Annotated in this window: 116 protein-coding genes, 3 tRNA genes, 2 CRISPR repeat arrays and 1 riboswitch (1 of these 122 running past the window's edge); of the genes, 67 read left to right on the forward strand and 52 right to left on the reverse strand. The window is 51.6% G+C overall.

Going from position 1 to position 112,314, the window contains the following annotated elements; all coding sequences use genetic code 11:
* The 8 genes from G006_RS0117290 to G006_RS25815 all read left to right on the forward strand — a co-directional run.
* Positions 1–512: the 3' portion of a PDDEXK nuclease domain-containing protein gene (locus tag G006_RS0117290; protein WP_020484483.1), read on the forward strand. Its footprint begins 508 nt before the window's first position; 512 of the gene's 1,020 nt are visible here — the last part of the coding sequence; its start codon lies off the left edge, out of view; the stop codon is at positions 510–512.
* On the forward strand, positions 509–1,840 hold the full coding sequence (locus G006_RS26685) for a class I SAM-dependent DNA methyltransferase (protein ID WP_020484484.1): 1,332 nt from the start codon (positions 509–511) through the stop codon (positions 1,838–1,840). The genes G006_RS0117290 and G006_RS26685 overlap by 4 nt, the downstream gene beginning before the upstream one ends.
* Before the next feature lie 159 nt (positions 1,841–1,999).
* Complete coding sequence (locus tag G006_RS0117300; RefSeq protein WP_020484485.1) at positions 2,000–2,680, forward strand: TIGR04283 family arsenosugar biosynthesis glycosyltransferase; 681 nt, start codon at positions 2,000–2,002, stop codon at positions 2,678–2,680.
* A 2-nt stretch (positions 2,681–2,682) separates the two neighbouring features.
* Positions 2,683–3,474, forward strand: coding sequence for a sterol desaturase family protein (locus G006_RS0117305; protein WP_020484486.1), 792 nt, complete (start codon positions 2,683–2,685; stop codon positions 3,472–3,474).
* A gap of 190 nt (positions 3,475–3,664) precedes the next feature.
* The gene (locus G006_RS28665) at positions 3,665–3,841 is read left to right on the forward strand and encodes a hypothetical protein (protein WP_020484487.1); all 177 of its coding nucleotides are present in this window, start codon (positions 3,665–3,667) and stop codon (positions 3,839–3,841) included.
* A gap of 157 nt (positions 3,842–3,998) precedes the next feature.
* The gene (locus G006_RS0117315) at positions 3,999–4,274 is read left to right on the forward strand and encodes a DUF5710 domain-containing protein (protein ID WP_020484488.1); all 276 of its coding nucleotides are present in this window, start codon (positions 3,999–4,001) and stop codon (positions 4,272–4,274) included.
* Between the two features lie 25 nt (positions 4,275–4,299).
* Positions 4,300–4,803, forward strand: coding sequence for a M48 metallopeptidase family protein (locus G006_RS0117320; RefSeq protein WP_020484489.1), 504 nt, complete (start codon positions 4,300–4,302; stop codon positions 4,801–4,803).
* 166 nt (positions 4,804–4,969) lie between these two features.
* On the forward strand, positions 4,970–5,437 hold the full coding sequence (locus G006_RS25815) for a CBS domain-containing protein (RefSeq protein ID WP_020484490.1): 468 nt from the start codon (positions 4,970–4,972) through the stop codon (positions 5,435–5,437).
* 53 nt (positions 5,438–5,490) lie between these two features.
* On the opposite strand, the gene G006_RS0117330 is transcribed toward G006_RS25815, so the two are convergent.
* Together G006_RS0117330 and G006_RS0117335 are read right to left on the reverse strand one after the other, a co-directional pair.
* Positions 5,491–5,856, reverse strand: a complete 366-nt coding sequence (locus G006_RS0117330) for a Rieske (2Fe-2S) protein (protein ID WP_020484491.1) — start codon at positions 5,854–5,856, stop codon at positions 5,491–5,493.
* A 500-nt stretch (positions 5,857–6,356) separates the two neighbouring features.
* Positions 6,357–7,436, reverse strand: a complete 1,080-nt coding sequence (locus tag G006_RS0117335) for an AI-2E family transporter (RefSeq protein WP_033194315.1) — start codon at positions 7,434–7,436, stop codon at positions 6,357–6,359.
* Between the two features lie 154 nt (positions 7,437–7,590).
* Here G006_RS0117335 and moaB point away from each other — a divergent pair, with 154 nt between their 5' ends.
* From moaB to G006_RS0117385, 10 genes are all read left to right on the forward strand, one after another.
* The gene (gene moaB, locus G006_RS0117340) at positions 7,591–8,112 is read left to right on the forward strand and encodes a molybdenum cofactor biosynthesis protein B (RefSeq protein ID WP_020484493.1); all 522 of its coding nucleotides are present in this window, start codon (positions 7,591–7,593) and stop codon (positions 8,110–8,112) included.
* Positions 8,112–8,483, forward strand: a complete 372-nt coding sequence (locus G006_RS0117345) for a DUF423 domain-containing protein (RefSeq protein WP_020484494.1) — start codon at positions 8,112–8,114, stop codon at positions 8,481–8,483. The genes moaB and G006_RS0117345 overlap by 1 nt, the downstream gene beginning before the upstream one ends.
* Positions 8,484–9,026 carry a phosphate-starvation-inducible PsiE family protein gene (locus G006_RS25820; protein ID WP_020484495.1) on the forward strand — a complete coding sequence of 181 codons (543 nt, stop codon included), beginning with the start codon at positions 8,484–8,486 and terminating at the stop codon, positions 9,024–9,026.
* A 3-nt stretch (positions 9,027–9,029) separates the two neighbouring features.
* Positions 9,030–11,672: an aminopeptidase N gene (gene pepN, locus G006_RS0117355; protein WP_026147132.1), complete on the forward strand. Its 2,643-nt coding sequence runs from the start codon at positions 9,030–9,032 to the stop codon at positions 11,670–11,672.
* A 49-nt stretch (positions 11,673–11,721) separates the two neighbouring features.
* Positions 11,722–12,315, forward strand: coding sequence for an imidazoleglycerol-phosphate dehydratase HisB (gene hisB / locus G006_RS0117360; RefSeq protein ID WP_020484497.1), 594 nt, complete (start codon positions 11,722–11,724; stop codon positions 12,313–12,315).
* Between the two features lie 47 nt (positions 12,316–12,362).
* Positions 12,363–13,004: an imidazole glycerol phosphate synthase subunit HisH gene (hisH, locus tag G006_RS0117365; protein ID WP_026147133.1), complete on the forward strand. Its 642-nt coding sequence runs from the start codon at positions 12,363–12,365 to the stop codon at positions 13,002–13,004.
* Between the two features lie 68 nt (positions 13,005–13,072).
* Positions 13,073–13,819 (forward strand): 1-(5-phosphoribosyl)-5-[(5-phosphoribosylamino)methylideneamino]imidazole-4-carboxamide isomerase, encoded by a 747-nt coding sequence (hisA, locus tag G006_RS0117370; protein ID WP_026147134.1) that lies wholly within the window; start codon positions 13,073–13,075, stop codon positions 13,817–13,819.
* Between the two features lie 25 nt (positions 13,820–13,844).
* Entirely contained in the window at positions 13,845–14,618 is a 774-nt protein-coding gene (gene hisF, locus G006_RS0117375; protein WP_020484500.1) for an imidazole glycerol phosphate synthase subunit HisF, read from the forward strand.
* Positions 14,615–15,001 (forward strand): phosphoribosyl-AMP cyclohydrolase, encoded by a 387-nt coding sequence (gene hisI, locus G006_RS0117380; RefSeq protein ID WP_020484501.1) that lies wholly within the window; start codon positions 14,615–14,617, stop codon positions 14,999–15,001. The genes hisF and hisI overlap by 4 nt, the downstream gene beginning before the upstream one ends.
* A gap of 10 nt (positions 15,002–15,011) precedes the next feature.
* Positions 15,012–15,087 (forward strand) — tRNA-Thr (locus G006_RS0117385).
* A 133-nt stretch (positions 15,088–15,220) separates the two neighbouring features.
* Here G006_RS0117385 and G006_RS0117390 read toward each other — a convergent pair.
* Positions 15,221–15,511, reverse strand: coding sequence for a hypothetical protein (locus G006_RS0117390; protein ID WP_152428966.1), 291 nt, complete (start codon positions 15,509–15,511; stop codon positions 15,221–15,223).
* Positions 15,512–15,630: 119 nt separating this feature from the next.
* On the opposite strand from G006_RS0117390, the gene istA reads away from it, so the two are divergent.
* On the forward strand, positions 15,631–17,166 hold the full coding sequence (gene istA, locus G006_RS25825) for an IS21 family transposase (protein WP_020483042.1): 1,536 nt from the start codon (positions 15,631–15,633) through the stop codon (positions 17,164–17,166).
* On the forward strand, positions 17,159–18,001 hold the full coding sequence (gene istB, locus G006_RS0117400) for an IS21-like element helper ATPase IstB (RefSeq protein WP_020483041.1): 843 nt from the start codon (positions 17,159–17,161) through the stop codon (positions 17,999–18,001). The genes istA and istB overlap by 8 nt, the downstream gene beginning before the upstream one ends.
* An 85-nt stretch (positions 18,002–18,086) precedes the next feature.
* Here the strand turns inward: istB and G006_RS0117405 are convergent, their stop codons facing one another.
* From G006_RS0117405 to G006_RS0117440, 8 genes are all read right to left on the reverse strand, one after another.
* Positions 18,087–18,572, reverse strand: coding sequence for a hypothetical protein (locus tag G006_RS0117405; protein ID WP_020484503.1), 486 nt, complete (start codon positions 18,570–18,572; stop codon positions 18,087–18,089).
* Complete coding sequence (locus G006_RS0117410; protein ID WP_235048883.1) at positions 18,565–19,458, reverse strand: toprim domain-containing protein; 894 nt, start codon at positions 19,456–19,458, stop codon at positions 18,565–18,567. Before G006_RS0117410 ends, G006_RS0117405 begins: the two co-directional genes overlap by 8 nt.
* 53 nt (positions 19,459–19,511) lie before the next feature.
* Positions 19,512–20,024, reverse strand: a complete 513-nt coding sequence (locus tag G006_RS0117415) for a hypothetical protein (protein WP_020484505.1) — start codon at positions 20,022–20,024, stop codon at positions 19,512–19,514.
* Positions 20,021–20,263: a hypothetical protein gene (locus tag G006_RS0117420; protein WP_020484506.1), complete on the reverse strand. Its 243-nt coding sequence runs from the start codon at positions 20,261–20,263 to the stop codon at positions 20,021–20,023. The genes G006_RS0117415 and G006_RS0117420 overlap by 4 nt, the downstream gene beginning before the upstream one ends.
* 157 nt (positions 20,264–20,420) lie before the next feature.
* The gene (locus G006_RS0117425; RefSeq protein WP_020484507.1) at positions 20,421–21,254 is read right to left on the reverse strand and encodes a hypothetical protein; all 834 of its coding nucleotides are present in this window, start codon (positions 21,252–21,254) and stop codon (positions 20,421–20,423) included.
* Positions 21,254–21,520 (reverse strand): type II toxin-antitoxin system RelE family toxin, encoded by a 267-nt coding sequence (locus tag G006_RS0117430; RefSeq protein WP_020484508.1) that lies wholly within the window; start codon positions 21,518–21,520, stop codon positions 21,254–21,256. Before G006_RS0117430 ends, G006_RS0117425 begins: the two co-directional genes overlap by 1 nt.
* Positions 21,504–21,728, reverse strand: coding sequence for a DUF6290 family protein (locus tag G006_RS0117435; RefSeq protein ID WP_020484509.1), 225 nt, complete (start codon positions 21,726–21,728; stop codon positions 21,504–21,506). Before G006_RS0117435 ends, G006_RS0117430 begins: the two co-directional genes overlap by 17 nt.
* Before the next feature lie 21 nt (positions 21,729–21,749).
* Positions 21,750–22,868, reverse strand: a complete 1,119-nt coding sequence (locus tag G006_RS0117440; protein ID WP_020484510.1) for a site-specific integrase — start codon at positions 22,866–22,868, stop codon at positions 21,750–21,752.
* 261 nt (positions 22,869–23,129) lie between these two features.
* On the opposite strand from G006_RS0117440, the gene G006_RS0117445 reads away from it, so the two are divergent.
* From G006_RS0117445 to G006_RS0117525, 15 genes are all read left to right on the forward strand, one after another.
* Positions 23,130–23,199 (forward strand) — tRNA-Thr (locus G006_RS0117445).
* Between the two features lie 242 nt (positions 23,200–23,441).
* Positions 23,442–24,566, forward strand: coding sequence for a fatty acid desaturase family protein (locus G006_RS0117450; protein WP_020484511.1), 1,125 nt, complete (start codon positions 23,442–23,444; stop codon positions 24,564–24,566).
* A 151-nt stretch (positions 24,567–24,717) separates the two neighbouring features.
* On the forward strand, positions 24,718–24,903 hold the full coding sequence (locus G006_RS0117455) for a hypothetical protein (RefSeq protein WP_152428967.1): 186 nt from the start codon (positions 24,718–24,720) through the stop codon (positions 24,901–24,903).
* 353 nt (positions 24,904–25,256) lie between these two features.
* The gene (locus G006_RS0117460) at positions 25,257–25,721 is read left to right on the forward strand and encodes a DUF805 domain-containing protein (protein ID WP_081607968.1); all 465 of its coding nucleotides are present in this window, start codon (positions 25,257–25,259) and stop codon (positions 25,719–25,721) included.
* 44 nt (positions 25,722–25,765) lie between these two features.
* Positions 25,766–26,278 carry a J domain-containing protein gene (locus G006_RS27195; protein ID WP_081607969.1) on the forward strand — a complete coding sequence of 171 codons (513 nt, stop codon included), beginning with the start codon at positions 25,766–25,768 and terminating at the stop codon, positions 26,276–26,278.
* 217 nt (positions 26,279–26,495) lie between these two features.
* Positions 26,496–29,228 carry a CRISPR-associated helicase/endonuclease Cas3 gene (cas3, locus tag G006_RS0117470; protein WP_020484515.1) on the forward strand — a complete coding sequence of 911 codons (2,733 nt, stop codon included), beginning with the start codon at positions 26,496–26,498 and terminating at the stop codon, positions 29,226–29,228.
* Positions 29,225–30,715: a type I-E CRISPR-associated protein Cse1/CasA gene (gene casA / locus G006_RS0117475; RefSeq protein ID WP_020484516.1), complete on the forward strand. Its 1,491-nt coding sequence runs from the start codon at positions 29,225–29,227 to the stop codon at positions 30,713–30,715. The genes cas3 and casA overlap by 4 nt, the downstream gene beginning before the upstream one ends.
* Positions 30,712–31,170: a type I-E CRISPR-associated protein Cse2/CasB gene (gene casB, locus G006_RS0117480; protein ID WP_020484517.1), complete on the forward strand. Its 459-nt coding sequence runs from the start codon at positions 30,712–30,714 to the stop codon at positions 31,168–31,170. Before casA ends, casB begins: the two co-directional genes overlap by 4 nt.
* A gap of 188 nt (positions 31,171–31,358) precedes the next feature.
* The gene (cas7e, locus tag G006_RS0117485; protein ID WP_020484518.1) at positions 31,359–32,486 is read left to right on the forward strand and encodes a type I-E CRISPR-associated protein Cas7/Cse4/CasC; all 1,128 of its coding nucleotides are present in this window, start codon (positions 31,359–31,361) and stop codon (positions 32,484–32,486) included.
* 5 nt (positions 32,487–32,491) lie between these two features.
* A complete protein-coding gene (gene cas5e, locus G006_RS0117490) occupies positions 32,492–33,145 on the forward strand; it encodes a type I-E CRISPR-associated protein Cas5/CasD (RefSeq protein ID WP_020484519.1) in 654 nt (217 codons plus the stop codon).
* Positions 33,132–33,749: a type I-E CRISPR-associated protein Cas6/Cse3/CasE gene (cas6e, locus tag G006_RS0117495; RefSeq protein WP_020484520.1), complete on the forward strand. Its 618-nt coding sequence runs from the start codon at positions 33,132–33,134 to the stop codon at positions 33,747–33,749. The genes cas5e and cas6e overlap by 14 nt, the downstream gene beginning before the upstream one ends.
* A 9-nt stretch (positions 33,750–33,758) precedes the next feature.
* Positions 33,759–33,941, forward strand: coding sequence for a type II toxin-antitoxin system HicB family antitoxin (locus tag G006_RS0117500; protein WP_020484521.1), 183 nt, complete (start codon positions 33,759–33,761; stop codon positions 33,939–33,941).
* Positions 33,942–34,417: 476 nt separating this feature from the next.
* The gene (gene cas1e, locus G006_RS0117510; protein ID WP_026147137.1) at positions 34,418–35,329 is read left to right on the forward strand and encodes a type I-E CRISPR-associated endonuclease Cas1e; all 912 of its coding nucleotides are present in this window, start codon (positions 34,418–34,420) and stop codon (positions 35,327–35,329) included.
* Positions 35,310–35,633 (forward strand): type I-E CRISPR-associated endoribonuclease Cas2e, encoded by a 324-nt coding sequence (gene cas2e, locus G006_RS0117515; protein WP_026147271.1) that lies wholly within the window; start codon positions 35,310–35,312, stop codon positions 35,631–35,633. The genes cas1e and cas2e overlap by 20 nt, the downstream gene beginning before the upstream one ends.
* 146 nt (positions 35,634–35,779) lie before the next feature.
* A CRISPR array of direct repeats spans positions 35,780–37,031; the repeat unit is 29 nt; unit sequence GCGTTCCCCGCACCCGCGGGGATGAACCG.
* Positions 37,032–37,557: 526 nt separating this feature from the next.
* Positions 37,558–38,747: a CRISPR direct-repeat array (repeat unit 29 nt; unit sequence GCGTTCCCCGCACCCGCGGGGATGAACCG).
* Positions 38,748–39,069: 322 nt separating this feature from the next.
* Complete coding sequence (locus G006_RS0117525; protein ID WP_020484526.1) at positions 39,070–39,303, forward strand: hypothetical protein; 234 nt, start codon at positions 39,070–39,072, stop codon at positions 39,301–39,303.
* Between the two features lie 132 nt (positions 39,304–39,435).
* Here G006_RS0117525 and G006_RS0117530 read toward each other — a convergent pair.
* From G006_RS0117530 to metG, 3 genes are all read right to left on the reverse strand, one after another.
* Positions 39,436–39,512: transfer RNA gene (locus G006_RS0117530), tRNA-Arg, on the reverse strand.
* A gap of 153 nt (positions 39,513–39,665) precedes the next feature.
* Complete coding sequence (locus tag G006_RS0117535; protein WP_020484527.1) at positions 39,666–40,244, reverse strand: RnfABCDGE type electron transport complex subunit B; 579 nt, start codon at positions 40,242–40,244, stop codon at positions 39,666–39,668.
* Between the two features lie 24 nt (positions 40,245–40,268).
* Complete coding sequence (gene metG / locus G006_RS0117540) at positions 40,269–42,338, reverse strand: methionine--tRNA ligase (RefSeq protein WP_020484528.1); 2,070 nt, start codon at positions 42,336–42,338, stop codon at positions 40,269–40,271.
* Positions 42,339–42,603: 265 nt separating this feature from the next.
* On the opposite strand from metG, the gene G006_RS0117545 reads away from it, so the two are divergent.
* The 4 genes from G006_RS0117545 to G006_RS0117560 all read left to right on the forward strand — a co-directional run bounded on the left by G006_RS0117545 (position 42,604) and on the right by G006_RS0117560 (position 46,840).
* Positions 42,604–43,005, forward strand: a complete 402-nt coding sequence (locus G006_RS0117545; protein ID WP_020484529.1) for a hypothetical protein — start codon at positions 42,604–42,606, stop codon at positions 43,003–43,005.
* Between the two features lie 289 nt (positions 43,006–43,294).
* Positions 43,295–43,543 (forward strand): hypothetical protein, encoded by a 249-nt coding sequence (locus G006_RS0117550; RefSeq protein WP_020484530.1) that lies wholly within the window; start codon positions 43,295–43,297, stop codon positions 43,541–43,543.
* 694 nt (positions 43,544–44,237) lie between these two features.
* Positions 44,238–44,576 carry a hypothetical protein gene (locus G006_RS0117555; protein WP_020484531.1) on the forward strand — a complete coding sequence of 113 codons (339 nt, stop codon included), beginning with the start codon at positions 44,238–44,240 and terminating at the stop codon, positions 44,574–44,576.
* Positions 44,573–46,840 (forward strand): EAL domain-containing protein, encoded by a 2,268-nt coding sequence (locus tag G006_RS0117560; protein WP_020484532.1) that lies wholly within the window; start codon positions 44,573–44,575, stop codon positions 46,838–46,840. The genes G006_RS0117555 and G006_RS0117560 overlap by 4 nt, the downstream gene beginning before the upstream one ends.
* Before the next feature lie 13 nt (positions 46,841–46,853).
* Here G006_RS0117560 and G006_RS0117565 read toward each other — a convergent pair whose 3' ends face one another.
* The gene (locus G006_RS0117565; protein ID WP_020484533.1) at positions 46,854–48,191 is read right to left on the reverse strand and encodes a L,D-transpeptidase family protein; all 1,338 of its coding nucleotides are present in this window, start codon (positions 48,189–48,191) and stop codon (positions 46,854–46,856) included.
* 258 nt (positions 48,192–48,449) lie between these two features.
* Between G006_RS0117565 and apbC the strand changes: the two genes are divergently transcribed.
* The 13 genes from apbC to G006_RS0117630 all read left to right on the forward strand — a co-directional run bounded on the left by apbC (position 48,450) and on the right by G006_RS0117630 (position 57,988).
* Positions 48,450–49,541, forward strand: a complete 1,092-nt coding sequence (apbC, locus tag G006_RS0117570) for an iron-sulfur cluster carrier protein ApbC (protein ID WP_020484534.1) — start codon at positions 48,450–48,452, stop codon at positions 49,539–49,541.
* Positions 49,542–49,713: 172 nt separating this feature from the next.
* The gene (locus G006_RS0117575; RefSeq protein WP_020484535.1) at positions 49,714–50,991 is read left to right on the forward strand and encodes a tyrosine-type recombinase/integrase; all 1,278 of its coding nucleotides are present in this window, start codon (positions 49,714–49,716) and stop codon (positions 50,989–50,991) included.
* 383 nt (positions 50,992–51,374) lie between these two features.
* On the forward strand, positions 51,375–51,677 hold the full coding sequence (locus tag G006_RS0117580) for a helix-turn-helix transcriptional regulator (RefSeq protein WP_020484536.1): 303 nt from the start codon (positions 51,375–51,377) through the stop codon (positions 51,675–51,677).
* A gap of 9 nt (positions 51,678–51,686) precedes the next feature.
* On the forward strand, positions 51,687–52,019 hold the full coding sequence (locus G006_RS25835) for a helix-turn-helix domain-containing protein (RefSeq protein ID WP_020484537.1): 333 nt from the start codon (positions 51,687–51,689) through the stop codon (positions 52,017–52,019).
* On the forward strand, positions 52,012–52,422 hold the full coding sequence (locus tag G006_RS0117590; protein ID WP_020484538.1) for a hypothetical protein: 411 nt from the start codon (positions 52,012–52,014) through the stop codon (positions 52,420–52,422). Before G006_RS25835 ends, G006_RS0117590 begins: the two co-directional genes overlap by 8 nt.
* On the forward strand, positions 52,412–53,581 hold the full coding sequence (locus tag G006_RS27200) for an AAA family ATPase (protein WP_020484539.1): 1,170 nt from the start codon (positions 52,412–52,414) through the stop codon (positions 53,579–53,581). The genes G006_RS0117590 and G006_RS27200 overlap by 11 nt, the downstream gene beginning before the upstream one ends.
* 127 nt (positions 53,582–53,708) lie before the next feature.
* On the forward strand, positions 53,709–55,064 hold the full coding sequence (locus tag G006_RS0117600) for a DEAD/DEAH box helicase (RefSeq protein WP_020484540.1): 1,356 nt from the start codon (positions 53,709–53,711) through the stop codon (positions 55,062–55,064).
* The gene (locus tag G006_RS0117605; RefSeq protein ID WP_020484541.1) at positions 55,061–55,513 is read left to right on the forward strand and encodes a putative PDDEXK endonuclease; all 453 of its coding nucleotides are present in this window, start codon (positions 55,061–55,063) and stop codon (positions 55,511–55,513) included. The genes G006_RS0117600 and G006_RS0117605 overlap by 4 nt, the downstream gene beginning before the upstream one ends.
* The gene (locus tag G006_RS0117610; protein ID WP_152428968.1) at positions 55,503–55,793 is read left to right on the forward strand and encodes a hypothetical protein; all 291 of its coding nucleotides are present in this window, start codon (positions 55,503–55,505) and stop codon (positions 55,791–55,793) included. The genes G006_RS0117605 and G006_RS0117610 overlap by 11 nt, the downstream gene beginning before the upstream one ends.
* 82 nt (positions 55,794–55,875) lie before the next feature.
* Positions 55,876–56,277: a DUF5681 domain-containing protein gene (locus G006_RS0117615; RefSeq protein WP_020484543.1), complete on the forward strand. Its 402-nt coding sequence runs from the start codon at positions 55,876–55,878 to the stop codon at positions 56,275–56,277.
* Positions 56,274–56,456: a hypothetical protein gene (locus G006_RS0117620; protein WP_020484544.1), complete on the forward strand. Its 183-nt coding sequence runs from the start codon at positions 56,274–56,276 to the stop codon at positions 56,454–56,456. The genes G006_RS0117615 and G006_RS0117620 overlap by 4 nt, the downstream gene beginning before the upstream one ends.
* 298 nt (positions 56,457–56,754) lie before the next feature.
* Positions 56,755–57,783, forward strand: coding sequence for a hypothetical protein (locus G006_RS0117625; protein WP_152428969.1), 1,029 nt, complete (start codon positions 56,755–56,757; stop codon positions 57,781–57,783).
* Positions 57,784–57,808: 25 nt separating this feature from the next.
* A complete protein-coding gene (locus G006_RS0117630) occupies positions 57,809–57,988 on the forward strand; it encodes a hypothetical protein (protein ID WP_020484546.1) in 180 nt (59 codons plus the stop codon).
* Positions 57,989–58,042: 54 nt separating this feature from the next.
* On the opposite strand, the gene G006_RS25845 is transcribed toward G006_RS0117630, so the two are convergent.
* Positions 58,043–58,639 carry a hypothetical protein gene (locus G006_RS25845; RefSeq protein ID WP_020484547.1) on the reverse strand — a complete coding sequence of 199 codons (597 nt, stop codon included), beginning with the start codon at positions 58,637–58,639 and terminating at the stop codon, positions 58,043–58,045.
* Positions 58,640–58,751: 112 nt separating this feature from the next.
* On the reverse strand, positions 58,752–59,204 hold the full coding sequence (locus G006_RS0117640; RefSeq protein WP_020484548.1) for a hypothetical protein: 453 nt from the start codon (positions 59,202–59,204) through the stop codon (positions 58,752–58,754).
* A gap of 494 nt (positions 59,205–59,698) precedes the next feature.
* Here G006_RS0117640 and G006_RS27205 point away from each other — a divergent pair, with 494 nt between their 5' ends.
* Positions 59,699–60,403, forward strand: coding sequence for a hypothetical protein (locus tag G006_RS27205; protein WP_020484549.1), 705 nt, complete (start codon positions 59,699–59,701; stop codon positions 60,401–60,403).
* Between the two features lie 188 nt (positions 60,404–60,591).
* Here G006_RS27205 and G006_RS0117650 read toward each other — a convergent pair whose 3' ends face one another.
* Positions 60,592–60,831, reverse strand: coding sequence for a hypothetical protein (locus tag G006_RS0117650; RefSeq protein ID WP_020484550.1), 240 nt, complete (start codon positions 60,829–60,831; stop codon positions 60,592–60,594).
* A gap of 182 nt (positions 60,832–61,013) precedes the next feature.
* On the opposite strand from G006_RS0117650, the gene G006_RS0117655 reads away from it, so the two are divergent.
* A complete protein-coding gene (locus G006_RS0117655) occupies positions 61,014–62,138 on the forward strand; it encodes a Fic family protein (protein WP_020484551.1) in 1,125 nt (374 codons plus the stop codon).
* 180 nt (positions 62,139–62,318) lie between these two features.
* On the opposite strand, the gene proB is transcribed toward G006_RS0117655, so the two are convergent.
* The 4 genes from proB to rplU form a co-directional block, all read right to left on the reverse strand.
* Positions 62,319–63,440 (reverse strand): glutamate 5-kinase, encoded by a 1,122-nt coding sequence (gene proB / locus G006_RS0117660; protein WP_020484552.1) that lies wholly within the window; start codon positions 63,438–63,440, stop codon positions 62,319–62,321.
* The gene (cgtA, locus tag G006_RS0117665) at positions 63,427–64,485 is read right to left on the reverse strand and encodes an Obg family GTPase CgtA (protein WP_020484553.1); all 1,059 of its coding nucleotides are present in this window, start codon (positions 64,483–64,485) and stop codon (positions 63,427–63,429) included. Before cgtA ends, proB begins: the two co-directional genes overlap by 14 nt.
* A gap of 81 nt (positions 64,486–64,566) precedes the next feature.
* Positions 64,567–64,824: a 50S ribosomal protein L27 gene (gene rpmA, locus G006_RS0117670; protein WP_020484554.1), complete on the reverse strand. Its 258-nt coding sequence runs from the start codon at positions 64,822–64,824 to the stop codon at positions 64,567–64,569.
* A 17-nt stretch (positions 64,825–64,841) separates the two neighbouring features.
* On the reverse strand, positions 64,842–65,153 hold the full coding sequence (gene rplU, locus G006_RS0117675; RefSeq protein ID WP_020484555.1) for a 50S ribosomal protein L21: 312 nt from the start codon (positions 65,151–65,153) through the stop codon (positions 64,842–64,844).
* 206 nt (positions 65,154–65,359) lie between these two features.
* Between rplU and G006_RS0117680 the strand changes: the two genes are divergently transcribed.
* Entirely contained in the window at positions 65,360–66,364 is a 1,005-nt protein-coding gene (locus tag G006_RS0117680; protein ID WP_020484556.1) for a polyprenyl synthetase family protein, read from the forward strand.
* Positions 66,365–66,368: 4 nt separating this feature from the next.
* On the opposite strand, the gene G006_RS0117685 is transcribed toward G006_RS0117680, so the two are convergent.
* Positions 66,369–66,773, reverse strand: coding sequence for a hypothetical protein (locus tag G006_RS0117685; RefSeq protein WP_020484557.1), 405 nt, complete (start codon positions 66,771–66,773; stop codon positions 66,369–66,371).
* Positions 66,774–66,971: 198 nt separating this feature from the next.
* Positions 66,972–67,079, forward strand: a riboswitch (TPP riboswitch).
* Between the two features lie 32 nt (positions 67,080–67,111).
* Here G006_RS0117685 and thiC point away from each other — a divergent pair.
* From thiC to yacG, 7 genes are all read left to right on the forward strand, one after another.
* Positions 67,112–68,980: a phosphomethylpyrimidine synthase ThiC gene (gene thiC, locus G006_RS0117690; protein ID WP_020484558.1), complete on the forward strand. Its 1,869-nt coding sequence runs from the start codon at positions 67,112–67,114 to the stop codon at positions 68,978–68,980.
* Positions 68,981–69,178: 198 nt separating this feature from the next.
* The gene (gene pilB / locus G006_RS0117695; protein WP_020484559.1) at positions 69,179–70,894 is read left to right on the forward strand and encodes a type IV-A pilus assembly ATPase PilB; all 1,716 of its coding nucleotides are present in this window, start codon (positions 69,179–69,181) and stop codon (positions 70,892–70,894) included.
* A 2-nt stretch (positions 70,895–70,896) separates the two neighbouring features.
* Positions 70,897–72,114 carry a type II secretion system F family protein gene (locus G006_RS0117700; RefSeq protein WP_020484560.1) on the forward strand — a complete coding sequence of 406 codons (1,218 nt, stop codon included), beginning with the start codon at positions 70,897–70,899 and terminating at the stop codon, positions 72,112–72,114.
* Positions 72,115–72,187: 73 nt separating this feature from the next.
* The gene (locus G006_RS0117705; protein ID WP_020484561.1) at positions 72,188–73,054 is read left to right on the forward strand and encodes a prepilin peptidase; all 867 of its coding nucleotides are present in this window, start codon (positions 72,188–72,190) and stop codon (positions 73,052–73,054) included.
* Positions 73,055–73,057: 3 nt separating this feature from the next.
* Positions 73,058–73,669 (forward strand): dephospho-CoA kinase, encoded by a 612-nt coding sequence (gene coaE / locus G006_RS0117710; RefSeq protein WP_020484562.1) that lies wholly within the window; start codon positions 73,058–73,060, stop codon positions 73,667–73,669.
* On the forward strand, positions 73,666–74,439 hold the full coding sequence (gene zapD, locus G006_RS0117715) for a cell division protein ZapD (protein WP_026147138.1): 774 nt from the start codon (positions 73,666–73,668) through the stop codon (positions 74,437–74,439). The genes coaE and zapD overlap by 4 nt, the downstream gene beginning before the upstream one ends.
* Positions 74,439–74,642 (forward strand): DNA gyrase inhibitor YacG, encoded by a 204-nt coding sequence (yacG, locus tag G006_RS0117720; protein ID WP_020484564.1) that lies wholly within the window; start codon positions 74,439–74,441, stop codon positions 74,640–74,642. The genes zapD and yacG overlap by 1 nt, the downstream gene beginning before the upstream one ends.
* A 13-nt stretch (positions 74,643–74,655) precedes the next feature.
* Here yacG and G006_RS0117725 read toward each other — a convergent pair whose 3' ends face one another.
* The 10 genes from G006_RS0117725 to G006_RS27210 form a co-directional block, all read right to left on the reverse strand.
* On the reverse strand, positions 74,656–75,600 hold the full coding sequence (locus tag G006_RS0117725; RefSeq protein ID WP_020484565.1) for a Nudix family hydrolase: 945 nt from the start codon (positions 75,598–75,600) through the stop codon (positions 74,656–74,658).
* Between the two features lie 12 nt (positions 75,601–75,612).
* Entirely contained in the window at positions 75,613–76,827 is a 1,215-nt protein-coding gene (gene argJ / locus G006_RS0117730; protein WP_026147139.1) for a bifunctional glutamate N-acetyltransferase/amino-acid acetyltransferase ArgJ, read from the reverse strand.
* 723 nt (positions 76,828–77,550) lie between these two features.
* Positions 77,551–78,330, reverse strand: coding sequence for a hypothetical protein (locus G006_RS0117740; protein ID WP_020484568.1), 780 nt, complete (start codon positions 78,328–78,330; stop codon positions 77,551–77,553).
* A gap of 360 nt (positions 78,331–78,690) precedes the next feature.
* Positions 78,691–78,915, reverse strand: coding sequence for a sulfurtransferase TusA family protein (locus tag G006_RS0117745; protein WP_020484569.1), 225 nt, complete (start codon positions 78,913–78,915; stop codon positions 78,691–78,693).
* Positions 78,912–79,955: a tRNA (5-methylaminomethyl-2-thiouridylate)-methyltransferase gene (locus tag G006_RS0117750; RefSeq protein ID WP_020484570.1), complete on the reverse strand. Its 1,044-nt coding sequence runs from the start codon at positions 79,953–79,955 to the stop codon at positions 78,912–78,914. Before G006_RS0117750 ends, G006_RS0117745 begins: the two co-directional genes overlap by 4 nt.
* Positions 79,956–80,150: 195 nt before the next feature.
* Positions 80,151–81,905, reverse strand: coding sequence for a methyl-accepting chemotaxis protein (locus G006_RS0117760; RefSeq protein WP_020484572.1), 1,755 nt, complete (start codon positions 81,903–81,905; stop codon positions 80,151–80,153).
* A 116-nt stretch (positions 81,906–82,021) separates the two neighbouring features.
* Positions 82,022–84,568: a putative bifunctional diguanylate cyclase/phosphodiesterase gene (locus tag G006_RS25860; RefSeq protein WP_020484573.1), complete on the reverse strand. Its 2,547-nt coding sequence runs from the start codon at positions 84,566–84,568 to the stop codon at positions 82,022–82,024.
* Position 84,569: 1 nt separating this feature from the next.
* On the reverse strand, positions 84,570–84,989 hold the full coding sequence (locus tag G006_RS0117770) for a hypothetical protein (RefSeq protein ID WP_020484574.1): 420 nt from the start codon (positions 84,987–84,989) through the stop codon (positions 84,570–84,572).
* A 141-nt stretch (positions 84,990–85,130) separates the two neighbouring features.
* Positions 85,131–85,763, reverse strand: coding sequence for a response regulator (locus G006_RS0117775; RefSeq protein ID WP_020484575.1), 633 nt, complete (start codon positions 85,761–85,763; stop codon positions 85,131–85,133).
* Positions 85,760–88,345 (reverse strand): PAS domain-containing sensor histidine kinase, encoded by a 2,586-nt coding sequence (locus G006_RS27210; RefSeq protein WP_020484576.1) that lies wholly within the window; start codon positions 88,343–88,345, stop codon positions 85,760–85,762. The genes G006_RS0117775 and G006_RS27210 overlap by 4 nt, the downstream gene beginning before the upstream one ends.
* A 188-nt stretch (positions 88,346–88,533) precedes the next feature.
* Here G006_RS27210 and G006_RS0117785 point away from each other — a divergent pair, with 188 nt between their 5' ends.
* Positions 88,534–89,691, forward strand: a complete 1,158-nt coding sequence (locus tag G006_RS0117785) for a PilT/PilU family type 4a pilus ATPase (protein ID WP_026147140.1) — start codon at positions 88,534–88,536, stop codon at positions 89,689–89,691.
* Between the two features lie 235 nt (positions 89,692–89,926).
* Here G006_RS0117785 and G006_RS0117790 read toward each other — a convergent pair whose 3' ends face one another.
* The 5 genes from G006_RS0117790 to G006_RS29215 form a co-directional block, all read right to left on the reverse strand.
* A complete protein-coding gene (locus G006_RS0117790; RefSeq protein WP_020484578.1) occupies positions 89,927–90,250 on the reverse strand; it encodes a hypothetical protein in 324 nt (107 codons plus the stop codon).
* A gap of 48 nt (positions 90,251–90,298) precedes the next feature.
* Positions 90,299–90,448, reverse strand: coding sequence for a hypothetical protein (locus G006_RS28915; protein WP_165385910.1), 150 nt, complete (start codon positions 90,446–90,448; stop codon positions 90,299–90,301).
* Positions 90,449–90,457: 9 nt separating this feature from the next.
* Positions 90,458–91,087 carry a transcriptional repressor LexA gene (gene lexA / locus G006_RS0117800; protein ID WP_020484580.1) on the reverse strand — a complete coding sequence of 210 codons (630 nt, stop codon included), beginning with the start codon at positions 91,085–91,087 and terminating at the stop codon, positions 90,458–90,460.
* 405 nt (positions 91,088–91,492) lie between these two features.
* The gene (locus tag G006_RS0117805) at positions 91,493–91,753 is read right to left on the reverse strand and encodes a hypothetical protein (RefSeq protein ID WP_020484581.1); all 261 of its coding nucleotides are present in this window, start codon (positions 91,751–91,753) and stop codon (positions 91,493–91,495) included.
* A gap of 185 nt (positions 91,754–91,938) precedes the next feature.
* Positions 91,939–92,145, reverse strand: a complete 207-nt coding sequence (locus G006_RS29215; protein ID WP_026147272.1) for a winged helix-turn-helix domain-containing protein — start codon at positions 92,143–92,145, stop codon at positions 91,939–91,941.
* Between G006_RS29215 and G006_RS29220 the strand changes: the two genes are divergently transcribed.
* The gene (locus G006_RS29220; protein ID WP_235048886.1) at positions 92,144–92,554 is read left to right on the forward strand and encodes a hypothetical protein; all 411 of its coding nucleotides are present in this window, start codon (positions 92,144–92,146) and stop codon (positions 92,552–92,554) included. The genes G006_RS29215 and G006_RS29220 overlap by 2 nt on opposite strands.
* A 118-nt stretch (positions 92,555–92,672) precedes the next feature.
* Here the strand turns inward: G006_RS29220 and G006_RS0117820 are convergent, their stop codons facing one another.
* The 4 genes from G006_RS0117820 to hisC all read right to left on the reverse strand — a co-directional run bounded on the left by G006_RS0117820 (position 92,673) and on the right by hisC (position 96,620).
* Positions 92,673–93,395 (reverse strand): cytochrome c1, encoded by a 723-nt coding sequence (locus G006_RS0117820; RefSeq protein ID WP_020484583.1) that lies wholly within the window; start codon positions 93,393–93,395, stop codon positions 92,673–92,675.
* Positions 93,396–93,398: 3 nt separating this feature from the next.
* Positions 93,399–94,796 carry a cytochrome b gene (locus G006_RS0117825; RefSeq protein WP_020484584.1) on the reverse strand — a complete coding sequence of 466 codons (1,398 nt, stop codon included), beginning with the start codon at positions 94,794–94,796 and terminating at the stop codon, positions 93,399–93,401.
* Positions 94,793–95,392: a ubiquinol-cytochrome c reductase iron-sulfur subunit gene (gene petA / locus G006_RS0117830; RefSeq protein ID WP_020484585.1), complete on the reverse strand. Its 600-nt coding sequence runs from the start codon at positions 95,390–95,392 to the stop codon at positions 94,793–94,795. The genes G006_RS0117825 and petA overlap by 4 nt, the downstream gene beginning before the upstream one ends.
* A gap of 148 nt (positions 95,393–95,540) precedes the next feature.
* The gene (hisC, locus tag G006_RS0117835) at positions 95,541–96,620 is read right to left on the reverse strand and encodes a histidinol-phosphate transaminase (RefSeq protein ID WP_020484586.1); all 1,080 of its coding nucleotides are present in this window, start codon (positions 96,618–96,620) and stop codon (positions 95,541–95,543) included.
* Between the two features lie 582 nt (positions 96,621–97,202).
* On the opposite strand from hisC, the gene G006_RS0117840 reads away from it, so the two are divergent.
* Positions 97,203–99,377 (forward strand): glutamine synthetase III family protein, encoded by a 2,175-nt coding sequence (locus G006_RS0117840; RefSeq protein ID WP_020484587.1) that lies wholly within the window; start codon positions 97,203–97,205, stop codon positions 99,375–99,377.
* Positions 99,378–99,473: 96 nt separating this feature from the next.
* Here G006_RS0117840 and fae read toward each other — a convergent pair whose 3' ends face one another.
* The 6 genes from fae to G006_RS28670 all read right to left on the reverse strand — a co-directional run bounded on the left by fae (position 99,474) and on the right by G006_RS28670 (position 102,931).
* Entirely contained in the window at positions 99,474–100,025 is a 552-nt protein-coding gene (gene fae, locus G006_RS0117845) for a formaldehyde-activating enzyme (RefSeq protein ID WP_020484588.1), read from the reverse strand.
* Between the two features lie 272 nt (positions 100,026–100,297).
* A complete protein-coding gene (locus tag G006_RS0117850) occupies positions 100,298–100,744 on the reverse strand; it encodes an ankyrin repeat domain-containing protein (RefSeq protein ID WP_020484589.1) in 447 nt (148 codons plus the stop codon).
* Positions 100,745–100,759: 15 nt separating this feature from the next.
* Positions 100,760–101,440: a hypothetical protein gene (locus tag G006_RS0117855; RefSeq protein ID WP_020484590.1), complete on the reverse strand. Its 681-nt coding sequence runs from the start codon at positions 101,438–101,440 to the stop codon at positions 100,760–100,762.
* Entirely contained in the window at positions 101,427–102,209 is a 783-nt protein-coding gene (locus tag G006_RS0117860; protein WP_020484591.1) for a 4Fe4S-binding leucine-rich repeat protein, read from the reverse strand. The genes G006_RS0117855 and G006_RS0117860 overlap by 14 nt, the downstream gene beginning before the upstream one ends.
* The gene (locus tag G006_RS0117865; RefSeq protein ID WP_020484592.1) at positions 102,210–102,764 is read right to left on the reverse strand and encodes a flavodoxin; all 555 of its coding nucleotides are present in this window, start codon (positions 102,762–102,764) and stop codon (positions 102,210–102,212) included. It lies immediately after the preceding gene.
* The gene (locus tag G006_RS28670; RefSeq protein ID WP_020484593.1) at positions 102,761–102,931 is read right to left on the reverse strand and encodes a hypothetical protein; all 171 of its coding nucleotides are present in this window, start codon (positions 102,929–102,931) and stop codon (positions 102,761–102,763) included. Before G006_RS28670 ends, G006_RS0117865 begins: the two co-directional genes overlap by 4 nt.
* A 273-nt stretch (positions 102,932–103,204) precedes the next feature.
* Between G006_RS28670 and G006_RS0117875 the strand changes: the two genes are divergently transcribed.
* Together G006_RS0117875 and G006_RS0117880 are read left to right on the forward strand one after the other, a co-directional pair.
* Positions 103,205–104,203 (forward strand): hypothetical protein, encoded by a 999-nt coding sequence (locus G006_RS0117875; protein WP_020484594.1) that lies wholly within the window; start codon positions 103,205–103,207, stop codon positions 104,201–104,203.
* A 179-nt stretch (positions 104,204–104,382) separates the two neighbouring features.
* Positions 104,383–104,760, forward strand: coding sequence for a hypothetical protein (locus G006_RS0117880; RefSeq protein WP_020484595.1), 378 nt, complete (start codon positions 104,383–104,385; stop codon positions 104,758–104,760).
* A gap of 135 nt (positions 104,761–104,895) precedes the next feature.
* Here the strand turns inward: G006_RS0117880 and G006_RS25875 are convergent, their stop codons facing one another.
* The 4 genes from G006_RS25875 to dcd all read right to left on the reverse strand — a co-directional run bounded on the left by G006_RS25875 (position 104,896) and on the right by dcd (position 112,253).
* Positions 104,896–107,319, reverse strand: a complete 2,424-nt coding sequence (locus G006_RS25875) for a sensor domain-containing protein (protein WP_020484596.1) — start codon at positions 107,317–107,319, stop codon at positions 104,896–104,898.
* 117 nt (positions 107,320–107,436) lie between these two features.
* On the reverse strand, positions 107,437–108,420 hold the full coding sequence (glk, locus tag G006_RS0117890; protein ID WP_020484597.1) for a glucokinase: 984 nt from the start codon (positions 108,418–108,420) through the stop codon (positions 107,437–107,439).
* A gap of 8 nt (positions 108,421–108,428) precedes the next feature.
* Positions 108,429–111,686: a glycoside hydrolase family 15 protein gene (locus G006_RS0117895; protein ID WP_020484598.1), complete on the reverse strand. Its 3,258-nt coding sequence runs from the start codon at positions 111,684–111,686 to the stop codon at positions 108,429–108,431.
* Complete coding sequence (gene dcd, locus G006_RS0117900; protein WP_020484599.1) at positions 111,687–112,253, reverse strand: dCTP deaminase; 567 nt, start codon at positions 112,251–112,253, stop codon at positions 111,687–111,689. It abuts the gene before it with no gap.
* Positions 112,254–112,314: the final 61 nt, after the last annotated feature.

Consider the following 112,314-nt stretch of genomic DNA (forward strand, 5'->3'; position numbering starts at 1 on the left):
AGATGGCATTTCGCGACCCTTATGTGCTGGATTTCCTAGGGCTTGCTGACAGTTACTCGGAAAAAGACTTGGAGTCATCCATTCTTGCCGAATTGCAACGTTTTATCATTGAGCTGGGGAATGACTTTGCCTTTATGGCGCGGCAAAAGCGCATCACGATCGACAATCGGGATTATCGTATCGACTTGTTATTTTTTCATCGGCGCCTGAAATGTCTGGTGGCGATTGATCTGACGATTGGCGAGTTCGAGGCGGCCTTCAAAGGCCAGATGGAATTGTACCTTCGCTATCTGGAAAAGTATGAGCAGATGGAAGGTGAGAATTCGCCTATCGGTTTGATCCTGTGTACGGGTAAAAACGATGAGCATGTCGAATTGATGCGTTTGGATCAAAGCAATATTCGGGTTGCGGAATATTTTACCGTGCTACCGCCACGCGAAACATTACAGGCCAAGTTGCACCAATCAATTTTGATTGCTCGCCAACGATTAATGAATAAGGAAGAAGAGTGAACGCCGAATCCATCGTTTCCAAAGTCTGGAGTTTTTGTACCACCCTGCGCGATGACGGCGTGGGTTATGGCGATTATCTGGAGCAACTGACCTATCTGATCTTTTTGAAAATGGCTGACGAATACAGCCGGCCACCGCATAACCGCGATGTCGGCATTCCGGCCGAATACAACTGGAAAAGTCTTAAGACTAAGAAAGGCGCGGCGCTGGAAGGCCATTATGTGATGCTGTTGCGCGAGTTGGGCAATAAGTCCGGCATGTTGGGACAAATCTTCACCAAGGCGCAAAACAAGATTCAGGACCCGGCCAAATTGTCGCGTTTGATCGATATGGTCAACGACACCGATTGGGTGGTGATGGGCGCGGATACCAAAGGCACTATTTACGAAGGTTTGCTGGAGAAAAACGCCGAGGATACCAAGTCCGGCGCCGGGCAATACTTTACGCCACGGGCGCTAATCAAGGCGATGGTGGAATGTGTGCGACCGGAACCCGGTAAGTCGATTGCCGACCCGGCTTGCGGTACCGGTGGTTTCTTTTTGGCGGCGTACGATTTTTTAAAGGCCCATTACCCGCTGGATAAAAAGCAGTTGGCGTTTTTAAAGCACGAAACCTTTTACGGTAACGAAATCGTCGCCAATACCCGTCGCATGTGCTTGATGAATATGTTTTTGCATAACATCGGCGAGATTGACGGCAATAGCGCCATTTCATCGAACGATGCCTTGGTATCGCCACCCACTGAAACCGTCGATTATGTGCTGGCCAATCCGCCGTTCGGCAAGAAAAGCAGCATGACGTTTACCAATGAAGATGGCGAGCAGGAAAGGGACGATCTGACCTATAACCGTCAGGATTTTTGGGCGACGACTTCGAACAAGCAGCTGAATTTTGTGCAGCATATCCGCAGCTTGTTAAAAATCGCCGGTCGAGCCGCCGTGGTGGTGCCGGATAATGTGTTGTTTGAGGGCGGTGCCGGTGAAATCGTGCGCAAAAAGCTGATGCAGAATACCGATCTGCACACCATCTTGCGGTTGCCGACCGGGATTTTTTACGCCAATGGCGTGAAGGCGAATGTACTGTTTTTCGATAACCGCGAAGCCAGCCCCAATCCGTGGACCAAGGAAATCTGGTATTACGATTACCGTACCAACATTCATCACACCCTGAAAAAGAAACCGCTACGGTTTGAGGATTTGCAGGACTTTATCGCCTGTTACAACCCGGCTAACCGCCATCAACGCCACGAAACCTGGCACGAACAAAACAACCCGGAAGGCCGCTGGCGCAAGTTCAGCTATGAGCAAATCCTGGCGCTTTCTGGCTGAAGGATAAATCGCTGGCCGATCTGGACAACCTGCCGGAGCCGGATGATATAGCCGCCGAGATTATCGAAAACGTGGAGGCGGGGCTGGCTTGTTTTAGAGAGATTGCTGGGGTTTTGGGTTAAATGCAAATGGGACCAAGGCTTTAGGCGAAATCACTCCATGAAACCGCAAATCAGCATCATCATACCGGTGATAAACGAGGCGGCGCAGCTTGCCGACAAGTGGCAAGCCCTGCAGGCGTTGCGAGTGCGCTGTGAATTGCTGTTGGTCGATGGCGGCAGTGTTGATGCAAGTCGATCTATTGCAGAGCCTTTGGTCGATCAGGTTTTGCAAAGCCCGCGCGGCAGGGCCAGGCAAATGAATTTGGGTGCGCGACATGCGCAAGCGGAGGTGTTGTTGTTTCTGCACGCCGACACCAACCTGCCGGAACGGGCTGTAGAGCTGATTATGTCGGCGGTGGAGCAGGGTGCTGCTTGGGGCCGTTTTGATGTGCAATTCGACAGCCCGCAAGCCATTTTTAAGTTAATCGCCTGCCTGATGAACGCGCGCTCCCGGTTGACCGGTATCGCTACCGGCGATCAAGCCATCTTCATCACCCGCCAGGCTTTTCAGGCCGTGGGCGGTTTTCCGGAGATTGCCTTGATGGAAGATATTGCCATCAGCGCAGCACTAAAAAAAATCGGCAAACCTTGCTGCCTAAGCGCAAAGGTGATTACTTCCTCGCGGCGTTGGCAACATCACGGTATCCTCAGAACGATTTTATTGATGTGGTGCTTGCGGCTGCGGTATTTTTTCGGTGCCCATCCGGATCAGTTGGCGGCGCGATATTATCGGAGGTAGTGATGGAAGCAATGGTGCGCTTGGGCGTGTTTCTGGGGATTTTTTTGGTCATGGCGGCTTGGGAGTGGTCTCGGCCCAAGCGCCAATTAAGTTTGGAACGGCGCCGACGCTGGCCGGTCAATCTGGGCTTGGCGATTTTGAATGTTGGGGTGATGCGGCTGAGTATCGGCGCCGCGGCTTGGCTGGCGGCCAATTGGGCTGCCGAACAACAAATCGGCTTATTCAATCTGCTGCTGGTGCCGCGTTGGTTGTCGATAGCGCTGAGTCTGATGCTGCTGGATCTGGCAATTTACGCCCAACATATCGCCGCTCATCGTTGGCGCTGGTTCTGGCGCTTGCATCAAGTGCATCACAGCGATATGGATTTCGACACCACGACAGCGGTGCGCTTTCATCCCTTGGAGATCATGCTGTCGATGCTTTATAAGGTCGCGCTGGTGGTGTTACTTGGAGCAGATCCGTTCGCGGTGATCGCTTTTGAAGTGATATTGAACGGTTGCGCGTTATTTAATCACGGTAATGTGGGCCTGCCGCCCTTGGTCGAGCGCGGGTTGCGCTATTTGATAGTGACTCCCGACATGCACCGTATTCATCACTCTGCCTTTCAAGCTGAGACCGACAGCAATTACGGCATCTCGCTGTCGTGTTGGGATAGATTGTTCAAAACCTATTGTCCACAAGCGCGCGAAGCACAAACTGCAATGATGATAGGTTTGTCCGAGTTTCGCGATAGTGCCCAGTTGGGCTTTGTCGGCCTGTTGGCGCTGCCGTTTCGGCGTCTAAATAATAGATAAGCCCTGTCTGCCTGCTGCCTTGATTGTGCCGCGCAAGCTTTTGAATGTCTATCGGGCTGATCTTAAAATTTTGATTGGGCTTAAATCTGAATCGGCTTGGGGGTTGGCTTATTTGGTTGTTTCCTTTTAGGGATTAATCAATGTATTTTTAGTGTCATTGTTAATTAATGTAGTCGGGCATATAGTCTAAATGCGTTTATTACTTCGGGAAGCGACCATGAACCGCTTACACAAAGACATTTTGACCGGGCTGGTGTTTGTTACTGGCGTTATCGAATTTATTTCGGGCGATTTTATTATTTCCTCAGCATTGCTCGCAGCGACCACGTTTGCCAGCACTATGGGTTCGAATCGCAAAAAACCGTAGGACTTGATTGTTCAGCGGCTTGGCCGATCAGGCTATTGTTTCGTCAAATTCATTTGGTGCCAGGTTTTCAAAAGGTAAGATTGGATTATCCGCGTCGTTTGCATAAGCAATGATTTACAATATTGCGATGCAATTAATTTTGAACCGACTGCGGTAAATGGCTGACGCGAAAACTTACCTGAATGTACCCTACGCCGAAAAGGACGCGGCGAAGGCGCTTGGCGCCAGATGGGATGCCGCTGTCAAGAAATGGTATGTCCCCGCCAATAAAGACATGGCGCTGTTTGCCAAATGGCAAACCGAGCCTGGTCTTGCTCAATTGCCCAGCGACGAATCGAGAAAACCAAAAGCCGATAGCGTAGTCGGCGGCACTACCCGCTCCAGCGATAAAAACTTCGTAGCCTATGACGGAGACGAGCCGCCATGGGACTGAACCAACCGGTGCGTGGTTTTAGCTTATGCGCCCGTTAAAATACCTGGCCGGCTATGCGCCTGCCATCACCGCGCAAGTCCATACGCTGATCGACAGCGACAAACTGCCCGCGCTACTGCTAAAAAAATACCCCCGACCGCATGATATAAAGACCGACAAGGCGCTTTATGCCTACACGATGGCTCTTAAAAATCAATTTCTGCGGCAATCCGCTCCGCTCAGCAAAGTCGTTTACGACGACAAAATCGATGTATTACATCAGGCCTTGGGTTTGCACTCGGTGGTTTCGCGGGTGCAGGGCTGCAATTTAAAATCGAAAAATGAAATTCGCATCGGCGCGATCTTTAAACTTGCGCCGCCGGAGTTTTTGAAAATGATCGTCGTCCACGAGCTTTCGCATCTACGCGAAAAGCAACATAACAAGGCGTTTTACAAATTATGCGAGTACATGGAACCGGACTATCACCAGTTGGAATTTGATATGCGGCTTTATCTGACCTATCTGGATTTAGGCGGGACGATTTATTGAGTTCATTCAAACTCCATGAGCTAACGGTTCACGGCCTGTTCATCGCGACTTAATGGCTGTGCATATCCATGACGCTGCGATATTTCTAAATTTTGCCTGGCTATAGTGTCACTATTGCGTCAGAATTTACTTACTTTTTTACAGACATTTTTATTGGAGAAACATCATGCGTGTAGCAGAATTAATGACTACCAAGGTATTTACCGTCGAACCGCACGATCTGATTGATCGCGTGTTCTTTTTGATCCATTACGAAAAAATCCGTCATCTGCCCGTGGTTGAAAAAGGCAAATTGGTCGGTATCGTTTCCGACCGGGATTTATACAAAGCTCTGGGGCCAAAAAGTAATTCCAATGCGGTGGAGGCCAGTAAGGACAACAGTCAATTGCATGTGGTTTCCCAAAAAGTCGTGCACATCATGCACCGCGGCGTTTACACCGTTACCCCGGAAACTCCGGCGTCGGAAGCAGCGGCAATGATGGCGGAACACCGGGTCGGCGCTTTGCCTGTGGTGGAAAAAGACAAACTGGTAGGCATATTGTCCGCCACCGATATTTTAAGAGTGTTCGCCAAACTGGAACGCGCGCACGAAAAACTGGAACAACAGATCAAAGAAGGCGCCGCGCACGGCTAAAACGGTCTGAAATAAATGGGGCGATGCTGGTTGTTTCGCCCCAGGCCAAAGCCTCAACCGGTAATCGCGGCTCGTTTATCCACTAAGTAAATCCATTCGTCTTGTTCTTTAACTTTCAGCGCGGTCAGTTTTTTGCCCAGGCAAATTTCGCTTAAAGACTCGCCGCTGACTGGGTCGTAGCAAATGCTGTGCATGGAACACTGCAAATAGCGTCCCGATTCGTCGAAAATGTTGCTGTTCTCACAATCCAATGTTCGGGGCATGTGCACGCATTGGTTTAGATAACCGTAGACCTCGCCTTGGAAGCGAATCAGGACCGCATGTTGCGGCGCGCCTCGATAGAGCAGTTCAAACGAAAATTTGCCGAGTTCGGGAAGTTGTTGCGTGGGGCAGATGGTAAATTGGTGTTTCACCGACATGATTATTATCCTCCGTTAGTTTCGGAAGCAAACCCCGGGCCATAAAGCTTTCGGCTTACATGACTGGTCGTCGGCGAATTAGCGTTTGTCGCTAAGGTTTAGCGAGCGTATCCGAACTAGCGGATATTAAGACGCGGAGCCTGTTTTTTGGTTTTGTTCAATTGTGCCAGGAAATAGGTGTCGTAGTGCCAGCCGATACGGGGTGGTGGCGGAGTGCGTAAAATCATAAAGCCTCGATGTTGCTGGGGTAGTGCTGAATTAATTAAGACGTTTCTTCGGGCTGCCGGAAGGCAATTACAAGAGGAGACGGTAGGAGTACGAGGGGCAAGGTTGCAGTTTTGCTGTCATTGTCGGTCGTTTGTGATCTCACTGCGGTTCGATCACGACTACGAATCTACCAGGAAACTGGCGACAATGATAGCAATAACTTACTTTGGCGTATTTCAGTTTAGTGTGGGGCCGGCAATTAGCGTTGGTATTGCACGTAAATAGCCGGAAAATTAGCTGTCATTCAAGCCGGCTTCATTGTTTTGTTCCTCGTGTTCGTTACGAATCAGCCAGTCCAGAACCAAGGCATAACTGGTTGCCAGCAAGGTAGGGCCGATAAATACGCCGATAAAGCCGAAAGCCAGCAGGCCGCCGAAAATGCCGAATACGATCAGCACAAACGGTAATTCCACTTCTCTGCTGATCAAAATCGGCCGCAGCCAGTTGTCGATAGTGCCGACAAACAGCAAAAACCACAGTGCGATAAAGATCGCCCAACCGGTCTCGCCTTCCGCCAGCAACCACAAGGCAATCGGCAGCCAGATCACCGTGCCGGCTGCGGGAATGATCATTAAGAAGAACGCGATTACGCCCAGCACAAAGGCGTAAGGCACGCCGGCGATGACAAAGCCCAGGATAGAGGCTAGCGCTTGCACCAGCGCGGTACCGAGTATGCCGTATACCACCGCGCGCAGACTGGAACGCACGATGTGCAGGATGCGTTGGGTGCGTTCGCCGGCCAGGCGTTCGACGCCAATCACGACGTGTTGGGCTACGTGTTCGCCGTCGCGATAGAAAAAAAACAGTACCAAAATAGCCAGGCCCATATGCATCAGTTCGCCGGCTAAGCCAATCCCCTGTTGCAGCAACCAGCTACTGGCGCCCAAGGCGTATTGCCGGGCCAGATTGACGAGACGGCTGGAGTCTTCGCCGACACTTTGCCAGGCAGCGACAGCGTTGTCGCCGACTACCGGCAACGATTGCAGCCAAGCCGGAGGCTCCGGCCACACGTGCCGGCTCTGGTTAAGCCATTGCAGCAAGTGGTTAATATCTTCGGTAAATGTCAGCGTGGCGGCGACGAACGGCGTTAGCAGTAATATGCCTATCGGCAGGACCATGGCGGTGGCGGCCCAGTTGGCTGTTAGCTTCCAGTCGCGCAAACGCGCATACAGCGGCCAGGTGACAAAACATAGAATGGCTGCCCACAACAAATCGAAAATAAACGGCCTTAATACTTGGTAGCAGGCAAATAGCAGCAGGCACAAGGCGGCCAGACTGGCGATTTTTTCGTAACGGGAAATCTGGATAGGCATGGTCGAGTAGGCGGCGGCTAACTGAATTGCAATCAATATCCGGAGTTTACGGCATTATCGGTTAAGCCGGTATGACAGCCGGCGAATTAAACAATGCTTGCTTGTCCGGCGGCGCTTTACATAGAATGCGGTAGCCTTTATCTGGAGCCCTGCTGTGAGCGAAGTCCGAGAGTTTATTCCTATCAATATCGCCGTGTTGACGGTATCCGATACGCGGACTGAATTAGACGACGTATCCGGGCAAACCTTGGTCACCGGTTTGACCGCGGCCGGGCATAACTTGATCGATAAAAAAATCGTTCCCGACGATATTTACCAAATCCGCGCCGCCGTCAGTCATTGGATCGCCGATCCGGCAGTCAATGCGGTTATTACGACAGGCGGCACTGGCGTGACGGGCCGCGACGGCACACCGGAAGCGATTCTGCCTTTGTTGGATAAAGTACTGGATGGCTTTGGCGAAGTGTTTCGGATGATTTCCTACCAGGACATCAAAAGTTCGACGATGCAATCGCGGGCTATTGCCGGTGTGGCCAACGCCACTTACATATTCTGCGTGCCCGGTTCGTCCGGCGCCTGCCGTACTGCCTGGGATTCCTTAATCAAGGAACAATTGGATTACCGCACCCGGCCGTGTAATCTGGTGCAACTGATGCCGCGCCTGTTGGAGAAATAATGCGTCCACCTTTTTTGTTTCTGGCCGCCGTCGGCGGTTTTATCGGCGTGGCAATGGGTGCATTCGGTGCGCATGGCTTGAAGCATTTATTATCCGAGCATCTGCTGGAAGTTTATAAAACCGCGGTAAGCTACCAGATGTGGCATGTATTGGCCTTGGCCTTGATTGCGGTGTTACCGGAACATAAATTATTGCGAATGGCCGGCTGGTGTTTGGTGGCAGGCGTCGTGCTGTTTTCCGGCAGTCTATACTTACTGGCGATATTGAATATCGGTTGGCTGGGCATGATTACGCCGTTTGGCGGCCTGGCCTTTTTAGCGGCATGGGCCCTATTGGCTTATGTGGCTTGGCAGAAAAACCAGGAGTTGTAGATGGACACGAAACCGCCCGCTCGACCTTCCATGCCGCCACCGGCATCCACTCGGCCCGGGGCTAGTCGCCGGGATGATACCCACGAAGTAAAAGTGCCGCCGGTTCCGGAAGATGCCATGCTCAAAGTCCTGCACGCGGTGATTCACTTTGCGGTCAGAATATTGGCGGTACTGATGGTGCTGGTGATTTTGTGGGGCGTGGCTGACGTGGGCTACGTGATGTATCAGCGAGTGGTCGCGGCACCGTTTTTGATGCTGACGGTCTCCGACATACTGGTGATCTTTGGTTCGTTCATGGCAGTGTTGATCGCGATCGAGATATTTATCAACATCACGCTGTACATTAAACACGACACACTACCGATCAAAATGGTCATAGCCACTGCCTTGATGGCCGTGGCCCGAAAAGTCATCATGCTGGATTTCAAGGATTTGGATCCGGCTTATATTACGGCCATTGCTGCGGTCATCGTGGCATTGGGCCTTACTTACTGGCTGATTTCCTATAAACCGCCACAACCTGTCAAACAAGACGAGCGATAAATGATGCGTGATGCAAGCCCGCAAACGGTTTTCCTGAAAGACTACACCCCGCCCGAATATCTGATCGACCGGATTGAACTGAATTTTGATCTCGACGAGCAACACACGCAGGTCCGCTCGACCTTGAGTCTGCGCCGCAATCCGCAAAGCAAGGACAGCAGTACCGCATTGACCTTGCTTGGCGAGGAATTGCAGTTGGTCAGTATCGCGATAGACGGCCAAGCGCTGGAGCAGAGCCAGTATGTGCTGGGCGAAGAAGCCTTGGTCGTGCATGAAGTGCCGCAGGATAGGCCGTTTCAGATCGTCATCGAAAATGTCATCAATCCGCAAGCTAACACGGCGCTGGAAGGTTTGTATTTATCCAGCAGCATGCTGTGTACCCAGTGCGAGGCGCAGGGCTTTCGGAAAATCACCTGGTTTTTGGACCGGCCGGATGTGATGAGCCGGTTTAAAACCACGCTGGTCGCCGATAAGACCAAATACCCGGTCTTGCTGTCCAACGGCAATAAAACCGGCAGCGGCGAATTGGATGGCAATCGGCACTGGGTAAGCTGGGAAGACCCATTCGCCAAGCCTTGTTACTTATTTGCCTTGGTGGCCGGGCAGTTGGAATGCGTGGCTGACCAATTTACTACGATGAGCGGCCGCAATATCGCGCTGGAAATATTTGTCGAGCAGCACAATGTCGACAAATGCGCTCACGCGATGCAGTCCTTAAAAAACGCGATGCGCTGGGACGAAGAGACTTACGGCCTGGAATACGACCTGGATTTGTACATGATCGTCGCGGTCGACCATTTCAATATGGGGGCGATGGAAAACAAGGGCCTGAACGTATTCAACACCAAGTTCGTGTTGGCGCGCCCGGATACTGCGACCGACAGCGATTACGAGCACATCGAAGGCGTGATCGGTCACGAATATTTCCATAACTGGTCCGGCAACCGGGTAACTTGCCGCGACTGGTTTCAGTTGAGTTTGAAGGAAGGCTTTACCGTATTTCGCGACCAGCAATTCAGCGGTGATCGTACTTCGCCAGCCGTAAAACGTATAGAAGATGTCAACGCCTTGCGCACTCGGCAATTTGCCGAAGATGCCGGCCCGCTGGCGCATCCGATTCGTCCGGAAGCTTATATCGAAATCAACAATTTCTACACGCTGACCGTCTATGAAAAAGGCGCGGAAGTGGTGCGGATGCTGCACACCTTGCTGGGTGCGGCCGGTTTCAGAAAGGGCTGTGATTTATATTTTCAACGCCATGACGGTCAGGCGGTAACTTGCGAGGATTTTGTCAAGGCTCTGGAAGATGCTAACGGTGTGGAATTAAATCAATTTCGCCTTTGGTATTCGCAAGCCGGTACACCGGTGTTGACGGTCAGTCAGCAATACGACGCCGAATCGCAACAACTGCATTTGGCCATTCAGCAAAGCTGTCCTCCCACCCCAAATCAGCCGGTGAAAGCGCCGCTGCATATTCCGGTAAAACTGGGTTTGCTCGCCGCCGATGGTTCGGCTGCGCAGATTCATTACAAGGGTTCCAGTCAGGCGGAAATCACTTTGAATGTCACGGAAGCGGAGCAATCCTTTAGTTTTGCTAAGCTGCCGCAAAAGCCAGTCGTTTCGTTACTAAGAGGCTTTTCCGCGCCGGTTACGCTGAAAATGGAGCGTAGCCTGGACGAATTGGCATTTTTGCTAAGACACGACAGCGATACCTTTAACCGCTGGGAAGCTGGTCAACAGCTGGCGGTGCAAGTGATTTTCAAGCTGATCGACGCGATAGAGTTGGGTCGGCCTTTGCAGCTGGAGCCGGTTATCGTCGATGCCTATCGCAGCGTGCTGACCGATAGCGGTGGCGACTTGTCTTATCAAGCGCTGTTGCTGGCGCTGCCGGAAGAAAGTTATTTATCCGGGCAGATGGCTGTCATTGATGTCGAAGCCATCCATCAAGCCCGCGAATTTGTGAAAAAAACCCTGGCCGAGCAATTGCAAGCCGAGTTTAAGCAGTTGTACTCGGAACATCATCGGGACGAATCCGGCAGTTTCGATGCCGGTGCAGTGGGGCGGCGGCGTTTGAAAAATGCTTGCTTGAGTTATTTGAGCAAACTGGAAAATGCGGACGTTTATCATATCGCCGAGCAGCAGTTCTACAGTGCCCGGAATATGACCGATCAGCTGTCCGCGCTGTCAGCGATTGTGAACAGCAATCATCCGGCCAAGGCCAGAAGTTTGGACAGTTTTTATGTGCAATGGCGGCAAGAAGCGCTGGTTATCGACAAATGGTTTACCTTGCAAGCCACCAGTAGCATGCCCAATACCTTTGCTACGGTGCAGGCTTTGATGCAGCATCCAGCCTTTGATATGAAAACGCCTAACCGGGTACGATCCTTGATCGGCGCCTTCAGTCAAGCCAATCCGCTGCACTTCCATGCCCAAAACGGCGAGGGTTATCGCTTCCTGGCCGATCAGGTCTTGGCGCTAAATACCCTCAATCCGCAAATCGCCTCCAGGATGGTAACCGGGTTGGCGCAATGGCGGCGTTATGATGCAGCCCGGCAGGGCTTGATGAAACAGCAATTACAGCGTATCGTCGCTACCGAGCATCTATCCAAGGATGTCTATGAGATCGCCAGCAAGAGTTTGGCGTAGTTGTCACAATCACGTAAACTAGCGCCGAAATAAGCCATCCGCATCAAGCATGAACCCACGCACCGCCCAGGTTGAGCGCAATACGCTCGAAACCCAGATCAAAGTTTCCATTAATCTCGACGGCAACGGCACAGCCGCGTTTACCACGGGCTTACCGTTTTTGGATCATATGCTGGATCAGATCGCTAGGCACGGCTTGATAGACATTGAAGTCGTGTCGCATGGCGACTTACATATCGATGCCCATCACAGCGTGGAAGACATCGGCATTACGCTCGGTCAAGCCTTTGCCAAAGCGCTAGGCGATAAAAAAGGCATTTACCGATATGGTCACGCCTATTGCCCGCTGGATGAATCGTTATCGCGGGTGGTGGTGGATTTCTCCGGCCGTCCCGGCTTGTTTTATCAAGTGGAATTCAAACGCGCGTTCATCGGTAATTTCGACGTGGATTTGTTTAAAGAGTTTTTTCAAGGTTTTGTGAATCATGCCGGTGTGACCTTGCATATCGACAATCTGAAAGGCGGCAATGCTCATCATATTGCCGAAACCGTATTCAAGGCATTTGGCCGGGCCGTGCGGATGGCAATCAGCCATGACGAGCGGATGGCCGGTATCATGCCTTCCACCAAAGGCAGTCTATAATTTCCACGCTTTCCGCCTAGAACCCCTGACCCTGAATCACTAGTTTTATGTCATCAGTAGCCGTTATCGATTACGGAATGGGCAATCTGCATTCCATTGCCAAAGCGCTTCAACATGCCGATAGCCGCGTAAATGTGCAAATAACAGCCGATGCCTCGGTGATCCGCACGGCCGATCGCGTGGTGTTTCCCGGTGTTGGGGCGATACGCGATTGTATGCAGGCCCTGAACGAGAGTGGTTTGGCGGATGTGATTCGTGAAGTAGCGCAAAGCAAACCTTTTCTGGGCATCTGCCTGGGTATGCAGGCCTTGCTGACCGACAGCGAGGAAAACGACGGCATTACCTGTCTGAATATATTCCCCGGTCACGCCCGCCGTTTTGCCGATCACATGCTGGATGCCGAGGGTAATGTTTTGAAAATCCCGCATATGGGCTGGAATCAGGTCAAGCAAAACCCGCATCCGCTCTGGCACAATATTCCGGATCATAGCCGCTTTTATTTCGTACACAGCTATTATGCGGCGCCGGACGATTCGTGCGACAGTGCTGCAACGGCCGATTATCCGCAAGCATTTACCTGCGCACTAGCAAAAGATAATAAATTTGCCGTGCAATTTCATCCCGAAAAAAGCCAGACCGTAGGATTGCAGCTATTGCAAAACTTCCTGGCCTGGGATGGAGCCGCGTAACTCCCCAACCCTTAGATGTTGGCTTTACTAACCTTTAGATTTAGTGTTTTAACTGTCGAGATTTAAATATGTTGCTGATACCCGCAATTGACTTGAAGGAAGGAAAATGTGTCCGTTTGCGCCAGGGTCGTATGGAAGACGACACCGTATTCTCGGACGATCCGGTGGCTGTGGCCGGGCGTTGGGTAGAGGCAGGGGCAAAACGATTGCACCTAGTCGATTTAGACGGCGCCTTCGCCGGTAAACCGAAAAATGCCCAGGTTATTAACGCCATTGTCCAGGCTTATCCCGATGTGCCGGTGCAAATCGGCGGCGGCATCCGTGACGAAGACACCATCCAGGCCTATTTAGAGGCCGGCGTACAGTACGTAATTATCGGCACCAAGGCCGTCAGCGAACCGCATTTTGTCCGCGACGTATCGATTGAATTTCCTGGTCATATCATCATCGGTCTGGACGCCAGAGACGGCAAAGTAGCGATAGACGGTTGGTCGAAATTGTCCCGCCACGATGTGATCGACCTGGCGCAAAAATTTGAGTCCAACGGCGTCGCCGCCATTATCTACACCGATATTTCCCGCGACGGCATGATGCAAGGCGTCAATGTCGAAGCGACCGCCAAATTGGCGCGTTCGGTGCATATTCCGGTCATCGCCTCGGGCGGCATTACCAATTTGGACGACATTCGCGCCCTCGGCGAGGTAGCTCACGAAGGTATCATGGGCGCTATTACCGGGCGGGCCATCTACGAAGGTACGCTGGATTTTGCCGAAGGGGAAAAGCTCGCCGAGTCTTTCGGCGGAGCCGATGTCTGAGCTATTAGCCGGTAAATCGTAAACAATGAGCTTAGCCAAACGTATTATTCCCTGCCTGGATGTCGATAACGGCCGCGTCGTTAAAGGCGTAAAGTTTGTCGATATCCGCGATGCCGGCGACCCGGTGGAAATTGCCCGTCGCTATGACCGGGAAGGCGCGGACGAAATCACCTTTCTGGACATCACCGCTACCCACGACAACCGCGACACCATCGTCCATGTGGTCGAGCAAGTGGCCAGCGAAGTGTTTATTCCGCTGACCGTGGGCGGCGGCATCCGGGTGTTGGAAGATATTCGCCGCATGCTCAATGCCGGTGCGGACAAAGTGGGTATCAACAGCGCTGCGGTATTTAGGCCGGAATTCGTCAAGGAGTCCGCCGAAAAATTCGGCTCGCAATGTATCGTGGTTGCCATCGATGCCAAGAAGGTTAGTGGCGATGGCGAGGAAAACCGCTGGGAAATCTTCACCCACGGCGGTCGCAAGCCAACGGGCATTAATGCGGTGGAATGGGCCGTGAGAATGAAAGACTACGGGGCCGGCGAAATTTTGTTGACCAGTATGGACCGCGATGGTACCAAATCCGGCTTTGACTTGGCTTTGACCCGCGCCATCAGCGAAGCGGTCAGCATTCCGGTCATCGCCTCCGGCGGCGTCGGCAATCTCGATCATTTAGCTGACGGCATCATCGAAGGCAAAGCGGACGCAGTGCTGGCCGCCAGCATTTTTCACTTTGCCGAATATACGATAGAGCAGGCCAAGAAGCATATGCAATCCAGAGGCATAGAGGTACGCTTATGAGCGTCGCCTGGCTGGAGGAAATCCAGTGGACCGCAGACGGCTTGGTGCCGGTCATCGCTCAACTGCACGATAGCGGCCGCGTGGTGATGTTTGCCTGGATGAACCGCGAGTCACTGGCCTTAACGGTTGCCGAAGGTTATGCGGTATATTGGTCTCGCTCCCGCCAGCGTTTGTGGCGCAAGGGCGAAGAGTCCGGCCATCGCCAAAAGGTTATCGATATACAACTGGATTGCGATGCCGACGTGATTTTGCTTAAAATTGAACAGGAAGGCGGTATCGCCTGCCATACCGGTCGGGAAAGTTGTTTTTTCCGCAGCCTGACAGACGGCGATTGGCAAGCCACCGAGCCGGTACTGAAAACCCCCAAAGCCATCTACAAATAGACAATCACACGCCGGCATAGCTCAGCAGGTAGAGCAGCGCACTCGTAACGCGAAGGTCGTAGGTTCGATTCCTATTGCCGGCACCATTTAAAACAATAACTTAGTCTTTATTCGATGGCTCATGCTTTTGCAATGATCCACTGATGATCCACTGGCTAAATTTAAAACAACAAAAAAGCCGCTACTTAGCGGCTTTTTGCTTTCTTACTGCTCTACTGTTTATTTTGCTGTGGCTCGCTCCAAATCAGGCTTTCTTTGCGGGAAATCTGTTCCAGGCTTCCACCAATACCTCTGCTTAAACTCCCTCTGTGCTCGCTGTTCCATACGGCGCAAGTAGCCTGGCGAAACCATCTCTTGAACTTGCTGGAATATCAAATGATCCAGCGCCCCTTTGGCATACCAAAGTGATGATCCAGGCGTTAAGCCCTTGATCATGCGCAAGGCTTCAGCGCCGGCGTGGGTGTCATCGCCCTGGATTGCTTGAATCATGTTGCCTTGGGTCAGATTCAACAGTTGTTGACGCCGGTTGAAAATTGACCAAGTAAACCGGTAAATTCCGGCTGAAGATTGACCAGGGTTATTAACCTGTCCTGTCCAGAAATTAGACAGGAACCTAAAGGGTGATAACCATGATCCTATACGCCAAAATCCGGCGGATGTATTTCCGCGATAAGTTGTCCATTAATGAGATTGCCAGACGCACCAGTCTGTCTCGCAATACCGTCAAAAAATGGCTGAGAATGCCTAATGGCAGCGAACCTGCTTATCAACGTCGCTCGGTACCCACCAAGCTGACGCCTTACGAAGAGCAGCTCAAGCAAGCCCTGATAGCCGATAGCTATCGTCCCAAGCGCGACAGACGTACCGCATTGAGGTTGTTGGAAGAGTTGCGGAAAGCCGGCTATGACGGTGGCTATACGCAGTTGACCGATTACATTCGGGCGTGGCGCAAGGCCGGTACCAGCGACGCCGGCAAACACGCGTTCGTGCCGTTGAAATTCCGTTGGGGTGAGGCCTTTCAATTCGATTGGAGTGAAGAGTCCTTGGTGGTCGGCGGTATTTACCGGCGCTTACAAGTCGCTCATACCAAACTCTGCGCCAGTCGGGCTTTTTTGCTGGTGGCCTATCCCAGCCAAAGCCACGAAATGCTGTTCGATGCCCATAGCCGTGCCTTTCGGGTACTGGGTGGCGTACCGTTGCGCGGCATCTACGACAACATGAAAACGGCGGTCGATAAAGTGCAGAGCGGCAAGGAGCGCATTGTCAACGCGCGCTTTGCGGCGCTGACGGCTTATTACCTGTTTGATCCGGACTTTTGCAATGTGGCGTCCGGCTGGGAGAAAGGTATCGTCGAGAAAAATGTGCAGGATAGTCGGCGCCGTATCTGGCAGGATGCAGGGCAACAATGCTTTGGTAGCTTTGCAGAGTTGAACGTGTGGTTGGAAAGTCGCTGCCGGGCATTATGGGCTGAAATTCCTTGCCCGGATGCCAGCGGCATGACCGTGCAAGAGGCCGTGGAGATCGAGCAACCCCATCTGATGCCAATGCCCGGAATGTTTGACGGCTACATCGAGGTGGTGGCTCGCGTATCCAGTACTTGCCTGGTGACCGTGAAGCGCAATCGTTATTCAGTACCGTGTCGCTGGGCCAATCGTCGGGTCAGTGTCAGGCTATATCCGGAAAGGCTCGATCTGTATGCCGACGATGCCCTGATTGCCAGTCATGCACGGTTGTTCGACCGCGACCAGGTCAGCTATGACTGGCAACACTATATCCTGTTGTTAGAGCGCAAGCCGGGCGCGTTACGCAACGGTGCGCCGTTTGCCGAGATGCCGTCGCCATTGTTGTCTTTGCAGCGTGCATTGCGTAAGCGCCCCGGCGGCGACCGGGTGATGGCCGAGGTGTTGGCGTGCGTACCGGTTCACGGCCTGGACGTTGTCATCGCCGCTGTCAATCGATGCCTGGAATCCGGGCATACCAGCGTTGAACAGGTACGCCATCTGTTAACTCGCCTGCCAGAAAATCATGAGCCAGAGCCAGCCACCATCACCACACCGGATGCCTTAAAGCTAAACGAAGCCCCTATTGCCGATACCGGGCGTTATGATTTGTTGAGCGAAAACCTCAGCCCCATCCGTTTAGCTGAGGAGAGCGAAGATGCTTGATATTGAAGCCGAATTGAAATCGCTCAAACTCTATGGCATGGCCGCAGGCTATGCCGAGGTCGCCAGTCAAGCCGGCACTAGCCTGCACACGTCGGAATGGCTGCTCCGACACTTGTTACAAGCCGAGACAGAGGATCGGCATATCCGCTCCATTCGTTATCAGCTACAAACCGCGCGGTTCCCCGTGCATCGTGATTTAGCGGGCTTTGACTTTGAATCCGCCAACGTTGACCGCTCGCTGATCGATCAGCTTGCCAGAACCCAATTCACCGATGCTGCCCATAACGTGGTTTTGGTTGGCGGTACTGGCACAGGTAAAACACATCTGGCTACGGCTCTCGGTGTCAAAGCCATTACCGACTACGGCAAGCGAGTACGATTTTACTCGACGATTGATTTGGTCACCCAACTTGAACGAGAAAAAGCGACCGGCAATCAGGGCAAGTTGGCGTACAGACTGATGCAAGTGGACTTAGTCATTCTGGATGAACTGGGCTATCTGCCGTTCTCTCAGGTCGGCGGCGCGTTGTTGTTTCACCTGCTGTCGAAACTGTACGAGCGCACCAGTGTGGTGATTACCACCAATCTAACCTTTGCCGAATGGTCCAGCGTGTTCGGCGATGCCAAGATGACCACGGCGTTGCTGGACAGGTTGACTCACCATTGTCATATCATCGAAACCGGCAATGAGTCCTACCGCTTTCGGCACAGCACCGAGCAAGCCAAGGTAAGAATACAGGCCCGAGAGCAAGCTAAGCGAGGCGGTAGTAAAAATCCATCGAATGAGGCAGTGTCAGAGGTGAATAACGTCTATATAATCCATGGAAGCGGATAATGAAACTTCCTTCCCATTATCCGTTTCCGTTACACTTATCCACGGTCGGCCACTCAAAAAACCGGCTCCATCCCCTAGTCAAATTTCAACCGGTACGGGTGATCAAATTTCTCCCGGCGCCAACACGCAAGTTGTCTTTCTTGGCGGCTCCAGGGTAGATGAATGGTAGGGTGCCCCAGTAGTCGTTCGCCCAGCTGCCTTGGTTGGCATAGAAAGCTTTTGCGGGTACGTCGATTGACGGCAAAGGCGTACCGTCGAAGCGCTTGCCTTCAATGCGCAGAAAATTAGCTTCGGTCAGGCCATTATCTGCAACGATTTCTTCGGTAATGCGGCATGTGAAATCGCACAACGGGAAAGAGCCTTCTGACCGATCGCCGCTCCCTTCGGAGCGCATCATCTTGAATTGAACAAAACGACCACTTTCCACGCCATAGTCACCAAATCGCAAGACATTGGCCGAACCCTTGCCAGCGCCGCCGCTCCCGCTTCCGCCTTTTCTGGGCGCTTTGGCAGGGTCAACTGGCTTGGCGTTATTAACAAATGCGAGTACCGGCGGCTTCTTCTCAGTCATGATCGCCTGCCTTACGCCATATAGCGTAATCGTTCCAATCGCCACAGATCGGCGGTACGGCGACGCGGCCGGCCACGTCGCCGGCGGCCTCGGTAGCTTTGCTCAAGCCTGGATTTCCTTCCGTATTAATATCGTTATCCCCGGCGAGGACGATGTCCGCCTCCGGTAATTTTTGTCTAATAATCCGACCGACGGCCAGCAGATTGCCGGCAGTGAAGGCCAGGTATACACGGAGACCGGTTTCTTCGTGGAGGGTGGCGGCGGTGGCAAAACCTTCGGCAATCAACACGGTGGCGTCTGGCCGGGTCGGACGTGGGCCTAGCCACCAGAACAAGCCGGCTAAACCGCCGGCCGCAAGGAAATCTTTATTTCTGTTCAAAATCGGATGCTTTGCTGGGAAGATGGCTTGCAGGCTTCTTATGGTTCCGGCAGCATCGAACAGTGGCAACAACAAAGCATTTTCAATGGTCAAGGTGGCGCGGTTGCCGTACTTATCCTGTATTACACGGCGCCAGCGGCCAAGCCTTGCGCCATGTGGCTTGATTTGCTTTTTAATTAAGTACGGGTGATTTGCCGGGGCCGGTGCTGCGGCTTGCCATATGGCCAGCGCCCGCTTAGCAGCCTGGTCCTTCTTTGCCGCTTCTTCAGCTTGCCGGCGCTTGCGTTCCTTCTCGATGCGAGCCCGTTCTTTTTTAGATAGTGGCTTGGGCTTGCCGGTATTCTCGCCGACTAGAAAGAACGGGCGCTTTTCACCACTTTTCCAGTTTTGGCAGTAGCCTCCGGTCCCGTCGGCAAAAAGCTTAATGCGTCCCGCGCCATTACCTGGCTTTCCGTCCGCTGCGTCAACAACCTGAAATTTATCAATTTCGAAAGCCTTTGGCGGCAATAAGCCCAGCTCAGCCAGCGCAGCGCGAGCGGCGTCTTCGATGTGGGCGAACGTCATATAGAAGCGCCATAGGTAGAAGAAATTAACTCCCGCAACTGCTTGATGAGCTTTGAAGTGGGATTTATTCTGTGGTTTACCCGCGACGAGTATCCGCCGGGAAGGGGTGAGCTATCGCCAAGGCGGGTGAGCAGGTCTCGCAATTCCGCTATATGTCGGATTATCTGTTCTATATCGGCAAGTGTGAGATTAGCCATAGCCAAGCAGTCGGCTTGTGTCAGTTCTTGGATTTTGCTGTTTACCGTGTCAATCAGTTTGAGTATTGCGGTTGCCAAATGTCGGCCGCTTGCACTGTCATATCTTTCCGGCCAAGCGTCCATGCAACTGGTGTTGGAGTGGAACAAGGCGTCGATGATGATTTTCATAGCGTCTTGCGACCACTGAAAATTTAAAGCCGGTTGCGGATCCTGATTCTGTTGAATACCAAACGCGGCATAAGTGGCCGAAACCTTAACCAAGTCTTCTGGCGTTGCTTTGGGTGGAGGCGGTGGCGGTAGCTTTTTGTTCATGCGTCGTCACCTGCATTTTGGTTTTGGGATTCCAGCCAATCGAAATATTTGTCTTCGCGAATTAGCACGCGGCGGCCATTCCGGAGAATAGCTCCAGATTTTTTTAGCCCGTTGGTATTTTCGTAGAAAATTTGATGACGTAAGGTGCCGATCGGAAAAGCTGGGTGCTTATCGGTAAATTGCTGGACGGTTAGATATTGCCGTGCGGTTTGCGCGGTGTCGGTTTGATGCTGGTTCATGGTTTCCCCTGATTCTAGGATTTACGAGAATCGCCGAGCTATTCTGTGTCGGCTTGGGGGGCATCGTATTTGTTCGGTGTTTTTTGTGTTCTTAGTCGGTCTTATCTGACCTTAGTTGACGCTAACAGATCAAAAGGTTAATAAGTAAAAAACAGGCCTATTTTGGGGTAAGTCTTGAATTGTATTTTTTAACGAAAGTTGATTCGTCGACCTCTTCTCCGTCGTTCATGGTTATTTTAGCTGTACCTCTGTTGCCGCTCATCTTAGCTATCAAATCGCTATTAAATTTAGCAGAGAAGATTAGCCCCCAAGCCTCTTTAGCTGTGATATTCACTGTATCTCCGCTTTTTATTCCATGTTTTTCGAGGAATTTATAAATCAAGACAAGGGACTCATTTGTGCTTCTTTGAAGAGGTTTTAGTATTTGGTGGGGTGTCAAACCAAGTTTAGTTTGTGTTGCTGCATTATCTGGCGTAGCTTCTGCCTGGTTAAATTCTTTTGGAGTTTCCCAGCCAAAACGTGAAGCCAACGCTACAAAATTTGCTTTGTTGAATCGCGCGTTCTGGCAACCTAAGCCATCAATCGATTTTAATTCGCCCAGAGGAAAAATGTTTTCTTTTGCATCGACTAAACGCCTTAGAAAGGTTTTTAATTTCAGGATGATTTCGCAATCGTCTCGAGCTTCGAAATAAGGTAGTGCTTCAAATTCAATAAATTGAACGTCGGCAAACTCGGGAACCATGCCTATTGATTGTGCGGTCAAGCCTTCAATTGTGCCTGTTGGTCTTGCATTGACTCGTTGCCAATCAATCGAGAACAGGTTGTTCATCAACCAGGCTCTTTCGGCTGCCGCCTTATCAAGTTTTTGTTTTATTTTAGGATCATAAGCACCGGTGGCTGGTGGTGGATTGGGATGGTATTCATGTGAAAAAAGCGTGTCCTCTATTTCCCATAGTATTTGTTTATTGGGGGGCCGGATTCTTATTGTCATCACCGATAAACCTCCCGCCGATGCCCAATCTCAATCACTAGAATAACCAGTGCATCATCTTCAATTCGGCACAACAGACGATAGTCGCCGACACGGTAACGCCATAGCCCGGATAAATTGCCCTGCAGTGCCTTGCCGCTAGTTCGCGGGTTGTCTGCGGGTTTTATCCGATCCTGAAGAAAGGCAACTATTCGTTTCTGGACAGGCTTGTCCAATTTCTGCAAGTCCCGCTTGGCGTCGTCTGATAGCTCAATTGTCCAGGCCAAAGGCTTTCACCACATCATCTAGGCTATGGGAGATTTTTCCGCTGTCCAGATATCGCTGGTAAGCGGCTTCTGCCCGTTTGGCGTCTTGGGTGTCTTCCAGGTAGTCGAGTAGTGCGGTTTTAACCAATTGGGCAGGGCTTAGGTGCTGTTGCTCGGCAAGTTCGGACAATACGTCGGCGGTTTCATCGTCAAGTTCTAGGGTAATCATGGTGGCTTCTCGGTGGTGGAGTTATTGGTTGGTGCCGAATTTTCGGCTGTTCATGCGTTCGACTACGCCGGCTATGTGTCCGTCGGAAAGGTGGGCGTATCGTTTCACCATATCTAAGGTGCGGTGCCCCAGTACAGCGGCAATGTCGACCATTGACGCGCCGCCCATTGCCAAATAAGACGCGGTGCAATGGCGTAAATCATGCCACCGAAAATTATTAACCTCGGCCCGTTTCAAGGCATTTAGCCAGGATTTTTTAAGCTCGATTGGCTGGCCTGGGTGGGTCGGGCTTGGAAAGACAAGCGCCGAATCCAACCGCCTAACCTTGTTGAGTTTTTGCAGCTCGATCAGGGCTTGACTTGTCACCGGTACCCGCCGCCGGTCGCCGTTCTTGGTCTCGTGCAAGATGATGCAGGATTCCGCCAGGTTGACCACGCCCCACGCGGTTTCGCTGGGTGGCGTTTCCGGCTCCCGCCAATATAGGTTCATCGTTTCGCCTTGCCTCATGCCGGTTGATATGGACAGCACGAAAGCCGGATAAAGCAAAGGGTTTGGTGATTCCTTACAGGCGATTGTCAGCCGGTTAAGTTCGTCATCATCCAAAAAGCGAACAATTCCGCGCGGCAAGTCGGGCAATTTAACGCCGCTATCCTTTAGCGGGGATTGCTCCAACCAATGCCACTCAGTAACGCACCGCTTTAAAACATCGGTAGCAACTACAAAATGCTTTTTGATGGTGGCAGGCGCTAACGGTCGGCCTTTGCGTCCGCCGGTTGTTGCCAGGGTGTTACGGCAATCGGCAAAGGTTGCGGTTGATAAGTCAGCCATTACACAATGACCGATCTGTGAAGCCCACCATTCGAGAATAGGCCGGCGATTACGTTGCTCGGTGGCTGTAAATTCGGTGGGGAGGATTTCGCGCGTGTAACGGTCGATAGCATCCGCGAAGGTGTGCTTTTTAGCCGCGCTGGTTTTAAAGTGTCGCCCTTCCCGTATGGCGCTTTCTGTTGAGGCTGCCCATTTTTTCGCGTCGGTCAGTCGCTTAAATGTGGCGGTTTGCAGTGGGTAGCCTTTGAGCCGTACCCGTACAAAATAAGAAACGTCGCCTTCGTCGCTGCTACGCTTAGTGATGCTTGCCATTGCTACTCCTCTGGGATAGCAACTGGCAATTTGATATGATGCGCTTAGCCATTGCTTAACCTGTCGTGTTAAGTGAGTCGGTCAGGGCTTGGCTGGTGTTCGCTGCACCGGTCAAACCCGTTTTGTTAGTGGCTTGGATTATATTCCAATGATCCACTGATGATCCACTAGACTATAAAAAACTTCGGTTTTTCTCGGCAATCCTCAGTAGTCAAAGTCTAGCAAGTTATTGTTTTTTATTGTTTATGTTTGTCGAGAGTTGCCGACGATTTTGATTAAAACCGCACTCGTAACGCGAAGGTCGTAGGTTCGATTCCTATTGCCGGCACCATTAATATCAACCCATTACCCTTTTTAAAAAATTGCCTCGTTATACTCACGTGCAAAGCGCCGGGAAGTTTGAGAAAGCAGGCAAAAATACGGATGGTGTATAGACTTATGCCATCTTGCCCGGCCAGTCAATTTGTCCAAGCCTCGGCTGGTTTTTAGCACCGTCCGGAGCCTTCCAATCCTGACTTTTTTATCCGAAGGAATCCAACATCCTTCCCTTGCACTTTATAGAGACAACACATTTTGAGTTTAAATAGTTACCAGTCGGTTGATCGCGAGCAATTAGCCAAAGACATCAGTCAAATTCACAAACAAGCGTTAGCGGATATTGGTCCCGCAGATTTCGACCATTTAAAAAAGGTGGAACGTTGGGGAAAGGTTTGTTCGCTCATCGGTTACGCTACTGCCTGGGTTTTCCCCAATCCGATTTCCGCTTTGTTGATCAGTCAAGGTAGTTTTTCCCGCTGGACCGGGGTAGGCCATCCCATCGTGCATAAAGCCTTCGATAAAATGCAGGACGTGGATAAAAATTACACCAGCAAGAAGTTTGCAAAGGGTTGGCGGCGGTTTTTGGATTGGCCGGATTGGATGACTCCCGCCGGCTGGCATCACGAACATGATTTATTGCATCATTACAACTTGGGTGAAGAAACCGACCCCAACAATGCCCAACACAACATGGAATGGTTGCGGCAATCCAAACTGCCCATGTGGCAACGCTATGCCATCGTGGCGTTTTTTTCCGGTATCTGGAAAATCATTTATTACACACCGCGCACGCATAAAGAATTAGTTTTAAATGCCGCCCGACTGCAAGGGAAACCCAAACCCGAAACCACGCGTATCGGCGCCTGGAGTCTTTTTACACCGCAAGGTAAGGCGCTATGGCTGGAAAGCGTATTGCCTTATAGCGCGTATCGTTTTGTACTAATACCGCTGCTATTCTTACCGCTGGGTTCGTTTGCCGTTGTCAGTGTGTTGATCAATTCCTTGCTGGCGGAGATTTTCACCAATATGCACAGCTTTCTGGTGATGATCCCCAATCATGCCGGCGACGACGTGATGATGTTCGACGAAAAGTCACATAGCAAGGGAGAGTTTTATCTGCGGCAGATTTTGGGTTCGGTCAATTATCCAACCGGGTCTAATTTGAATGACTTTTTCTACGGCTGGTTGAATTACCAAATTGAGCACCATTTATGGCCGGATTTGCCGCTAAGCCAATACCAAAAATTGCAGCCGCAAGTGAAAGCGCTGTGCGAAAAGCATAATATTCCTTACTGTCAGGAATCGGTATTTAAACGCATGCTGAAAGCAGCGGATATTATGGTCGGCAAAACCTCAATGCTGAAGCCCGCGGTTGTTTAATACGTCCAGCGCGACTTGCTCAAATAACCACTGAATCAAACTTAACGTCTTAGGCAATTAGCCTATTCGATTCCCGGTTACTGGCGATACGCGCTAATTTATGTCAATGCAGTTAATCTGCCCACACACGAGTGTAATCAACGAAAATACTATGAGCGACATCAGAGATACCAAACCCGAACCCATCGCAGCAAAACCAAACTGGAATTACGACTCGTATTTTCTAGCCCAACTTGAACGCATCAATCAGCAGTCGGCTAGTAAGCAGCCGAAAAAACGCGTTGTCGAGCAGGCCCCGAAAGACGACGCAGACGCAGTCGACGAACAGAATAAATAGTTTATCCGCGTAAACCGCGCAATACGGTTTAGTCTGCTTATGCCGCCTATTAGCGGACAGGACGACCAGCCGTTTTTTTTAAACTAATTTAGGCGAGCTCCCACCTGATTTTTCTGAATCTACCGCCTCGTGCAAAGTGGCGACAAACTTGCTGAGGTTGTACGTTCTCTATTTGCCGGGATTTGTTGGGTTACCGGTGTGCAGCACCAGGATGGTAGCCGGGCAGCATTGCCAACGGCTTTGTCCCTATCGTCAAAGCGGCTAAACGAAACTGAATGAAAATGTGCGAACGGGCTACACATTTTTCTATATCGCAGTAATATCGTTACTTAAAAATTCTGTCGGAGAGCGAGATGTATTGCCCAAATTGTGGAAAGCAAAATCCGGATAATGCGAATTTCTGCCTTGAGTGTGGCGCAACCATGCAATCGAATAACGGCTATCGCGGGCCAGTAACTAACGGACGGGACATGACGTTTACCGAATCGGTGTCCGGTTGTTTTGCAAAGGCATTTGTTTTTACAGGTAGAGCCTCGAGAGCCGAATACTGGTGGTTCGCGCTTTTCACACTATTGGTATCGATGATAGCGGGGATCATAGATCAATCGGCCTACGGCGAGCCGGCAACCGTCACGGCAATCACCAACTTGGTTATTCTATTTCCTTCGCTGGCTGTTAATATCCGCCGATTACACGATACCGGGCATAGCGGCTGGTGGTATCTGATTATTCTGACCATCATCGGCATCATCCCGTATGTCATCTGGATGGTGTCAAAAGGCGATGACCGTGCAAACGAATACGGGGCGCCTGTTTAACTCCCCCATCATTTTAAATTTCGTCGAGCAATCAATTAGCCGGGATGATGACCAATATTGCGTTGTTCGCATCGCTAATATTGAACATTACTTTGGTGGGGCTTCTTGTCTGCAATGCCAGAAAAACTCGACGCAAACATCAAAATCAAAAACAGCCCACCCTTAGAACGCCTGCCAATGTAAGGACAATTTCCTGTCCATCCTGCGCGCAACGCATTAAATTTACCTTGCCCATCGAAGGTAACAAAGCGCGATGCCGAAAGTGTCATGCACAATTCAAATTGGACATCGACGAACATCTCAATGTGTATATAACCGAAATAAAACTGCCTGAAGACGATCAACACATCAAATCTTTGGCGGATTGTTATTTAATTCTTGGCCTGACGGCTGAAGCCCTACCGATAGACATTAAAGCGGCATACAAAAAGAAAATTTCCGAATACCACCCGGACCGCGTCGGTGTGTTTGGCGCAAAAATCAAACAACTCGCCGAGGAAGAAACCCGACAAATAAACGCCGCCTACGCCATGCTGCAAGAGCAGGGCATGGTGTGACATTGCCAAACCGAGTTCAGGCTTATTGGTGCTGACAACCGCTAAACGATTTTGAGTGGCCATGGTTTTTTGTAAACATAGTCATCTGCACAACGATTAACAAACGCCGAAATCATCCTATGCCGAGTCTATTCATTGTTGATGAATGCGTGCGAGCGACTAAACTACCTGGCGGCGTAGCATATCTGTCAGATATGGATTTCAATCAAATCAGGGAATGAGCGTGACAGCATCGTATTTCCAATATTGGGGTAAAGCCAAGCCAGAAGCCGATGACGGTCCGGCTTACCATTTGCTGCCTTACCATTGTATGGATGTGGCGGCGGTGGCGGAGGCTTGGCTGAGAGCGAGTCAAAGTCTTAGCCGCAGCTTTACCTTGATGACTGGTTTGAATGAAAAACAGGCTCGCGCCTGGCTACTGTTTTTCATCGCATTGCACGATTACGGCAAGTTCGACTTGCGTTTTCAGCGTAAAGCTCAGGAAGCTTGGAAAGCCGCTAATCCTCTGCTGTCTGCAATTCCGGCACAGCTGAAGGGTTTGGAAATCCAGGCTTATAACCACGGTCCTGCCGGGTTGTATTGGTTTTATAACGACTTAGCAGAACGTTTTTCCTTTGGGGATGGCGACTTTGATTTTGGCGATAACGAAACCTGGACTTCTTGGTGCAGTTGGTTGGCGCCAGTCGTGGGTCATCATGGCATCGTGCCGGCTGAGCATGCCAAAAATGATCTTGAATATGATTTGTGTATCTCCAAGGAGCTAAAGGCAGCCATCAAACAAAGTCGCTTGCGGTGGCTGCAAATCCTGGAGCAACTGTTTTTAATACCTGCCGGATTAACGTTGAGCGACAATCCTCCCGAATTGAAAACCAGCAATAACCACCAATCTCCTGCAACCATGCTGGCCGGGTTTTGTTCGGTGTGCGATTGGTTGGGTTCTTCGGAACGCTTCGAATACGACGACCAGCCTTGCGATGGCGTCGATGCGCTAAAAACCTGGTACGTCAAACGTCTAGCCGTTGCTGAAAAAACCTTGGCCGATGCCGGCGTGATTGGCCGGATTAAAGCTTACCAAGGCGTTAGTTCATTGCTCGATTCGGATAGCAGACCGCGGCAGGTGCAATGTCTGGTCGATAAACTCCCGCAAGCGCCTGGATTGACGATCATCGAAGCCTCCACCGGATCCGGTAAAACCGAAACCGCGCTGGCCTATGCCTGGCAACTGTTGGCTGCGGGGTTGGCCGACAGCATCGTGTTTGCGTTGCCGACACAAGCGACGGCCAATGCGATGTTGAGCCGTCTGGAAAAAGCCGCGCCGCTGTTGTTTGCCGAACAAACCAATTTGGTGTTGGCGCATGGTCTGCGAGATTTTCAACAACGATTTATCGATTTGAAACACGCCTGCCGGCCGCAAACTGCGCAAGGCCACGAAGAAGCCTGGGTACAATGCGGTAACTGGTTGGCGCAAAGCCGCAAGCGGGTCTTTCTCGGGCAAATCGGTGTTTGTACCGTCGATCAGGTGTTGGTGTCGGTGTTGCCGGTCAAGCACAAGTTCGTGCGCGGCTTCGGTATCGGCCGTAGCGTGCTGATCGTCGATGAAGTTCACGCCTATGACAGTTACATGTATGGTTTGCTGGAAGCCGTACTGGAGCAACAACGCCTGGCCGGCGGCAGCGCGATATTGTTGTCGGCAACCTTGCCGTTCGAACAAAAACGCCAGTTAGCAGCTGCGTGGAATTGCGCTTTGCCGAACGACAACAAGCATTATCCGCTGATCAGCCATTGCCAAAGCGTTCGAGCCGAATGCTTCGATTTAGCCGAACAGCCTGAGCAGCAACCCAAAGCGACGACCGTCAATATTGAGTTGCTTAAAACACCGGCATTGTTGCCGGACGAAAATCTGTTGCAACGCATGCTGGATGCGGTGGAACAAGGCGCGCAAGTATGCTTGGTCTGCAATCTGGTCGCGGTGGCTCAGCAGATTTATCAACTGTTACACCAGCAGATACAACAATCGCCGACGCTGAACGAAGCGCAACTTTTGCTGTTTCATTCCCGTTTCATTTTTGCCGACCGCCAACAAAAGGAGCAAACCGTACTCGACTGGTTCGGGCCGGAATCTTCCGAACGGGGTAAGAGCGGCCATTTGCTGATTGCGACGCAAGTGGTCGAGCAATCGCTGGACTTGGATTTCGATTGGCTGATTACTCAGCTTTGCCCGGTCGATCTTTTGTTTCAACGCATGGGGCGCTTGCATCGACATGCCAAAAATCAAAGTAGCCGGCCAGCCGGATTCGATAAACCGGTTTGTACCGTCTTGCTGCCGGAAAATATCGACTACGACTTGCATGCGGTGGTTTACGGCAACAGTCGGGTGTTGTGGCGAACGCAGCAATTACTGGAAAAGGCCGAGCGAGAAAACAATTCGCAGGCCACTTTTCCCGGTGTTTATCGCGATTGGATTGAACAGGTTTATGACGAAGAGCCGTTAATCGATGAACCGGAACCGGTGACTAAAAGCTATGAAACCTTCAAAGATGCTTGTTACGCCAGCCATATGTCGGCGAAACAATTGATCAGAAGCTCGATGCATGAGTTATCGGATAACGATTCTAACGTTTCGGCGTTAACTCGCGACGGCGAGATGAGTTTGAACGTATTGCCGACCTATCTCGATGCTGACGGCCGGGAGCGTCTTTTGAACGGCGAATGTTTGAGCGGTCTCGATGAAAGCGAGAAAGCGGAAGCGCTGAATCTGAATACCGTTACCGTGCCGCATAGCTGGGCCAATCGAGATCGATTGCCTAAGTCCGAAGCGGACGGCTTGATTTACTTGCCAATGCAACGGCAAGACGCGGGTGGTTTTATCGCCCGTCATGGCAACGACACCTATCTTTATCATGCCGATACCGGCTTAATCCGCATTGAAACAACCAAGGAGAGCGTATGAATCTACTGACTGATGCCTGGATACCGATTCAACAGCAAAGCCGCTATCAAAAAATCGGCTTACAACAGTTGCTATGCGGCGAAGCCAACGGTGAACTGTGTTTGCCGCGCGACGATATGGAATTGGCGTGTTTGCAATTGCTTTGCGCCATCACGCAAGTGTTGTTTACACCCAAGGATAAAAAGGAGTTGGGTCGCTATGTTCAACAACCATTAACATCTGAAAGCTACGCTGAGGCTTTTAAGGACAAATTGGATTGGTTCGATCTGGATCATCCGCAAACGCCATTTATGCAGATTCGCGGTGTCAATGCCAAAGAGCCGACCAGCATGGATAAATTGTTGGCTGGCGTCGCCGATGGCACCAACAAGGCTTTTGTCAACCCGCCGGGATTGGGCGAAACCTTGTGCGGAGGCTGCGCGTCGATTGCTTTATTCAATGTCGCGAATAATGCGCCGAGCATGGGGGGCGGCTTTAAAGGCAGTTTGCGTGGTAGCACGCCGATTACTGTTCTAATCAAGGGCAAGGATTTACGGCAGACACTTTGGCTTAACGTTTTGACCGCGGAAACTGCCGAATCGGTTATGCCGTGGTATCAGGAAACTAAAGACCAGCACCCTAACTACATCGACACCGTCAAAGCCGAGCAAAAAATTCCAGCGTCATCGATTGGCTTGATCCGTGGCTTGCTTTGGCAACCTGCTCATTTCGAGTTGTTACCGGTCGAGGACCCAGCGACATGCAGTTGCTGCGGCTGCAAAGCGCCTGTTTACCGAGGGTTCAAAAAAGCCAAATTCAATTACACCGTGGTAAGCGTCTGGCCGCATCCGCTTTCGTCCCGCATATTTTCAATCAAAAAAGGCGAAAGGGAAGAGAAGTTTCCGTCGTTCACCACAACCGCACCCACTTGGACGCATTTGAGTAAGTTAGTGGTCGATCAACTGAACGATAAAGAAGGCCAACAAGCCGCACCGGTGCTGCAACAGGCTAGAACCTTTATGGCGGCTGACAAGATGCAGTTGATTGTTGGTGGATACCGCAACAACCAAGCGACCGTATTGGAACGTAGGCATGAACTTTACAGTTTGGCGCAAGGCTGGGCTGATCATGGTTTGGTGATTCATAAAATTATTGAGGGCGGCTTGGCTTACAAGTCGGCGCTACGCAAGGCGCTCTATCTGTTTGCGGTCGGCGTCAAAGATAAAGTCCACGGTTCCGGGGTTAATCTGTGCGATCCAGTTGAAGCGAATTATTACCAGCAAACTGAAAATCTATTGCACCGAACTTTTGCCGGCGTGAATTTTTCCGAACCCGATTTGACGTTGCAAGCCTTGAATCGAAAGCTAAAAGCCGTCGTACTTCAATTGTTCGAGCAAGCAACCGATCCTTACCGCCAGGAACCCAAAATGTTGAAAGCGCTGGCGCTAGCCAGACGCTCTTTACACAAATCACTTCAAGACTTGGAACCCGAAGGAGCTAACGCATGAGCGAAGGACAAAACCAAGGGCCGGATTTTATCGGCCTATATGAGCGTTACCAAAAGTTAAAACCTGGCCCACAAGCTGAGTTGAAACGGGTGGTACAGCCGGATGATTTGCTGGAAATACCGGCTTTTTACCGTTTGTTGATCGACGCTAACGTCAGCAAAGGCATACAGCGTTTGGTGTATTGCTTGCCGCTGATCAAACACGCGGAGGGTGGCGACTCGTTGGGCAGAACGCTTGCGAAAGCCGACGTCAACGAAAAACGCCTGTTCATGGTAATTCGCTCGCAAGAACCGAACGATTTGATCCAGTTGCGGCGTTTGCTCAAGCAAATAGAGCCAAAAATGGATTGGTTATCGGCTGCCAGGATCGTGTATTACTGGAACGACCGCGCCAAACGCCAATTGCTGGAAGACTTTTTCTTTTATCAAAACACCAAAACCAAAGAATCTGCCTAACGCCAGGATGCCAGTCGTGAACGAACGCATTGGCTGGCGCCCAAGCTCCAGCTTGGGCGCTCGGTCTTGGAAGCTCTTGCTTCCTGAGCAGGCGAATGAAAGCTGGAGCTTTCAAGATTCAGTTCCCAAGCAGGAGCTTGGGAACCAGAACCATATGAATATATCGGTCTAACCCAAAGGAAACCACCATGAACGAAAACTTTATCAACTTCCACGTTTTGATTTCTCACAGCCCGTCTTGTCTGAACCGCGACGACATGAATATGCAAAAGTCGGCAATTTTCGGCGGCAAGCGCCGGGTGCGGGTTTCCAGTCAGAGCCTGAAACGGACGATGCGGCAGAGCGATTACTACCGCGAGCATTTGGGCGAGCCGAGCATTCGAACTAAACATCTGTCTGACTATCAACATCAAGCAATCGCGGCGTTATCCGGTCGTTACGATGAAGCCTTGATCAAACAAGCCATTGATTTTATTTCCGGCAAAGACGCCAGTGCCGACGATGCCAAGGATGATGCTGTTGCGCCTTGGGTGCTGGAGGAAGTCGCGTATTTCTGCGATCAAATAAAAGGCTTGGAAGCTGACGGCGTCGATGCCAAGAAACTACAAAAGCAAATCGAAAAAGACAGTCAAGCGTTTCGCCAAGCCTTGGCCAAAGGCTTGGACATAGCTCTGTCCGGACGGATGGCAACCTCCGGCTTGATGAGCGAAGTCGGTAAAATCGACGGCGCGCTGGCGGTAGCCCATGCCATTACCACCCACGCTGTCGATGCCGACATCGATTGGTTTACCGCCGTCGATGATCTGCAAGAACTGGGTTCCGGCCATTTGGATACCCAGGAGTTTTCGTCCGGCGTATTTTATCGTTACGCCAGCCTCAACCTGAAACAGCTGCAAGTCAATTTGGGCTTGTTGGCCGACATTAAGTCGGAGGAAAGCGCCGAAAGCCGGGCCAAAGCCTTGGACATCGCAGCCCATGTGCTGCACATGCTGGCAACCGAAGTGCCCAGCGCCAAGCAGCAAAGTTTCGCTGCGCATAATTTGGCGGATTTGGCTTTGGTCAGCTTCTCGCATCAGCCGATTTCGTTGGCAAACGCCTTCGAAAAACCGATTCAGGCCGATTTCAAAACCGGTGGTTTCCGCGAGCCGTCGATCACGGCTTTAAATAGCCATTGGGACAAAATCCATCGCGGCTACGGTTTGCAAGAGCGTTGTGCCGAGTTTGCGCTGGATGAAGTGAAAGTGCCGAACGACATCATTTCGAAACCGTCGTTGCCCGAGTTGGAACAGTGGGTTAGAGCCAACGGCCAAGGATAAACGCCATGCCCGATTATCTGATTTTAAAATTGCAAGGACCGATGCAAGCCTGGGGCCGGGAAAGTTTCGAGGGTTTGCGGCCTTCCGAACTATTTCCAGGCCGAAGCGCGTTGCTGGGATTGTTGGGGGCGTGTCTCGGCATCGACCGGCTTGATCGCGAAGGTCTACAAGCGTTAGCGTCAAGTGTGTCGATTGCGGTTCGTGTCGATCATCAGGGCCAAAAAATGACCGATTACCACACCGTCAAAAACGCCCGGGAAGATTATCGCGGCCTGAAAAGCCACGACACCATTCAAACTTGGCGGGAATATTGGCAGGATGCGTTTTATACCGTGGCGGTTTGGAACGATGCCAATGCGTCGATCAGCTTGGATAGTATCGAGCTAGCCTTGAAAAGGCCATTTTACACACCGGTGCTAGGGCGGCGAAGTTGTCCGTTGGCCCGACCATTGTTTGATGCTCGCCTGTCGACCGACTCGGTGCAGGCTGCATTAGCGTTGAGCGGCGAAACCGGCGGTACGGTTTACAGCGAGGAATTTACCGACCACGCGATCCCGATGAAAAAACGCGATGTGCCGATTATTCACCAACCGCGCCAATTCGCCAGTCGGACGCTTTACATGACAAATGGACAAGGAGAGCAACATGTTTCTGAGTAAGGTGCATATCCCCTGGCAACAAGCGAAAAACCCTTATCAGTTTCATCAAGCTTTGTGGCGCCTGTTTCCAGGATACGAAGACGCGGAGCGGGATTTTTTATTTCGTGTCGAGCAAATTCAGACGGGTGTTGGTGCTAGTGTGCTGTTGCAGTCGGCAATCAAACCTGAAGGTAGCGAGCAAAGTCCGTTACTGTTGGTGCAACGCGAATTTGCGCTGAACATTCCCGACGGACAACGCCTGCGCTTTCGTTTGCGGGCCAATCCGATCAAAACCATCAAAGACAGCAGCAAAGGTACCGTCGAGAAAAAAGGCAAAACCTTTACTAAAACCGTCCGCGTGCCGTTGTTACATGAAGAACAGCAACAAGCTTGGTTGGCGCGCAAATTACAGGACTTCGCCCAGTTGGAAACTTTGATCGTCCAACCGGAACCGGTTACGTATTTTCGCAAAACCAAGGAAGGCCGCAGCGGCAAAATACAAACGGTGTTATTCGACGGCATCATGACGGTAACCGATTCGACCCAATTCGAATCACAAGTTGTGCAGGGTATCGGGCCAGCCAAAGCTTTCGGCTGCGGCCTGTTATCCATCGCCAAAGTGTGAAAATAAACTATGCAATTCAAAGCCATAATCCATTCTGCCGAAGAATCCGGTTATTGGGCCGAAGTGCCAGAAATTCCTGGTTGTTTGACACAAGGGGAAACCTTGGAGGAGTCGCACGCCAATTTGCGGGAAGCGATTGTTGGTTGTTTAGCCATCGATTTGCCGGGAGACGAGGGTGCGAAGTCAGATTAGACAAGGCTTTCGGTTGCGGCTTGCTGATGGTAAGACGACCGGGCAATGGGTAGTCTTGGGAGTGTGTACGACCGCTGTGTGGTGGCTTACCGAGGCTTCGTCGGTGCGCACAAGCGTTTCGGGGGCGCCGACGCGCGTTCTGGGCGCGCAGCCAAACGGTCTGTGCGTGCCTCCAAACGTTTCGGGCGTGCATCCGAGCCTGTCGTGCGTACGATAGAATACTTTGCAGGTGCGCTCGAACCTTCTGTGGGTGTCCGCGAAGGCTTCGGAAGCGCGCACGGATGCTGCGGATGCGCCGCTGTTTCTGAATCGATTTTGCTCGTGCCGCGAATAAGAAATGAACTGAAACCGGCGATAAGCGCTTTTTTGCCGGCGGGGTATGCGATTTTGGATGGCCAACGCAACCCGCTAACCCCAGCCTAGCGATTGCTTGGCGCCGTCTACTTACTTTGTCACTTGAATAAGGACTGTTCGACATGCTCCCACCCCTAAAACCCATCGCCATGAAAGAACGCGTCTCGATGGTCTTCATCGAAAAAGGTCAAATCGACGTCAAGGACGGCGCCTTTGTCGTCATCGACGAAACCGGCATTCGCACTCATATCCCGGTCGGCTCCATCGCTTGCATCATGTTGGAACCCGGCACTCGCGTCTCCCATCACGCCGCCGCGTTGGCTGCCAGGGCAGGGACCTTGCTGGTCTGGGTCGGCGAAGCCGGTGTCAGATTATATGCAGCCGGTCAGCCGGGCGGTGCCAGATCGGACAGATTGTTGTATCAAGCCAAACTAGCGCTGGACGACGACGCGCGGTTGAAAGTGGTACGCAAGATGTACGAAATCCGTTTCGGCGAAAAACCGCCCGAACGCCGCAGTGTCGAGCAACTGCGCGGCATAGAAGGCGCCAGAGTCAGGAAGTTGTACCAATTATTGGCCAAACAGGCCGGCGTGGAATGGAATGGCCGCAATTACGACTATACGCAATGGGACAACAGTGACACCGCCAACCGCTGTCTCAGTTCGGCGACTGCTTGCCTGTACGGCATCTGCGAAGCGGCGATATTGGCCGCCGGTTACGCGCCGGCCATCGGCTTCATCCACACCGGCAAGCCGCTGTCCTTTGTCTACGACATTGCCGACCTGTTCAAATTCGACGACATCGTCCCGCATGCCTTCAAAATCGCAGCCAAAAATTATCCTAATCTGGAGCGGGAGGTACGGCTGATGTGCCGCGACGTGTTCCGCCAATCCAAAATCTTGCGCAAGATCATCCCCACCATCGAAGAAGTGCTGGCGGCCGGCGAATTGGAAGTCCCCAAACCGGCCGAGGAAAACATCGCCCCGGCCATTCCCAATGCGGAGGGCATCGGCGATGTTGGTCATCGTAGTTGAAAACGTTCCGCCCCGGCTACGCGGCCGTTTGGCGGTGTGGCTGATCGAAATTCGCGCCGGGGTTTACGTCGGCGACTTGTCGGCCAAGGTGCGGGAGATGATCTGGTCGCAAGTCGAGCAGGGCTTAGAAGAGGGCAACGCTGTGATGGTATGGAGCACCAACACCGAATCCGGCTTCGACTTTTTAACGCTGGGCAAAAACCGCCGTCTGCCGGTGGAATTGGACGGATTGAAATTGGTGTCGTTTTTTCCGCCGGACGAAGCCGATTCGTCCGCCTCGCCCTCAGGGAAAGGGCCGGGGTGAGAGGGGAAAAATGCGTACTAAATTCCTGTTGGGGTATAGGGTGCTGTAAGGGGGCGCCCGCTTTTTAACAACTTGGAAAAGGTAAAAAATTCGGTAGAAATTTAGCCGGGTTATTTTTATATGCGTAACAATAAGTTACGATTAGTGCGTTCCCCGCACCCGCGGGGATGAACCGCGCGGCATTGAGCGGTGCCGGGCTGAAATGAAGCGTTCCCCGCACCCGCGGGGATGAACCGCAAATCAGCGACGTGGCCGACAAGGCGTTGACGCGTTCCCCGCACCCGCGGGGATGAACCGGCGGCGTGCTGTCGTTTCCCAATGCGGTAGACGCGTTCCCCGCACCCGCGGGGATGAACCGGCCGACAACCGTGCTCAGGCAAAAAAGGCGGCGCGTTCCCCGCACCCGCGGGGATGAACCGACCGGAGTTTCTATCATCGCCGCACTGGTATAGCGTTCCCCGCACCCGCGGGGATGAACCGCCAACGGCGCCGTTGTTCCGGTTTCTAAATATGCGTTCCCCGCACCCGCGGGGATGAACCGACATCACCGCCAACATCGTGTTGGATTTGTCCGCGTTCCCCGCACCCGCGGGGATGAACCGAAAATTCCGGCCATCGTACTGCAATGGGGCCGGCGTTCCCCGCACCCGCGGGGATGAACCGCCTTGGTCGGTGTACGTAGGTTGCCGTTCGGTGCGTTCCCCGCACCCGCGGGGATGAACCGTCACCGCCGATCCGCGTCTGTTTAACCGGGTAGCGTTCCCCGCACCCGCGGGGATGAACCGCGATTGGCCGGGCACAGATACGCCTGCTGGCGGCGTTCCCCGCACCCGCGGGGATGAACCGGTCAGGCCAAACGAAAAAAGCGATGCAGACAGGCGTTCCCCGCACCCGCGGGGATGAACCGCCAAATCATGAATCACTTCATTTATCCCGTTAGCGTTCCCCGCACCCGCGGGGATGAACCAGTGACGGAAGGGGCGTTGACCGACGAAAACACGCGTTCCCCGCACCCGCGGGGATGAACCGCCCGGGTTATCGGTGGCAATAGCCAGCGGTGCGCGTTCCCCGCACCCGCGGGGATGAACCCACAACAGCATAACAACCGCTGGTCTGCGCTAAGCGTTCCCCGCACCCGCGGGGATGAACCGGAAATTGGCTTAACTCAGGAACAAGCACAAAACGCGTTCCCCGCACCCGCGGGGATGAACCCACAACAGCATAACAACCGCTGGTCTGCGCTAAGCGTTCCCCGCACCCGCGGGGATGAACCGGAAATTGGCTTAACTCAGGAACAAGCACAAAACGCGTTCCCCGCACCCGCGGGGATGAACCGGCGGATTGGTCGGTATTGGCCGGCCGTCGGGTGCGTTCCCCGCACCCGCGGGGATGAACCGCCCGCCGCGCTGACATTCTGACGCATCCACGCGCGTTCCCCCCCGGGGTTACTAGGAACAATCCGGTAGCAGGTTCCACCCGCTGAGGACCATCGCATCCCATATTAGCGGTCCACCGCGATACGCGCAGAGCACCCTGGTGCCTCCGCGACCCGGGAAACGTTCGGATGCCCCTTGTGACGCGTCCACCCGCGTGAACCGAACTCGCGCCATGCACCATCGGCTCCCCACCCGCGGGGAACAGTGAAACATTATGTCAATAACCCCCATTGCGTTCCCCACCCGGGGATGACCGTGCGGCTGCATCAAGAATATTGCGATTGCGTTTCCCACCCGCGGGATAACCGCCATATCGGTTAACGATGCCGTGTTAATGCGTTCCCCACCCGCGGGGATGAACCGATGATAGCCACTCGCTAGGTCCGCCGGGCGTTCCCCGCACCCGGGGGATGACATCAAGATCTTTTTTGACACAAATTACGCGTTCGCACCCGCGGGGATGAACCACATCCGCAAGACCGCAAAGACGCGTCCCCGCACCCGCGGGGATGAACCGCTTTATCGGGGCAGTCGGCAATCAGCTTTTCGAGCGTTCCCCGCACCCGCGGGGATGAACCGGTGGGCGCTCATTTAATTAGTATATAGCTATAGCGTTCCCCGCACCCGCGGGGATGAACCGGAACAGCGACACTTTAAGGACGAAAAAGGTAGGCGTTCCCCGCACCCGCGGGGATGAACCGTCAGGCGCAATCAATCGTTACAGATTGCTAGCGCGTTCCCCGCACCCGCGGGGATGAACCGACAAAGCAGACTCCCCGCGAGCAGCATACCAAGCGTTCCCCGCACCCGCGGGGATGAACCGTTGGGGAAATGGTACCGATTGCTGCGTCTGCTGCGTTCCCCGCACCCGCGGGGATGAACCGGAACCAGAGGAACCATGTCCGATGTCATACTTGCGTTCCCCGCACCCGCGGGGATGAACCGACCAACGAGTTCGCTATTATTATACTGGTGCCGCGTTCCCCGCACCCGCGGGGATGAACCGGACGGCCCCGCAATACTGCTTTGTGTAGGACTGCGTTCCCCGCACCCGCGGGGATGAACCGCTATGCGGTCAAACGCTGCGAGTGGCCACGGGGCGTTCCCCGCACCCGCGGGGATGAACCGACGAGAGTCAACCAAATACTTATTCACTATACGCGTTCCCCGCACCCGCGGGGATGAACCGGAATGCAGTTCATATTGCCTGCCACCGGCTCGAGCGTTCCCCGCACCCGCGGGGATGAACCGATTGTTGATGAAATAAAACAAGAGCGAGGCAAGCGTTCCCCGCACCCGCGGGGATGAACCGGCTCCGGCAAATCATTGCGGAATACGCCTTAGGCGTTCCCCGCACCCGCGGGGATGAACCGTTAGCCGCTGACTCAGCGTTGCCAGCGTTGGTGCGTTCCCCGCACCCGCGGGGATGAACCGTCCTGCAAGGCTTCTTCCAGGAATGGCGTGATGCGTTCCCCGCACCCGCGGGGATGAACCGAACAAAACGGTAAATGGTCGGTTCAGATCGACGCGTTCCCCGCACCCGCGGGGATGAACCGAATCCTATCGCCAGTGCGTTGAATGCCGAGCAGCGTTCCCCGCACCCGCGGGGATGAACCGCGCAGCATGTTGCGCCATACCCGGTTGAACAAGCGTTCCCCGCACCCGCGGGGATAAATTACTTGTTGTTGTCTTTCTTCATATTGATGCGTGGTTCTGTTGCAAGTGTCGATACATGGAGTACGGGGGGTATTCTGCCGCAACGGGTATTTCTGATCGGCTTACCGGCAGGGAAATTGCTAAAATGGCTTGTCGGCAGGCGAAGTGGATGATCTCCGGTATTCGTTGATTCGGTTTGTATTGGCTCGGTTCCCCGGGATTAGAAGAGGAATTTATATGATGTTGCAGCAAGGCTTCGCCGAAATTAACAGGGTCGATGCGCCGGATGTGATGGCCTTAAGCGGCCGCAAATGCCGCGGATTTGCTGTTGTCATTAACTTGATATGAACAATATTCCCCCCAAACGCGGCCTGGGCCGCGGGCTTGAAGCTTTATTAACCGATATGCCGGCTAAACCGGTAACGGATAAACAAAGGATTAAGGCTGATGCAGTGCCGGTGCGAGCCGTCCGCCAAGAAAATAGCCATTTGCTTCAAGAAGCCGAAGCTTTAAAGACCCTGTTGGAGGAGCTTGAAAACGTGTTGAGTGACTTCAATCCGGATTCGCCTACTTATTAGTCTTTAAATATCGTCGCTCCAGCGACTATATTGGATTTCCGCCTCCGCGGGAATGACAAAAGAGTATTTGGTACTAGAGACCTTTCGGCACCATGATACGCAGGGTCAAGATACGGTAGGAAACATGTCAAATGGCGCGCCCGAGAGGATTCGAACCTCTGGCCTCAGCCTCCGGAGGGCTGCGCTCTATCCAGCTGAGCTACGGGCGCAATGTGATTTGCGGTCAAGCGGTGTAGGCTTTTTACCTTAATCCTGAAAACCTAAGAGAATTTACTTTCAGGATATATAACGGCTACTGGGCCGAATCGGGTAAGCACACCATTATAAGATTAAATGCCGTTAAAGTCATCGCCAATCCGGGTTTAAACGGCGGATTTTCCTTTATTGAGTTTTGCCAGCAGTTGTTTTTGCCGATTCAGCCGTTCGGATTTTTCCGCTTCCGCTCTGGCTTGGCGCCGGTTTTTGGCTTGGTGGCGCTGTCTGGACTGGTCCGCATTAGCGGTGGTCCATTCGCTGTTTGCAGGGATCATGCTGATGCAGTTGACCGGGCAGGGGGCGATGCATAATTCGCAGCCGGTACACAAGGCGGCGATGACGGTATGCATATGCTTGGACGCGCCGAGGATGGCGTCGGTGGGGCAAGGCGGCAGGCATTTGGTGCAGCCTATGCAGGCGGCCTCGTCTATCACGGCTGCGTGTAGCGGGCGCTGGACACCGAATGCCGGATTCAAAGGCTTGGCGGGTACTTTTAATAAATCGGCCAGCAACTGGATGCCTTGGTCGCCGCCCGGTGGGCACTGGTCTATGTCCGCTAGACCGTTACTGATGGCTTCCGCATAAGGCCGGCAACCCTGATAGCCGCATTTGCGGCATTGGGTTTGCGGTAGTAGTGCGTCGATTTGGTCGGCTAGCGATGTCTCGTTTAGCGCGCTGATTGCCAATTAATCAATCTCCACGGCTTTGTGTTATTTAACCCGCATGCCAGGCTGTGCGCCTTGGTCCGGCGATAGCACCCAGATGTCTTTGCCGCCGGGGCCTGCCGCCAGCACCATGCCTTCCGAGGTGCCGAAGCGCATTTTGCGCGGCTTTAGATTTGCCACTACCACGGTCAGTTTGCCTTCCAACTCTTCCGGTGCGTAAGCCGATTTGATGCCGGCGAAGATGTTGCGGGTTTCACCGCCCAGATCAACGGTCAGTTGCAGCAGTTTTTCGGCGCCTTCCACCGATTCGGCTTTGACGATACGGCCGATACGCAAATCTATTTTGGCGAAATCTTCGATCTCTATCGCTTCGGCAATGGGTTCGGCTATCGCTTTTGCCACTTGCTCGGAATTGGTTTCGATAACAGCAGCTGGTTTGGCCGGCTTGGCTGACACCGATGGCGTCTTTTCCAGATTTTCCTTGGAGGCTTCTACAATCGCGGCGATTTTGTCCGGCTCTACGCGGGTCATCAACGGTACGAAGCTGTTGATTTTATGGCCGAGCAGCGGTTGCACTTCGTCCGGCCAGCTTTGCGCCGGGATGTTTAAAAAGCTTTCGGCATTGCTTGCCAACGTTGGAATCACCGGGCGTAGATAAACGACCAGCAGCCGAAATAGATTCACGCCCATGCTGCATACCGCATGCAGCTCGGCGTCTTTGCCTTCTTCCTTGGCGATCAGCCAGGGCTTTTTCTCGTCGATGTACTGATTAGCTCTGTCGGCCAGCGCCATGATTTCCCGCATCGCTTTGCCGAACTCACGGCTTTCGTAAAGATCGGCGATGGTGCTGTTGGCGTCGACAAACTGTTGGAATAAGGCCGGTTCCGCGCATTCAGCGGAAAGTACGCCGTCGAAGCGCTTGGCGATAAAACCGGAACAGCGGCTGGCGATGTTGACCACTTTACCGACCAGGTCCGAGTTAACCCGTTGGCTGAAGTCGTCGAAGTTTAAATCAATGTCATCCACGCCGGCGCTGAGTTTGGCGGCGAAGTAATAGCGCAAATATTCCGGATTCAGATGGTCCAGGTAAGTGCGGGCCTTGATGAACGTGCCGCGCGATTTGGACATTTTCTCGCCGTTGACGGTTAAAAAACCGTGGGCGAAGATCGCGCTGGGCGTGCGGAAGTTGGCGCCGTGGAGCATGGCCGGCCAGAACAGGGCGTGGAAATAAATGATGTCCTTGCCGATGAAGTGATACAGCTCGGCGGTGCTGTCTTTTTGCCAAAAGCTGTCGAAATCCAGGCCTTGCCGGTCGCAGAAGTGCTTGAAGCTGGCCATGTAGCCGATGGGCGCATCCAGCCAGACGTAAAAATACTTGCCCGGTGCGTCCGGGATCTCGAAGCCGAAATACGGCGCATCGCGGGAGATGTCCCATTGCTGCAAGCCGTTCTCCAGCCATTCCGCCATCTTGTTGCTGACTTCCGGTTGCAAGTGACCGGCGGTGGTCCAGTCGCGCAGCATCTCGGCAAAATGGCCCAGTTCGAAGAAATAATGCTCGGAATCTTTTTCGATGGGACGTTCGCCGGAAATTGCGGACACGGCATTTTTCAGTTCTGTCGGCGAATAGGTGGCGCCGCAGGCTTCGCAGCTGTCGCCGTATTGATCGGCCGCGCCGCATTTCGGGCATTCGCCTTTGATGAAGCGGTCCGGCAGGAACATGTTTTTTACCGGATCGTAGGCTTGGGTGATGGTGCGTTGGCTAATATGACCGGCATCGCGCAGGCGTTTGTAGATCAGTGCCGAGTATTCTTTGTTTTCCGGCGAGTGGGTGCTGTGATACTGATCGAAAGCGACGCCGAATTCTTTGAAGTCGGCGCGATGTTGCTTTTCCACATCGGCAATCAATTGTTCCGGGGTAATGCCTTCCTTGTCGGCGCGTAGCATGATCGGCGTACCGTGGGTGTCGTCGGCGCAAACGTAATAGCAATTGTGCCCGCGCTGTTTCTGGAACCGCACCCAGATGTCGGTTTGGATGTATTCGACGAGATGGCCCAAGTGGATAGGGCCGTTGGCATACGGTAAGGCGCTGGTAACAAGGATTTTTCGGTTAGACATGGGGTTAAAACAGCCTGGGAAAATGAGGGCGGATTATGGCATAAATCGCCAGGGCTTTCATGGTTTGGGCGGCGGTTCCGCGATTGCTTGCCACTAGATATGTGTAACGGCGAGGGGTGTTTCGTATCTTTGGTAATAGGGAGCAGTAAGGTACAATCCCGACGAAGCCTCCCGCTTAAGCGCTAAGCCTTTCGGCATGGCATACTAAGTCAGCTTGGCCTTACCCATTTTTGAACCACTTAAACTTATAAGAAGAGGTAACATCATGAGAAAAACGTTGTTTCTGGCCATCGCGATGCTGGCTTCCGGTACTGTTGCGGCGGCTACCGATCATTATCTGTTGCGCGACGGCAATCATGTGCAGCATTTGAAGGTCACGACCTTAGGTAAAGAAATTAACGCCACGGTGGATGTGGATTTCGAACCCAATCCCGACGAAGCCGGCAAGCACGCCTGTTCCGCAACGGTATCCGATGAAGCTAAGAGCGTCGGCGAAAACGAATTGGTATTGAAAAAACACATTGAGGGCGAAGCCCGCTCTTGCTCCGTGAAGATCAAATTGACACCGAATGGTGCCAAACTGGAGCAATCGGAGGAATGCACTTACTTCGCAGCCGGTATATGCAGTTTCTCCAGCAATGGTAAGGAACTGGTCAAAATCAAATAAATTCCTGGCGCAATGGCTTCGGCTGATTGCGCCGTTTTTTATTTTTCTCCTCGGGTTTGCCAGGACTGGCAGCTTGCCTTTTTAATAGCTATTGTTAACGCTTTTCATCAGTTGCTCGTATGGTTGGTTTTCAAAAATTGTGTGATATGCCGCACTGTAGAGACATATTGTCGCGCGGCAATCGGCCACATTTTAAACGTTAGGATTCTTTGCTAGATTATCGCCAGCTCATGCGGGTTTGCATGGGCTTTAATCGTCCCCCGATAATCGAGAAGCCAAGGAGTTTTTTATGAAAAAAGCACACATGATGATAGTAGCCGCAGCTGTTGCCGCGCTGGGTTTGACCACTGCGTTGAATGTTACTAATGCTAATGAAGCGGCTGGCGAGGATGTCAAAACCGTCGCCTGGTACGTAGCCAACATTAAGGAAGCTCGCGCCCAAAACCAAGCCTGTCACGATGACCCGGCTATTCAAGGCAGCGCCAATTGCGCTAATTCCTTGCACGCGTTGGAAATCACCTTTAAAGGCGGCAACTGAGACCTGTTAAATCTATCCGATTCAATAACTTGCCGGACAAGACTTTACGATATTACTATTAACCCGACCCTATTTATTACCGATATTCCATTCGGGCTGGGCTCGACGAAGCCCAGGCTGGTGTGCCCTTCGATAGACGCAAAGCGAACGGTATTTAAGGGCCGGGTTAATTCTAATTCTTAAATATCGTCGCTCCCGCGAAAGCGGGAGCCCAGTGGCTATACTGGATTCGCTGAGCGTCTATAACGGTTGCGACCTTCTCGGGAATGACGACTACAGGGAGTTTAAGAGTCTGTTGGATAGATGGTTTTGAACGGTTTGGTTTGAACCGAGATAATGGTTTTTGGCGGACACTTCCACCTGTTTTGTGAACGAACAATCCCCTTTCATTGCTTGTCCGGATGGCGTTTACCGGTTTGCTTAGTTGACGTCCGTCGTCTAAATAAGCAAGCCGGCAACGCAATGCAAATTCCCGCTTTCCGAGTGCTTTCTGTAGCCGCTGCGGATGAATAGTCGCTAAAGTGCATGATTTTAGCGGTCACTTTTAAGTCCTTCCTTTCTTCATTTCCATAGCACGCGGTCGAACGGTAAGCGAAGCCTACAAGTTGGTGTCGGCGGTTACTGAAATAATTCTCAAAGCTGAAAATCTGCTAAATTAACCTTTCAATTTGTCAGATAATTCGACCTTTAGACCATGCATAAAGCCAGCCAAAATCAAATTCATATTTCTGCCAACTTGGGTGAATACGCTATTCCACCTTTAAAAGATATGTTGGTATTAGGCAAGGAGTCGCCGATTGGCTGTATTGCCATGCGCCGGGCTATCGAATTATTGGTAAAAGCACCGTTTGAGCATATTGAGTTCGATGACGATGTGATCAGCGATATTTTGGTGAGACAAAGCTTGCTAAAACGCATCAGCAAAGGCGCTTTGATCGACTTTGTGTTGAATCAGATAAAGCCGTTGATGAGTGTCGATGAAATATTGCATGCGGAGATGGATATTTCCGTTCAACTTAATACCAAGCTATGAAACAACTGGCGGTTGGCGATTGTTTATGGCCGCATGTTTCTCGGGTCAAGGAGGAGGATCGTCCATATAGCGTGGCATGCGATATTGTCTTTGCCGTGTTTCGGGATGCTCCGGCGGAAGAGTTTTGCGGTTTGGCCACCGATCACGATATATCAAAACATCCCAATTGGATTTTTGCCGATTTGGTCGAACATCGGCCGATGCTTAGTGTCGCTCCCAAGCTTGGCGTCCGCAAAGCGTTAGGTCTGATGGATGAAAATCAGCTGGGCGCCTTGGCCGTGCTCAATAAAGGTCAATTCGTCGGCGTGGTTACCCGGCAAAGTATTTTGGAAGCTCTACTAAACCGCGAACGGCAATTACTGAAAGAGACTATGCGCCTTAAGATTGCGGCGGAAACCAACCACGAGCAGACTGTAGTGTGGGTCGAACGTTTGGCGGCATTGAACGACGCTGCGCGCAGTTTATTGGGAGTGTTGGCGCACACGTCAATCGAAACCGAGTTATTACAGGCCGGCATCGATGCGCTTTGCAATCTATTGGATGCCCGTTATGGTGCTATTGGAATTGTCGATAATGTCGGTGCGTTGAAGGAATTTATTTATGCCGGAATCAGCGACGAACAGGCGCAGCAAATCGGGCATTTACCGGAGGGCAGGGGCTTGTTGGGGGTCGTGATTGAGGAAAATGTCTCGTTGCGGCTTGAGGATATGGGCAAGGACCCGCGCAGCGCCGGTTTTCCGCAGCATCATCCGCAGATGAAATCCTTATTGGCGGTGCCTATTTCCCATCAAGGCCGGGTGTATGGGCGTATCTATCTCAGCGATAAATACAGTGGTGAGCTGTTTACCAAGAACGATGAAGAGTTGGCGTTGAGTTTTGCGCATTCGTTGTCCTTGGTAATCGATAACGCCCGAGAAATCGAGGAAGTGAAACGTGCACGGCAACGCCTGGATTATATTGCCCATTTCGATGCGCTTACCGAGTTGCCGAACCGGACTTTGTTAACAGATAGAGCCTTGCAGTTCATTACGCAAGCGCAGCGCAAGAACGAGATTATCGCGTTTCTATTTCTCGATCTGGATAATTTCAAGGCGATTAACGATACCTTCGGGCATGCTGTGGGTGATGAATTGCTCAAGGCCGTTGCCAAGCGAATTTCCGCATGCTTAAGGGAAGGTGATACGCCCTCTAGGATGGGTGGCGATGAGTTTATTATCATGCTGCCCAATATTGCAGATAGCCTGGATGCCGCCAAAGTTGCCATCAAAATATTACATGCATTGAACGAGCCTTTGCAGGTTCAACAGCATCAAATCTATTCCCGGGCCAGTATCGGTATCAGTATTTATCCGGATAATTCGCTTTCGTTTGACGAATTGCTGGCACAGGCCGACTCTGCTTTGTATCACGCCAAAAAGCTGGGCAAAAATAATTATCAATTTTTTACCCCGGAAATGAACAGCGCCGCTCAGTATTATCTGAAGCTGGAGCATCATTTGCGCCAGGCCTTGGAGTTGGATGAACTGGTATTACACTATCAGCCGCAGGTGAAAATCGATAACGGTTGCATCATCGGTATGGAAGCCTTGATCCGTTGGCATAATCATGCCTTGGGTATTGTCATGCCGGATCAATTCATCGGCTTGGCGGAAGAAACCGGGCTGATCGTGCCTATCGGTGCCTGGGTATTGCGTACTGCATGCAAACAGGCGCGGGCCTGGCAGTTGGCCGGTATGCCGATTCGAATTGCGGTCAATTTGTCCGGACGGCAGTTTCACCGTTTCCAAGATCAGCGTCAGCTGCTGGATGTGGTGTTGGATGTGCTGAAAGAAACCGAACTTTCGCCGGAGTTGTTGGAGTTAGAGATTACCGAAAGCATCTTGATGCATAAGCTGGATACGACGCTGGACACGCTGAATCAGATCAAGCAGCTGGGAGTGCGGATTTCGGTGGATGATTTCGGTACCGGTTATTCTTCGCTCAGTTATTTGAAGCGTTTTCCGCTCGACACCTTAAAAATCGATAAATCGTTCGTGAAGGATATTTGCACCGACGCCAACGATAGAGCGATTGTGTCGGCTATTTCGGCAATGGCGGGCCAACTGAAACTGGAGTTAGTAGCGGAAGGTGTCGAAGATCAGAGTCAGTTGGACTTTTTGGGCGGACAGCAGTGCAATTACGGACAAGGGTATTTTTTCAGCAAACCCGTGCCGGTCGAGCAGGCGTCGGCCTTGTTGCGGCAGTCCTTGCTGGGCCGGCAATAAGTCCTGGCCGCACTTAGTTTCTTGCAGCCTGTTTCGGATCTATAGCTTTAACGTCCATATCGAAATTCTGCTTGATGCGTTGCGCTACGGTTTTGGCTTCTTTCTTATTCTTAAACGGTCCGGCTACCACTTGAAAGCCACCATCTTTGGCAATTTTTCGGGCAGGAATCGGCGGTCCTTGGTGATTGAGCATGGCTGCCAGCTTTTGGGCGTCGGTCTCATTTTCGAAGCTGGCGGCCAGAATCGACCAGTCGCTGTCGCTCAATTCATTGATAACCGGTTGGCCGTAGAATTGCTCAGGATGGGCAAGTTGCACCGCATCGGCTGTTAATTCGGGTAGATCGGCACTGCCGGGTAGTACTGGAGTGGGGACGCCGTCGGCACGTTGCAAGATGCGCTCGACTTTGCTCCAGTCAACCGTTGCTTGCTTTTCGCTTGCCAGTTGTTGCAGTTTTTTCCGAATATCTTTTTGCAGCTGTTTTTGTTGTTTTTCCCATTTGTCTAATGGGCGGTGGGCTTCCAGATAAAGCATGTCATCTTGCCAGGTTGCCATGTACGGCTGGTGGACGATACGAACCGGGGTGCCGACTTCTACTTTGTTGAATAGGACTTCTATGTCTTCGGGGTATAGCTGTACGCAGCCATGACTGACTTGTAAGCCGATTCCGTAAGGCTTGTTGGTGCCATGGATCAGATAGCCGCTGAAACCCAAAGGCATGGCATAACTGCCCAAGGGGTTGTCCGGGCCGGAACGTATCACTTTCGGCAGCGGGTCGCCCAATGCCTGATGTTCGCGGTGGATCGATTCCGGTACCGTCCAGTCCGGATTGGCCTTTTTTGCGACAATTTGGGTTTGTCCTAACGGCGTGTTCCAGCCTTGGCGGCCTATTCCCACCGGATACGTCAGCACGGTATTGGCTTGATTTTTGGGGTAATAGAACATGCGCATATTGGCCAGATTCAGCACGATACCTTTGCGTGGGGCGTCGGGGAGCACGAAACGCAAGGGCAGCAACACGGTTTGCTCGGCGGGCAAGGTCCATGGATCGAGATGGGCATTGGCGATGGTAATGTCGTTGTAACCCAAACCGTAATGGCGGCCGATGTCGGACAGCGTATCGTTTTCGCGGCTGCTGATACTGGCAAGCGTACCGACCATGCCTTGGTCACTGCTCAGGTTAAATTCATGACTGGCTATATTGTCCGGTTTGGAGTTCCAGACGATGTGTTCCGGCTGGTTGTCGGAAAATAACGGGATGTTTTGACAGCCGCTAAGCAGGGCGCTGACTACTGCTACAACGAAGACTAGCGGTATCGGTGAAACAGTACGGTTTTGAATGACTGCTGACATGTTTATGATAGGCGCAGATAGTGACGGAGCGGATGGTTGAAGGTAAGCGATCCAAATTAAAATCAGATTAAGGCGGCATTAAGTCTTAATTAAGAATTAACTATTAAGGCTAATTGTTAAGTCGTTACGATAAAGCATTATTCTACAAGAGAAAACTATTTTTTAACAATGGCGCGGATTTAATGGCATCCTGTTAAGGTGTTATCATATTCGCACTATTTTACTTGGTTATTATTTCCCCTTACTTCGGAGTTCCGCATGGCGAGCATTGACAAAACGGCTGTCGAAAATTTACTTAAACACTTTATCGATCCAAATGTGGAAACCGATTTGGTGTCGGCAAAATCCGTTAAGAAAATCAGTGTGGATGGCAATGATGTCAGCGTCGTTATCGAGTTGGGTTATCCGGCTAAAAGTTATCTTGAAGAACTGAAGGCGGCGGTAACACAGCGTCTGCAAACTTTGCCTGGTGTGGGCAAACTAGATGTGTCGGTCAGTTTCAATATCCTTTCGCATTCGGTACAAAAAGCGTTAAAGCCTTTGCCGAATGTGAAAAATATTATTGCGGTGGCCTCCGGCAAGGGTGGGGTGGGCAAGTCCACTACTTCCGTGAATCTGGCTCTGGCCTTGGCGGCGGAAGGCGCCAATGTCGGTATTCTGGATGCCGATATTTACGGCCCCAGCATTCCGACCATGTTGGGCTTGTCCGGTAAGCCCGACAGTCCGGATGGCAAAAGCATGTTGCCGAAAATCTCGTTCGGCGTGCAGACCATTTCGATCGGTTATTTGATCGACCCTGACCAACCGATGATCTGGCGCGGGCCAATGGTTACCGGTGCTTTGCAGCAATTACTGAATCAAACCCAATGGCACGATGTGGATTACCTGATCATCGATTTGCCGCCCGGCACAGGTGATATTCAGCTGACGCTGGCGCAACAGATTCCGGTCAGCGGTGCGGTGATTGTTACCACGCCACAGGATATTGCGCTAATCGATGCGCAACGCGGCTTGGGGATGTTCGAAAAGGTCAATGTGCCGATATTGGGGCTAGTGGAAAATATGAGTGTGCATATTTGCAGTAACTGCGGGCATGAAGAAGCGATTTTCGGCCAAGGCGGCGGCGTAGCGATGGCAATCAAGAATAAGCTGGATTTGTTGGGCTCTTTACCGCTGGATATTCAGATTCGCGAGTATGCCGATAGCGGCAGGCCTACAGTGGTGGCCGATCCGGATGGTCGGCCGGCGCAAATCTACAAAGCGATTGCTCGGAAGATGGCCGCCAAGTTGGCGATGCGGGCGCGGGATTATAGCGGTCGGTTTCCAAATATTGTTATTCAGAATACCTGATGGTGTTTCAGTGAATCCCGGATAGGCTCTGGATGCCCGATTTTACAAGGGAATCATCGTTTTTTTATTCCCAGACAGTCCCACAAAAAACCATTAAATCCCGCTATAATGTCCCCTGTTTTGTCCCCTGGATGCATAAACAGGGGACAAGTATCACAAGCGCGGGGTGGACATGCTAACCGACACAGCAATAAAGAAATTAAAACCCGTAGGAAAGGACTATCAAAAAGCCGATGGCGAAGGTTTGGTATTGGTGGTGCGAGCCGCTGGCGAAAAGTCCTGGCGCTATGAATTCCGGCTTAATGGCAAAAAGCAGAAATACACTTACGGCAACTACCCGGAATTCAGCCTGGATGATGCACGATCAATTAACAGGGTGGCGCGCAAGCTGGTTGAACAAGGGCGACACCCATCAACGATGCTCGATGACCCGGTTACCAAAAAACAAATCATTGATGGTGCCAGCTTTAAAGAGCTGGAGGCGTCACTAGCAGAACGGCAACAGCAGGCGGCGTTAGCCAGTATTCCAACCTTCGGCCAATTAGCCGAGCTTTACTGGCAAGAGGTAGAACGAACCTGGAAGAATCCAGAGAAGCAGTTCAGCTTAGCTAGGCGGCACCTGCTTCCTAAGCTGGGGCATATACGCATAAACGAAATTGATGTTGCTATGGTTCGTGAGCTGATCTATGACATACGGGAGAGAATCGGCACACCTACCGCCCACGTTGCCAGGGATTGGGCTAATCGAATCTTTGACTATGGTGTTGAACACAATCTATGCGCCAGCAACCCGGCAAGCTTGGTAAGGGCAAAACGGGTAGGGGACAAAGTGAAGCGAAAGCGTTGGCTAAAAAGCTCAGAAATTCGGCGCTATTTAACAGACGCATATCGGCTAAATAGCTACCGAGGGCATAAGCTTGGCCTTCATCTTCTAATGATTACCGGTGTCCGTATCGGGGAACTGGTCGGTGCCAAGTGGAACGAAATCGATTTAGAGCAGGCGGAGTGGTTGATACGTTCTGACCGGATGAAAGCCGAAAATGATCATTACGTACCGTTGCCAGCCCAAGCCGTTAGTATGTTTCAGGAGCTTAAGCAGTTGAGCGCAGATGATGAATTTGTTTTTCCATCTGATAGAACCTCAACCGGGCATATTCAAAAAGAAACGCTGCGCTACTTTCATCAGCAGGTGTGCGCGTCGGCAAACATAGCGGATTATCTGCCGCATGACCACCGGCACACCATATCGACGCATTTAAGAGAGCGCGGTTTTAATCCCGAGATTGTAGAAACCACCTTGGCGCATAAACTGCCGGGTGTTGCTGGTGTGTATTCCCATGCTCAGTACCGCGAACAACGCCGAGCCATGTTACAGGATTGGGCGGATTATCTGGATAGCCTTGTCACTGAGCAAGTTGTGGTTCAGGCCAATTTTAGGCAAGCGGTATAACAGAATTTAACCGGATAGCTCGACGGGGCAACAAACGGGATTCGCCCCCCGTTTCCGGTTAATCCTTTCGGACGACTGACACTTTGGCGGGGTGTTGACGAAACAAGTACAAGCATTAATTAAACATCGTTCAAAAAATACTTGCTATCTTTTAAATGCCACGATAACATTTGCACCATCTGGGATTGCTAGGGAGTTTGTGAGCCTTCTTTCCAGAGTTTATGTTTTTTAGGGCCAGCTATTGGCGACCCTGATTCAACACCTGACCAATCGGCCAGGCAGTGCATAAGCAAATTTGGTTTTATTAACTTAATTCGCTTTGTCGTGCTTGGTACATTGCTGTCTATCGCAAGGCAAAGCAATCTTCATTATGGAGTTTGCTCATGCAAAAAATACAACATTCTCATACTGGTGGACAGACCAGTCTAAACGCCAATGCAATTCTGCGTCGTAAAGTCGTTTCTGGCTTGACCGGCAAGAGCCGCTCGACACTCTATCGTGATATTTCAAAAGGACTATTTCCTCATTCGATTGAAATTGGGGGAGGGTGCGTCGGTTGGCCTTGTTATGAGGTCGAGCAAATCAACAATGCCCGCATTTCAGGTAAATCAGACGATGAAATAAAACAATTGGTTGTCGAGCTGGAAGCCGCAAGAAAGCAATCAAACGCCGACTTAGCAGCATAAGGCGGTCACATGGAAGATAACCTTAGAAAGGTAGCCGCCCTGGCCGGCGGCGTCCCCAAAATTGAAATGACTGAAGCGGTCAACGGCTACTCTACCGACACAGCAAGTCAGCGTCAACGGATTTTAGACTGGTTGCATTCGTCACCACTAACCACATTGCAGGCTCGTAAAGAGCTGGACATTATGCACCCAGCCGCGCGAGTTCAAGAGTTGAAGCAGTGCGGCCACAACATCGTTACTCACTGGACCACTGACTCTGCCGGCAAAGCAAAGCACCGTGTCGCATCTTATGTGTTGTTCGCCGAACCTTCCCTGTCGCTAGGAGGTGGTTGCGATGCCTAATCAATCAAAAATACCGCCATTCGGCAAAGCCTTGCTGGATCGTCAACGCTTCAATAATCCGCCGTTTCTGGTGGCTGTCTGCGTCGGCGGCGATGCATGGAACCACGCCAAACAATGGAATCGGCGCGGCGTTAATGTCGGCTTGGTGTTACCGCCCGATACCTCGCCCAAGTCGCTCAATTGGCCGGTTAAAGGCTGTCTATGTGTGATTGAGTGGGGAACCGGTCCCGCCGTGCCGTTAATTGTTGAGTTGGCTAAATGCCTACTGATGGCTGGCGCCGAGTCCGTCACAGTTCGCCCGTTGTGGGTGGATTTCAGTCAGCCTAACCTGGAATGGCCGGCAGATCAGGAACGCATCCGCACATACTACGCGCCACGGAAGGAGTTAGCCCATGTTGCCTGAGAATATCGAATTCGATCCGCCAGAACACAAGCCTGCCCCGTTTCCGTTTATATCGGCCCGTGAGTTGACCTTAAAGCCGATTCGGATTGATTGGCTGCTGGAAGGTTTCCTGGAGCGTGAAAGCCTGAATCTGCTGTTTGGTGAGCCTGGCGCGGGTAAGTCGCTATTTGCCTTGGATTGGGCCTTCTGTATTGCGACGGGTCGTGATTGGCATGGCTACAACACTAAGCAGGCTGATGTTGTGATTGTCGCCGGCGAGGGTTTTGCTGGACTGTCACGAAGAGTTAAGGCGCTAGAGCAAAAATACAAAATGCTGGCGCCGGAATCGCTGCATATCAGTCAACGCCCCGCGCAACTGATGGACGAGAAGAACGCGCAATGGGTAGCCGATAGCATCAATAGTCTTTGTGCCAATCCCGGCTTAATCATTATCGATACGCTGCACCGCAACATCGAAGGCGACGAGAACAGCAGCCAGGACATAGCCAAGTTCATAAGCAACCTGGACAACTATCTAAAGCCTTTGGGTGCGGCGGTACTGATCGTGCATCACTCAGGCCACGGACAAAAAGACCGCAGCCGAGGAAGTAGTTCTATCAGGGCGGCAATGGATGGCGAATTCTCAGCCACCAAGGGCGAAGGCGGCATTGTGCTTAGTTGCCACAAGGCTAAGGATTTTGAGGCCTTCACGCCGCTGCAATTCAGTCTAAAACCTACCGACTTGGATTGGCTCGACGATGACGGCGAACCGATGACCAGCGTCTATTTGGAGCATGTCGGCGAGGCTAAGCCCATCCCCAAAAAGCGCAAATTATCCGCCCGCGATGATGCCATTTTGACCGCTTTAACTGAGGCAATTGATAAGCATGGCATCGTACCTTCGTCAGAAATAAAGGAGAAATTCGGCGGCTTTTCTGGTTCTGGTGTTGATAGTCGAAAGGTAGTCAATATCGATCACTGGCGGGAACAGGCATACAAGGCAATTGTGGTTGATGCCAATACAGATGACGCACGCCGCATGGCTTTCAAACGATGTCGGGATAAGCTTTTTGACCAAGGGTTTACCGTCGAATATGACGGATATGCATGGCCAATTTTTGACCGACCGAACAACGAACAGAACCGAACAAAAACGAACAACCATTCGGGCGGAGCATGAACTTTTTAGCGAACGAACACGAACACACTTCTATAAGAAGTGTTCGGTGTTCGCAAAATCTGTTCGCCCTCTCAGTTCAGTTAAAAACAGAATTTAAATGCCGGCAACCGGCAAGGGATTAAACCCAATGAAAGCAACCTTATCCGATAAAACTTATTTAACCGACCTGGACGGCTTCCAAGCAATGGAAATCGAAAAGGCGCTTACTTATATCAATCCGAAGTATCAGGAAGCCTTAAAACAAGGTCGTTCGGTGCGTGGCATTGATAAACACATCCAGCTATTCGAACGCACCAGCAACGGTCTATCGATTCCACGCGGCATATTTTTGGCGTCATTGGGCATGGTGGCGGAAGTAATCCAGGATGATAGACAGAGCCACCCGGTAATGATCGAAACCATTATCGAGCCGAGACACTATCAGGAGCGTGCCTTAAAACTGGCGGTTACTGTTGGCGGCGGCGTGCTTGTCGCCCCGACCGGCGCGGGCAAGACCACCATGGGCATTGAGTTGGCGGCAAGGCTTGCTCAGCGCTGTTTGATCCTGGTCAAGTCCAAAGACCTTGCCGAACAATGGATAGGCGCTATTAAGCGATTTACTGGCCTGGAGTGCGGCATTATTGGCGGCGGCAAGTGGATCGAAGGCAAACAGTTCACCGTCGCCTTGGTGCAGTCTCTGCACAAACACGAAACCAGCTTGGATTATGGCTTAGTGATCGTTGATGAGTGCCACAACGTACCAGCCACACAGGCTTACACCGTCATTAACCGGCAGCGGGCACAATACCGATTTGGCTTATCTGCCACGCCACAGCGGAGCGATAACCTGGAAATGATGATACATGCCGCCCTTGGTCCTGTCGTTGCTGAAATCGAGCAAAGCGAGGTTGTCGGCGCGGTGTTGCCGGTCACGGTGTCGACGTTGAATTACGCCTTCCAAGGTAATCCGAAAAGCTGGACGGATTTTATCGCCAAGCTGGCAGACGATCCCGAGCGCAACCGGCTAATCGTAAACAGCGCTATCAAGTCGAGCCGGTCACTGGGTACGGCGGTTTTAACCGGTACCATCGAACACGCGGAAAAGCTCCACGCCCTGATTGCACAGCATGGCGTCGATGCTTTGCTGTTGCATGGGCAATTACCCAAGAAAATCCGCGATGAGCGCATGAAGGCGGCGCACGGTAGCCAATTGATCATCGGCACGCTGTCGTTATTGTCGGAGGGTATCGACTGGCCGCATGTTGGCTCGATCATTTTCGCCAGTCCGGTATCTGCGGCGGTGAACAAGGAAACGCCGTCAGCCATCCGCTTGATTCAATCTATCGGCAGGGCCAGACGCCCATTCCCCGGCAAATCGGTGGCGCATGTCATGGATATTATCGACGCCACGCCTTTCGGCAGAGGTGCCTACCGCAAACGCGCGCTGATCTACCGTCAACAGGGTTTTAATGTGCGGGCATTAAATCAGGGAGGCCGGGCATGATTAACAGCAGAGCCAAAGGCAGCGCCGCCGAAAGAGAGTTTGCCGGTTTGGTCTATGACTGGTCCGGTGTGCGGTTGATTCGAAACCTGGAGCAAACCCGTTCGGGCGGTCACGATCTTATCGTTCATCCTGATGAAGTGGGTCCGGTCGCCGATGCTTTCCGCGCATTGGCCATCGAGTGCAAACGCTATCAATCGGTCACTGAGGCTAACATTCAAAAATGGTGGAATCAGGCAATTGCCCAGGCTAAGCCAGCCGAGTTGATGCCCATCCTAGCCTATCGCGCCAATCGCGCACCCTGGCGCGTTGTCTTGCCCTTGCGGGCGGTTAATCAAGCCCTGAGCCACAGTCAGCAGCTTGGTTATTGCGTCACGCTCAGCCCTGAGGGCTTTTGTCATGTCATGACAGAGGCTGTTCTGAACCAGGGGGTAAAATCACATGACAGATAAACCAAAACCGCACTGGCTTAAAGGAGTTATGAGTGGCGGCGCGCCAACTGCCGCTTCAAATTGCTTGGATGATGGCGCCAGCATACCTAAAAAAGAGACGAGGCTATGGACGTGGCTATTTCACAATGATGGCACAGGTTTAAAGCAACTCGAAGCAGAAGATCTCGTGCCGGATGATATGCCAACCATAACCGTTTTGATGCATACCTCCACCAGTCTTAGCGATTTGACCAAAGCGTTGCATCGAGTGATTGAAGAATACGGTGAAGAACATCTTTAAAAGACCGATAGGGATGATTGCAATATTTAATTGAACAGTGTTTAATTTCTGAAAAAAGCAGATCAGAAACAGGAAAAACAGTATGCCTCGCCGAAAATTTCAACCAGGGCAAAGCGGTAATCCAAGTGGCAGGCCGAAGGGTAAAACAGCGGCCACTTTGCTCAGAAAATCGATAGCCGATGCAATGCCGGAAATATTGGAAAAGTTGGTCGCTTTGGCAAAAGACGGTGATATTGCTGCGGCAAAAGCCTTGCTAGACAGAGCGGTACCACCTTTAAAGCCCGTGGCGGCTAATGTAAGTCTTTCCGTCCCCAATGAAGCCAGCTTGACCGAGCAAGGCGCTGCTGTCGTTAACGCCATCTTAACGGGATCAATTCCGCCAGATATTGGTGGCCAGCTGATAGCCGCCCTGTCCAACCAAGCCAAATTGATCGAGGTGGACGAATTAATTAAACGCATTGAGGAACTGGAGAAAAAGCAATGAGCTTACAAATTCGCTTAGCCAAATTGGAAAACCATCAGGGTGTAAAAACGCCGGTCATGCCGGAAGGTTTGAGTCCGATGGATCAGTATTTGTTCATGATTCGCCTGCCGGCGGCAAGCACCTCCCAAACATCCGCTCTGACACCGGCACAGGCTTATCAAGCTATGACTGGTCGGTAGCAGCCGCAATTTTCACAGTTTCCATTGAGGTAACCCATGGCCTTGCAAGATCGAATCACAAAACTTGAGCGCAAGCATCGTAAAACCGGCCCTGTCTTCGTCATAGTGCAATCGAACGAAACGCCGTCCGAGGCATTACTGCGCTGCCATCCGGGCGAAAAACCAGAACAGGTCTTGTATTTAGACCCATGTGACGTTCGAGCATGAGCTGTTCTGACTATCAAATTTATCTAAATTAAGCGAGGTTGTTATGGGTTTGTTAGGTGCTGCGTATGGCTTGGGGGCCGGCGTTAATGATATGGCTGATCGTAGGCTGAAGTTCTTGGATGAAAGCCGGATGTTGCAGATCAAAGCTGATGCGGACGCCGCTAGGGAGCAGCGGATTTTGGAGGCGAAAAACCTGTACAGCATTCAGGCCGAACAGCGCGGCTTGGAGAACGACAAAATTCGAGCTCAGAATGCGATTGACATCAATACCAACCCCGATAACGTCGCTAGGGCTGCTAATGCGGAAATTGCCAAGCTCAAAACCAAGGACGAATACGGCGATAGCCGCTTCGATACCGAGCTGGATCAGGCGACACGCAAAGCAAATGCGCTTGATGAGGCAACCTATCACGACAATACCGACTATGAAGGCCGGCGACTGTCGCACGAGCTGGACCGGTTAAAACTTGACGAAGCAAAACAGCCTCAGTTCAAAATGACCAAGGCCGACGAAAAGCGGTATGACTTCTTGAAGTCACAATATGAGAGTCTTGCTAAAGCTCGCAGTGAAACGACTGACGAAAAGATAAGAGTCGAGCTGTTGGATAAAATGGACGGCGTTTCCGGTCAGGTAGATAGTCTGCTGTCAAGGTACGACGGGGAAGGCAAGGAGCAAACAAAAGCCGCTGTCGATGACGATCCATTGGGCGTTAAGCGTGACCTGCTTTTGAAAGACTTGCGCAAGATCAATCCGAAGGTGGATGTTTCCGAAAAGCTTAGCAACTCAGACTTGCAAGAAATTCTCGATTACGAGCGGAAAAACCAGGGATCAAGCCAAGCAGAAAAGCCAAAAGGCATGCTCGGCGCAACGAAATTGCCAACACAGTATTCGGAACCAAAACCTAAAGGCATATTAAACCAGGGGAAAGCAGCATCTTCTGAGGGCAATTCGCTGAAAGCCATGGTTGAATCCGAGAACGACCCGGATAAGTTGCTGGATTTGATCGTACCTTATTTGCAACCGTCGGACATAGATGGTCTGAAATCAATGCCGGCCAATCAGCGCGGTGACAGAATACGCGCCATTCGAGACAGGTTGATCAGGCTCGGCGACATATAGGCTTTTGAACTATCGAGGACGCTTCATGGTTACTGATGATGTTAAAGCACTACGCGACCTGGCGGAACAGGTATTGCTAGGCTGGCTGGAAACTGAAACGCCGGCTGATCGCCGCCGGCAAAAAGCCCTCGAATTGGTCGCAGAGGCCGGACAATGCCTGCATTGCGCGTGTATCAATCTTGGGGCTTTCGAAATACACGATTAATCCTTGGCATTTAAAGTCCAACGGAATACTAAGATTTACTAACTATACAAGCGCTTAGTTATTTCTGTTTGAGGTTTTAGTGAGAAAAAGGGTCATACCTCCTATAGCTAAAACTCCTGCCCACTGTGTTAAAAGCATTGCTACATTAACGGTTGCAGTTATATTTCCTTTCTTTGGAGGAGCTAAAAGCCAGTCATATCCCATGTTATAAACAACGCCGTTCGCTGCTATGACTTGGTAAGGTGGATAGAAAAACATAATGGCAATAATTAATGAGACAACAAGCATTATTCGCGTTTGGTTTTTGCTTACTGATTGTTTGGCGTAATCATTAAAATCATTTAGTAATTTAGTTTTCTTAGGGCAATTGATACTTGCTTCATTGCTTTGCCATGACTTTAATCTGAACCAACCAAATCCAATTACGTAGCCCATTAACCAAGCGACAACAATTTGCAGAAAAATGAAAGCAAAAAAGTTTACATAGTCGCCATTATCTAACTTTGTTAGACTGGTCATTAATACACTTCCGCTAACAAGCCAGCTTGCTAGCCAGCGCCCTTGTTGATGAGCGGATGAGATGCTAGCTTTCTTAATCCCAATTGCTAAAATCTGAAATATCCCTATTGCAAAAAGCAGCTTTAAAAACATATGAGCAACAAACTTTTTTAGAAACTCATGTAAATCAAAGTCGCTTGCTTCACGTTTTTCGAAATTTTCTTTGTTGGTATTAGATGCTGTGTAGTTAGATTCATCTGATAGATTACTGGCTTCTATATTCTTTTCTTTCTTCTTTCTTGTATCTTGTAATGTATTCAGATATTTTTATGGCGTCCCAAGTCTCTGATAGCATCTTTCTATGTTCATCGCTAAGCCTTGATGTCCACTTTTCGAAATCCTCACTTTTCGAAATTTCTTTCCAGTCAGGATGAAGAGTATCAAGTAATTTAATCTGATGCTCATGGACACTATTTGTCTCGCTATCATCAACTTTAGAATTGTTCTTAGGTATTTGATAGCCGATGACTTCGGCATAGTCCTTAAACGGGATGTCGGAATAAAACTTTTTGTGCAGATAGTTCGCCAGCTGGTCGTCATCTAGGTTGGCGTAATCTGGATTTTTGTCGCGCACTTGCTGGAGAGTAAGCGCCGCTTGAGAAATGCCGAAAGGAAATAAGGCTAATACCAGGAAAGCTATTTTTACTAACCGAATCATAGGATGACTGAACTTTTTATCAATTAAATAACACTAGAATCGTTACAAAATATTGCAACCAGCAACAAAGCAAAGTGGGTTTATAGATAACATGGAATTAGCGCAAGTTTCAAACCAAACTCTATTGGTAGTCAAGCGAGCTTCGATTCTACCCTGTGCCGGCGAGGTTTTGCACGGAATTGGATAGAGCTTCACCATCACATAAAATCTGATTGACAGGGCAAAGCAACTAAGTGCAGAATCTAGCCGTTGGCCACATTGCCGACCGGGATTTGCAGCCCGTTTTGAAGTGGCGAGAAAAGCGCCGCAGCTTATGCGGCTTTTTTGTGCCTGTCATTTAGCATGGCTTTTGCTGTGCGTTCATTATGACGTGGTTATTTGGGCGGCTTCGGCCGGCCGCACCACTTCGCGGTACTGCAAACCCACTTAACCACGTCGCCTGATAGTTTGCAGTATCGGCGGCGGTTTAATCATTCAGAAGTGGAGTAACCGCAATGACAACAGAATCAACAGCTCAAGCCGAGCAAAGCCCCAATTTTAGCCACCGATTCAACCCTGAAGATGGTTTAGCCATTGATGCTTTCGACAACATATCGTCGCAAGCTATAAGCACACTTATGCTGCTTTCTGGTCAATTTGAAATGGATAACGAAACCGTTATTAATGACCATGACGTGGTTAATATTATTTATGGGGTTATAAACAGTATCAAAGATATGGGTGCTATTTACCGAAACGACTATAAGCACCAATTCAATGCAAATCGTGTAAAAACTGGTGTGGACTGCGAGCCAAAACGCACGATTCGCAGCCGTGATGATTTGTCATTTACCAAACGTGATCATGAAGGGCGAATGTTAAATTGGTTTATGCCCGATAGAAACGGAAATTATCACGAACACTACGGCATTGGTGAAATTTGGTTTAACGAAATCGTAGACCTGGCGCGACACAACACCCAAGATGCTTATGACGCGATGAAATTCGCTGGCCCTGAATTAACGCGTTATTGGAACAACGGCCATTCTGAAGGCTTTTTTGACAGGATGTCACGTTGGGCGCTTGCGGGAATAATATCAAATCCCGATGAGCCAATAGTCCCGTTCAAGTTCTGCAAGATGGGAAAACCACCGGTTGAAGGAATGGATAATCTAATAAGTCGTGCAATTGGCTCTGGCACGAAGGACGGTGCAGCATGAACAGCAAGTCAGCAATGGCGCAAGGCGAGCGACCAGAAGCCAAAAGCAACATAATACGACAAAAAACAGAGCCGGCTAGACTCCGGCCAATCATTCAAAGCCGGTAGCCCTCGCGGGTTATCGGCTTTTTTGTGATTGAAGTTTGTTTTTAAGCAAATATCGTTACAGGTTGAGCAGAAATTGATGCGTTAAGCATAGCCAACGAGCCGGTGCGCCTCCTGGTACTGGCTTTTTTTGCCCAAATCAAAACCATCACCACCAGCACAAGGAATGGTCGACATAGATCTTTTCCCCGCCGACACAGGTGAAACAGCCGCCTTTTGGTCCTTGGTGGTAATCCCCGTCGTAGCCGGTGATACTCCAGTCTGGCAGGTCTTTCGCTCCCATTTGTCCTTGGCTTTTCCAGCCGTCACCGTTTGCCATTGCATATTACTGGGATCGTCGGCACCGCCACGCACCAACGGCCTGATATGATCGATTACACAACCTGGACACGCGCGGGTGTTCAGCTGTTGCGCCGAACTGAAATAGTGGTGTGTGCTATTTTAGTTTTTGCGTAAAATCTAAAATATCGAGTAAGGTTGTTTTAGTTTCCGGGAAAAGCAAGGCCATGAAAAATTTTAAGGCTGGTCAAATCGTCCAGCAAACACATTATAAAAGCTTCCAGCCAAATACCATTAATCGTGCTTGGGTGTTGGATAACATGGAGTTGATTCAATTGCTGGGGCAGGCGGATCGTGAGCTGGGTAGGCTGGATATGTATTCGGACTACATCCCTAATATTGATTTATTCATTCGCATGCATGTACTGAAGGAGTCAACTCAATCCAGCAAGATCGAGGGCACGCAGACCAATATGGAGGAGGCGTTGCTTGAGCAAGAAGATGTTGCACTGGATAAGCGGGATGATTGGGAAGAGGTGCAAAACTATGTGGCTGCGATGAATGAGGCGATTGCGAATTTGCAGACTCTCCCCTTTTCAGCTCGCTTAATCCGTGAGACTCATAAAACTTTGATGCAGAGCGTACGCGGCAAGCACAAGCAGCCGGGCGAGTTTCGGCTAAGCCAGAATTGGATTGGCGGGGCAACGCTGAGCGATGCGGTGTTTGTGCCGCCAGTGCATACGTCCATCAGTGAGCTAATCGGCGATATTGAACTGTTTGTGCATAACGATGTTCAGTATTTCCCCGAGTTGCTTAAAATTGCCCTGGTGCATTACCAGTTCGAAACCATTCACCCTTTTTTGGACGGCAATGGCCGAGTCGGAAGGTTGCTGATTACGCTGTATCTTGTGAGCAAGGGGATATTGAAGAAACCGGTGTTGTATCTGTCGGATTTTTTCGAACGCAATCGCTCGCTTTATTACGACAATCTAATGCGGGTAAGGGAAAAAAACGACTTGCTGCAATGGTTCAAGTTTTTTCTGGTTGGCGTTATCGAAACCGCACAAAACAGCATTACCGCTTTTGACAATATTCTGAAGCTGCAAAAGATTGTGGATAGCCAAGTACAGACCTTGGGCAGCAGAGCTGTCAATGCACAAAAAGTGATTCACTACTTGTACCAGCGTCCGATGATCGATGCTTCCAAGGTCGGCGAAGTGGCAGAAATATCCGCAGCTTCGGCGTACAAACTGATTGCTGATTTAGAGCAGTTTGGCATATTGAAAGAAATCACCGGCGGCAAACGCGGCAAAATGTATCTGTTTGATGACTACTTGCAGCTGTTCAGATAACGATAGGTTTAACCGGGAAAAAAGGTAAAGAGAAGAAATCCTGAACTAATGCCCCCTGTTTTGTCCCCTGTTTTTTGTTTTAAGTCCTTAAAGCCTTGTAAATAAAGGCATCAAATATTGTTATTCAGAATACCTGAGATTGATGACAGACGACTTGGCTAGTAGCTAAGTCGCCTGGCCTCAGACTAACACTAAATTATCGCGATGGATAAGTTCGTCTTCGTCGGCGTAGCCCAGCAAAGTTTCGAATTCGCTGCTGGGTTTGCCGGCAATTTTATTGGCGTCGTCCGCGCCGTAATTAATTAAGCCGCGGGCGATTTCGTTGCCCTGTAAATCCAGGCAAGACACTAAGTCACCACGTTTAAAGGAGCCTTGCACGGCCTTTACGCCGACTGCCAGCAGGCTTTTGCCGGCGTCTTTCAGGATTTTTACCGCGCCGTCGTCCAATACCACGCTGCCTTTCAGCTGCAATTGCCCGGCCAGCCATTGTTTGCGAGCCACCAGCGGTGCAATGTTTGGTATTAAATAAGTACCTAAGTCATTGCCGTCGAATACCGCGTGGATGACGTTGTCAATTTTGCCCGATACAATCACTGTCGCTGCTCCGGAGCGCGCGGCCAGCCGGGCGGCGCGGACTTTGGTGTGCATGCCGCCGCGTCCCAGGCCGCTGATGCTGCCGCCGGCTACTTCGTCGAGCAGGCTTTCGTTGACGCTGATACTGGAAATCAGCTTGGCATTGGGATTCAGGCTGGGATTGGCGTCGAATAAACCGGTTTGGTCGGTAAGAATGATCAACAAATCGGCTTCTACCAAGTTGGCAACCAAGGCGCCCAATGTATCGTTGTCGCCAAAGCGGATTTCTTCGGTAGCGACTGCGTCGTTTTCGTTAATAACCGGTATTACACCGAAATCGAGTAAGGTCAGCAAAGTGCTGCGGGCGTTAAGGTAGCGTTGGCGGTCGGAGAGATCGTCATGGGTCAGCAGTACTTGCGCGGCCAGCACGTCGTGTAGCTGGAACTCATCTTCAAAGCGTCTGACCAAGCCCATTTGTCCTACAGAGGCTGCTGCCTGTAATTCATGCAAGGTCTTAGGTCGGGTTTTTAGCTTTAAGCGGGACATGCCTTCCGCGACGGAGCCGGAAGATACCAGCACCACATCGACACCCTGGCGTTTGAGGGCGGCCATTTGTGCGACCCAGCCGGCAATGGCTTGTTTGTTAAGGCCGCGTCCGCCGTCGGTCAAGAGTGAGCTGCCGATTTTGACGACAACGCGCTGGGCTTGAGAAAACTCAGAACGGCTCATGACGCGGCTCCTGTGCCTGCAGATCCCGCTCGGCCTTTTGTTGATCGAGGAAGTCCATGATGGCGTACATCAATGCCTGCGTGCCTTGATTTTTTAATGCGGAAATCAGGAATACCGGGCCAGTCCAGGCGAGGTCGTCGACGATGGCTTGGCAATGTTGCTCGACTTCGTCGTCGGGCATATTGTCGATCTTATTCAATACCAGCCAGCGCGGTTTGCTGGACAGGTCGTCGCTCCATTTCTCCACTTCGTGGATGATTTTACGGGCTGCGCTAACTGGGGTTTCGTCGCTTTCGTAGGGGGCGATGTCGACGATATGCAGCAACAAGCCGGTTCTGGACAGATGTTTTAGAAACTGTAAGCCAAGGCCTGCGCCTTCTGCAGCGCCTTCGATGACGCCGGGGATGTCGGCGATGACAAAGCTGCGTAAATCGTCTACACGCACGACGCCCAAATTGGGGTGTAAGGTTGTGAACGGGTAGTCCGCGACTTTGGGGCGTGCTGATGAAACGGTGCGAATCAGACTGGATTTGCCGGCATTGGGCATGCCAAGCAAGCCGACATCGGCGATAACCATTAATTCCAGGCGCAGCATCCGGTGTTCGCCGGCCGAGCCTTTGCTGGTTTGTTGAGGCGCGCGATTGACGCTGCTTTTGAAGCGCGTGTTGCCGAGGCCGTGGAAGCCTCCTTTGGCGACTAACAGTTGCTGACCGGGTTTGGTCAGATCGCCGATTTTTTCGCCAGTGTCGGCTTCGTAAACAATGGTGCCGGGTGGGACTGGGACGAAACAGTCGTCGCCTTTCTTGCCGGTGCAGTCGCGGCTGCCGCCGTTCTGACCGCGTTGGGCGCGATGTGTCGAGTGATAGCGAAAATCCACCAGCGTGTTGACATTTTCGGTAGCGACCAGATAAACGCTGCCGCCGTCACCGCCGTCGCCGCCATCCGGGCCGCCCAAGGGGATATATTTTTCACGGCGAAATGAGGCTTTGCCATTGCCGCCGTCGCCTGCTTCTACGCGGATTTCCGCTTCGTCAACAAATCTCATAATCTACCGGTATAAACAAAAAAGCCCCGCTGAAAACGAGGCTTTTCTTTTCAGTTGTGCTAATCAGCACAGCCAAGAAATTTACGCTGCTGCAATGCTGACGTATTTGCGGTTTTTAGGACCTTTTTCTTCAAAAACCACTTTGCCGTCGACTGTTGCAAACAAGGTGTGGTCTTTGCCGATTCCGACGTTGGTGCCGGGGTGAAACTGGGTGCCACGTTGACGAACCAGAATGTTGCCGGCTTTAACAACTTGACCGCCAAAACGTTTGACACCGAGGCGCTGTGCCTGTGAGTCGCGGCCGTTACGAGTACTACCGCCTGCCTTCTTATGAGCCATTTCTTATCCTCGTTATATTAAGCAGAAATGCCAGTAATCTGGATTTCTGTGTAGTATTGACGATGCCCCATTTGTTTCATGTGGTGCTTACGTCTTCTGAATTTAATGATTCTGACTTTTTTGTGTCTACCCTGGGAAACCACAGTTGCAGTCACTTTGCCGCCTTCGACAAATGGCTGACCTACTTTTATGGAGTCGCCTGATTGGACCATCAGCACTTTGTCGAACTCTACGCTGTCGCCTGCGCCCAACTCAAGTTTTTCTATTTTTAAGGTAGTACCCTCTGCGACCCGATACTGTTTACCACCTGTTTGAATTACCGCATACATCAGCGTAAGCTCCATCAAGCATAATCTGTTAATAGTGAACAGAGGATTATATTTTTTATTTAAGCCACAGTCAAACTAAAATTCCAGGAGAAACCTGCTGTCCAGCAGGTGTATGCGGGAAGTACTATTGACACTACTCGGTATTCTTCATAGCATGACCGGTTATTCACGTTATGCGCTACCGAGCGACAAGTTCACAACATCACATGATAGCTAAAGTTTCAACGCCAGCGTCAGTCACTATAGACTTCGATTCCATCAAAAATTTAACCAGTGCGGAAACTCAAGCCGTCGACCAGTTGATTTTAGAGGAACTGAGTTCCGATGTTGTGCTGATTAATCAAATTGGACATTACATAATCGGTAATGGCGGAAAAAGATTGCGACCGATGCTGTTGCTGTTGGCGGCAAAAGCCTTGGGTAAGGTTGATGATCACCATCTGATCTTAGCGGCGGTGATCGAATTCATCCATACTGCAACCTTATTGCACGACGATGTGGTCGACGAATCGGCTCTGCGGCGCGGCAAAGAGTCGGCCAACGCTGTGTGGGGTAACGCCGCAAGCGTGCTGGTAGGCGACTATTTGTACTCCAGTGCCTTCGAAATGATGGTCCGCACCGATAATATGCGGGTGATGGCGATTATGTCCAAAACCACCACCGCGATTGCCGAGGGCGAGGTATTGCAATTATTGAATTGCAATAATCCGGAGACCAGCGAAGCCAGGTATTTAGAAGTTATCGCCCGCAAAACCGCCATTTTGTTCAGTACGGCCACCCGCTTGGCAGCAGTCGTTTCGGCGACGGACCCAGCTACGGAAGAAGCGTTGGCGGTTTATGGTCAGCAATTGGGTGTGGCGTTTCAGTTGATAGACGATGCATTGGATTACAAGGCCACCAGCGAAGAGCTGGGTAAAAACTTGGGTGATGACTTGGCTGAAGGTAAGCCGACCCTGCCGTTAATTTATGCCATCCAGCACGGCAACGAGCAGCAAGCCAAAATTGTGGTAGATGCGATTAGGCAAGGCTCGCGTGATGCGTTTAACGAGGTCTACGAAGTCGTCAAAGCCACTAACGCCATCGAGTATACCGAGCAATGCGCCGACAGGGCAGCAGAGCAGGCGATTGCAGCATTGCAATGCTTGCCAGATTCCGAATACAAGCAGGCCCTTGAAGAGCTGGCGCGCTTCTCTGTGCAACGCAGTCACTGACGGTTTATAGCTTATCCTGCATAGCAGTTAATTGCTGGATTGACGACAGTAGCGGCGAATACAGTTTTTCGATTTTATCGAGCAACTGTTGAAAAAATTCACCTACTTCGTTCGATTCTTGATCAGCATGAACTGCAAACAGCCGTTGTTCCAGTGTGCTGATCGGATCACTATCAATCAGCTCATCCAATATCTCGAGTATTTCCGATTCTGCCAAAGTGGCGTTGAATTCTGCTTTTTTTAAGCCGGCTAATTGTTGGTTTAATGTCTCGATGTTTGTTTTTAGGCTTAGCGCCAGTTCATGTGTGTCTGCAAGCAAGGTTAAATCGCTGGTCAATCGTGCTAAATGATTTGCTGAGTCCTGTATGTCGTTTAATAGGCGTTTGCTTTGTTTTTTTAGGGATGCCATGTTTTCTCCTGGTTTTTTCCGTACGTTGATTGCTGTGGCTGCATAGGTTCTGGCTTAGAGGCGAAGCCTTATGATAGCAAGAGTGTTGGGAGTGATTGATCGGCTTATAAAACCCATTGTTTTATAAGCTTTTTGCGCCTTGGGAGCTTGGCGTCGCGCTTGCAATTGGCTCGATTATCATTTAACTTAGCAAGTCACCTGAAAGGCTAGGGGTGCTTTCCGCTGTATGCAAGCCCGGAAAGCTGAGAAAAACCCTTCGAACCTGAACCGGTTAACACCGGCGTAGGAAAGCCCTATCTTCCCTGCGCTTGCGATTTATTGAGATTTTGGAGATAAGCATGAGCGCTGTCCGCAATGAGATTACTACCGATACCGGTAGTAGCGTAAGAATCGATTCCTACCCCGCTTCCGAGAAAATTTATATCCAGGGCAGTCGCGCGGATATTCAAGTGCCGATGCGTAAAATCAGCATGTCGGACACCCCGGCCCACTTTGGCGCGGAAAAAAATGCGCCGATTTTTGTGTACGATACTTCCGGTGTTTACACCGACCCGAATGTGGATGTTAACTTGCATAAGGGTTTGGGTTCGATACGTGGCAACTGGATAGCCGAGCGCGGCGATACGGAATTGCTGAACGGCCCTACGTCCAAATATGGTCACGAACGCCTGCACGATCCTAAAACCGCGCACCTGCGTTTCGAACTGACGCGCAATCCACGCCGTGCCAAATCAGGGCATAACGTTTCGCAAATGCATTATGCCCGTAAAGGCATTATTACTCCTGAGATGGAATACATCGCTATCCGCGAGAACCAAAATCTCGAAGCAATGCGTGACCGTTATCAAGGTCAGCATCCCGGTTTTTCTTACGGCGCCAATATTCAGTCGTTTATCACGCCGGAATTTGTTCGCTCCGAAGTTGCCCGTGGTCGCGCGATTATCCCTGCCAACATCAACCATCCCGAGTTGGAACCGATGATTATCGGCCGCAACTTCCTGGTGAAGATCAACGGTAATCTGGGTAACTCTGCCGTGACTTCTTCCATCGAAGAAGAAGTGGAGAAAATGCTGTGGGGTATTCGTTGGGGCGCCGATACCATTATGGATTTGTCCACCGGTAAGAACATCCACGAAACTCGCGAATGGATTTTACGTAATTCACCTGTGCCTATTGGCACTGTGCCGATTTACCAAGCGCTGGAAAAAGTCGACGGCAAAGCTGAAGAATTGACCTGGGAAATCTTCCGCGACACGCTAATTGAACAAGCCGAGCAAGGTGTGGATTACTTTACTATTCACGCTGGCGTGCGCTTGCACCATGTGCCATTAACCGCCAAACGTCTGACCGGCATAGTCTCGCGCGGTGGTTCGATCATGGCCAAATGGTGTCTGGCTCACCATACCGAAAGTTTCCTCTATACCAACTTCGAGGAAATCTGCGAAATCATGAAAGCCTACGATGTATCGTTCTCGCTTGGTGATGGTTTGCGTCCAGGCTCGATTTACGACGCCAACGATGCAGCGCAATTTGGCGAATTAGAGACTTTGGGTGAGTTGACCCAAGTCGCCTGGAAGCATGATGTGCAAACCATGATCGAAGGCCCAGGCCACGTGCCGCTGCAAATGATCAAGGTCAACATGGACAAGCAATTGGAAGATTGTTTCGAAGCGCCGTTCTACACCTTAGGCCCATTGACCACCGATATCGCTCCGGGTTACGACCATATTACTTCGGCGATTGGCGCTGCCAATATCGGCTGGTACGGCTGCGCAATGCTGTGCTACGTGACCCAAAAAGAACACTTGGGCCTGCCGAACAAGCAAGACGTGCGCGAAGGCATCGTGACTTACAAAATCGCCGCGCATGCTGCGGACTTGGCGAAAGGCCACCCCGGCGCGCAAATTCGCGATAACGCTATGTCCAAGGCCCGCTTTGAGTTTCGTTGGGAAGATCAATTCAACATCGCGCTGGACCCCGAGAAAGCCCGTTCCTTCCACGATGAGACCTTACCGAAAGACTCAGCCAAGGTCGCGCATTTCTGCTCGATGTGCGGCCCGCATTTCTGCTCGATGAAAATTACTCAGGATGTACGTAACTATGCCGAGCAAAAAGGCCTGGAAGAAGCGGAAGCCTTGAAAATCGGTATGGAAGAAAAATCCAAGCAGTTCCTGGAAGAAGGCGCTGCGATTTATCACGAAATCTGATTCACGCCTCATTCGTCAGTGGTGCGGTTCTGCATCGCTGACGGCTTCAAGTGTTCGCCTGCTTCAAACGATTGCCCGGCGGCATCACGATACAACCGTGTTAAAGTCTTAAGCATGGCTTGATGAGTTTGGATAAAATCCTTACTTCATCTATAGTTGCAGCACATAGTTGCAGTAAAACCAATCCAGACTTTTTTCATGGCGACAGTACCTTCTAACATCCATTTCAGCGGCTTGGTCAAATGCCTGATTCAGAAAGGTTTGTTGACCGAGGAATCGGCGGCGACCTGCCTACAGGAGGCGCAGAAGCGCAAACAAGCGTTTATAAGCTATTTGGTTGAGCATAAGTACGCGGACAGCAAAACCGTGGCCACGCTGGCTTCGGCGGAGTTTGGTGTTCCGTTTTTCGATCTGGACGCGATAGATCCGTCATTTCTGCCAATCAAGCTGGTCAGCGAGAAATTGATTCGCCAGCATCACGCCTTACCTTTATTCAAGCGCGGCAATCGCTTGTTTGTCGCAACCGCCGATCCGACCAATTTTCAGGCGCTGGACGAGATCAAATTCCATACCCGGCACAATACCGAAAATATTCTGGTTGAAGAAGACAAGCTGATCCGAATGATAGACACGGCACTGGAAGCTGCCGATACGTCGATGAAGGATCTGTTGGACGACGATCTGGACAATATCGATATTTCCGCAGGAGACGAAGCTAAGCCCGCCGACGAGGGGATGGGCTCGGATATTGACGACGCGCCTATCGTTCGCTTTGTGAATAAGATTTTGCTGGATTCAATCAAGCGCGGGGTGTCGGATATCCACATGGAGCCCTTCGAGAAAAAATTCCGCATCCGCTTTCGTGCCGACGGTATTTTATCGGAGGTAGCCAGTCCGCCGGTGGGGATTGCTAACCGGATTATTTCCAGGCTGAAAGTCATGTCCAGAATGGACATCGCCGAACGCCGGGTGCCGCAAGACGGCCGGATCAAGATGCAGATTTCCAAGAATCGGGCGATCGATTTTCGGGTTAACACTTGTCCGACGTTGTTCGGTGAAAAAGTGGTGCTGCGGATTCTCGATCCCACCAGTGCGCAGATCGGTATCGAGAAGCTCGGTTTCGAGCCGGAACAGCAGAAAAACTTTTTGGAGGCGATTCACAAGCCTTACGGCATGGTGTTGGTCACCGGGCCGACCGGTAGCGGTAAAACCGTATCGCTGTATACCGGGCTGAATATTTTGAACAGCATTGAAACCAATATTTCCACTGCCGAAGATCCGGTAGAGATCACCGTGGAAGGCATCAACCAGGTCAATGTCAATCCAAAAGCCGGCCTGACCTTTGCCGAGGCGCTGCGGGCGTTTTTGCGGCAAGACCCGGACATCATTATGGTCGGCGAGATTCGCGACTTGGAAACCGCCAGCATCGCGGTCAAGGCTGCGCAAACCGGTCATATGGTGTTATCTACGCTGCACACCAATGATGCGCCGCAAACTATCAACCGTCTGGTGCAGATGGGCATAGAGCCTTTCAATATCGTTTCGGCGGTGGTGTTGATTATGGCGCAGCGGCTGGCCCGGCGCTTGTGTGAGCATTGCAAGCAAGAAGTCGATTACCCTGAAAGTGCCTTGCTGTCGGCTGGGTTTAAGCAGGAAGAAATCGGTACGTTCAAAGTCTACGGCCCGGTGGGTTGTGAACATTGCAATAACGGTTACAAGGGCAGGGTGGGTATCTATCAGGTGATGCCTATCACTGAAAAAATGCGCGCGCTGATTTTGAACGGCGGCAACTCCATGCAAATGGCGGAATTGTCGAAAAGTGAAGGGATTAACGATTTAAGAATGTCCGGGCTGTTAAAAATCAAGCAAGGCATTACCTCGCTGCAAGAAATTGACCGGGTCACCAAGGAATAAACATGGCAAAGCAAGAAGAGCAAATCGAGTTTAATTGGGACGGTTTCGATAGGCAAAACAAGAAAACCAAAGGCACCATCAGCGCCAAGAGCGAGGTGATTGCCCGCGCCGAATTAAGGCGGATGGGTATCCGGGTAGTCGGTATCAAAGCCAAATCCAAGCCCTTGTTCGGTGCCAGAGTGCAGAAAATTACGCCCGGCGACATCGCGGTGTTCGCCAGACAGTTGGCGACGATGCTAGCCGCAGGTGTGCCCTTGGTGCAATCTTTCGACATCATCGGCAAGGGGCACGACAATGCCAGCATGTCGGAATTGCTGCTATCGATAAAAACGGATGTTGAAGGCGGCGATACTCTGGCGCAGGCCCTGAGCCGCAAGCCGCTCTATTTCGACGCCTTGTTCTGCAATCTGGTTGAGGCCGGCGAACATGCCGGGGTATTGGAAACCTTGTTGGACAAGATTGCCACTTACAAGGAAAAAACCGAATCGATCAAAAAGAAAGTCAAAAAAGCCTTGACCTACCCAATTGCGGTATTGGTCGTAGCGTTTATCGTGACCGCGATTTTGCTGATTTTTGTGGTGCCGGTATTCGAGGATTTGTTTAAAGGTTTCGGTGCCGATTTGCCGGCCTTTACTCAGTTCGTCATCGAGCTGTCGGCTTGGGTACAGGAATGGTGGTGGGCAGTGGTAGGCGTGATCGTTGCCGTTGCTTATACCTTTAGCTACTTTAAAAAGCGCTCCAAAGCGTTTAACCACTTTCTGGATAAGACCCTGCTGAAGATTCCGGTGGTGGGTATGATTCTGGAAAAATCGGCCATCGCCCGTTTCGCCAGAACGCTGTCCACCATGTCGGCGGCTGGCGTGCCCTTGGTAGAAGCCTTGGTTTCGGTAGCCGGTGCCTGCGGCAATATTTTGTTCTATGAAGCAGTGATGAAGGTGCGAGACGACGTATCCACTGGTCAACAATTGAAGTTTGCCTTGGAGACGACCGGTATGTTTCCGAATATGGTGGTGCAGATGGTGGCGATCGGCGAGGAATCCGGTTCCATTGATGCGATGCTGGATAAAGTCGCCGACTTTTACGAAGAAGAAGTCGATAACCTAGTCGATAACTTGAGCAGTTTGATGGAGCCCATCATCATGGTGATCTTGGGTATCCTGGTCGGCGGTTTGATCGTCGCGATGTATCTGCCTATCTTCAAGCTGGGCGCGGCTATTTAGTTTTGCTACTCCCCGGCGCTCGTTATCGTTGCGCCGAGCGCCGGGGCCGAATTACAGACATCCTCTCTTCCTCATGGTTTTTGCCACTCTACAACAATATCCGCTTTTTCTGATCGGCGTCGTTTGCGTACTGGGCCTGTTGGTCGGCAGCTTTCTAAACGTGGTGATCTACCGTTTGCCGGTGATGATGCAGGCAGGTTGGCGCCGAGAATGCCACGAATACTTGCAACTGCCGCATGCCGAAGCAACCGAAGTGTTCAACCTGATGTTGCCGGCCTCGCATTGCCCATCTTGCAAAACCGAAATCAAAGCCTATCAGAATATTCCGGTCATCAGTTATCTGTTGTTGGGTGGTAGATGTGGACATTGCCGGGTGAAAATCGCCATTCGTTATCCGCTTATCGAGGCGTTTACCGGTCTGTGCTCTGCGGTACTGGCTTGGCATTTCGGATACGGCTGGGCTTTAGCGTTTGCATTGCCGTTGACTTGGTGTTTGATTGCATTGAGTTTTATCGACATTGATCAGCAATTGTTACCGGATTCGATCACGCTGCCGATGCTGTGGCTGGGTCTGCTGTTAAGCCTGTTTGATATTTACACGAATAGCCACGACGCGATTATTGGTGCGGTGGCAGGCTATTTGAGTCTGTGGAGCGTTTATCAGCTGTTCAAATTGCTGACCGGCAAGGAAGGCATGGGCTATGGCGATTTCAAACTGCTGGCGCTGTTCGGTGCCTGGCTGGGCTGGCAATATCTGCCGCTGATTATTCTATTGTCATCGTTGGTGGGCGCCGTCATCGGCATCGCGATGATCGTGTTCGGCAAACGCGATGCCGGCAAACCAATTCCATTTGGGCCTTATCTGGCCATGGCCGGCTGGCTGGCGATGCTGTTCGGGCCGGAGATGAATGCCTTATATCTGCATATTGCCGGTCTGTAGGCGATGCTGAAGATAGGTCTGACGGGCGGCATAGGCAGCGGTAAATCCACGGTCTGTGGTTTGTTTGCTGAGTTTGGTGTCCCCATTGTCGATGCCGACCTGATTGCCAAGCAGTTGGTAGAGCCAGGGCAGCCGGCCTTATCGCTGATCGTTAGGTCTTTTGGATCGCAGATGATCAACCAGGACGGTAGCTTGAATCGAGCCAGGCTGCGCGACGCGGTATTTACCGATGCGGATAAAAAACGTGAATTGGATGGCATCATGCATCCCTTGGTTTACGCGCAAATCGCGGCGGATGTAAATGCTCTGACGGCTGACTATTGCGTTATTGCCGTGCCGCTGTTGCTGGAGTCGAAAAATCCTTATGCTGTGGATCGGGTTTTATTAATCGATTGCCCGGTGGATGTGCAAATAGCACGGGTTATCGCCCGCGACAAACTCACGCGCCAGCAAGTGCAAGCCATTATCGACAGCCAGATGTCGCGACCAGAACGTTTGAGCAAAGCGCACGATGTCATCGAGAATGTGGCCGGCCCGGAGCAGCTTGCAGAACAGGTTAAAAGACTGCACAATTCCTACATTTTATTAGCCACCGTCAGGACACAATCGGCTTGAATACACAAACTATCTACGAATTCCCTCTTAATGAACGAATTCGGGTGTTTATGCGCTTGGAGCAACTCTTTCAACAGCTCAGTCATTTCATGTTGGGCGCTTCGGTCTTCGATAAACGCGCCGCCATTTCGGTTTTACTCGACATCTTGATGATCTTCAGCCGTAGCGACTTGAAGTCCGAGCTGATCAAGGAGCTGGATAGGCACACCAAAGTACTGAATCAGCTGGCGCATAACCATGGCGTCGACGACGAAAAATTGCAGGAGATTCTCGCCGAGCTGAATCAGGCCAGTCGCAATTTGTATGGCGCCAACGGTAAAATCGGCATCAGTGTGATGGAAAGCGATTTGTTTCAAAGTATTTCGCAGCGTAATTCTATTCCCGGCGGCAGCTGTTCCTTCGATTTGCCGGCCTTTCATTACTGGCTGGAGCAACACGAAGCCGAACAGCAAAAAGACCTGGAACGCTGGACTCAGCCGTTCGTGGATATTCGGGTAGCCATCGATTTGATCCTGGGGTTTATTCGGCAAAGCAGTGTGCCGACGCAGGAACTTGCCAAGGCCGGATTTTTCCAATTGGCGCTGGACAATAAAAATCATCCGGTGCAATTGCTACGCGTGGGGTTGGCCGCGGATATGCCTTGTTTTGCGGAAATCAGCGGCGGCAAGCATCGGTTCAGCATTCGTTTTATGAACCCGTCTGTCGATGAAAACCGGCCCAGCCAGACGCTTGACGATATCGAATTTTCCTTGACCCGCTGCATGTTCTGATGACTGCGAATACCCCGACTATGGTGGCGTGCCCTACTTGTCGCAAGCCGGTAGCCTGGATAGCTGCCGAAACATTCAAACCGTTCTGCTCGGAACGTTGCAAACTGATCGATTTAGGCGATTGGGCTACCGAAGCCCACAAGATCCCTGGTCCGCCACTGCTTGACGAAGACGACGAAAATTCGGAATTCGATTCCTACTAACTGTTCTTTCAGACTAATCTGCCGTTAAAAATGCGCTGATGCCGGCTACGCCTTGTGCGCCGGCGGCAAGCGCTCGATCCAAGTCGTGCCTGCCTAAACCACCCAAAGCAAACACCGGTAAATTGATGTGCTCAAGCAATTGGGCCAAGGCCTGCCAGCCTAATGGTGGCGTGTCGGGATGAGATGCGGTTGCTTGGATAGGGGCTAAAACCGCAAAGTCCAAGCCTAGCGTTTCCGCGTGTCGGAGTTCATCAAGGTTATGACAAGACGCCGCTACCCAGCGATAGCGGTTTGGTCGCTCATGGCAGGCCAGCAAGGCGCGGCTACTCAGGTGCAGGCCTGGCGTGTTGGTGGTATCGATAGGCAAATCGGCGTTGACTAGCAAGTTAACCTGTTGTTGCCGGCAAAGTTGAGAAACCTGCTCGAAGACAGTTTGCAAATCGTCAATCGGTAAAGACTTGACGCGAAATTGCAGCAGTTTTATGTCGTTGGTCATAATCCGTTGGCAATTGTCTAGCGCTTCTGCGGCGCTGCGGCCTTCCAGGATCGCGTAGTAATGCGGAAGTTGCGCGGCGGCGATGATGGGTAAGTTGGCGGCGGGGAAGCGGAAATCCCTTAGTTGCTCGGCAGCAATCCAGCGCATTGGCTGGCCCTCACAGCCTTTGGCCTGGCCGGCAAAAGCGGTGACATTCCAGACATCCAATAACACATGCCTGTCGCCGTAGTCGTGGTTGATTTTGATCAGCGGCGCGGCAGTTTGTACCTGAATACCGACTTCTTCCGCCAGCTCGCGCGCTAGTGCCTGTTGCACCGGTTCACCAGCTTCCAGTTTGCCGCCCGGGAATTCCCACAAGCCGCCTTGATGCGCGTGTTTGGCGCGTTGGGTAATCAAAATTCGGCCGTTGCCGTCGCGGATCACACCCACCGCGACATGCAGACGCTGCTTATCGGTTGACATACTTTTTGCCGCTTAGGTACGGTATTCGGCGTTGATTTTCACGTAGTCGTAGGAAAAGTCGCAGGTCAATACTTCCTCGCTGGCTGCGCCGCGTCCCAATCGGACGGTCACGACGATTTCCTCCTGATTCATCACGCGCTGGCCGTCTTGTTCGGTGTATGAGCGAGCCCTGCCGCCGTTTTCGACGATGCACACCGTGCCCAGGTAAATTTCGATTTTCTCCAGATCCATGTTTTCAACCCCGGCCCGGCCGACAGCCGCTAAAATTCGGCCCCAATTGGGGTCGCTGGCAAAAAACGCGGTTTTCACCAAGGGCGAATGGGCAATGGTTTTGGCGACTTGTACAGCCTCTGCACTGTCGCGCGCCTGTTCGACGACGATCCTCATCAGCTTGGTAGCGCCTTCGCCGTCGCGAATAATCAGTTCCGCCAGGCGTTTGCAAACCGCCATAACCGCCTCGGCGAATGCTGCATACTCTGGGCTGTCGGCCAGAATTTCCGGGGCTGCACTACTGCCGCTGGCCAGCAACACGCAGGCGTCGTTAGTCGAGGTGTCGCCATCGACGGTAATGCGATTAAAGGATTTCTCCGCTGCCGCGGACAGGCATTCTTGCAACAGAGACTGCTCGATATTGGCATCGGTGGCCACAAAACCCAGCATAGTGGCCATATTGGGTTGAATCATGCCGGCGCCTTTGGAAATGCCGGTTATCGTCACCGGGTGGCCGGCTATATCGATAACGACCGACGCGCCCTTAGGGAAGGTATCGGTGGTCATGATCGCGCGCGCGGCTTGGTCCCAATGCGCCTCAGCCAAGTTTGCGACTGCGCTTGGCAATGCTGCCGTGAGTTTTTCCACCGGCAGGGGTTCGCCGATGACGCCGGTAGAGAACGGTAAAACCTGTTGTGCTAAGGCCTCCACTTCACCGGCCAGATTGGCGCAGCAAGCAAAGGCATCTTGCAGGCCTTGCTTACCGGTGCCGGCATTGGCGTTGCCGGAATTGACCAGCAACCAGCGCGGATTTTGCGATAAATGGGCTTTGGCGATATGTACCGGCGCCGCGCAAAAGGCATTTTGGGTAAATACCGCCGCACAAGTACCGCCGTCCGCCATTTCGATGACTAAAATATCGTCGCGGACGGTTTGCTTGATGCCGGCATTGCAGGTGCCGAGTTTGATGCCGTTTACGGCATGCATGGTGGGGAAGTTGATTTGTCCTACTGCCATTGTTGTAACCTGTTAATTTGTGTCGCTATCGCGACCAGTATTTTAAAGTCGGGTCTCGGCCCGACAGCCGAGATACTTTTCTTTGCTTGTCCAAAGAAAAGTATCCAAAAGAAAAGACACCCGGATGCCGCTTTGATCCTGCGCTCCTCGCTTTTGAACGGGGTTGCCGAAAGGGGCTTCCTGCCCCTTCGGCAACGCGATGCATCCATGCATCGCCCCTGCGGGCTGATCCGTCCAAAAGCTCCGGTGCTCGGCGCGGCATACGGGATGCCATTGTTGTAACCTGTTAATTTGTGTCGCTATCGCGACCAGTATTTTAATGTCGGGTCTCGGCCCGACAGCCGAGATACTTTCTTTTGCGTCGCCAAAAGAAAGTATCCAAAGAAAAGGCGACCCGGATGCCGCTTTGATCCTGCGCTTCTCGCTTTTACCGAAGGTTGACGAAAGGGGCTCCTGCCCCTTCGTCAACGAGCGGCATCCTTGCCGCTCCCCTATCGGGCCAATTTCGGTAAAAGCTGCGATGCTCGGCGCGGCATACGGGACAAAACCATCCCGGGGTTTGTCAAGTAATTCGTGCCCCAAAGCCTTTTATTTAACCCTCGTAGGGTGCATTAGCGATAGCGTAATGCACCGAATAATCGAAGGCCAACATGCGGCGCAATACGGCTTTGCCTATTGACGCCCTACGGATTGCAACTTACCGCGTTAAGGATTGCCCACGCGTCAAAGATTGCACCTTACCGCGTTGGTACTTTCCATCCTCGACAGAAGATCCTCCGGAGAAATTACATTCACAGGGTATTTGCTTTCTAATTGGGAAAGGTTGTCTGCGTGAAATATAGACGACCTTCCTGCGCCCGAGGCTCGATCATTGGTACAAAAAAAATCTATTCCGTAACCATAGTTAGCAGCTAATGCATCACCATCCACCCACTCTCCATAAGCCTTCGAATATTTTTTATCCGTTATGCTGACATTAACCTTAGTTTTCGGCACCACCCCTTGATCTGAGCCTCCGAGTTGATTCATTAGGTGACCTTTGCCCGATCCTATGCTTTCTATAAACCTCGCGCACTCAAATGAACGATCAAGCCTCTCTGAAAGCTCATACTTCTTGTCTTCTGCTATAAACTCATCAGAAATTTCTAGTTTTGGCGCGCCGATTCGTGGCATTCGGGTAAACTTAAAACCTAATTCCAATGCTTTAGGGATTGTTTTTTTTAAATATTCTGAAATAACAGGAGAGCCTGACCCTTCAAAGTAGGTTGCTTTTTCTCCATCGACGGAAAACGAAAATCCGCTTCGATAATTGCCAATATGATCTTTCCTATCCTTCTTCTGCACTGTCTCCATTGTTGCAAGACCCTCAAAAAAATATGCATCAATGTCTTTAGATCGGATCAACTCAAATAACTTAGAATAGACCGGGTCGGAAGATATTCGTTTTTCCTCATCTACAATTCTTTCCCATACATTAGAATCAAATGTAACGGATATACTCATGGTCTATGTCCTCGCGATATAAGTGCATAACAAGTGATTAAGTGGTTTCTGTATATCATTCCACGCTGAAAAATTAATCGTTTCGCCATCGCGACGGTTTTCCTCCCGTATGCCGCGCCGAGCACCGGAGCTCTCGGCGGGAATAGCCCGTAAGGGGTGCGGCATGGATGCCGCACATCGACAGAGGGGCAGGAAGCCCTTCTGTCGATCCCCGTCGAAAGCTACGGAGCGCAGGATCAAAGCGGCATCCGGGTGGCGTTTCTTTTGGTGACTTTTCTTTGGCCAAACAAAGAAAAGTCACTCGGCTGTCGGGCCGAGACCCGACGTTAAATCAATCCGTCGCGACAGCGACACAAATACTCAACCCACTTCCAAAACAATCACATACTCGCCATTGTCGGCGCGCGACTCCAAAACCTTATGCCCATTAATCCGACACCAGGCCGGAATATCCTGCATCACGCCCGGATCGGTGCACTCCACCGTCAACACGTCGCCGGCTTGCAAGTTCTTGACCTTGTCCTGAGTGCGGATCACCGGCAACGGGCACAACAAACGGCGGGCGTTTAAAACATGTGCACTCATACGAACCAAGCCTCCGGAATTTCGTCGGCGAGCAAAGGTTTCACAAACACATTACGTTCTGCTCCGTCCCGGTCGCGGATGGTCACTTCCACCTGCTCGGCTTCGCGGCCCTGGCCGTAGCGCGCGGTAATCTGCGCGGCTTGAATCAGGTCATCTTCGCTGGGCGTGCCGTCGATTAAGGCTAGCGGGCCGCGATGGCTGGCGCAGTTCATGCTGACAAACTCTTTTTTATAACCGCTCATGAAACGGGCCTCGCCGTCCTCGCGAGCAATGATGACTTTAAAATGCGGTTTGGGGCGAATATGCCTGCCCACTTTCAGCAGCATCACATCGTCCAGATCGTAATCGCGTTCGCCGCGCGCTTTCCATAGATCGACTAGTTTCAAGGAATAGGCTTCGTCGGTCAAAAAACAGCAGCCGCCGGCCGGTTGGGCATAGTCGGTAAAACCATACTCTTTAGCCAAGGTCATTTGCGGTTTGCGTGACCGACCGCTAAAGCCGAATAGTTTTTCCCGGCTGATCCAGCCTTCGCGCTCCGGCAAGGTGGCGGGCAAATTTTGCGCGGATAAAGGCCTGACCAATAAATCGTCGGCACCTGATTCGGCAGCGACGATGGGCATGGTTTGTTTGCGTTGCGACATGGGCCGTTGGCCGACCACTTCGCCGGTAATGATGAAATCGAAACCGTTTTCCTGCATCCACTGTTTGGCCTTATTCACCATGAAAATCTTGCAGTCCAGACAAGGGTTCAAGTTGGCGCCGTAGCCGTGCTTGGGGTTAAGCAGCACGTTTTTGTATTCTTCGATGACGTCGATGATGTGCAGTTTGATGCCCAATTGCTCGGCCACCCACAGCGAGTTGTTGCGCTTGACTTTGTCGGCGTCTTGCTTGCGTATTGCATGGGTGTGGCCTTCTACGCAAAAGCCGGTGAAAAAGTTGATACCTTCGACGTGGATACCTTGCTCCATGATGGCTTTGCTGGCCAGCATGGAATCCAGGCCGCCGGAAATCAGCGCCACCGCTTTTCTTTGTTGACTCATAACTCAGATGTCTAGCAGGAAAAACGGCGCATTATACTGTGGATTTCAGCAAGATGCGGCCGCCAGCAACGCTGGCAAGCAATTAATTTGGCAAATTCCAGCGGGAAAAACCACTAAAAATCAGCGGTTTGATTCTGGTTAATCTGTGATTCGCCGGCGGTTAACGGCCGGCGAATCACAGGCGCCGCGATGGCGTCAAATTCTAAAATGACCAACCGTCTGGCGTAATTGATTGGCCAGCTCAAGCAACTCGCGACAGGCCTCGGCGGTATGTTTGGCGCCGTTGGAGGTTTCTCCGGACACGTGGCTGATATTGCTGACATTACGGTTAATTTCTTCCGCTACCGCCGTCTGTTGCTCTGCTGCGGTGGCGATCTGATTATTCATGTCGTTGATGGTAAATATTCTTTCGCTGATGGTGTTGATCGAATCACCGGCCGAAGCGGCTTGCTCAACGCTGGACGCGGCGCGTTTTCTGCCGTTTTCCATCACCGAAACCGCTTGTTTCGCCCGGCCTTGCAGCCTTTCTATGGTTTGGCGGATTTCCAGCGTCGAGTTTTGTGTGCGGCTGGCCAAGGTACGGACTTCATCCGCCACCACCGCAAAGCCGCGGCCTTGTTCGCCGGCGCGCGCCGCTTCAATGGCCGCATTTAACGCCAACAAATTGGTTTGCTCTGCGATGCCCTGAATCACACTCAATACTTCGCCTATGCTGTTGCTGTCGTTTTCCAGATCGTGAATCACATTGGCGGCATTTTCCACTTCGGTAGCCAGTTTGTTAATGCCGCCAACCGCTTGCGTGACGATATTTTTTCCCGACGTCGCTTCCCGGTCCGCCGTTTCCGCGGCTTCGGACGCCTTGATCGCGTTCTTGGCAACTTCTTGTACTGTCGAGGTCATTTGTTTCATCGCATTGGCCACCAGCGTGGTTTCTTGCAATTGCCGCTCTACGCCTTGTTGGGTGGATTGGGTGATAGTCGCCAGCTTATTGGCGGCCTGCGCCAGCCTGTCGCTGGTCACGCTGATTTCTTCAACGGTTTTGGCGATCTTTTTCACGAAGGCATTAAAGCTTGAGGCCACCCAGGCAAACTCGGACTTACCCGAGGCGCTGAGCCTGGCACGTAAGTCGCCGTCGCCGCTGCAAATGGCTTGCAGATTCAGCGCCAATGCGGTTAATGGGCCAATGATAATTCTGCTCATCACCAGATAACCGGTGATACTGATAATTAAAAGTGTCAAACCCAAAAAGCCGATAGCGTAAAACACGGTTTGCTTCAACTCGCCAAATGCGGTGCTGAAGGGGGTGATGATTTCGAATGCGCCGTGCAGCTCGCCCGCCCGGCGGTTTTCCATGGCATAACCGAGTAAATCCTGGCCCTTGTCGTTGCCCCACAAGGCTTGCGAGGTATTCGGGTCGCCGTGGCAAAGCTCGCATTGCTTGACCATTTTCACCGGTCTGAAATAGCGAATTTCTTGTTTTTCTTCGTCAACAATACTGTATTCGGTTACCGAAGGCTCTTTTTGGAATTTGGCCAGAACCTGTTGTTCCAGTTGATCCGGCATGTTTCTGGGCGGGTTACGCGGATTAAGTGCTGGCGCCTTAAAACGAAAACCGCCTTCCTTGGCTTTGGCCTCGATTACGTCCCAGGCGTTGGCGGTGGGGACGGTAGCAATAATCAGGGAGCGGCGGCTGGCTTCATCCTTGCCGTGCACCAACTGCCGGAGGTATTCCGGCGAGTAAAGACCACTTTCCCACTTCTTGCTTACATTATCGCGAATCGATTCGGAAAGCAGCAGCAATTGCCGGGAAGATTCAATCTTACGGTCTATCAGTTTTTGTTTTTCGATGTTGGCAAACATCAACAACAAGCCCAAGCCCAGGACGAAGAGGATGCCCGTGGTTATCGCTACCACTTTGACTCCGACCGAATGCCAGTTCATCAAGAACATAAGATTTCCCCGTTAAATTTATTGTTATAAGACTCAGCAAATTGGCAGATGGACGATCACGCATTCCCTCCGCCAAGTAGTGTAGAAAATCAATGAAGGCTTGAAATTACGGCCATTTAGGTGCCGGTGTGGATGTTTTGTGGTCGAATCGCCCTGTTCAAGCTGCGAATAACGCGTTCGAACTCAGGTAAGGGCATGGGCTTACCGAATAGGTAGCCTTGAAAGGCATCGCAGCCTATACGCTCCAGGCAGATGCGTTGATCCTGGGTTTCCACCCCTTCCGCAATGACATTCAAGCCCAGGTTGTGGCCCATGCCGATAATGGTTTGGGCAATCACCGCATCGTTAGGGTCAACGATAAGGTCACGCACAAAGCTTTGATCGATTTTGAGTTGGCTGAGCGGCAGTTTCTTCAGATAACTCAATGAGGAATAACCGGTGCCGAAGTCGTCCATCGAAAAACGTACGCCCAATGATTTTAGCGTTTGCATTTTTTCGATAGCGTCCTCGACATCTTGCAATACCATGCTTTCAGTCAATTCCAGTTTGAGCTTTGCCGAGTTGGCGCCTGTGTTGTTAAGAATCCTGCAGATTGACTCGACGAAATCGGACTGACGGAACTGTCTGGCGCTCACATTCACCGCAAGTTGTAAATGCTGGGTGAGCGGATTTTGTTCCCAGGCCCGCAGTTGCTCGCAGGCGCATTGCAACACCCACTCGCCGATAGGTAAAATCAAGCCGGATTCTTCGGCAAGCGGGATAAACTCAGCCGGCGAAATCATGCCTTTTTGCGGATGTTGCCAACGTAATAACACCTCTGCGCCAAAAATATGGGCGTTTTTATCTACCTGTGGTTGGTAATGCAGGCTTAGCTGTTCTTGGGCCTGGGCATGGCGTAAATCGAACTCCAGCAATACGCGCGATTCCAGTAACGCCTGCATCTGCGGATCGAAGAAGCGCAACGTGTTGCGGCCGGCATCCTTGGCCTGATACAGGGCCGCGTCGGCGCGTCTAAGCGTGTCGTCGAACGAGTTGTTGTGTTCGTCGAATATGGCTATTCCGATACTGATAGAGGCGAGATGTTCTTTGCCGTTTAACAACATGCCGGTGTTAATGGCGCGCAATATCTTGTGCGCCACTTCTTCGGCATTCGTGGTTGCCTCCGTTTGTGTGCTGCCCAGATTTTCCAGCAACACGATAAATTCGTCGCCGCCCAACCGGGCAACGGTATCGCCTTGACGGACGCAGGCCTTTAGGCGCGAGGCAATTTCTATCAATAGCTGATCGCCGATTTGGTGGCCCTGAGTATCGTTAATCGTTTTGAAATTATCGACATCTATCATCAACACCGCGCCATGCTTACGCGCGCAACGGCTGTTGTGTAAAGCCTGCTGCAACCGGTCTTGCAACAGGCGGCGATTTGGCAGGTCGGTGAGCGGGTCGTAATACGCCAGGCGATGAATGGCCGCTTGCGCTTCCTTGTGCTGGCTGATGTCGGTAAAGGCCGCCACATAATTGCAGGTATGGCCGTCCGCGCCGGTCACAACACTGATCGTCAGCCATTTTGGGTAAATGTCGCCGTTTTTACGCCTGTCCCAGACTTCGCCTTGCCAGAATTTTTCGCGCTTCAGTGTGGCCCACATTTCCCGGTAAAACTCTTGACTGTGGCGGCCGGATTTTAAAATCGAGGGCTTGTTGCCGATTACTTCGTCCGGCTGGTAACCGGTCAGCCGGGTGAAGGCGTTATTGACGCGCAGGATGATATTATTTTCGTCGGTAATCATGATCCCTTCCTGGGATTCGATTGCCCTCTCGGCAATCCGCAATTGACTCTCCGCCCAGCGGATGTTGCTGATGTCCCGGCTAATCACCACCATGCCTTTGCGTTGGCCGTTTTCCTGATAAATCGGCGTTTTGCGTACCTCTATTTCGATCGAACGGCCCTCGTCGTTGACGATGTGATCTTCGAACATGATCAAGTGCCCGGCCTTCCATACCGCTTCTTCGTCCGAAAATAGTTTTATATGCTTATCCAGTGCGTCCGGTTGTTGATCCGCCAGCTCCAGATAGGTCTTGCCCTGCCAATCCATGCCGTCAAATCGGAACAACTGTTGCGCGTGCTCATTGGCGAATAACAAGCGGCCGTCGCCGTCTTTGAACAGAATGGCGTCGGGAATGGCTTCTATCAGGCTGATGAGTTGCTGGCTGAGGGCTTTTAGCTTGCTTTCGCTTTCCTGTAGATCCAGTTGCGCCTGCGTGCGCACGGCAATTTCGGCTGCCAGTTGCTGATTGCTCGGTAGTTTCAATGCATGCGGTACCAACTTGAGCAGCAATATGGCGGCGGCCAGGGAGATGGTTGCCGTCAAGGCTTTTATGCTGGTATCCAACCAATACAACGGTTGCCAGATCAGGAAGATGGACATCAAGTGCGATGCCCCGCAGGCCAGAATAAATGAGCTGAACATCAAATAGATGCCGCGAAACTTCAAGTCTCGGCGTTGCGATACGACGTAAGCCAGAATGACGGCAATCGCGAAATAGGCCAGGGTGATTAACGCATCGGAAATTACATACGACCAGAGCAGGCCGGGCGTCCACTTTAAGCAAAACCCGTGCGGCATCAGTCCACCCGCACTGAAAAAATCGAAGAATGGTGTTTTCACGCTAATTTTCCAGCACGGTTTGGTCCGGACGTGAACGTGGACGGGTTTTGTGTATCGGACAATCTTTGGCTAAGCCCGGTTTTGTGCGCTCCAGGCAGTCATGGCAGGCGGCGCGAACGAATGGTGTGTGTTTGCTGAAGTATTTATCGAATATGCCGGTATCGAAAACCTGATGTACGTCGCCGCCACAGCCTTGCAGATTCAGTTCGACGCCGGCCTGCATCCAGTCGCAGATTAGCGAGATGGTGGCAATGCCGCACATATTGAATGTAGGGATGTTCTCGAGCGTTATCCTGGCGCTGGCGCGCGGATTGATTTTGGCGTGGGCCTTGCATGACGCCAGCAATTTATGGCATTTTGCAAACTCCAACGTGTTACGGATAGTCACCTCAAACAATTCACCTGTTACCGATACTTGCATAGATGAACCCCGATGCATTCAAAATTTTGGATTCTGCATCATATGTAAATGTGGATCGTCTGAATATCAGTCAATCTGAAATTCCAGGCAAGTAAAAATGTAATTTTGTGTAGGCATATTCCTGATATTGTAGGTAAATGACTACATGTTTAGGCGGTGTGCATCATAGTAGCGGATCAATTCGGCGTTATTGCTGATGTGCAATTTTTCAAACAGCCGGGCTTTGTATGTACTGACAGTCTTGTTGCTGATTGCCAGGTCCCTGCCGATGTCGTTCAGGCTTTGGCCCTTGGCCAGTAACTGCAAGATTTGAAACTCGCGCTCGGATAGTTTTTCATGCGGTTTGCTTAGCTCGGAGCTCTCGAATTCAAAGACCATTTTTTCGGCGAGTTTAGGGTCTATAAAACGGCCGCCGCCGGCGACCCGGCGGATGGCAATCAGTAAGGTTTCCGGATCGTTATCCTTGGTTAGATAGCCATTCGCACCGGTTTTCAAAGCGCGTGAGACGATTTGTAATTCGTTGTGCATGCTCAAAATCAGGATGGGCAATGCCGGATATTGGCCGCGAATCCGGCTGATCATTTCCACGCCGCCGAGATCGGGCATGGTCAGATCCAGTAACACCAGATCAACAGAATTTTCATCGAGAAAACTCAACAATTGCTGGCTGTTTTCGGCTTCGCCGACCACGGTAATATCGGTGGAGAGTGCGAATAGTTGTTTGAGACCGCCTCGCACAATGGCATGGTCGTCGGCAATGATTAGTCGGATCATAGTTCTGGTCTTTTAGGGTTAGCTGGGATACGTACCTGGATAGAGGTACCTTGGCCCGGGACACTGGATATAGTGGTTTCTCCGCCCAACATCAAGGAGCGTTCCCGTATGCCGATCAGGCCAAAAGATTTGGTCTTAGTGGGGGCATTCGCGTCGAAACCACGACCATTATCGTAAATTTCCAGGCAATAGTGGTCCTTCTCCAAATTGACGGCAATTTTTACCGTGCTGGCTGCCGCATGTCGCAGCACATTGGTCAGCGATTCTTGGGCGATCCGAAAAATCACGATTGCACATTCCTCGTCCATATCGAAATCATCTTCCGGATACAACAGATCGCACTGAATCCCGGATTGTTCCGCGAATTTCCTTACCAGCCACTCCAAAGCCGGCACTATCCCCATTTCTATCGCCGAGGGACGTAACGAGGTCGCCACATCGCGGGTAACCTGGATGGTTTGGTCCAGTAATTCCATGATGTTGCGGATTTGTTCGGCCAGTCCCCGGTTGTTAATTGCGAATTTCATGCGAAGCAGCGACATTTCCATGCGCAGGGCCGTCAACATTTGTCCCAGTTCGTCGTGAACTTCGCGGGCCATGTGCTTGCGTTCTTCTTCGCGGGCCTTTTCCCGGCGGGCGGCCAGTTGCCGCAATTGTAAGCGGGATGATTCCAGGTCTTTTTCTATTACTTTCAGCTCGGTGATGTCCTGCGATGTGCCTATGCCGCGCACGAAACTGCCATCCCCGGCAAATACAAGATCGGCGCGTTCCCTAAGCCATTTTATCTTACCGTTCGCCACGATACGGTGTTGGATATCGTAAGGCGCACCACGCATGGCAGCCTGCCAGGCTTGGTGCACGTAATGACGGTCAGCCGGATGGACACATTCCATGAAGCGCTCGTAGCTTATAGGCGTGCCTAAAGGCATGCCGAAAATTCGGTAATTTTCGTCAGACCATTTCAGAGAACTGTCGCCAATGTACAAGGACCAACTGCCTAAATGCGCCTGGGCTTGGGCGTGAGCCAGATGCGCTTCGCTTTCGCGCAACGCATTTTCGATCAACTTAAAATTGCTGACATCCATGTTAACCCCGACGATTTTTTGCCTGCCGCTCTTGGGATCGCCGGCTATGATGGCTGAAGCCTGAATGAAGCGTAATGCGCCGTCGCTCTTCCGGCGAATCCTAAACTCCCAATGCTTTTCCTGTTGGTCTCGAATTAACTTGCGTAGTGTGGCTTCAGTGCGCGGTAAGTCTTCGACCACTACCAAGGTAGCCCAGGTCTGGTAGTCTATGGGCGTTCCCACGGGAATGCCGAACATCTCGTACATGCGTTCATCCCAATCCCCGACGCCCAACGCCAGATCCCACTCGCAAATGCCGATTGCAGCGGCTTTGGTGGCCAGGCCCAAGCGCTCACTGTAATTGCGAAGTCGCTCTTCCGCGCTCCGACTTTCGGTTATGTCGCGCGCCAGACCGATGGTGCCCAGCACATCGTCTTTATCGTCGATGATGGGCGCTTTGATCGTTTCAGTCCAAGTCTCTCGCCCAGCATCGAAAGCTCTCTCGGTCAGCGATACTTGTTGCCGAGTCAGCATCACTTCTTGGTCAACCGCGCGATAATGCTCGGCCAGGCTTTCCGGCCAGATATCGAAATCAGTCACATCTTCTGAATCACGCAGACTGTCGATGCCCACGGCGGTTAGCCAATGTTTGTTGGCTTGAATATATTTCCCGTTTTTGTCCTTCATCCAGGCCAAGAATGGCAGGCTATCGTACATCGCACGCAGACGGGCTTCCGACTCGCTGATGCGTTTTTGCGCGGATTTCAATGCGGTGATGTCGGTCACCAAGACGAAAAATCCTTTCACTTGCCCTACCGCGCCATCCGGCAAATAGGCGGCTTGCGTATGCCGAGCTGCGCCCGCGAAATTGACGATGGTGCGCTCAAAATACTGTGGTTCTCCTTTCAGCACGGCATCTATAAACGGCTTATTCAGCGTGTATAGTTCATCGCCGATGACTTCGCGAATATGTTTGCCGAGCAAGTTTTCGGAGGTAAAGCCGAACCATTCCTCATAGGCTTTGTTGCCAAATTTGTTGATAAGATTTTTGTCCCAGTAGCCGATCATCGCCGGCATATGGTTGAGTACGGAACGCAAATTCTGTTGGTGCTCTAAAACTTCGGCCGCCTTCTCCGGGTTATTTGGCAACGAGGTATCCGAAAGTATTGTTAGCCATGCCGATATAGTGCCATGCCGGTCCGCTAGACCTCGACCGCTGACGCTGACGCGGACATCGCTGCCGTCTGCGCGTCTTACGGTTAATTCGATAGCTTCCGCCATGCCTGGGCCAACGGGCTTGAAACACGGTAAAAGCGCAACGGGAAAAGGCGTGTTACCGTCCGCGGAAAAAAGGTAATGTTGATTCTGCCAATCGGCTGTTGAGCCAATCCCCAGCAAAAGTTCGGCGGAGCGGTTGACGCAGATGATTTGGTGCGTCGTGTCGAAAACGATGACGGCTTCTTTAATACTGTCGATGATCCCGTACAGCAAGTCGGTTTCATGTTCAAAATTACTCAAGTTGAGTCGGCGGTTTGGCATCTCGACGAATTAGCAATGGTTTGGGAATGCAAGCATAAACGAGCTATGACATTTTTCGGCAAAGAAATTAGCGGGCATTCTCGGGCAGCCGAGGGAATACCGTCCCGGCTTCACTTGTCGGCGGATTGGCCTACACTTTGGGCATTATCAATTCGAGAGTCGCCCGCATGGAATTTAAAGACTATCTAAAAATCCTCGTCCAACACGATGGTTCGGACCTGTATCTGACGGCGGGGGCTCCGCCGGCGGCCAAGTTCCAAGGCAGCTTAAAACCGCTGGAAAACGTCAAACTTAGTCGTGAACGCATCAAGGAAATTGCCGACGGCATCATGGACGCCGAGCAGCGCGCCGCCTTTGAACATGTGCCGGAAATGAATCTGGCCATTACTGAAGAAGGAATCGGGCGGTTTCGGGTGAATATCTTTAAACAGCGCAATTGCCACGCCTTGGTGATCCGCAACATCAAGGTCGATATTCCCAGTGCCGACGCCTTGGGCTTGCCGCAAATCCTGAAAGATAAAATCATGGAAAAGCGCGGGCTGATTTTGTTCGTCGGCGGCACCGGTTCCGGTAAATCGACATCCTTAGCGGCCTTGATAGATTATCGCAACAGCAACTCATCCGGGCATATCATCACCATCGAAGATCCTATCGAGTTTGTACATCCGCATAAAAAATCCTTGGTAAATCAGCGCGAAGTCGGCGTCGATACCCTTAGTTATGAAGACGCATTGAAAAACACCTTGCGGCAGGCGCCGGATGTGATTCTGATCGGCGAAATTCGCAGTCAGGAGACCATGGAGCATGCCTTGGCTTTTGCGGAAACCGGCCATCTGTGCTTGTCCACGTTACACGCCAATAATGCGAATCAGGCCTTGGATCGTATCATCAACTTTTTCCCGGAAGAACGTCGTCCGCAGTTGCTGATGGACTTGTCCTTGAATCTGCAAGCGTTTATTTCGCAACGTCTGGTACCCACCGTCGAAGGCAAACGGGTGGCGGCTATCGAAATTTTGCTGGGTACTAAATTGGTTAGCGATTTAATCCATAAAGGCGATATTCACGCCATCAAGGAAGCGATGGAAAAATCCGAAAATATCGGCATGCAGACTTTTGACAGCCATTTACTCAAGCTCTACAAAGGCGGGGTGATCACCTTGGAGGAGGCCTTGCGCAACTCGGATTCGCCGAACAATTTAAAACTGAAAATCAATTTGAGCGAAGGTTTGGGGTCGGCGACCAAAAAGCCCAGTTCTCTGGCTGGCAGTCTTGCTTTGGAAGAAATCACCAAGAAAGAGGGTGATGAGGAAAGTGAGGGACATTAAGGAAATTCCAACGAATGTCCCAAACATCTTTGCTTTGTCGTACAACGAAAGCGGGACGCCGGTAAATTCAAAAAACTGGATTTCCTATTGTGGGAATGACGGGGCTATCAAAACATAAAAACGGACGATGGACCATTTTGCAAGCGAGTGGCAATCGATAGATTTCATTTGGATCAGCTATCGTATTCCCCATGGAATCAGCTTGTTCATAGATCCTAAAACTGTTTTGAACAGGCTAGGATAAGTCTGCGACGCTGAGGATCCTATAAACCTCGTAGGCTGGCTGCTGATAAGGATGGCAAGCCAGCAAGGTTTGCACCACCGTTTTAATTAAATCATCGGCGCAGACCATTTCTATCTTATATTCGGCGACCTGCTGAATTTCACCGATACTGCCCAGATAAGGGTGGCTACCGGCGAGAGGCCGGAATTGGCCCTCGCCCAGCACTTGCCAGGCACAACTGTCGTAATCGCCGATACGCCCGGCGCCTTGCTCGAACAACGCTTGTTTTAGCTGTTCTGCATGGCTGACCGGCACATAAAAACTCAGTTTATACATAGTGCCGGATGCCAGGTGACCATGCCAAGCAGGTTATGGTTACGAACATCAGCCGGTAGCCAGTAAAAACACGCCCCACAGCACCACAACCAGCGTAATTTCCTCGATCATGTTGATGGCGGCCTGTCGGTCCGCTCTGTTCAGCATGGCTGTTTGATTGGCTTTTTGATCGCGCATATGAACGGATTGATGAAGCATAATCTCCTCCTAGTGGTGGTTGGTATAGCTACGCATTTGTCCGACTAATACCCCTTGTATTTCCACTTGCTCGGGCCGGTAACGCATGGCCTGCATTGAGGAATTGGCGGGAATTAGCAGGGTTTCGTGTGGGTACTGCTCGATAAATTTCAATGTTGCTTCGGCTTTTTCAACTAATGCAACGACGATTTCGCCGTTACGGGCATGGCTGCGTTGTTCGATGATGACCCAGTCGCCGTCGAAGATGCCTTCTTCCTGCATCGAATCTCCCTTTACTTTCAGGACATAACAAGGGTTCTCGGTTTTCAATTCTTCCGGCACAGCCATATAAGAAATGTTTTCGATGGCTTCTATCGGTCTGCCGGCGGCTATGGTGCCGACAAAAGGCAGCATGCCGGATGCCACGGTTTTGTTGACCAGCGATTTGGCGTGTTCGGTCAGGCGAATGCCGCGTTGCTTGCGCTCCGGTGCTTCAATCAAATTGGCGTCGATCAGTGCCTTGATCTGGCTGTGCAATGAACCGCGCGATTTCAAACCCATCGCCGCGCACAATTCTTCCAGTGTCGGCGGATGACTGAATAGCTCCTGATTTTGTAGCAGGAAGTCGAAAATTTCTTGTTGCTTACGGGTAAGTGTCATGTTTGTTCTGCATTTGTTTTGTAAAAGCATACAATGAAAACAAATGCAGAACAAATAATTTTTTCAGGTTGCCGGAAAAATTTGCTACTGGTGGGTTGCTGTGGATCAGGAGCGACGAAAAACAGGCTTTTCGAAGAGGCTATTTTTTAACCTGGCCCTTATATTTCCGGTGGCCGTCATACCCGTGAAAGCGGGAATCCAATTTAGCAACTGGGCTCCCGCCTTTACGGGGGCGAGCTTATTTAGTAGTGTGGTTAATAGCCGTTGCGTAAGGTCCAGTGAGACTGAAGCCGGTCATTCTGCAAAAATCAGGCATTTTCGGATGTTATTGCCGCGCTGGGAAACGGAAGTAGAAAGCCGTTACCAGCGTTCCAACGGGGCGGACTGGGCGTTTTATCGAAAGTGTTATTTGCTTGCGTCAGTGACGCATTTCTTGGTGAAGCTATTCTTCGCAGCGCCTTTCAAGTTTTTCTCGGCAGCTTTTGCATCGCAGCCGGCTTTAGCGGCAGTGATTTTGGCGTCTTTCTCGCATTTTTTAAGAAAGCTATTTTTGGCGGCGCCAGCCAGCTTTTTTTCAGTAGCCTTGGCTTCGCAAGCTGCGTCGGCTGCATACGCCGTTTGGCTCAAGAAAAATAAAGCTACTATTGCCAAAATAATGTTTTTCATTAGGTATTCTCCGAATAGATTAATAGAGCGCTTATTCTGTAGTTGCTGAGGTTTGGATGGCTCTCGCAATTGACCCCTCTGTTGCTTGCCGTTTACCGCAAGAGGTCTTTATGCCCCAACAATCGTTATTTTCAACGCAAGCGGCTAAGTGTCGCGTGATGAACGATTTTCTCAACAGTAAAATGCTAGCCCTTCAGCACTATGGTTTCGACGTGGTCTCCGCCTCTGGCCGACAGCGTGATTTTGTCTTCCTGAGCCAACCAACCGATACTTCTTTGAATGATGGCCTCTTCCTCCGGCAGTACATAAACTAATTTGGCAACCGGTGTCGCGCCGTTTTCAGCCAAATGATGCCAGATAACCCCAGCGGTCAAACCTATGCGTTCGTGCATGGAAATTACGATTGGCGCGGTTTCACTTGGCTCTGCTTCCACAGTAGGCTCTACTTTAGCGGCTTTGGGCTTTGGATTAGCTTTTTTCGCGGCTGCTTTAACAGTGGGCGCCGGGGCTTTTTCGGTACTTTCCGGGGCAGTCGGTGCTTCAGTAGCTGTTTTTACGGCTTTAGGCGTTGTAGTTGCTTTGGGTTTAGCTTTGGTTTTGCCCGGTGCGGTGGACGTTTCTTGTGCTGTTTTAACGGCAACGGGTTTGGTAGGGGATTTTTTAGTCGCTTTCGCTGGAGCAGGCTTTTCAGTGGCAGAGACTGGCGTTTCAGATGTTGGCGTAGTTTTTTTCATATTGGCTTTCAGACGGTCAAGGGTAGAGTTGTTTCCAGCATTCGGGCTTAGCGTATTCCGTTACTGAGAGTTTAATCGAGATTTTAACCGGATTTACAAATCGATTGCTTGTTAAACAAACGGCCATAAAAAAACCGGTATCAGCTTAGCCGATACCGGTTTGATATTACGAGCCCAAGCTGTGTTTAGTGTACGTCTTTCCAGTACTCTTTTTTCAACAGATAGGCTAGTGCGATAAACATCAGGATAAAGAACAACACGTATTTACCCATTTGTTGTCTTTCCAGTTGCACCGGTTCGCCGACGTAAACCAGGAAATTGACCAGGTCGTTGACCATTTTGTCGAATTCCTGAGGTGTCATTTGCCCCGGTTGTTCCAGTTTCAGACCGGTAATGACGTCATGCCCGTCGATTTTCTGCGTAATCGCCGATTGCGTACCTTGCAATTGCCAGAACACGTTGGGCATACCAACATCAGGGAACACGACATTGTTAACGCCCAAAGGTGCTTTTCCGGGCTCGGCATAGAAGCTGCGCAGGTAGGTATACAACCAGTCGGCGCCGCGCGAGCGGGCAATCAGCGACAAATCCGGCGGCGTGGTGCCGAACCATTTTTCCGCATCGTGCGCGTTCATCGCCGAATGCATCTGATCGTAGATGCCGGCCCCAAAAGGTGCCACTACTTTCAGAACTTCCGCTTCATCCAGCTTCAAATCTATGGCAATCCGTTTGTAGCGAATGTGTTTTGCCGAATGGCAGCCTAGGCAGTAGGTGACGTAATATTTCGCGCCGCGCTCCATCGCCATGGTGTCGCTTAAGTCGATGTCGGCGCTGTCGAGTTTGACGCCACCGCTGGCCAGAACGTTGAAAGGCAGCAAAAACAAAAGAGTGTAGAGTATCTTTTTCATGGCTTAATCCAGGCTCTTTTTCAGGTTTTTTGCAAAACGAATCAGTACGGCTGAGATGCCGGACCAGTTCGGCCTTTTCTTGGCGATAGTACCGCCGATATTGTCGGGAACTTGCTGTACCTCAACGACTTCATCGACTAAGGCCAGCAGAGCCGGAATGCGATCTTCCAGGCTCGGCTGGTCGGTCAGGCGATTCGGTACCGGTTTGGTTTTTTCCCAGCGTGTATACAGAGGCATCAACAGGAAAAATCCGAAGTAAACTGCGGTCAATACCCGAGCAACAGTGGTGGCACCTGGCGTAGCAGGTTGAGTTCCCAAATAACCCAAACCGATAAAGGCGACTACAAACAATGCCACGGCTTTTTTGAAGATGCCGCCACGGTAACGGATGGATTTGACCGGGCTACGATCCAGCCAAGGCAGCATGAACAGCACCACAATCGCGCCGCCCATCGCAATCACGCCGGCAAACTTATCCGGTACCGCACGCAAAATGGCGTAGAACGGGGTGAAATACCAGACCGGCGCAATATGTTCCGGGGTTTTCAATGGATCAGCCGGGATAAAGTTGGCGTGCTCCAGAAAGTAGCCGCCCAATTCCGGCATGTAGAAAATCACCGTGGCGAAGAAGAACATGAACACGCCGACGCCGACGATGTCCTTGACGGTGTAGTAAGGGTGGAAAGGAATGCCGTCGACCGGATGTCCCCAAGGGTCTTTTGATTGCTTGATTTCAACGCCGTCAGGGTTGTTGGAACCCACTTCGTGCAAGGCCACGATATGCAGGAACACCAGGATTAACAATACTAGAGGCACGGCGATGACGTGAAACGCGAAAAAGCGGTTCAAGGTGGCGTCGGACACCACATAGTCGCCTCGCACCCACAGCGATAACTCGTCGCCGATCACTGGAATCGCGCTAAATAAGGAGATGATGACCTGGGCGCCCCAGTAAGACATCTGTCCCCAAGGCAGCAGGTAACCCATAAACGCTTCCGCCATCAGGCAGACGAAGATCAGCATGCCGAAGATCCAGATCAGTTCGCGCGGTTGCTTGAACGAGCCATAAATCAAGCCGCGGAACATGTGCAGATAGACCACGATGAAGAACGCCGAGGCGCCGGTGGAGTGCATATAACGCACCAGCCAACCCCAGTTGACGTCGCGCATGATGTATTCGACCGAGTCGAAAGCCAGCTTGGCATCCGGTTTGTAGTTCATGGTCAGTAAAATGCCGGTGATGAACTGATTGACCAGCACCAACAGGGCCAACGAGCCGAAAAAATACCAGATGTTAAAGTTTTTGGGCGCGTAGTAATGCGCCATGTGTTCATTCCACAAATCGGAGAGTGGAAAACGCTCCAGCAGCCATTCGCTGCATTGATTCATTTTTTGCTTCATGCTGGGTTTGCCTCGCTTTCTTCGCCAACGACAATCAGATTGTCTGTTTCATATCGATAAGGCGGTATCTCAAGATTGGTAGGGGCGGGAACGCCGCGATACACACGACCGGCCAGATCGAACCAGGAGCCGTGACACGGGCAAAAGAAACCGCCTTTCCAATCCGGGCCCAAATCGTTAGGGGCAATTTCCGGGCGAAACGTGGGCGAGCAGCCTAAGTGCGTGCACAGGCCGACCGCGACAAAAATTTCCGGTTTAATGGAGCGCAGCGGATTTTTGCTGTTCTGGGGCTGCATGGATTCGTTGGATACCGGGTCAGCCAATTTGCTGTCCAGAGTCGCTAGAGTGGATATGACCTCCGGCGTCCGATTCAAGACCCACACCGGCTTGCCGCGCCAAGCCACACGAATTAGCTGGCCGGGTTCCATCTTGCTGATATCGACATCGACGGGAGCCCCTGCAGCCATGGCTTTGGCGCTGGGCTGCATTTGCGAGAGAAAGGGGACGGCCAAATAGCCGGCACCCACTGCACCAACCACCGACAGTGCCGAGGTCAGAAACTGGCGTTTGGAATGATCGACGCCTTCGTGGTTCATAAGTAACACTCCTGATGATGTGATGTATATCGCGATACATCGATTATTATAATTTTCAGCAAATATACCCTACTGTCCGTGATTATTGAAATTGTTCTTGCGACAGCGCTAGTCAAGGGTTTCAGGCCTTTGCGGATAGTGAGAATCATCACTTTAAAGCAACTGCCAACGCGCTTAGAAAGGCTTGATTTTCTTCCGGTTTCCCGACGGTGACTCGCAGGCAATTGTGTAACAGCCCGCCTTGAGGGGACAGATTCTTGATCAACACGCCTTGCGATTTCAGTGAGGCAAATACGTCGTCTGCGGCTTTGTTAAGCGTACGGAACAGAATGAAGTTAGCGGCACTGGGATAAGGCTGGACATCCGGCATTTCCAGCAAGGCCCGGAAAACCAAAGCCCGTTCTCCGCACAGCGTTTGGGTTTGTTCTAACAGAAACTCGCCATGATCCAACGCAAATCCCACCGTGATTTGGGTCAGGCAATTGATATTGTAAGGTAAGCGGACTTTATGTAACTGCTCCACAATCGCCGAATCGCCGGCCAAAAATCCCAAGCGCAAGCCGGCCAGCCCCAACTTGGAAACGGTGCGCATCACCAGTAAATTAGAATAATGTTCCAGCTCGCCGATAAAGCTGGCGTCGGCAAACGGCGCATACGCTTCGTCGACCACTACCAATCCCGGTGCTAGGCTGAGTATTTCCTTGATGGCTGCGGCATCGAATAAGTTGCCGGTGGGGTTGTTGGGATAGGCGATAAAAATCAAGGCAGGTCGAGATTCGGCAATCGCCGCGCGCATGGCCGGCATGTCCAGTTCAAAACTGTCTGCCAGCAATGGCACGCCTCGGTAACGCAGGCCCAGGCTTTGCGCCACTTGTTTGTACATCACAAATCCGGGTTCCGGTGCCAATACGGCGGCATCGGCGCTTAAAGCCATTAGTAATATTTGAATGATTTCGTCGGAGCCGTTGCCGAGCAGCAAGGCCGCTTGCTCCGGGATACCGTTCGTCCGGCGCAATGCGACGGCCAGTGTCTTGGCTTCCGGGTCCGGGTAGCGGTTGATCGGGCAGGTCTTCAGCGATTCCAACCAGCGTGCTTGAATGTCTTCCGGCCAGCTATAAGGATTTTCCATGGCATCGAGTTTGATGAAGTTGCTGGCATCGGCAACATGGTAGGCCGACATGGAGAGAACTTCGGAGCGGAACAGCGTTTCGAGCGGTTGGGTTGGCATGTAGTCAAACTCTGCGGAATTGGAACGAGCGGCATTGATATTACACCCTAGCAAACTGGGTTGGCCGCGAGGGCAAAAGTCGGCGGGTTTTAACAAAGCGGAGGACGAACGTATAACCTTGAAAACCAGCCTCTTGCGTCCCCGTTGACGCGAGTCGCTCGCTACGGTGCGGGCGTATACGGCGCGTGGATAATAACACTGCTTGCGGGGGGTGGCAAAGGGATTAGGGTGCAGAGCGGGCTGACATGCGGGATTTAAAATTTTCTCATCCCGGTCATCTTTAAAACTGATATGCCGATTAGCCTTCGATTACGATGATGCTTCTCGCGCATAAACGGCGAACCGCCCCAACGGTATTGATTTTTCGCGCACTACGCGCACTAAGTTTGTGCCGTAATTTCCTTATATTGCACTAATACAACTCACGGCCTGTTTCTTCGTTCCGCGTCAGCTGCTCTGCAAGCACCGCAATTTCCCAAAATCCCTGGAGCCGGGCTCACTCCGCTATCACCCCAAGCTTACTGGATTGATTATTGCTGCGGATTGTTTGATCGACATTAACCTTCAAATCAAGGCCAAGCTATGACTGGAAATACCGCGCGCGTGCAAGCTGTTCAAACCATCACTAATCGCCAACCCATGCCGACCAAAATGCCGGCGCCGTTGGCCGGTTTATGGGCCAGCGATGTCTTTACCTTGAGTAAGATGAAGGAATGCTTACCCAAAGAGGTGTTTAAATCCTTAAAAAAAACCATCGAAGCCAGCACCGAGCTGGATGTTTCAATTGCCGATGTGGTGGCCTTGGCGATGAAAGACTGGGCGCTTTCAAAAGGGGCTTTGTATTACGCCCATGTTTTCTATCCCTTGACCAACGCCACCGCCGAAAAACACGACGGTTTTATCTCCGTGCAAAGCGATGGTTCAGTCATTTCCGAGTTCAGCGGCAAAGTATTGGTACAAGGCGAGCCGGACGGCTCATCGTTTCCGAACGGCGGCATTCGGTCCACCTTCGAAGCGCGAGGTTATACCGCTTGGGATGTGACCAGCCCGGCTTATATCATGACCACAGACAACGGCGCGACGCTATGTATCCCCACGGTATTTATTTCCTGGACCGGTGAAGCGCTGGATAAGAAAACCCCCTTGTTACGCGCGAATGCGGCAATGAATAAGGCTGCACAGCGCGTGCTGTCGTTGCTGGGCCATACCGACATTGCCCCGGTGAATTCCAGTTGCGGGGCGGAGCAGGAATATTTCTTGGTCGATGCCAATTTCGTCGCCAACCGCCCGGATTTATTGCTGGCGGGGCGTACTCTGTTCGGCGCATCGGCCGCCAAAGGTCAGCAGTTTGACGATCATTACTTCGGTGCCATACCCGAACGCGTTCAGGTCTATATGCAGGATGTGGAAGAGCAGCTTTATCGCTTGGGGATTCCGGCCAAGACCCGGCATAACGAAGTAGCGCCGGGGCAATTTGAGATAGCGCCGTTTTTTGAATCGGCCAACGTCGCCACCGACCATCAGCAATTGTTGATGACCGTGTTAAAAAACACTGCCAAAAAACATGGCTTGGTGTGTTTGCTGCACGAAAAACCCTTCAAAGGCATCAACGGTTCCGGCAAGCACGTGAACTGGTCGGTCGGCAATGCCACCCAAGGCAATTTGCTTGATCCCGGCCATACGCCGCATTCAAATACTCAGTTCTTGTTGTTTTGCGGCGCGGTGATACGTGGCGTGCATAAATTCGGCCCGCTGTTGCGTGCCGCGATTGCCACGGCCAGTAATGATCATCGCTTAGGTGCGAACGAAGCTCCGCCGGCGATCATGTCGGTATATCTGGGTTCGCAGTTGGACAACGTGTTCGAGCAAATCAGTAATGGCGAGATCACCGGCTCATTAAACGCCGGGGTGATGGATTTGGGCATTAATACGCTGCCGGTGTTTAACAAAGACGCCGGGGATAGAAACCGGACCTCGCCGTTTGCTTTTACCGGCAACCGCTTTGAATTCCGCGCCGTGGGCTCCGGCCAATCGGTCGCCGGGCCCTTGGTGACGATGAATACCATGCTGGCTGACTCGCTGAATTGGGTAGCCGATAGCCTGGAAGGCCAATTAGGCAAAGGCCTTGATTTGGACGCGGCCATTCTGAAAACTTTGAAAGAATTGATCGACGCCCACGGCGCAGTAGTGTTCGGCGGCAACGGCTATTCGGCGGAATGGCACAAAATGGCAGTGGAAGAGCGTGGTTTACGCAATCTCAAAACCGCTGCCGACGCCTTGCCGGTGTTGAAGGAACCCGAGGTGCAAGCCTTATTCGAAACGCTGGGGGTATTGTCACCTGTCGAGCTCGCCAGCCGCTTCGAAATCTACGCAGAGCAATATGTGCTGGCCATTGAGGTAGAAGCCAAATTGGTGATCAGCATGGCCAAAACCGGCATTTATCCGGCCGCAGTGAAATACTTGGCAGATCTTTCTGCCACATTAATCTCGCTTAAAAGCCATGGTGTCGAACTGGGAAACGAGCGTCTAGTTTTAATTGCCGGGCTGCTATCGTCGATGATGGCGACCAGCGATAAACTCAGTGCCGCGCTTGCCAAACATGATTTTGCAACGATTGAAGAACACATGCTGTTCTGCGCCAACACCATCAGGCCTTTGATGGATGAGGTTCGTCAGTATGCCGATGGGCTGGAAGGGGAAATTGCGGATGAGTTGTGGCCGTATCCTACATATCAGGAGATGTTATTCATCAAGTAGGGTTGGCTTGATTGCGGACAGACTTAGGTAGCACATTAACCAAGTAGGTCAGGTTGCCGCGACAGCGGCTACCTGACGATATGCTTAGTTATACGCTTACCACTGCGACTCGCCAGTCTCCGGGTCGTACATTTCGTGGAAGATTTTGTGGCGGTTGGCTATCAGTTCGTCGATGCTCGGCGAATTGCTCATCGCTCTGGAAATCGCCAGTTTCATGGCTTCGTAGTTGGTGCGATACAAATCCTTGCGGTCCAATTCGGGGTTAGTGGCGCAGGAGGGATCTATCCAGATCATGGCGATGATGCACAACTCGTTAGCTTGCAGGCGCGGAATAATGCCGTCGGCGACGCTATCAATCACCGCGTCGGCTACTGCGGACTGTACCGGGCCGCCCAACAAGTTGACGTAAGCCGAGGATTTGATTGTGACCTTAGGCACCATGATGGTGGCCGGACGCACTTGTTGGTTGGTGGCGCGGATCGCAAACATGCGCGTGTGGCCTGCGGTTTGGCCCATCAGATTGGCAAAAGCATGACCGGCCGGGCCTTTGACGTCGCCAATCAGAATTTCCGGCATCGCGTCGGTGCCTTGGCCGTCGCTGGAAAATACGGTGGCTTCGCCGGTTCTAAACCAATAAGAGTCTGACATGGTGCGTCCTCGGAGTATGTTAGGAAAGGCCGCATTCTATGCCCACGCTGGGCTTGCGGCAATAGGCGGGCTTATCCGGCTTGGGGTTTAGATTGGTGGTTAACCATCTCTGTTTATTTGGGGCGGAGTGCTATTGGTGCATGCGATCCTTATGCACTCAGGTAAGGCTGGAGAACTAATAGGTCCCACAGCGAATCCAGTGTAGCCGCTCGTCTCCCGCCTGCGCGGGAGCGAAGCTATTTAAATTCCGAGTAAAAAAATGTCCAGTGGCGCTATGCCTGCGAGGCTTTTACCGCACTGCGCAGCAACTGCAAACATTGGCGATTGGCGGCCAAATCCAGCGCGCTGAAATCGTCCTGCGTACTGAGTAGCGGATCGGCGCCGGCTTCCAGCAATTGCTTGACCACAGCGTGTTTGCCACTGGAGGATGCATAAGTCAGGGCGCTGGCGCCACTGGGATTTTGATAATTAATATCGATGCCGGCCTCTAGCAACAAGCCGATGCAATCGCCCGCTTCGGCAAAACATGCGGCCCACAGCGCGTTGTTGCCGTAAGCGTCCAGCGCGTTAAGATCTGCACCTTGCTCCAGCAGATAGTTCAGTACATCGGCCCGGCCTTGTTGGGCGGACAGAATCAATGGGTGCTTGCCGTGCGGATTGAGGTCCAATTGAAAGCCGTTTTCCAGCAACCAGGCGTCTATTTCGGGAGTAATAGTCATGCGATAGGGTGCGGTTTAGACCAGCGAGGGTCGGTGGAGTAAGGACAGATGGCCGACACCGGCTGTTTTCAATTTGTCGGCCAGCTCGTGACGCGCCAGTTCGCCTTTGCCGCGCAGATACTTCAATTCCCTACCGGTCAGCAAGGTGATGGCGATGAGCTTTATTTCGCCGCCTGCAAGCGTTAAAGTTTTGGCGGGTTCGCTATTAGCCCCCAATAAGGCGCCAATTTGGCCGCGGCCGTCCTTGATGTGATCGATAGCAAATTCCATCGATAGCAGTTCCCCGTTCAATAGCCTTTCGCTTAAACGCGGGAAGCCGGCCAAGGTATGGCTGACTTCGGCGGTCAGCGGAAATAACCAGGTGTCGGCGAATTTGGCGAGCGGTGCGTTCTCGGCGGCGCCGGAATCCGGGCTTTCGATAAACACTTCCAAGCCCAGGCCGGTTTCCGGTCTGTCGCGCTCCACCCAGGGGTCGGATAAGCCATCGGAGATCACGCAGGCGTTTTGGCCATGCCGCGCGGCCAGCCAGGCAGCCCCCGCCGGCCATTCCGGGCCGTCGCTCATCGGGCCCATCAAAGAAGTTAAGGTTGCCAAGTCGGAGCCCAGTCGTTCTTTCAAGGCTTGGTGGCGGGACTCGGTCGCCATCCGCAGGCGGTCCGCATAGGTCAGGCCGACGATGTGTTCAGTCTGCGGCATGCGTTGCCTCCATCGCTAAGGCTTCCCAGCGCTCACGAGCGGTAAAACTGACTTCTTCGTCGGCGTCGTCAAGCATCTGCTTCAGCAGTTCCGGCTCGGCGCGCAGCGCCACTTCATAGCGCACGGTCCAGTCTTCGTCCTTGCTCATCATGGCTAGATCGTCGACTTCCATGCGCTGCGCGACGATACGGCGGATGTTCACTTCTTGATCGTTGGCCATCAAGCCCAAACTCACGCTGGGTATGCGCTCTGCGACGGTGCGGCGCACTTCATTGTCCGGGTCGGCGACTAAACGGAATAGTCGGCCCTTGGGCAAGCGTTTGGCAACGTAAGTGCGTACTAGGTAATCCGGATCGTTGGCCATTAACTCGAGTTGGGTTTCCGGCAGGCGGTCGGCCACCGTGACTCTGACTTCCCGGTCGCTGTCCTGGCTTAATTCCAGCAGCCATTCCACCGGCACACGATAAGCCAGTACCCGGCGCACGGCCTCGTCGGGGTCGGTCAATAAGGGGCGTAAATGATTGGTCGGCAGATACTGGGCCGCAATTGCGCGCCGTTCCCAGAACGGGTCTTGGGTGTAATTTAACGCGTAGACCGGATGCGCTTTGAAAAACCGGTCGATTTGCCGACCGCTTTCCGCTACTACGCAGCGATCACCCGGCTTGCAGGTGCCGGTGGCAAGCAAGGTATCCCGGTAAGCGCAATGGGAGCAGTCGGCCAACGGGGTTAGATCAAATTGATCTTGTTCTGCTAAGGATGAGGCCAACATCTAGGCGGCCTCCGCCAAGACCGGCAACAGCTGCGGCGTGACTTGCGCCAGCCAGACTCTGATGCGCTCGTCGGTCAAATGCGGTTGGCCGCGTTGGTCTAGTACCAGGCCGACGAATTGATCGTCGATCACCGAGTCGGAATGTTCGAAGGTATAGCCTTCCGTGCTCCAGCGGCCGATCATCTCGGCGCCGAATCCGTAGAATACCCGGTAAAGTTGGATCAGGGAGCTGGCGAAGCGCGAGGCGTAGCGTTCTTGATGGCCCAAGCCGAATAGCGCGATCCGTTTGCCGGAGAGATCGACACCATTCAGGGTTGGTACGAACTCTTGCCAGCTGCGCTCCTGGCATCCGGCTCCCAAACCGGGCAAGTCGCCTATGCCGTAGCTGGGAGTACCCAATATCAGCGCGTCGTATTGCAATAGTTCTTCGGGTTTAACCCGATTGATGTTTTTGGGCTTGTCGGCCAGCTCTTCGCCCAACAAACTGAAAATCTTTTTTGCCACTAGCCGGGTGCTGCCGGTATCCGTTCCGAAAAAAATGCCGATTTTGCTCATAAATCACCTGTAATCGAGAGTGCGGGATAAGGCTTGTGCAGCCGTTTTAAGCTTCTCAGCAAATTTTGATCCAGATTTAAAATCAGTCTGCTTGTCTGATTTTTTTGTTTTAGATCAGTTAGATAGGTATTTTTGCCGTATTTTCCGGTTGAGGTCTGTGCAGGCATGTCTACAATTGCAGGACGGTTGGGGTGATTTGTGACATAGCGGCGCGGATTGCCCGTTAGATTGAGGTTGGATTGTTAGCGTCAAAATGCAGCTCTCCAGCGAATGCACGAGGTCCCGTTATGTAGCAGTGAAGTATCTACGGCTATTGCAATAAGCCGGTTTCTCATAAAACGGGATGAGCTAAACGCCTGTTTTAGCGCAAGCTGATTAAGTGGTTATTCTCAATCCAGCCAAGCATATTCATTATCGTACTAAATATTCAAGGACGCCTTATGGCAATTCTGCGCTGTAACAATTGTGCCTATATACGTGAAGTGCCGAATGAACATGTGGGCAAAACGGTTAAATGCCCGGTTTGCGAACAAGCATCGGCAATTCACGATACCGTAGTTTTTGTGAAGAAACTGATCGATAAATACGGCGTGTTGTTGGGTAAATATCGAGAGTTAGAGCAGGCGGGGAGCCCCGTTGCGGAAGTTTTGCGATCCGACACGCGCTTGCTTAAAGTCGAAGACGTGGATTTGCATAATACTGCGGTGATGACCAATAGCATGCAATACAAGCCTATTATCAGCTGGTTTGAGCGTAAGAATGTTCAGGTCGAAGTAAATCATAATGCCTTGGATACGCAAGGTTTTTATGATGAAGTGGCGGTTGAGTTGGGCGATAACTTCCCGGTCTTGCAGGATGTACTGGATAAAATTAGAAAAGCCCAAAGAAATAACTACGCATCGGTAGTTTTGAATTTAAACGATTACAGTCAAAATCAAATTAAAACGATTACCGGATTTTGTAAAAACCTGTACGAATTCTCGTTTGTCGCCAAGTATTTTTATAATAAAAATGAAAAGAGAGTCCATCTAACTTTACAGAGTATGTCGGCCATCGTCGGATTTTTTAATGGTGAATGGTTGGAGTGGTATGTGTTTATGAAATTGCTGAAACACTTCTACGAAAGTAAAGGACTTTTCTCTTGCTTAAGAAACTTTAATATTCAGTTTGCGAATGAAGATAAATATGAAGTGGATGTGTTTTTTCTAATTAATGGGCGTATACCGGTATTTATAGAGTGTAAATCCGGAGAATTTCGTTCCTTTATCGAAAAATACTGCAAAATGCGGCGCAGACTGGATATCGCCAAGGAAAACTTTCTGTTACTGGTCTTGGGTGTTAGTGATGAGCAGGTGTTGGGGCTAACCAAAATGTACGATATTACCTTCGTCAATGAGACGGGGTTTATCAAGCACATTGCCGGGCTGACGGTGCAATAATCAATACCGTTTTTAGCTTGTGGTAATTGAGTTATTTTTCCCTCTTTTGCTGTTATTTCCAGAATCTATGGTAGTATGAAAAGGCTTTGAGCAAGCAACCGGATTAAAATATACAGTCATAAATTTGTAATTTTAATGTGGTTTAAAAAAACACTTAAATATCAATTGATAGGATTTGTATGAACACAGTAAAAAAAACCTTGGCTTCATTTTTAGTGATCGCCGCAGCATTAGTTTCCACATCAGCTAATGCAAACAGCGCTGGCGACGCCAAAGTTCGTGCAGCCGGTGAAGCTACCGTTGCCAAAGTAGAGGAAGCTGTAAGTTTGCTGGAAAAAGGCGACAAAGAAGGCACTTTGAAAGCACTCGGCGACGTTCGTCAGTCACAAAAAGAGTTCCGCTACGAGCAAACCGAGCGTTTGCGTCAAAGAGCTGGTGACAAACTTAAAGTTGCCCGCGATGAGATCGAAAAAGGCGACGCCAACGCCTCAGCTAGCTTGAAAGCTACTCTGGAACTTTACAAAGAAATGATGAAAGTTTACAGCGCCGCTCACTAAGGACGCATCTAATCAATCCAAGCTGGATTGATTAACGGCTGCCACCGGAAGACCTGTTTTCTCGGTGGCTCCCAACTAAATAACACTGTTTTCTCGATGTTTATGCCTATTTGGCACCCCGCAAACATCGACTTTTTAAAGCTTACAATCGGCAAACAATTTCTCAAATTCCTGAGCCGGTAATGGCTTTGCGAACAAATAGCCTTGTCCGAAATCGCAACCTGCCGCAGTAAGCAAATCCCGTTGGCTTGAGGTTTCTATGCCTTCGGCAATCACTTTTATTCCCAGTTTGTGGGCCATCACGATGATTGCCTCGCATAAGGCCATGTCGTCGGAGCCTATCGCCAGATTGCGGACGAAGCTCTGATCAATCTTCAGGTAATCGATGTCGAACTTTTTCAGATAAGACAACGAGGAATAGCCGGTGCCGAAATCATCCAGCGACACCTGAATACCTGCGTCGCGGAACGACAGCAGTTGCTCGGCCACGCTGCTATTGGCATCCAGTAACAGGCCTTCGGTAATTTCGATGACGACGCTTTGCCCGGAAAGACTCAGCGCCTCCAGTGTGTCCAGCCAATCGCGATGACTGTCGCGTTCATTCCGAAACTGGACCGGCGACTTATTGATACTGATCTGGAATTTTTCGTGTATCGATTGCCGCCAGCGGCTGGTTTGTTCGGCGGCTTCCTGAAAAATCCAATTGCCTATACTGCTGATCAAACCGGTTTCTTCGGCAATCGGAATAAAATCCGCCGGGTTGATCAGGCCGCGTGTCGGATGTTGCCAGCGGATCAGTGCTTCCGCTTTCCGCACAGTATTGGTAGCCAGTTCGACGATGGGTTGGTAACACAGATAAAACTGCTGCCCCGCCAAGGCCAGTCGTAGGTCATTGCTTAGCCGTAGCCGCGCCTGCGCGGATTCCTGCATGGTCGGGATGAAGAAACAATATTGATTCCGGCCCTGGCGCTTGGCGGCATACATTGCCTGGTCCGCATGCTTTAACAGAGATTTCAGGTTGTCGGCATCGTCCGGGTAAAAAGCGATGCCGATACTGGTGGAAATATAGGCAATTTCGTTACCCAACTGAAAGCATTCCGTCATTTTGTGCAACAGGTTGCCGGCTATGCGCTCGGCGTTGCCGGGGTCGCCGACATCGCTCAGGATCACAGTAAATTCGTCGCCGCCCAGGCGGGCTACGGTATCGGTCTCCCGCACGCTCGCCAAAATGCGTTGGGCGGCGATTTGCAGCAACTCGTCGCCCATGTCGTGTCCCAGGGTGTCGTTCACTTCCTTGAATAAGTCCAGATCGATAAACAACAGGGCCAGACGCTTATGTTCCCGGTGGGCTTTTTTGATGTCCTGGCTCAGCCGGTCGTAAAACATGCGCCGATTCGGCAATTGGGTTAATGGGTCGAAATTGGCTTGTTGCCAGATCACGCCTTCGGTTTTTTTCTTTTCGGTAATATCGGAAAATAAAGCCACCCGCCGCTGCATGGTCTGCTGAGCATCGAAGATGGTATTGACGGTTAACCACTTGGCATATATCTCGCCGTTCTTACGCTTGTCCCAAATTTCGCCCTGCCAACTGCCCTTGCTTTGAATGGCTTGCCACATGGCTTCGCTGTGGCTGCTGCTGTTTAGAATGTCTATGTGCTTACCGACTACTTCATCGGATTGGTAGCCGGTAATGGTGGTAAACGCGGCGTTGATTGTGAGGATGCGATCATCTGAGTCTGCCAACAACATGGCCTCGCTGCTGTTTTGATAAATCAGTGCGGCCTGTTGTAGGGCTTCTTCGATACGCTTACGTTCGGTAATGTCCCGAGCGATAGCCAAGTTATAGCCGACGTTGGCGTATTCGAAATAATTGGCCACCACTTCCACCGGAAATAGCCTGCCATCCTTGGTTTTGTGGATGGTTTCCAACTTATTCGAACGCTTAATTTTCAGTTCCGCCCAATGCGCGGCCCAGACTTGCCGTGGAAAGCAAGGGTCTACATCAAATACGCTCAACCGCAACAGTTCTTGATGGCTATAGCCCAAAGCCTTGCAAGATTGGTTGTTGACGTAGATGAAGCTGGCATTCTCGGTAATCAAATAAGCGCTGTCGTGCATTTGATCCATGCCAAAGCTTAATTGGGCTAAGCGCCTGCGCGAGGTTTTTTGCTCGGTGATGTCCCGAAAACTCCAAACCCGGCCGGCCGGTTGGCCGTCCAGATATTGTGGTTGGCAATAGCTTTCGATAACGCGGCCGTCTTTAAATTCCAGTTCGCTGGCGTAGCGTTGCTTGGGGTATTTATAAATCTCTTTGATGCGGTTTAGGAAGGCGGTTCGATTTTTTAGGAGTTTCAGGGCATAAGTCAGCGATTTTTCGTCGTCGCCGATCTTTAAAGAACCTGCCGGGATGCCCCAAATCCGCATGAATTGAGGATTGAAGGTGGCGATTTTGCCGAACAGATCGACTACCAATATAGCGTCGGTGCTGGAGTCGAGCGCGGCTTGAAGGATTGATAGCGATTTTTGCAAACTGGCTTGTTTCTGCTTGGATTGGACCATGACTCGGCTACACGTGCTAGCACGTAACTCTAGCAAAGGCTTATTTAAAAGGTTGTTTTATAAGCCTAGCCGATTCCGACAGTGCCGTACCTTTTTATATGGATCAATACCAAATGCTTATTGACCGGCAAAGTAATGCATCGCCCCCAGCAAGGGGGTGCGCGGATTCAAAGCCAACTTAACCGACAATTTGGCGAGCATGGGTTGAAACCGGCCCTTGGCGACAAAAGCCTGGATAAATTCCCCGGATTCCAAAGCCGATCTGATTTTCGGGCCGATACCGCCGCCGATGAATACGCCGCCGGTAGCGAAGGCTTTTAAGGCTAAGTTACCGGCTTCGGCGCCGTAAAGTTCCGCAAACAAGCGCACGGTTTCGCGGCACAAGGGGTCTTCGCCGTCCACGCCCAGGCGGGAAATCAACGCATTACGATCCACACCGCGCGCTTCGGCTGCCGGAGGCACTGCCGGGCAGGGCGGGGCAAAGCGGATGTGCGCCAGAAAATCGTAGATATTGCTGAAGCCGATACCGGACAACACCCGTTCGCAGCTGACATGAGCAGGATAACGGTCGCGCAGATAAGTCAAAAGTTGGTCTTGTTGCGGGTTTTGCGGCGCAAAATCGCAATGACCGCCTTCGGTGGCGATGGGGTGATACTGGTTGCCGTCCCAATGCAGCATCGCTTCGCCGAGACCGGTGCCGGCGGCGATTACGGCGATGTTGCCGGTTTGCGGTTCTGCATTGGGGTTGAGTTCGATGAAGTCCTGGTCTTGCAGATGAAGCATGCCAATCGCCATCGCTTCCAGATCGTTCAACAATTTCACGCGTTCGGTGCTCAAGCGGAGTTTGAGCTGTTCGCCGTCCACCAGCCAGGGCAAATTCGTCGTCTGACAGCGTTGATTGACCACCGGGCCGGCGATGCCGAAACAGGCTGACGACACTATTGGAGTGTCGCTCAGAAACAGATCCAGAATTTCCTCAAAGGTTTGAAACTCGCCGCTGGCAAAGGTTTGTTCTTGTAAACAGCTCAGCGTGCCGTCGGCTTGTCTGTCGAGTAAGGCCAGAACCGTTTTGGTTCCGCCAATGTCGCCGGCTAGAATCATATGCGTCCTCATGAGGTTGGGGTGGCGTTATTGAGCAAGTGGATCAAAGCATCGAGTATCGCGTTGGCCAGCGCATGCGGCGGCAGCTGGTAAAACGCTTGCCAAGCCAGCGATACGCATTCTTCGTAATGATCGCGGTATTGCGGATGCTGCTGTAGCCAGCTGATTCTGACCGCATGGCCGATCAAAATATCCGTGACCAAGGTGTCGTCAATGTATAGATCCGGATAATCGCGGACGATGGATGCCAGTGCGCGTAAGGCTTCGACGCTCAATTGCCGGTAAACCGGCGCTTGAATTTTATTCAGAATATGGTTGATATGCAGCCTGAAGCTTTGTTCGCCGGCGGTCATTTGCGCCAGCATGATCTCGCTGTCGATCCGGCGTTTGCTATTGTATTTTTCACCAACCATCAGGCCTTTACAATGATGCAGCAAGTCCCAGACCCCGGCGAAGAAGGCTTCGTTCTCACGGCCGACGCTGCCTTGCTGTTCGCGCCAAGCATACCAATCGTCGGCGTCGCCGCGGTCTTTCGGGTTCATCGATTCAGGGAAACGCGCTGCGGTTAAATCGCGATGCGGACCTTCGCAGTGCAGGGTTTCGACTTGGCCGAGCTGGTTTTCACTGTTGTTGTAATCTTCCAGGGTCTCTTGCAATAAGTCCGCGACTTGATGTGGCGGCAGGGACAAAATATCGCTAAACGCCTGATCCAGCGAGCTGCTGCTCAGACGTTTTTGTCGGGCGATAATCAATTGCAGAATGTGGCCGACCCGGATCGTGTGCATGTCGGCGAACAGTTCCGGCTTTAACTTGATCAGCATGCCCAGGTAGATAATCAATTCCTGCACGATGATCTGCTGGCTGCTGTCGTTGGGATTAAAGGTGCGGATGGTGTCCAGGATTTGCCAGGAGTCGGTCGGACGGCGCAAGGTGGCCTTGCCGCTGTAGGCGCGGCCCACGGTCAAGCCATGCTGGCGCACCAGAATCTCGGTGGCGGCTTGCTCCAGGTTAATATCGTATTTGCCCAGTAAGCTGGCGCAGCGACGTACCACATTCCAGGCGTGGCGGTCGCCGGCTCGGACATAGACTTCTTCCAAAAAGTCGCGCACCCGTCCCGGCTGGTTATCATCGTTGCGTAAGCCGGTGTCGTAATCAAGCCCGTGACGTTGGCAGAGTAAGGTGAGGGCTTCCAACTGGGCATAGAGGTTGGGGTTATTGCGCAACTGTTCCACTAGTTGGTTGTCGTCACCGATTTCCCACTCGGTCAATACGAAGCTATCCAGTGCTTGCGAGGCTTGGTTGTTGTGGGCCAGCAAATTGGCGAAAGGGCGTTCGACTTCTTCCCAACTGGCTTCCGAGAAACTAAAACCGTGCAGGTTGCCGATTTTTTCGTGGCTGGCGGTTTGGACAAAATCGGTTAATAGCCCGAGCTTAACCGGCGTGCCTTGCACATTGCCCTGGCTGAGTTGTTCGATAAAGCCCAGCAACACTTGCCGGTCTTCATTGCCGAGCATGTTGTGCTTGATATTGATGACCAATAGAGGCTGCGCGGGGTTGTCCCAGTGGCGGATGATGTAGGCCAGTTCGGTACGCAACCGTTGAATCAGCAACTGGTTGTCCATCGCAATGTAGAATCCTTTTTGGTTCATAAATTGCGGTAAAAACAATAAAGGTTCGCCTGCAAGCACGTAAAGCTTGGAGGTGGCTAGCGTGCGTAGTTGCCTTAAGGGCCGACCAGTGAGTCCAATACGGTCGTTGCGGCCCACTTGGGTGTAAGCGGCGGCTAATTCGCTGGCGTCTCGCACTTGGATCGGCGCGATTTCAGTTAAAGTTTGCGACGGAATACCGCGCTCGCGCAATTCGGCCTGGACTTGTTCATCTTCCGCCAGCAAGGCGATCTGCAAAGTAGAGTTGGGGTATAAGCGGGTGGATTTGTAGCGCCCCAGCGGATCGATGTCGTCCACGCTGATCAAGCCGTCTTGCAATAATCCGCCCAGGATATACAGACTCTGCGCCCAGACCAGCGGCACGTTTTCGTTGGGGACGCGAGTTTGGCTATGCGGATGGCGCTTTTCGGCGCTGATGGCGCTTTCCGGCACGATGTAAAGTTCGGGCAACAGCCATTGGCCGTTTTGTTCCACCAGCAGGTCTTCCAGGCGGCGGCGATAATCGCCAACCCCTTCAGTATCGCCGGCAAACAGCTTATTCAGTAATAAGTAGCAGAAAAACAGCGGCCATTCGCATTCGATGTCCATGAACTGTTTTAATTCGTGCGGTTCGTAATGCAAGCGTTGATGGTCTTCGATGACCGTTTGATGGCCGTCCAACAAGAAGCGTTTGCAGCCGTAGCGGCCTTGCAGTTTGTCGATTATCAAGCCTTCGGTGCGTTCGCGTAGCGCTTTATTGTCTACCGCGAAGGCCGGAAAGCCGGTAACGCTGAGCACCGCCGAATCGACTTCCTTAGAAATGGATTCGCGCGGCAGCAGAGCTTCCAAGGTGATGCGGGTGCGGGCGATGTCGTCGCTGATCACGTGGATGATCGCAGTTTGCCCTCCGTCCTTGCCGAACAAATTGCAGCCTGACATGGCTTCCAGCGCGGCCTTGGCCATGCCTATCGAGCTGGCATTCAATTCCGCCAGACCGTGATTCATTTTATTGCCGCGTTCCCAGATGCCATAGTCTGGCGTGCGATAAGCCCGGCTGACGTAATGCACCAGGTTTTGCACGAAATTGACTTCGTCGATGCTGAACACAATCCGCAAGCCCGAGGCGGTCATTTGCGCCAGCATCAGCAAGAATAAGGAGGTCGCGTCCAGTTGCAAATGGCCCCATTCGCTGTCGCCCACCACCACTTCACCGCTAGTGGTTTTGTATTTGGCATGCAGCGCGTCCAGCGGGTCCTGGCTGTGCTTGAATTTTTCGACCTTTGCCGCTTGCCGCATCATCGCCGTCAACAGACCGCGCATCAGTTTGACGACGCTTTGTTCCAGTAGATAGGTGCGTTCCTGTTGCCCCCCCACTTTACGGTATGCCAGCCCCAGGCCCCAGGCTGCCAAGATGCTATAGACATTGTCCCGCACCCAGGCGTCGGTGTAATTGCCGTGGGTGGTGACGGCGGTGCTGGCCGGTAACAGGCCACTTATCCAATCCTGGCGTTTCAGGATAATGTCTTGAACTTGCTGATAATACTGGTCGAGCGTCTCGGTTTGACTGGTCGGCATCATGTATTTAATGGATTGTGAGGTGGCGTTTAAATAATCGGGCACTCAAGCCTTGGGCAAGGTAACTCCGGTTTGGCCTTGGTATTTGCCGCCGCGATCCTTGTAAGAGGTTTCGCAGACTTCATCGCCGCCGAAAAACAGCATCTGGGCGACGCCTTCGTTGGCGTAGATTTTTGCGGGCAGTGGGGTGGTGTTGGAAAACTCCAGCGTCACATGACCTTCCCACTCCGGTTCCAGCGGCGTGACATTGACGATAATGCCGCAGCGAGCGTAGGTCGATTTACCCAGACAGATGACGAGCACATCGCGCGGAATCCGGAAAAACTCCACGGTACGCGCCAGCGCAAACGAGTTGGGCGGAATAATGCAGACATCGGATTTCACATCCACAAAGCTGCCTTCGTCAAAGTCTTTGGGATCGACGATGGTGGAATTGATGTTGGTGAAGATTTTAAATTCGTTGGAGCAGCGTACGTCGTAACCGTAGCTGGAGGTGCCGTAAGAAATGATGCGGCCTTGCGCGGATTCACGGACTTGCCCGGCCTGAAACGGCTCTATCATGCCGTGTTGCTCGGCCATGCGGCGAATCCATTTGTCTGATTTTATGCTCATGTTGCTGGTTGGGTAGGGAAAAATAACAGAGCGTTCAAAATAGCATATTAGGGCGGAAAAA

The organism is Methylomonas sp. MK1 (genome assembly GCF_000365425.1).
GTDB lineage: Bacteria > Pseudomonadota > Gammaproteobacteria > Methylococcales > Methylomonadaceae > Methylomonas.

What these genes read in the sequence shown, in the direction of transcription:
- G006_RS0117300 (WP_020484485.1), top strand. Translation starts at nt 2,000, where the DNA reads ATGAAACCGCAAATCAGCATCATCATACCGGTGATAAACGAGGCGGCG.
- G006_RS0117305 (WP_020484486.1), top strand. Translation starts at nt 2,683, where the DNA reads ATGGAAGCAATGGTGCGCTTGGGCGTGTTTCTGGGGATTTTTTTGGTC.
- G006_RS28665 (WP_020484487.1), top strand. Translation starts at nt 3,665, where the DNA reads ATGCGTTTATTACTTCGGGAAGCGACCATGAACCGCTTACACAAAGAC.
- G006_RS0117315 (WP_020484488.1), top strand. Translation starts at nt 3,999, where the DNA reads ATGGCTGACGCGAAAACTTACCTGAATGTACCCTACGCCGAAAAGGAC.
- G006_RS0117320 (WP_020484489.1), top strand. Translation starts at nt 4,300, where the DNA reads ATGCGCCCGTTAAAATACCTGGCCGGCTATGCGCCTGCCATCACCGCG.
- G006_RS25815 (WP_020484490.1), top strand. Translation starts at nt 4,970, where the DNA reads ATGCGTGTAGCAGAATTAATGACTACCAAGGTATTTACCGTCGAACCG.
- G006_RS0117330 (WP_020484491.1), bottom strand. Translation starts at nt 5,856, where the DNA reads ATGTCGGTGAAACACCAATTTACCATCTGCCCCACGCAACAACTTCCC.
- G006_RS0117335 (WP_033194315.1), bottom strand. Translation starts at nt 7,436, where the DNA reads ATGCCTATCCAGATTTCCCGTTACGAAAAAATCGCCAGTCTGGCCGCC.
- G006_RS0117345 (WP_020484494.1), top strand. Translation starts at nt 8,112, where the DNA reads ATGCGTCCACCTTTTTTGTTTCTGGCCGCCGTCGGCGGTTTTATCGGC.
- G006_RS25820 (WP_020484495.1), top strand. Translation starts at nt 8,484, where the DNA reads ATGGACACGAAACCGCCCGCTCGACCTTCCATGCCGCCACCGGCATCC.
- pepN (WP_026147132.1), top strand. Translation starts at nt 9,030, where the DNA reads ATGCGTGATGCAAGCCCGCAAACGGTTTTCCTGAAAGACTACACCCCG.
- hisB (WP_020484497.1), top strand. Translation starts at nt 11,722, where the DNA reads ATGAACCCACGCACCGCCCAGGTTGAGCGCAATACGCTCGAAACCCAG.
- hisH (WP_026147133.1), top strand. Translation starts at nt 12,363, where the DNA reads ATGTCATCAGTAGCCGTTATCGATTACGGAATGGGCAATCTGCATTCC.
- hisA (WP_026147134.1), top strand. Translation starts at nt 13,073, where the DNA reads ATGTTGCTGATACCCGCAATTGACTTGAAGGAAGGAAAATGTGTCCGT.
- hisF (WP_020484500.1), top strand. Translation starts at nt 13,845, where the DNA reads ATGAGCTTAGCCAAACGTATTATTCCCTGCCTGGATGTCGATAACGGC.
- hisI (WP_020484501.1), top strand. Translation starts at nt 14,615, where the DNA reads ATGAGCGTCGCCTGGCTGGAGGAAATCCAGTGGACCGCAGACGGCTTG.
- istA (WP_020483042.1), top strand. Translation starts at nt 15,631, where the DNA reads ATGATCCTATACGCCAAAATCCGGCGGATGTATTTCCGCGATAAGTTG.
- istB (WP_020483041.1), top strand. Translation starts at nt 17,159, where the DNA reads ATGCTTGATATTGAAGCCGAATTGAAATCGCTCAAACTCTATGGCATG.
- G006_RS0117405 (WP_020484503.1), bottom strand. Translation starts at nt 18,572, where the DNA reads ATGACTGAGAAGAAGCCGCCGGTACTCGCATTTGTTAATAACGCCAAG.
- G006_RS0117415 (WP_020484505.1), bottom strand. Translation starts at nt 20,024, where the DNA reads ATGAACAAAAAGCTACCGCCACCGCCTCCACCCAAAGCAACGCCAGAA.
- G006_RS0117420 (WP_020484506.1), bottom strand. Translation starts at nt 20,263, where the DNA reads ATGAACCAGCATCAAACCGACACCGCGCAAACCGCACGGCAATATCTA.
- G006_RS0117425 (WP_020484507.1), bottom strand. Translation starts at nt 21,254, where the DNA reads ATGACAATAAGAATCCGGCCCCCCAATAAACAAATACTATGGGAAATA.
- G006_RS0117435 (WP_020484509.1), bottom strand. Translation starts at nt 21,728, where the DNA reads ATGATTACCCTAGAACTTGACGATGAAACCGCCGACGTATTGTCCGAA.
- G006_RS0117440 (WP_020484510.1), bottom strand. Translation starts at nt 22,868, where the DNA reads ATGGCAAGCATCACTAAGCGTAGCAGCGACGAAGGCGACGTTTCTTAT.
- G006_RS0117455 (WP_152428967.1), top strand. Translation starts at nt 24,718, where the DNA reads ATGAGCGACATCAGAGATACCAAACCCGAACCCATCGCAGCAAAACCA.
- G006_RS0117460 (WP_081607968.1), top strand. Translation starts at nt 25,257, where the DNA reads ATGTATTGCCCAAATTGTGGAAAGCAAAATCCGGATAATGCGAATTTC.
- G006_RS27195 (WP_081607969.1), top strand. Translation starts at nt 25,766, where the DNA reads ATGATGACCAATATTGCGTTGTTCGCATCGCTAATATTGAACATTACT.
- cas3 (WP_020484515.1), top strand. Translation starts at nt 26,496, where the DNA reads ATGAGCGTGACAGCATCGTATTTCCAATATTGGGGTAAAGCCAAGCCA.
- casA (WP_020484516.1), top strand. Translation starts at nt 29,225, where the DNA reads ATGAATCTACTGACTGATGCCTGGATACCGATTCAACAGCAAAGCCGC.
- casB (WP_020484517.1), top strand. Translation starts at nt 30,712, where the DNA reads ATGAGCGAAGGACAAAACCAAGGGCCGGATTTTATCGGCCTATATGAG.
- cas7e (WP_020484518.1), top strand. Translation starts at nt 31,359, where the DNA reads ATGAACGAAAACTTTATCAACTTCCACGTTTTGATTTCTCACAGCCCG.
- cas5e (WP_020484519.1), top strand. Translation starts at nt 32,492, where the DNA reads ATGCCCGATTATCTGATTTTAAAATTGCAAGGACCGATGCAAGCCTGG.
- cas6e (WP_020484520.1), top strand. Translation starts at nt 33,132, where the DNA reads ATGTTTCTGAGTAAGGTGCATATCCCCTGGCAACAAGCGAAAAACCCT.
- G006_RS0117500 (WP_020484521.1), top strand. Translation starts at nt 33,759, where the DNA reads ATGCAATTCAAAGCCATAATCCATTCTGCCGAAGAATCCGGTTATTGG.
- cas1e (WP_026147137.1), top strand. Translation starts at nt 34,418, where the DNA reads ATGCTCCCACCCCTAAAACCCATCGCCATGAAAGAACGCGTCTCGATG.
- cas2e (WP_026147271.1), top strand. Translation starts at nt 35,310, where the DNA reads ATGTTGGTCATCGTAGTTGAAAACGTTCCGCCCCGGCTACGCGGCCGT.
- G006_RS0117525 (WP_020484526.1), top strand. Translation starts at nt 39,070, where the DNA reads ATGAACAATATTCCCCCCAAACGCGGCCTGGGCCGCGGGCTTGAAGCT.
- metG (WP_020484528.1), bottom strand. Translation starts at nt 42,338, where the DNA reads ATGTCTAACCGAAAAATCCTTGTTACCAGCGCCTTACCGTATGCCAAC.
- G006_RS0117545 (WP_020484529.1), top strand. Translation starts at nt 42,604, where the DNA reads ATGAGAAAAACGTTGTTTCTGGCCATCGCGATGCTGGCTTCCGGTACT.
- G006_RS0117550 (WP_020484530.1), top strand. Translation starts at nt 43,295, where the DNA reads ATGAAAAAAGCACACATGATGATAGTAGCCGCAGCTGTTGCCGCGCTG.
- G006_RS0117555 (WP_020484531.1), top strand. Translation starts at nt 44,238, where the DNA reads ATGCATAAAGCCAGCCAAAATCAAATTCATATTTCTGCCAACTTGGGT.
- G006_RS0117560 (WP_020484532.1), top strand. Translation starts at nt 44,573, where the DNA reads ATGAAACAACTGGCGGTTGGCGATTGTTTATGGCCGCATGTTTCTCGG.
- G006_RS0117565 (WP_020484533.1), bottom strand. Translation starts at nt 48,191, where the DNA reads ATGTCAGCAGTCATTCAAAACCGTACTGTTTCACCGATACCGCTAGTC.
- apbC (WP_020484534.1), top strand. Translation starts at nt 48,450, where the DNA reads ATGGCGAGCATTGACAAAACGGCTGTCGAAAATTTACTTAAACACTTT.
- G006_RS0117575 (WP_020484535.1), top strand. Translation starts at nt 49,714, where the DNA reads ATGCTAACCGACACAGCAATAAAGAAATTAAAACCCGTAGGAAAGGAC.
- G006_RS0117580 (WP_020484536.1), top strand. Translation starts at nt 51,375, where the DNA reads ATGCAAAAAATACAACATTCTCATACTGGTGGACAGACCAGTCTAAAC.
- G006_RS25835 (WP_020484537.1), top strand. Translation starts at nt 51,687, where the DNA reads ATGGAAGATAACCTTAGAAAGGTAGCCGCCCTGGCCGGCGGCGTCCCC.
- G006_RS0117590 (WP_020484538.1), top strand. Translation starts at nt 52,012, where the DNA reads ATGCCTAATCAATCAAAAATACCGCCATTCGGCAAAGCCTTGCTGGAT.
- G006_RS27200 (WP_020484539.1), top strand. Translation starts at nt 52,412, where the DNA reads ATGTTGCCTGAGAATATCGAATTCGATCCGCCAGAACACAAGCCTGCC.
- G006_RS0117600 (WP_020484540.1), top strand. Translation starts at nt 53,709, where the DNA reads ATGAAAGCAACCTTATCCGATAAAACTTATTTAACCGACCTGGACGGC.
- G006_RS0117605 (WP_020484541.1), top strand. Translation starts at nt 55,061, where the DNA reads ATGATTAACAGCAGAGCCAAAGGCAGCGCCGCCGAAAGAGAGTTTGCC.
- G006_RS0117610 (WP_152428968.1), top strand. Translation starts at nt 55,503, where the DNA reads ATGACAGATAAACCAAAACCGCACTGGCTTAAAGGAGTTATGAGTGGC.
- G006_RS0117615 (WP_020484543.1), top strand. Translation starts at nt 55,876, where the DNA reads ATGCCTCGCCGAAAATTTCAACCAGGGCAAAGCGGTAATCCAAGTGGC.
- G006_RS0117620 (WP_020484544.1), top strand. Translation starts at nt 56,274, where the DNA reads ATGAGCTTACAAATTCGCTTAGCCAAATTGGAAAACCATCAGGGTGTA.
- G006_RS0117625 (WP_152428969.1), top strand. Translation starts at nt 56,755, where the DNA reads ATGGCTGATCGTAGGCTGAAGTTCTTGGATGAAAGCCGGATGTTGCAG.
- G006_RS0117630 (WP_020484546.1), top strand. Translation starts at nt 57,809, where the DNA reads ATGGTTACTGATGATGTTAAAGCACTACGCGACCTGGCGGAACAGGTA.
- G006_RS25845 (WP_020484547.1), bottom strand. Translation starts at nt 58,639, where the DNA reads ATGTTTTTAAAGCTGCTTTTTGCAATAGGGATATTTCAGATTTTAGCA.
- G006_RS0117640 (WP_020484548.1), bottom strand. Translation starts at nt 59,204, where the DNA reads ATGATTCGGTTAGTAAAAATAGCTTTCCTGGTATTAGCCTTATTTCCT.
- G006_RS27205 (WP_020484549.1), top strand. Translation starts at nt 59,699, where the DNA reads ATGACAACAGAATCAACAGCTCAAGCCGAGCAAAGCCCCAATTTTAGC.
- G006_RS0117650 (WP_020484550.1), bottom strand. Translation starts at nt 60,831, where the DNA reads ATGCAATGGCAAACGGTGACGGCTGGAAAAGCCAAGGACAAATGGGAG.
- G006_RS0117655 (WP_020484551.1), top strand. Translation starts at nt 61,014, where the DNA reads ATGAAAAATTTTAAGGCTGGTCAAATCGTCCAGCAAACACATTATAAA.
- proB (WP_020484552.1), bottom strand. Translation starts at nt 63,440, where the DNA reads ATGAGCCGTTCTGAGTTTTCTCAAGCCCAGCGCGTTGTCGTCAAAATC.
- cgtA (WP_020484553.1), bottom strand. Translation starts at nt 64,485, where the DNA reads ATGAGATTTGTTGACGAAGCGGAAATCCGCGTAGAAGCAGGCGACGGC.
- rpmA (WP_020484554.1), bottom strand. Translation starts at nt 64,824, where the DNA reads ATGGCTCATAAGAAGGCAGGCGGTAGTACTCGTAACGGCCGCGACTCA.
- rplU (WP_020484555.1), bottom strand. Translation starts at nt 65,153, where the DNA reads ATGTATGCGGTAATTCAAACAGGTGGTAAACAGTATCGGGTCGCAGAG.
- G006_RS0117680 (WP_020484556.1), top strand. Translation starts at nt 65,360, where the DNA reads ATGATAGCTAAAGTTTCAACGCCAGCGTCAGTCACTATAGACTTCGAT.
- G006_RS0117685 (WP_020484557.1), bottom strand. Translation starts at nt 66,773, where the DNA reads ATGGCATCCCTAAAAAAACAAAGCAAACGCCTATTAAACGACATACAG.
- thiC (WP_020484558.1), top strand. Translation starts at nt 67,112, where the DNA reads ATGAGCGCTGTCCGCAATGAGATTACTACCGATACCGGTAGTAGCGTA.
- pilB (WP_020484559.1), top strand. Translation starts at nt 69,179, where the DNA reads ATGGCGACAGTACCTTCTAACATCCATTTCAGCGGCTTGGTCAAATGC.
- G006_RS0117700 (WP_020484560.1), top strand. Translation starts at nt 70,897, where the DNA reads ATGGCAAAGCAAGAAGAGCAAATCGAGTTTAATTGGGACGGTTTCGAT.
- G006_RS0117705 (WP_020484561.1), top strand. Translation starts at nt 72,188, where the DNA reads ATGGTTTTTGCCACTCTACAACAATATCCGCTTTTTCTGATCGGCGTC.
- coaE (WP_020484562.1), top strand. Translation starts at nt 73,058, where the DNA reads ATGCTGAAGATAGGTCTGACGGGCGGCATAGGCAGCGGTAAATCCACG.
- yacG (WP_020484564.1), top strand. Translation starts at nt 74,439, where the DNA reads ATGACTGCGAATACCCCGACTATGGTGGCGTGCCCTACTTGTCGCAAG.
- G006_RS0117725 (WP_020484565.1), bottom strand. Translation starts at nt 75,600, where the DNA reads ATGTCAACCGATAAGCAGCGTCTGCATGTCGCGGTGGGTGTGATCCGC.
- argJ (WP_026147139.1), bottom strand. Translation starts at nt 76,827, where the DNA reads ATGGCAGTAGGACAAATCAACTTCCCCACCATGCATGCCGTAAACGGC.
- G006_RS0117740 (WP_020484568.1), bottom strand. Translation starts at nt 78,330, where the DNA reads ATGAGTATATCCGTTACATTTGATTCTAATGTATGGGAAAGAATTGTA.
- G006_RS0117745 (WP_020484569.1), bottom strand. Translation starts at nt 78,915, where the DNA reads ATGAGTGCACATGTTTTAAACGCCCGCCGTTTGTTGTGCCCGTTGCCG.
- G006_RS0117750 (WP_020484570.1), bottom strand. Translation starts at nt 79,955, where the DNA reads ATGAGTCAACAAAGAAAAGCGGTGGCGCTGATTTCCGGCGGCCTGGAT.
- G006_RS0117760 (WP_020484572.1), bottom strand. Translation starts at nt 81,905, where the DNA reads ATGTTCTTGATGAACTGGCATTCGGTCGGAGTCAAAGTGGTAGCGATA.
- G006_RS0117770 (WP_020484574.1), bottom strand. Translation starts at nt 84,989, where the DNA reads ATGCAAGTATCGGTAACAGGTGAATTGTTTGAGGTGACTATCCGTAAC.
- G006_RS0117775 (WP_020484575.1), bottom strand. Translation starts at nt 85,763, where the DNA reads ATGATCCGACTAATCATTGCCGACGACCATGCCATTGTGCGAGGCGGT.
- G006_RS0117785 (WP_026147140.1), top strand. Translation starts at nt 88,534, where the DNA reads ATGGAATTTAAAGACTATCTAAAAATCCTCGTCCAACACGATGGTTCG.
- G006_RS0117790 (WP_020484578.1), bottom strand. Translation starts at nt 90,250, where the DNA reads ATGTATAAACTGAGTTTTTATGTGCCGGTCAGCCATGCAGAACAGCTA.
- G006_RS28915 (WP_165385910.1), bottom strand. Translation starts at nt 90,448, where the DNA reads ATGCTTCATCAATCCGTTCATATGCGCGATCAAAAAGCCAATCAAACA.
- lexA (WP_020484580.1), bottom strand. Translation starts at nt 91,087, where the DNA reads ATGACACTTACCCGTAAGCAACAAGAAATTTTCGACTTCCTGCTACAA.
- G006_RS0117805 (WP_020484581.1), bottom strand. Translation starts at nt 91,753, where the DNA reads ATGAAAAACATTATTTTGGCAATAGTAGCTTTATTTTTCTTGAGCCAA.
- G006_RS29220 (WP_235048886.1), top strand. Translation starts at nt 92,144, where the DNA reads ATGGAAATTACGATTGGCGCGGTTTCACTTGGCTCTGCTTCCACAGTA.
- G006_RS29215 (WP_026147272.1), bottom strand. Translation starts at nt 92,145, where the DNA reads ATGCACGAACGCATAGGTTTGACCGCTGGGGTTATCTGGCATCATTTG.
- G006_RS0117820 (WP_020484583.1), bottom strand. Translation starts at nt 93,395, where the DNA reads ATGAAAAAGATACTCTACACTCTTTTGTTTTTGCTGCCTTTCAACGTT.
- G006_RS0117825 (WP_020484584.1), bottom strand. Translation starts at nt 94,796, where the DNA reads ATGAAGCAAAAAATGAATCAATGCAGCGAATGGCTGCTGGAGCGTTTT.
- petA (WP_020484585.1), bottom strand. Translation starts at nt 95,392, where the DNA reads ATGAACCACGAAGGCGTCGATCATTCCAAACGCCAGTTTCTGACCTCG.
- hisC (WP_020484586.1), bottom strand. Translation starts at nt 96,620, where the DNA reads ATGCCAACCCAACCGCTCGAAACGCTGTTCCGCTCCGAAGTTCTCTCC.
- G006_RS0117840 (WP_020484587.1), top strand. Translation starts at nt 97,203, where the DNA reads ATGACTGGAAATACCGCGCGCGTGCAAGCTGTTCAAACCATCACTAAT.
- fae (WP_020484588.1), bottom strand. Translation starts at nt 100,025, where the DNA reads ATGTCAGACTCTTATTGGTTTAGAACCGGCGAAGCCACCGTATTTTCC.
- G006_RS0117850 (WP_020484589.1), bottom strand. Translation starts at nt 100,744, where the DNA reads ATGACTATTACTCCCGAAATAGACGCCTGGTTGCTGGAAAACGGCTTT.
- G006_RS0117855 (WP_020484590.1), bottom strand. Translation starts at nt 101,440, where the DNA reads ATGCCGCAGACTGAACACATCGTCGGCCTGACCTATGCGGACCGCCTG.
- G006_RS0117860 (WP_020484591.1), bottom strand. Translation starts at nt 102,209, where the DNA reads ATGTTGGCCTCATCCTTAGCAGAACAAGATCAATTTGATCTAACCCCG.
- G006_RS0117865 (WP_020484592.1), bottom strand. Translation starts at nt 102,764, where the DNA reads ATGAGCAAAATCGGCATTTTTTTCGGAACGGATACCGGCAGCACCCGG.
- G006_RS28670 (WP_020484593.1), bottom strand. Translation starts at nt 102,931, where the DNA reads ATGCCTGCACAGACCTCAACCGGAAAATACGGCAAAAATACCTATCTA.
- G006_RS0117875 (WP_020484594.1), top strand. Translation starts at nt 103,205, where the DNA reads ATGGCAATTCTGCGCTGTAACAATTGTGCCTATATACGTGAAGTGCCG.
- G006_RS0117880 (WP_020484595.1), top strand. Translation starts at nt 104,383, where the DNA reads ATGAACACAGTAAAAAAAACCTTGGCTTCATTTTTAGTGATCGCCGCA.
- G006_RS25875 (WP_020484596.1), bottom strand. Translation starts at nt 107,319, where the DNA reads ATGGTCCAATCCAAGCAGAAACAAGCCAGTTTGCAAAAATCGCTATCA.
- glk (WP_020484597.1), bottom strand. Translation starts at nt 108,420, where the DNA reads ATGATTCTAGCCGGCGACATTGGCGGAACCAAAACGGTTCTGGCCTTA.
- dcd (WP_020484599.1), bottom strand. Translation starts at nt 112,253, where the DNA reads ATGAGCATAAAATCAGACAAATGGATTCGCCGCATGGCCGAGCAACAC.